This window comes from Streptomyces sp. NPDC001787, assembly GCF_040297465.1.
GTDB lineage: Bacteria > Actinomycetota > Actinomycetes > Streptomycetales > Streptomycetaceae > Streptomyces.
The window spans coordinates 1-111,699 of sequence record NZ_JBEOZE010000020.1; the positions used below are offsets into that span (position 1 = coordinate 1).

The 111,699-nt window shown below is 70.8% G+C and carries 107 protein-coding genes, 2 tRNA genes, 2 pseudogenes and 1 riboswitch; of the genes and pseudogenes, 51 read left to right on the forward strand and 60 right to left on the reverse strand.

Features of this window, described 5'->3' with window-relative positions:
• Both ABT170_RS25085 and ABT170_RS25090 read right to left on the reverse strand, forming a co-directional pair.
• Positions 1-100 (reverse strand): annotated as a pseudogene (locus ABT170_RS25085) (ABC transporter permease); the annotation flags it as partial.
• A gap of 33 nt (positions 101-133) precedes the next feature.
• Positions 134-895 (reverse strand): class I SAM-dependent methyltransferase, encoded by a 762-nt coding sequence (locus ABT170_RS25090; RefSeq protein WP_351870944.1) that lies wholly within the window; start codon positions 893-895, stop codon positions 134-136.
• Positions 896-983: 88 nt separating this feature from the next.
• On the opposite strand from ABT170_RS25090, the gene ABT170_RS25095 reads away from it, so the two are divergent.
• Entirely contained in the window at positions 984-1,613 is a 630-nt protein-coding gene (locus tag ABT170_RS25095) for a CGNR zinc finger domain-containing protein (RefSeq protein WP_329942052.1), read from the forward strand.
• Here ABT170_RS25095 and sodX read toward each other — a convergent pair.
• A complete protein-coding gene (sodX, locus tag ABT170_RS25100) occupies positions 1,517-1,954 on the reverse strand; it encodes a nickel-type superoxide dismutase maturation protease (protein ID WP_329942051.1) in 438 nt (145 codons plus the stop codon). The genes ABT170_RS25095 and sodX overlap by 97 nt on opposite strands.
• A gap of 178 nt (positions 1,955-2,132) precedes the next feature.
• Between sodX and sodN the strand changes: the two genes are divergently transcribed.
• Positions 2,133-2,528 (forward strand): superoxide dismutase, Ni, encoded by a 396-nt coding sequence (gene sodN, locus ABT170_RS25105; RefSeq protein ID WP_150487741.1) that lies wholly within the window; start codon positions 2,133-2,135, stop codon positions 2,526-2,528.
• A gap of 126 nt (positions 2,529-2,654) precedes the next feature.
• Here sodN and ABT170_RS25110 read toward each other — a convergent pair whose 3' ends face one another.
• Entirely contained in the window at positions 2,655-2,975 is a 321-nt protein-coding gene (locus tag ABT170_RS25110) for a hypothetical protein (RefSeq protein ID WP_351870948.1), read from the reverse strand.
• 526 nt (positions 2,976-3,501) lie between these two features.
• On the opposite strand from ABT170_RS25110, the gene ABT170_RS25115 reads away from it, so the two are divergent.
• Positions 3,502-5,643 carry an insecticidal delta-endotoxin domain-containing protein gene (locus ABT170_RS25115; RefSeq protein ID WP_351870951.1) on the forward strand — a complete coding sequence of 714 codons (2,142 nt, stop codon included), beginning with the start codon at positions 3,502-3,504 and terminating at the stop codon, positions 5,641-5,643.
• Between the two features lie 134 nt (positions 5,644-5,777).
• A complete protein-coding gene (locus ABT170_RS25120) occupies positions 5,778-6,440 on the forward strand; it encodes an HAD family hydrolase (protein ID WP_351870954.1) in 663 nt (220 codons plus the stop codon).
• Here the strand turns inward: ABT170_RS25120 and ABT170_RS25125 are convergent.
• A complete protein-coding gene (locus tag ABT170_RS25125) occupies positions 6,421-7,656 on the reverse strand; it encodes a helix-turn-helix transcriptional regulator (protein ID WP_351870956.1) in 1,236 nt (411 codons plus the stop codon). The two genes, ABT170_RS25120 and ABT170_RS25125, sit on opposite strands and share 20 nt — an antisense overlap.
• 620 nt (positions 7,657-8,276) lie before the next feature.
• Between ABT170_RS25125 and ABT170_RS25130 the strand changes: the two genes are divergently transcribed.
• Entirely contained in the window at positions 8,277-8,606 is a 330-nt protein-coding gene (locus tag ABT170_RS25130) for a hypothetical protein (protein WP_351870959.1), read from the forward strand.
• A gap of 93 nt (positions 8,607-8,699) precedes the next feature.
• On the opposite strand, the gene ABT170_RS25135 is transcribed toward ABT170_RS25130, so the two are convergent.
• Positions 8,700-9,023 carry a helix-turn-helix domain-containing protein gene (locus ABT170_RS25135; protein ID WP_502970565.1) on the reverse strand — a complete coding sequence of 108 codons (324 nt, stop codon included), beginning with the start codon at positions 9,021-9,023 and terminating at the stop codon, positions 8,700-8,702.
• Positions 8,965-9,171: a hypothetical protein gene (locus tag ABT170_RS25140; RefSeq protein WP_502970566.1), complete on the reverse strand. Its 207-nt coding sequence runs from the start codon at positions 9,169-9,171 to the stop codon at positions 8,965-8,967. The genes ABT170_RS25135 and ABT170_RS25140 overlap by 59 nt, the downstream gene beginning before the upstream one ends.
• A 173-nt stretch (positions 9,172-9,344) precedes the next feature.
• On the opposite strand from ABT170_RS25140, the pseudogene ABT170_RS25145 reads away from it, so the two are divergent.
• Positions 9,345-9,543, forward strand: a pseudogene (locus ABT170_RS25145) (relaxase/mobilization nuclease domain-containing protein); the annotation flags it as partial.
• A 28-nt stretch (positions 9,544-9,571) separates the two neighbouring features.
• Here the strand turns inward: ABT170_RS25145 and ABT170_RS25150 are convergent.
• From ABT170_RS25150 to ABT170_RS25160, 3 genes are all read right to left on the reverse strand, one after another.
• Positions 9,572-10,579 (reverse strand): hypothetical protein, encoded by a 1,008-nt coding sequence (locus tag ABT170_RS25150; protein ID WP_351870965.1) that lies wholly within the window; start codon positions 10,577-10,579, stop codon positions 9,572-9,574.
• Between the two features lie 238 nt (positions 10,580-10,817).
• Complete coding sequence (locus tag ABT170_RS25155) at positions 10,818-12,377, reverse strand: DUF6056 family protein (protein WP_351870968.1); 1,560 nt, start codon at positions 12,375-12,377, stop codon at positions 10,818-10,820.
• A 39-nt stretch (positions 12,378-12,416) separates the two neighbouring features.
• Complete coding sequence (locus ABT170_RS25160; protein ID WP_329940366.1) at positions 12,417-13,856, reverse strand: glycosyltransferase; 1,440 nt, start codon at positions 13,854-13,856, stop codon at positions 12,417-12,419.
• A 498-nt stretch (positions 13,857-14,354) separates the two neighbouring features.
• Between ABT170_RS25160 and ABT170_RS25165 the strand changes: the two genes are divergently transcribed.
• Both ABT170_RS25165 and ABT170_RS25170 read left to right on the forward strand, forming a co-directional pair.
• A complete protein-coding gene (locus tag ABT170_RS25165; protein ID WP_329940365.1) occupies positions 14,355-15,428 on the forward strand; it encodes a ferritin-like domain-containing protein in 1,074 nt (357 codons plus the stop codon).
• A 62-nt stretch (positions 15,429-15,490) separates the two neighbouring features.
• Positions 15,491-15,946, forward strand: coding sequence for a Cif family virulence factor (locus tag ABT170_RS25170; RefSeq protein WP_351870972.1), 456 nt, complete (start codon positions 15,491-15,493; stop codon positions 15,944-15,946).
• A 59-nt stretch (positions 15,947-16,005) separates the two neighbouring features.
• Here the strand turns inward: ABT170_RS25170 and ABT170_RS25175 are convergent, their stop codons facing one another.
• Positions 16,006-16,758 (reverse strand): GntR family transcriptional regulator, encoded by a 753-nt coding sequence (locus ABT170_RS25175; RefSeq protein WP_351870975.1) that lies wholly within the window; start codon positions 16,756-16,758, stop codon positions 16,006-16,008.
• A 234-nt stretch (positions 16,759-16,992) separates the two neighbouring features.
• Between ABT170_RS25175 and ABT170_RS25180 the strand changes: the two genes are divergently transcribed.
• From ABT170_RS25180 to ABT170_RS25190, 3 genes are all read left to right on the forward strand, one after another.
• Positions 16,993-17,838: a ribokinase gene (locus ABT170_RS25180; RefSeq protein WP_329940362.1), complete on the forward strand. Its 846-nt coding sequence runs from the start codon at positions 16,993-16,995 to the stop codon at positions 17,836-17,838.
• 267 nt (positions 17,839-18,105) lie between these two features.
• Entirely contained in the window at positions 18,106-19,080 is a 975-nt protein-coding gene (locus ABT170_RS25185; protein WP_351870979.1) for a nucleoside hydrolase, read from the forward strand.
• Positions 19,077-20,507, forward strand: coding sequence for an MFS transporter (locus ABT170_RS25190; protein ID WP_351870982.1), 1,431 nt, complete (start codon positions 19,077-19,079; stop codon positions 20,505-20,507). The genes ABT170_RS25185 and ABT170_RS25190 overlap by 4 nt, the downstream gene beginning before the upstream one ends.
• A 90-nt stretch (positions 20,508-20,597) precedes the next feature.
• Here the strand turns inward: ABT170_RS25190 and ABT170_RS25195 are convergent, their stop codons facing one another.
• Positions 20,598-21,020 (reverse strand): DUF7144 family membrane protein, encoded by a 423-nt coding sequence (locus tag ABT170_RS25195; protein ID WP_329940359.1) that lies wholly within the window; start codon positions 21,018-21,020, stop codon positions 20,598-20,600.
• Between the two features lie 460 nt (positions 21,021-21,480).
• On the opposite strand from ABT170_RS25195, the gene ABT170_RS25200 reads away from it, so the two are divergent.
• The 3 genes from ABT170_RS25200 to ABT170_RS25210 all read left to right on the forward strand — a co-directional run bounded on the left by ABT170_RS25200 (position 21,481) and on the right by ABT170_RS25210 (position 24,649).
• A complete protein-coding gene (locus ABT170_RS25200; RefSeq protein WP_351870985.1) occupies positions 21,481-22,188 on the forward strand; it encodes an SDR family NAD(P)-dependent oxidoreductase in 708 nt (235 codons plus the stop codon).
• Positions 22,189-22,364: 176 nt separating this feature from the next.
• Entirely contained in the window at positions 22,365-23,483 is a 1,119-nt protein-coding gene (locus ABT170_RS25205) for a DUF1266 domain-containing protein (RefSeq protein ID WP_351871154.1), read from the forward strand.
• On the forward strand, positions 23,480-24,649 hold the full coding sequence (locus tag ABT170_RS25210; RefSeq protein ID WP_351870988.1) for a DUF1266 domain-containing protein: 1,170 nt from the start codon (positions 23,480-23,482) through the stop codon (positions 24,647-24,649). Before ABT170_RS25205 ends, ABT170_RS25210 begins: the two co-directional genes overlap by 4 nt.
• A 105-nt stretch (positions 24,650-24,754) precedes the next feature.
• On the opposite strand, the gene ABT170_RS25215 is transcribed toward ABT170_RS25210, so the two are convergent.
• From ABT170_RS25215 to ABT170_RS25235, 5 genes are all read right to left on the reverse strand, one after another.
• Positions 24,755-25,636 carry an SDR family oxidoreductase gene (locus ABT170_RS25215; RefSeq protein WP_329940356.1) on the reverse strand — a complete coding sequence of 294 codons (882 nt, stop codon included), beginning with the start codon at positions 25,634-25,636 and terminating at the stop codon, positions 24,755-24,757.
• On the reverse strand, positions 25,633-25,974 hold the full coding sequence (locus tag ABT170_RS25220) for a DUF952 domain-containing protein (protein WP_329940355.1): 342 nt from the start codon (positions 25,972-25,974) through the stop codon (positions 25,633-25,635). Before ABT170_RS25220 ends, ABT170_RS25215 begins: the two co-directional genes overlap by 4 nt.
• A 35-nt stretch (positions 25,975-26,009) precedes the next feature.
• The gene (locus ABT170_RS25225) at positions 26,010-27,407 is read right to left on the reverse strand and encodes a choice-of-anchor A family protein (protein WP_351870992.1); all 1,398 of its coding nucleotides are present in this window, start codon (positions 27,405-27,407) and stop codon (positions 26,010-26,012) included.
• Positions 27,408-27,526: 119 nt separating this feature from the next.
• On the reverse strand, positions 27,527-28,519 hold the full coding sequence (locus tag ABT170_RS25230) for an NAD-dependent epimerase/dehydratase family protein (protein ID WP_329940353.1): 993 nt from the start codon (positions 28,517-28,519) through the stop codon (positions 27,527-27,529).
• A gap of 143 nt (positions 28,520-28,662) precedes the next feature.
• On the reverse strand, positions 28,663-29,616 hold the full coding sequence (locus tag ABT170_RS25235; protein WP_329940352.1) for a LysR family transcriptional regulator: 954 nt from the start codon (positions 29,614-29,616) through the stop codon (positions 28,663-28,665).
• A gap of 311 nt (positions 29,617-29,927) precedes the next feature.
• On the opposite strand from ABT170_RS25235, the gene snpA reads away from it, so the two are divergent.
• On the forward strand, positions 29,928-30,608 hold the full coding sequence (snpA, locus tag ABT170_RS25240) for a snapalysin (RefSeq protein WP_329940351.1): 681 nt from the start codon (positions 29,928-29,930) through the stop codon (positions 30,606-30,608).
• A 161-nt stretch (positions 30,609-30,769) separates the two neighbouring features.
• On the opposite strand, the gene ABT170_RS25245 is transcribed toward snpA, so the two are convergent.
• Positions 30,770-31,135, reverse strand: a complete 366-nt coding sequence (locus ABT170_RS25245; RefSeq protein ID WP_329940350.1) for a GntR family transcriptional regulator — start codon at positions 31,133-31,135, stop codon at positions 30,770-30,772.
• A gap of 2 nt (positions 31,136-31,137) precedes the next feature.
• Positions 31,138-32,109, reverse strand: a complete 972-nt coding sequence (locus ABT170_RS25250; RefSeq protein ID WP_351870997.1) for a DUF1648 domain-containing protein — start codon at positions 32,107-32,109, stop codon at positions 31,138-31,140.
• Positions 32,110-32,319: 210 nt separating this feature from the next.
• On the opposite strand from ABT170_RS25250, the gene ABT170_RS25255 reads away from it, so the two are divergent.
• Together ABT170_RS25255 and ABT170_RS25260 are read left to right on the forward strand one after the other, a co-directional pair.
• The gene (locus tag ABT170_RS25255; protein ID WP_351871000.1) at positions 32,320-33,561 is read left to right on the forward strand and encodes a hypothetical protein; all 1,242 of its coding nucleotides are present in this window, start codon (positions 32,320-32,322) and stop codon (positions 33,559-33,561) included.
• Entirely contained in the window at positions 33,558-34,040 is a 483-nt protein-coding gene (locus ABT170_RS25260; protein ID WP_329940347.1) for a hypothetical protein, read from the forward strand. The genes ABT170_RS25255 and ABT170_RS25260 overlap by 4 nt, the downstream gene beginning before the upstream one ends.
• On the opposite strand, the gene ABT170_RS25265 is transcribed toward ABT170_RS25260, so the two are convergent.
• Positions 33,985-36,159 (reverse strand): tetratricopeptide repeat protein, encoded by a 2,175-nt coding sequence (locus ABT170_RS25265; RefSeq protein ID WP_351871003.1) that lies wholly within the window; start codon positions 36,157-36,159, stop codon positions 33,985-33,987. The genes ABT170_RS25260 and ABT170_RS25265 overlap by 56 nt on opposite strands.
• 294 nt (positions 36,160-36,453) lie before the next feature.
• On the opposite strand from ABT170_RS25265, the gene ABT170_RS25270 reads away from it, so the two are divergent.
• Together ABT170_RS25270 and ABT170_RS25275 are read left to right on the forward strand one after the other, a co-directional pair.
• Positions 36,454-39,513 carry an AfsR/SARP family transcriptional regulator gene (locus ABT170_RS25270; RefSeq protein WP_351871006.1) on the forward strand — a complete coding sequence of 1,020 codons (3,060 nt, stop codon included), beginning with the start codon at positions 36,454-36,456 and terminating at the stop codon, positions 39,511-39,513.
• 118 nt (positions 39,514-39,631) lie between these two features.
• The gene (locus tag ABT170_RS25275) at positions 39,632-39,757 is read left to right on the forward strand and encodes a hypothetical protein (RefSeq protein WP_329940344.1); all 126 of its coding nucleotides are present in this window, start codon (positions 39,632-39,634) and stop codon (positions 39,755-39,757) included.
• 126 nt (positions 39,758-39,883) lie between these two features.
• On the opposite strand, the gene ABT170_RS25280 is transcribed toward ABT170_RS25275, so the two are convergent.
• From ABT170_RS25280 to ABT170_RS25295, 4 genes are all read right to left on the reverse strand, one after another.
• The gene (locus ABT170_RS25280) at positions 39,884-40,552 is read right to left on the reverse strand and encodes a DUF6304 family protein (protein WP_329940343.1); all 669 of its coding nucleotides are present in this window, start codon (positions 40,550-40,552) and stop codon (positions 39,884-39,886) included.
• A 57-nt stretch (positions 40,553-40,609) separates the two neighbouring features.
• On the reverse strand, positions 40,610-41,206 hold the full coding sequence (locus ABT170_RS25285) for a GNAT family N-acetyltransferase (RefSeq protein WP_351871157.1): 597 nt from the start codon (positions 41,204-41,206) through the stop codon (positions 40,610-40,612).
• 87 nt (positions 41,207-41,293) lie between these two features.
• Positions 41,294-42,337 carry a family 2 encapsulin nanocompartment cargo protein polyprenyl transferase gene (locus tag ABT170_RS25290; protein WP_329940369.1) on the reverse strand — a complete coding sequence of 348 codons (1,044 nt, stop codon included), beginning with the start codon at positions 42,335-42,337 and terminating at the stop codon, positions 41,294-41,296.
• Positions 42,338-42,423: 86 nt separating this feature from the next.
• Positions 42,424-43,830, reverse strand: coding sequence for a family 2B encapsulin nanocompartment shell protein (locus tag ABT170_RS25295; RefSeq protein WP_329940342.1), 1,407 nt, complete (start codon positions 43,828-43,830; stop codon positions 42,424-42,426).
• A gap of 178 nt (positions 43,831-44,008) precedes the next feature.
• Here ABT170_RS25295 and ABT170_RS25300 point away from each other — a divergent pair, with 178 nt between their 5' ends.
• From ABT170_RS25300 to ABT170_RS25310, 3 genes are all read left to right on the forward strand, one after another.
• The gene (locus ABT170_RS25300) at positions 44,009-44,455 is read left to right on the forward strand and encodes an RrF2 family transcriptional regulator (RefSeq protein WP_329940341.1); all 447 of its coding nucleotides are present in this window, start codon (positions 44,009-44,011) and stop codon (positions 44,453-44,455) included.
• 150 nt (positions 44,456-44,605) lie between these two features.
• Positions 44,606-45,802, forward strand: coding sequence for a globin domain-containing protein (locus ABT170_RS25305; protein ID WP_329940340.1), 1,197 nt, complete (start codon positions 44,606-44,608; stop codon positions 45,800-45,802).
• Between the two features lie 45 nt (positions 45,803-45,847).
• On the forward strand, positions 45,848-46,762 hold the full coding sequence (locus tag ABT170_RS25310; protein WP_329940339.1) for a 1-aminocyclopropane-1-carboxylate deaminase/D-cysteine desulfhydrase: 915 nt from the start codon (positions 45,848-45,850) through the stop codon (positions 46,760-46,762).
• On the opposite strand, the gene ABT170_RS25315 is transcribed toward ABT170_RS25310, so the two are convergent.
• Positions 46,738-48,339, reverse strand: a complete 1,602-nt coding sequence (locus tag ABT170_RS25315) for a Na+/H+ antiporter (protein WP_351871012.1) — start codon at positions 48,337-48,339, stop codon at positions 46,738-46,740. The two genes, ABT170_RS25310 and ABT170_RS25315, sit on opposite strands and share 25 nt — an antisense overlap.
• Positions 48,340-48,374: 35 nt before the next feature.
• Between ABT170_RS25315 and ABT170_RS25320 the strand changes: the two genes are divergently transcribed.
• The 3 genes from ABT170_RS25320 (at position 48,375) to ABT170_RS25330 (ending at position 50,231) form a co-directional block, all read left to right on the forward strand.
• Positions 48,375-48,635: a UBP-type zinc finger domain-containing protein gene (locus ABT170_RS25320; protein ID WP_329940337.1), complete on the forward strand. Its 261-nt coding sequence runs from the start codon at positions 48,375-48,377 to the stop codon at positions 48,633-48,635.
• A 232-nt stretch (positions 48,636-48,867) separates the two neighbouring features.
• The gene (locus ABT170_RS25325) at positions 48,868-49,281 is read left to right on the forward strand and encodes an ATP-binding protein (protein ID WP_003966375.1); all 414 of its coding nucleotides are present in this window, start codon (positions 48,868-48,870) and stop codon (positions 49,279-49,281) included.
• A gap of 23 nt (positions 49,282-49,304) precedes the next feature.
• The gene (locus ABT170_RS25330) at positions 49,305-50,231 is read left to right on the forward strand and encodes an RNA polymerase sigma factor SigF (protein WP_329940336.1); all 927 of its coding nucleotides are present in this window, start codon (positions 49,305-49,307) and stop codon (positions 50,229-50,231) included.
• A 69-nt stretch (positions 50,232-50,300) separates the two neighbouring features.
• Here the strand turns inward: ABT170_RS25330 and ABT170_RS25335 are convergent, their stop codons facing one another.
• Entirely contained in the window at positions 50,301-50,771 is a 471-nt protein-coding gene (locus ABT170_RS25335) for a hypothetical protein (RefSeq protein ID WP_351871016.1), read from the reverse strand.
• 217 nt (positions 50,772-50,988) lie between these two features.
• On the opposite strand from ABT170_RS25335, the gene ABT170_RS25340 reads away from it, so the two are divergent.
• Entirely contained in the window at positions 50,989-51,957 is a 969-nt protein-coding gene (locus tag ABT170_RS25340; protein ID WP_329940334.1) for a diacylglycerol/lipid kinase family protein, read from the forward strand.
• A gap of 317 nt (positions 51,958-52,274) precedes the next feature.
• Positions 52,275-52,532 carry a WhiB family transcriptional regulator gene (locus ABT170_RS25345; RefSeq protein ID WP_003953983.1) on the forward strand — a complete coding sequence of 86 codons (258 nt, stop codon included), beginning with the start codon at positions 52,275-52,277 and terminating at the stop codon, positions 52,530-52,532.
• 225 nt (positions 52,533-52,757) lie between these two features.
• On the opposite strand, the gene ABT170_RS25350 is transcribed toward ABT170_RS25345, so the two are convergent.
• Together ABT170_RS25350 and ABT170_RS25355 are read right to left on the reverse strand one after the other, a co-directional pair.
• Positions 52,758-54,224: a sensor histidine kinase gene (locus ABT170_RS25350; protein WP_329940368.1), complete on the reverse strand. Its 1,467-nt coding sequence runs from the start codon at positions 54,222-54,224 to the stop codon at positions 52,758-52,760.
• 403 nt (positions 54,225-54,627) lie between these two features.
• Positions 54,628-55,707: an SIS domain-containing protein gene (locus ABT170_RS25355; protein WP_351871019.1), complete on the reverse strand. Its 1,080-nt coding sequence runs from the start codon at positions 55,705-55,707 to the stop codon at positions 54,628-54,630.
• Positions 55,708-55,905: 198 nt separating this feature from the next.
• Between ABT170_RS25355 and nagB the strand changes: the two genes are divergently transcribed.
• Positions 55,906-56,691: a glucosamine-6-phosphate deaminase gene (gene nagB / locus ABT170_RS25360; RefSeq protein WP_266923687.1), complete on the forward strand. Its 786-nt coding sequence runs from the start codon at positions 55,906-55,908 to the stop codon at positions 56,689-56,691.
• A gap of 123 nt (positions 56,692-56,814) precedes the next feature.
• On the opposite strand, the gene ABT170_RS25365 is transcribed toward nagB, so the two are convergent.
• The 4 genes from ABT170_RS25365 to ABT170_RS25380 form a co-directional block, all read right to left on the reverse strand.
• On the reverse strand, positions 56,815-58,335 hold the full coding sequence (locus tag ABT170_RS25365) for a glycoside hydrolase family 3 protein (protein WP_329940332.1): 1,521 nt from the start codon (positions 58,333-58,335) through the stop codon (positions 56,815-56,817).
• A 10-nt stretch (positions 58,336-58,345) separates the two neighbouring features.
• The gene (locus tag ABT170_RS25370; protein WP_266923684.1) at positions 58,346-59,206 is read right to left on the reverse strand and encodes a carbohydrate ABC transporter permease; all 861 of its coding nucleotides are present in this window, start codon (positions 59,204-59,206) and stop codon (positions 58,346-58,348) included.
• A complete protein-coding gene (locus tag ABT170_RS25375) occupies positions 59,203-60,216 on the reverse strand; it encodes a carbohydrate ABC transporter permease (RefSeq protein WP_351871024.1) in 1,014 nt (337 codons plus the stop codon). The genes ABT170_RS25370 and ABT170_RS25375 overlap by 4 nt, the downstream gene beginning before the upstream one ends.
• 267 nt (positions 60,217-60,483) lie before the next feature.
• The gene (locus ABT170_RS25380; RefSeq protein WP_329940328.1) at positions 60,484-61,782 is read right to left on the reverse strand and encodes a sugar ABC transporter substrate-binding protein; all 1,299 of its coding nucleotides are present in this window, start codon (positions 61,780-61,782) and stop codon (positions 60,484-60,486) included.
• A gap of 279 nt (positions 61,783-62,061) precedes the next feature.
• On the opposite strand from ABT170_RS25380, the gene ABT170_RS25385 reads away from it, so the two are divergent.
• From ABT170_RS25385 to ABT170_RS25410, 6 genes are all read left to right on the forward strand, one after another.
• Positions 62,062-62,826, forward strand: a complete 765-nt coding sequence (locus ABT170_RS25385; protein WP_073717913.1) for a GntR family transcriptional regulator — start codon at positions 62,062-62,064, stop codon at positions 62,824-62,826.
• 307 nt (positions 62,827-63,133) lie between these two features.
• Positions 63,134-63,388 carry a DUF3311 domain-containing protein gene (locus tag ABT170_RS25390; RefSeq protein WP_329946161.1) on the forward strand — a complete coding sequence of 85 codons (255 nt, stop codon included), beginning with the start codon at positions 63,134-63,136 and terminating at the stop codon, positions 63,386-63,388.
• A complete protein-coding gene (gene mctP / locus ABT170_RS25395; protein ID WP_351871028.1) occupies positions 63,385-65,028 on the forward strand; it encodes a monocarboxylate uptake permease MctP in 1,644 nt (547 codons plus the stop codon). Before ABT170_RS25390 ends, mctP begins: the two co-directional genes overlap by 4 nt.
• Positions 65,029-65,133: 105 nt before the next feature.
• Positions 65,134-65,799 carry a hypothetical protein gene (locus tag ABT170_RS25400; protein WP_351871031.1) on the forward strand — a complete coding sequence of 222 codons (666 nt, stop codon included), beginning with the start codon at positions 65,134-65,136 and terminating at the stop codon, positions 65,797-65,799.
• Positions 65,800-66,098: 299 nt separating this feature from the next.
• Positions 66,099-66,221: riboswitch (cobalamin riboswitch) on the forward strand.
• A 139-nt stretch (positions 66,222-66,360) separates the two neighbouring features.
• A complete protein-coding gene (locus ABT170_RS25405; protein WP_329946164.1) occupies positions 66,361-68,760 on the forward strand; it encodes a ribonucleoside-diphosphate reductase subunit alpha in 2,400 nt (799 codons plus the stop codon).
• Complete coding sequence (locus ABT170_RS25410) at positions 68,760-69,776, forward strand: ribonucleotide-diphosphate reductase subunit beta (RefSeq protein WP_329946165.1); 1,017 nt, start codon at positions 68,760-68,762, stop codon at positions 69,774-69,776. Before ABT170_RS25405 ends, ABT170_RS25410 begins: the two co-directional genes overlap by 1 nt.
• A gap of 214 nt (positions 69,777-69,990) precedes the next feature.
• Here the strand turns inward: ABT170_RS25410 and ABT170_RS25415 are convergent, their stop codons facing one another.
• Positions 69,991-70,203, reverse strand: a complete 213-nt coding sequence (locus tag ABT170_RS25415) for a hypothetical protein (protein WP_329946166.1) — start codon at positions 70,201-70,203, stop codon at positions 69,991-69,993.
• A gap of 81 nt (positions 70,204-70,284) precedes the next feature.
• Between ABT170_RS25415 and ABT170_RS25420 the strand changes: the two genes are divergently transcribed.
• Complete coding sequence (locus ABT170_RS25420; protein WP_351871036.1) at positions 70,285-71,259, forward strand: GlxA family transcriptional regulator; 975 nt, start codon at positions 70,285-70,287, stop codon at positions 71,257-71,259.
• 71 nt (positions 71,260-71,330) lie between these two features.
• Here ABT170_RS25420 and ABT170_RS25425 read toward each other — a convergent pair whose 3' ends face one another.
• The 7 genes from ABT170_RS25425 to ABT170_RS25455 all read right to left on the reverse strand — a co-directional run bounded on the left by ABT170_RS25425 (position 71,331) and on the right by ABT170_RS25455 (position 77,260).
• Positions 71,331-72,068, reverse strand: a complete 738-nt coding sequence (locus tag ABT170_RS25425) for a D-Ala-D-Ala carboxypeptidase family metallohydrolase (protein WP_329946168.1) — start codon at positions 72,066-72,068, stop codon at positions 71,331-71,333.
• Positions 72,069-72,272: 204 nt separating this feature from the next.
• A complete protein-coding gene (gene def / locus ABT170_RS25430) occupies positions 72,273-72,911 on the reverse strand; it encodes a peptide deformylase (protein WP_266923665.1) in 639 nt (212 codons plus the stop codon).
• Positions 72,912-73,035: 124 nt separating this feature from the next.
• Positions 73,036-74,028, reverse strand: coding sequence for a tetratricopeptide repeat protein (locus tag ABT170_RS25435; RefSeq protein ID WP_329946169.1), 993 nt, complete (start codon positions 74,026-74,028; stop codon positions 73,036-73,038).
• Positions 74,029-74,425: 397 nt separating this feature from the next.
• Positions 74,426-74,746, reverse strand: coding sequence for a mycothiol system anti-sigma-R factor (gene rsrA / locus ABT170_RS25440; RefSeq protein ID WP_266923662.1), 321 nt, complete (start codon positions 74,744-74,746; stop codon positions 74,426-74,428).
• Complete coding sequence (locus tag ABT170_RS25445; RefSeq protein ID WP_266927784.1) at positions 74,743-75,405, reverse strand: sigma-70 family RNA polymerase sigma factor; 663 nt, start codon at positions 75,403-75,405, stop codon at positions 74,743-74,745. The genes rsrA and ABT170_RS25445 overlap by 4 nt, the downstream gene beginning before the upstream one ends.
• A gap of 292 nt (positions 75,406-75,697) precedes the next feature.
• Positions 75,698-76,321 (reverse strand): alpha/beta hydrolase family protein, encoded by a 624-nt coding sequence (locus ABT170_RS25450; protein WP_351871163.1) that lies wholly within the window; start codon positions 76,319-76,321, stop codon positions 75,698-75,700.
• A gap of 123 nt (positions 76,322-76,444) precedes the next feature.
• On the reverse strand, positions 76,445-77,260 hold the full coding sequence (locus ABT170_RS25455) for an SOS response-associated peptidase (protein ID WP_266923658.1): 816 nt from the start codon (positions 77,258-77,260) through the stop codon (positions 76,445-76,447).
• A gap of 54 nt (positions 77,261-77,314) precedes the next feature.
• On the opposite strand from ABT170_RS25455, the gene ABT170_RS25460 reads away from it, so the two are divergent.
• The 4 genes from ABT170_RS25460 (at position 77,315) to ABT170_RS25475 (ending at position 80,948) form a co-directional block, all read left to right on the forward strand.
• Entirely contained in the window at positions 77,315-78,028 is a 714-nt protein-coding gene (locus ABT170_RS25460) for a M50 family metallopeptidase (protein WP_329946171.1), read from the forward strand.
• Positions 78,029-78,131: 103 nt separating this feature from the next.
• Positions 78,132-79,472, forward strand: coding sequence for a 3-phosphoshikimate 1-carboxyvinyltransferase (gene aroA, locus ABT170_RS25465; protein WP_329946172.1), 1,341 nt, complete (start codon positions 78,132-78,134; stop codon positions 79,470-79,472).
• Positions 79,473-79,476: 4 nt separating this feature from the next.
• Complete coding sequence (gene rsgA, locus ABT170_RS25470) at positions 79,477-80,493, forward strand: ribosome small subunit-dependent GTPase A (RefSeq protein WP_329946173.1); 1,017 nt, start codon at positions 79,477-79,479, stop codon at positions 80,491-80,493.
• Between the two features lie 131 nt (positions 80,494-80,624).
• Positions 80,625-80,948, forward strand: coding sequence for a DMT family transporter (locus ABT170_RS25475; RefSeq protein WP_266923651.1), 324 nt, complete (start codon positions 80,625-80,627; stop codon positions 80,946-80,948).
• Between the two features lie 45 nt (positions 80,949-80,993).
• Here the strand turns inward: ABT170_RS25475 and ABT170_RS25480 are convergent, their stop codons facing one another.
• Positions 80,994-81,542: a TetR/AcrR family transcriptional regulator gene (locus ABT170_RS25480; RefSeq protein ID WP_329946174.1), complete on the reverse strand. Its 549-nt coding sequence runs from the start codon at positions 81,540-81,542 to the stop codon at positions 80,994-80,996.
• 128 nt (positions 81,543-81,670) lie between these two features.
• Here ABT170_RS25480 and hisN point away from each other — a divergent pair, with 128 nt between their 5' ends.
• The gene (hisN, locus tag ABT170_RS25485) at positions 81,671-82,471 is read left to right on the forward strand and encodes a histidinol-phosphatase (protein ID WP_266923647.1); all 801 of its coding nucleotides are present in this window, start codon (positions 81,671-81,673) and stop codon (positions 82,469-82,471) included.
• A 199-nt stretch (positions 82,472-82,670) separates the two neighbouring features.
• Positions 82,671-83,072 carry a CBS domain-containing protein gene (locus ABT170_RS25490; RefSeq protein WP_329946175.1) on the forward strand — a complete coding sequence of 134 codons (402 nt, stop codon included), beginning with the start codon at positions 82,671-82,673 and terminating at the stop codon, positions 83,070-83,072.
• Between the two features lie 73 nt (positions 83,073-83,145).
• On the opposite strand, the gene ABT170_RS25495 is transcribed toward ABT170_RS25490, so the two are convergent.
• Positions 83,146-84,615 carry a catalase gene (locus ABT170_RS25495; RefSeq protein WP_329946555.1) on the reverse strand — a complete coding sequence of 490 codons (1,470 nt, stop codon included), beginning with the start codon at positions 84,613-84,615 and terminating at the stop codon, positions 83,146-83,148.
• A gap of 151 nt (positions 84,616-84,766) precedes the next feature.
• Between ABT170_RS25495 and ABT170_RS25500 the strand changes: the two genes are divergently transcribed.
• The 4 genes from ABT170_RS25500 (at position 84,767) to ABT170_RS25515 (ending at position 88,294) form a co-directional block, all read left to right on the forward strand.
• The gene (locus tag ABT170_RS25500) at positions 84,767-85,186 is read left to right on the forward strand and encodes a Fur family transcriptional regulator (protein ID WP_329946176.1); all 420 of its coding nucleotides are present in this window, start codon (positions 84,767-84,769) and stop codon (positions 85,184-85,186) included.
• A gap of 275 nt (positions 85,187-85,461) precedes the next feature.
• A complete protein-coding gene (locus ABT170_RS25505; RefSeq protein WP_329946556.1) occupies positions 85,462-86,232 on the forward strand; it encodes an ABC transporter ATP-binding protein in 771 nt (256 codons plus the stop codon).
• Positions 86,229-87,101 carry an ABC transporter permease gene (locus ABT170_RS25510; protein WP_329946177.1) on the forward strand — a complete coding sequence of 291 codons (873 nt, stop codon included), beginning with the start codon at positions 86,229-86,231 and terminating at the stop codon, positions 87,099-87,101. The genes ABT170_RS25505 and ABT170_RS25510 overlap by 4 nt, the downstream gene beginning before the upstream one ends.
• Positions 87,102-87,157: 56 nt before the next feature.
• Positions 87,158-88,294, forward strand: coding sequence for an ABC transporter substrate-binding protein (locus ABT170_RS25515; RefSeq protein WP_351871049.1), 1,137 nt, complete (start codon positions 87,158-87,160; stop codon positions 88,292-88,294).
• An 86-nt stretch (positions 88,295-88,380) separates the two neighbouring features.
• Here the strand turns inward: ABT170_RS25515 and ABT170_RS25520 are convergent.
• The 4 genes from ABT170_RS25520 to ABT170_RS25535 form a co-directional block, all read right to left on the reverse strand.
• Positions 88,381-88,454, reverse strand: a tRNA-Met gene (locus ABT170_RS25520).
• 164 nt (positions 88,455-88,618) lie between these two features.
• Positions 88,619-90,685: a tetratricopeptide repeat protein gene (locus ABT170_RS25525; protein WP_351871052.1), complete on the reverse strand. Its 2,067-nt coding sequence runs from the start codon at positions 90,683-90,685 to the stop codon at positions 88,619-88,621.
• A 224-nt stretch (positions 90,686-90,909) separates the two neighbouring features.
• Positions 90,910-90,983: transfer RNA gene (locus ABT170_RS25530), tRNA-Met, on the reverse strand.
• A gap of 42 nt (positions 90,984-91,025) precedes the next feature.
• Positions 91,026-94,031: a UPF0182 family protein gene (locus ABT170_RS25535; protein ID WP_329946557.1), complete on the reverse strand. Its 3,006-nt coding sequence runs from the start codon at positions 94,029-94,031 to the stop codon at positions 91,026-91,028.
• Positions 94,032-94,168: 137 nt separating this feature from the next.
• Here ABT170_RS25535 and ABT170_RS25540 point away from each other — a divergent pair, with 137 nt between their 5' ends.
• Entirely contained in the window at positions 94,169-94,729 is a 561-nt protein-coding gene (locus ABT170_RS25540) for a PPA1309 family protein (protein WP_266923633.1), read from the forward strand.
• A gap of 22 nt (positions 94,730-94,751) precedes the next feature.
• Here the strand turns inward: ABT170_RS25540 and ABT170_RS25545 are convergent, their stop codons facing one another.
• The 4 genes from ABT170_RS25545 to ABT170_RS25560 form a co-directional block, all read right to left on the reverse strand.
• Complete coding sequence (locus ABT170_RS25545) at positions 94,752-95,858, reverse strand: YlbL family protein (RefSeq protein ID WP_351871055.1); 1,107 nt, start codon at positions 95,856-95,858, stop codon at positions 94,752-94,754.
• A gap of 100 nt (positions 95,859-95,958) precedes the next feature.
• A complete protein-coding gene (locus ABT170_RS25550) occupies positions 95,959-96,129 on the reverse strand; it encodes a hypothetical protein (RefSeq protein ID WP_266802961.1) in 171 nt (56 codons plus the stop codon).
• Between the two features lie 128 nt (positions 96,130-96,257).
• Positions 96,258-96,719, reverse strand: coding sequence for a molybdenum cofactor biosynthesis protein MoaE (locus ABT170_RS25555; protein ID WP_329946181.1), 462 nt, complete (start codon positions 96,717-96,719; stop codon positions 96,258-96,260).
• 121 nt (positions 96,720-96,840) lie between these two features.
• Positions 96,841-97,983 carry an SDR family oxidoreductase gene (locus ABT170_RS25560; protein ID WP_329946182.1) on the reverse strand — a complete coding sequence of 381 codons (1,143 nt, stop codon included), beginning with the start codon at positions 97,981-97,983 and terminating at the stop codon, positions 96,841-96,843.
• A 190-nt stretch (positions 97,984-98,173) separates the two neighbouring features.
• On the opposite strand from ABT170_RS25560, the gene ABT170_RS25565 reads away from it, so the two are divergent.
• Complete coding sequence (locus ABT170_RS25565) at positions 98,174-99,658, forward strand: zinc-dependent metalloprotease (protein ID WP_351871060.1); 1,485 nt, start codon at positions 98,174-98,176, stop codon at positions 99,656-99,658.
• Entirely contained in the window at positions 99,655-100,209 is a 555-nt protein-coding gene (locus ABT170_RS25570) for an NUDIX hydrolase (protein ID WP_351871063.1), read from the forward strand. Before ABT170_RS25565 ends, ABT170_RS25570 begins: the two co-directional genes overlap by 4 nt.
• A 149-nt stretch (positions 100,210-100,358) precedes the next feature.
• Here ABT170_RS25570 and ABT170_RS25575 read toward each other — a convergent pair whose 3' ends face one another.
• From ABT170_RS25575 to ABT170_RS25590, 4 genes are all read right to left on the reverse strand, one after another.
• Positions 100,359-101,114, reverse strand: coding sequence for an AIM24 family protein (locus tag ABT170_RS25575; RefSeq protein WP_329946185.1), 756 nt, complete (start codon positions 101,112-101,114; stop codon positions 100,359-100,361).
• Positions 101,115-101,133: 19 nt separating this feature from the next.
• Positions 101,134-101,814 carry an AIM24 family protein gene (locus ABT170_RS25580; protein ID WP_329946186.1) on the reverse strand — a complete coding sequence of 227 codons (681 nt, stop codon included), beginning with the start codon at positions 101,812-101,814 and terminating at the stop codon, positions 101,134-101,136.
• A gap of 11 nt (positions 101,815-101,825) precedes the next feature.
• On the reverse strand, positions 101,826-103,439 hold the full coding sequence (locus tag ABT170_RS25585; protein WP_351871066.1) for a TerD family protein: 1,614 nt from the start codon (positions 103,437-103,439) through the stop codon (positions 101,826-101,828).
• A 128-nt stretch (positions 103,440-103,567) separates the two neighbouring features.
• Positions 103,568-104,191, reverse strand: a complete 624-nt coding sequence (locus tag ABT170_RS25590) for a M48 metallopeptidase family protein (RefSeq protein ID WP_266923616.1) — start codon at positions 104,189-104,191, stop codon at positions 103,568-103,570.
• Positions 104,192-104,381: 190 nt separating this feature from the next.
• On the opposite strand from ABT170_RS25590, the gene ABT170_RS25595 reads away from it, so the two are divergent.
• Both ABT170_RS25595 and ABT170_RS25600 read left to right on the forward strand, forming a co-directional pair.
• The gene (locus ABT170_RS25595; protein WP_351871069.1) at positions 104,382-105,527 is read left to right on the forward strand and encodes a ThiF family adenylyltransferase; all 1,146 of its coding nucleotides are present in this window, start codon (positions 104,382-104,384) and stop codon (positions 105,525-105,527) included.
• 64 nt (positions 105,528-105,591) lie between these two features.
• Positions 105,592-106,986: an ABC1 kinase family protein gene (locus ABT170_RS25600; RefSeq protein WP_351871072.1), complete on the forward strand. Its 1,395-nt coding sequence runs from the start codon at positions 105,592-105,594 to the stop codon at positions 106,984-106,986.
• A 103-nt stretch (positions 106,987-107,089) separates the two neighbouring features.
• On the opposite strand, the gene ABT170_RS25605 is transcribed toward ABT170_RS25600, so the two are convergent.
• From ABT170_RS25605 to ABT170_RS25630, 6 genes are all read right to left on the reverse strand, one after another.
• Positions 107,090-107,356 carry a hypothetical protein gene (locus tag ABT170_RS25605; protein WP_351871169.1) on the reverse strand — a complete coding sequence of 89 codons (267 nt, stop codon included), beginning with the start codon at positions 107,354-107,356 and terminating at the stop codon, positions 107,090-107,092.
• 178 nt (positions 107,357-107,534) lie between these two features.
• Complete coding sequence (locus ABT170_RS25610) at positions 107,535-107,894, reverse strand: putative WhiB-interacting protein (protein ID WP_329946191.1); 360 nt, start codon at positions 107,892-107,894, stop codon at positions 107,535-107,537.
• Positions 107,891-108,268: a WhiB family transcriptional regulator gene (locus ABT170_RS25615; protein WP_266923609.1), complete on the reverse strand. Its 378-nt coding sequence runs from the start codon at positions 108,266-108,268 to the stop codon at positions 107,891-107,893. Before ABT170_RS25615 ends, ABT170_RS25610 begins: the two co-directional genes overlap by 4 nt.
• A 173-nt stretch (positions 108,269-108,441) precedes the next feature.
• The gene (locus ABT170_RS25620; RefSeq protein WP_329946192.1) at positions 108,442-108,777 is read right to left on the reverse strand and encodes a hypothetical protein; all 336 of its coding nucleotides are present in this window, start codon (positions 108,775-108,777) and stop codon (positions 108,442-108,444) included.
• Positions 108,778-108,943: 166 nt separating this feature from the next.
• Complete coding sequence (locus tag ABT170_RS25625) at positions 108,944-111,163, reverse strand: ATP-dependent DNA helicase UvrD2 (protein ID WP_329946193.1); 2,220 nt, start codon at positions 111,161-111,163, stop codon at positions 108,944-108,946.
• Positions 111,160-111,369, reverse strand: a complete 210-nt coding sequence (locus ABT170_RS25630; RefSeq protein WP_351871077.1) for a hypothetical protein — start codon at positions 111,367-111,369, stop codon at positions 111,160-111,162. Before ABT170_RS25630 ends, ABT170_RS25625 begins: the two co-directional genes overlap by 4 nt.
• On the opposite strand from ABT170_RS25630, the gene ABT170_RS25635 reads away from it, so the two are divergent.
• Positions 111,368-111,622, forward strand: coding sequence for a mycoredoxin (locus tag ABT170_RS25635; protein ID WP_329946195.1), 255 nt, complete (start codon positions 111,368-111,370; stop codon positions 111,620-111,622). The genes ABT170_RS25630 and ABT170_RS25635 overlap by 2 nt on opposite strands.
• Positions 111,623-111,699 lie beyond the last annotated feature (77 nt).

Sequence of the window (111,699 nt, forward strand, 5' to 3'; positions counted from 1 at the left end):
GTACGTAGGTGGGGTAGGGCAGCAGCCCGGTCAGCCTGACCAGGCCGTACAGGAGCATCACCGCGGTGAAGTAGACGGGCAGCGAGGCGGTGGCCGTTGCCCTTCCCCCGTCCCGCTCCGGCCCGACGCGCGGTCACTTCACCGCGAGCACCAGGGTGTCCGAGGGCGAGGCCCAGACGGGGCGCGCCTCGCCGAACCCGGCCGCGCGCAGCGTACGGGCGTGCCACTCCGCGGAGGGCATGTCGCCGTCCGCGTGCTCGCCGTAGATCCTGTACCGCTCGGCGGTGGGAGCGGCGAGGGCCGGGTCCTTGGCGGCGAGGGCCCACCAGTCGGCCCAGTCGAGGGCGCCCGCGGCCTTGGCGCGGTCCATGGCGGCGTGCCGGTGGGCGCGCTCGGCGGCGTTGATGCGGGGGGTGTCGGTGTCGATCATGTGGTCGGCGTTCATGAACACACCGCCGTCCCGCACGAGTTGGCCGATCTGCCCGTACAGTGCGGTGAGCGGCTCGCTGTGCAGCCAGTGCAGAGCGGTGGCGGTGAGCACGGCATCGTAGGAGTCGTGCGGCAGCAGCCCGGTCCAGTCGGGGTCCTTGAGATCGGCGGTGACGAAGGTGACCCGGTCGTCGCCGTCGAAGGTTCCGCGGGCGATGGCGAGCAGCGCGGGGTCGAGGTCGACGCCGGTGCTCGTGGCCTTCGGGAACCGGCGGAGGAGCCGGTCCGTAATACTTCCCGTACCGCACGCGAGGTCGAGCACCCTGGGCTCCGGCCCCACCACGGCCTCGACCATGTCCAGCATCACCCGGAACCGCTCCTCGCGGTCCGGCATGTACCACTCCTGCTGCCGGTCCCAGCTCTCCTGCCAGGACTGCCAGTCGGTGCCCGCCGCCGTCTCCGTCACGCCATCCTCCACGTAATACTCAATTGCCAATAACGCCCATTACACTGGTCGACGCATCGACTTTAGACCGACACCGTAAGGACTACAAGTGGAACTGGCCTATTACTCGGACTATGCAGTGCGCCTGGTCAACACCGAGGAGCCGGCCCGTAACAAGGACATCCTCACCACGGTCGAAGCCGTCCGGGACCTGTTCGGCGCCAACGGCCAGGCGGCCCGCCGTGCGACCGACGCGGATGTGACCCGCTTCCGGTCCGTACGGGGACGGCTGCGCGCGGTCTTCGAGGCGGCCGACCTCGGCGACGAGACCCTCGCGGTCGACCTGCTCAACTCCCTGTTGCTGGAGTTCCCCGTGAGCCCGCAGATCTCCGGCCATGACACCCGGGACGAGGACGGCAAGCCGGACTGGCACATGCATCTGGCCGACCACCCCTCGAACGCGACCGCCGGGTACGCCGCGATCGCGGCGATGGGCCTCGCCTTCCACCTCACCTCGCACGGGGTGGACCGGCTCGGCCTGTGCGAGGCCGCGCCCTGCCGCAACGCGTACCTCGACACCTCGACCAACCGCTCCCGGCGCTACTGCTCGGACCGCTGCGCGACCCGGGCCAACGTCGCCGCCTACCGGGCCCGCAAGCGCCTGGAGGCGGAGCGCGCCGCCGAGACCGGCCGCAGCGCGGAGAAGGCCCAGCCCAGCACGCCGAGCACGGACCGCTGACCCTTCTTCAACGGCCGGTAGCGGACCCGGACCCGGGCCAGCACGAGCTCCTCGGGCACCGTCCCGTAGTCCGTGCTGTCCCCGCCCGCGAACGTGTTGTCGCCCCGCACCCACCAGCCGCCCGCCCGGCGCTCGACGGCCCGCTTCACCACCAGCAGATCCTGCTGGAACGGATGGCGCAGAATCACCACGTCCCCCGGCCGCACCGGCGCCCCGTACCTCACGAGCAGCAGATCACCGTGGTAGAGCGTGGGCACCATCGACGGCCCCGTCACCTCCACGACCTGGAACGGCACCCGCGCGGCGCGCCCCCGTCCGGGCTCCTGTGTCAGCTCCTGCATCTCCCGTACCTCCCCGGTCCGTCCTCCAGTACACCTCCCGCGCACCGCTACGTACATTCGGCCACCGGTCCGATACTCACCCTGGACTTTTGGCCTAAGCCCATGGGCCAGCCGCTGAATCCGGTCGCTCACGGAGTAATGTCCCACCTGAGAAGACGATCACGAGGAGGACAGCCCCATGCTTTCCCGCCTGTTTGCCCCCAAGGTGAAGGTCAGCGCCCACTGCGACCTGCCCTGCGGTGTGTACGACCCGGCCCAGGCCCGCATCGAGGCGGAGTCTGTCAAGGCCGTTCAGGAGAAGTACCAGGCCAACGAGGACGCGGACTTCCGCACCCGCGCCGTCCTGATCAAGGAACAGCGCGCGGAGCTCGCGAAGCACCACGTCTCGGTGCTCTGGAGCGACTACTTCAAGCCCCCGCACTTCGAGAAGTACCCGGAGCTGCACCAGCTGGTCAACGACACCCTGAAGGCGCTCTCCGCGGCCAAGGGCTCGAACGACCCGGCGACCGGCCAGAAGGCTCTGGACCTGATCGCCCAGATCGACAAGATCTTCTGGGAGACCAAGCAGGCCTGATCTGCCCGCCATCTGCCCTCGGGCTGGACAGCAGGTCAGAGCAGGAATGGGAGAGGCCCAGCCGCTTCGAGCGGCCGGGCCTCTCTGCCATCCGTAGATCATTTGGGAGACGTTTGGGAGACGAGGTCAGGAGGAGCGCCTCTCTCGCCACTCCGCCGTCTGGTCGACCTCATCAGTCAGCGACTTCTCCCACGCCTCTTGCAGGCCCCGCGCGATGCCAAGCTCCATCTCCGGCGAGGTGTGCGAGTACGTTCCCTCGACACCTTGCGGCTTGTGCCCCATCCGCTCCTCGACCGCGACCCGCGGATGCCCCTGCCCGTCCAGCCACACCTTGTGCCCGTGCCGCAGACCATGCGGCACCATGTCGGTGAGACCCTCCACTGCGGGCAGCGCCTCCTGCGCGCGCTTCCCCCGGCGGGACGGCTCCTCGGCCTGACCCTCGACCACATCAGCCAGACGCCCGGATGACCGCCACCGGAATGCCTCTCGTCCCGATGGACCCGGAGCTGACCGCCGCCCGCGACAGCCGATGACACCCGTCTGCTGCCCATGGTGAGGCATGGCACCCTGGGGGCCGCGTCAGATCGCCTACCGATGTGCTCGCCACCCCGCCACTCGACAAGGGCAGAGGTGTCCAGGGCCCTGCCCAACCACGGGACTGGCGGGCACGCAGCTTGAGGTGCCGCGCATTCAATGCCTGCGAAAGAATGTCAGTCACTCAGTGATCGACCGTCGGCTGGGCGGCCCAACCATCCACCACGCCCAGGCGACCAGAGAACCGCAGCTCACCGAGATGCAGCATGGCACCAGGACCGCTCAGCCACTCCGGTACACGCATGGGTGAAAGATCGACACTCTACGTTTCGGCTCCCGCACGGTAACTCAAGGTGGCAGGTGGCGGCGGTCATCCGGCACGCCGCATAGCCGGCGGCCCGGATATCGGCCGGCACGCCATGAGCACTGGGAAGTCTCCGTGAACGCAGAAGACCAGACAAGCGACGCCTCCAACGGCATGGCGCCGGTGGAGGCGTCGCCGCCGCAACAGCGGGCCACCGGGTCCGACGGACTCGACCCCGTCGGGGCAGCGACCGACATTCTTGCCCTCGCCGCCAGCATGGTCCCCGGCATCGGACCGGTGGCGGGCCTGTTCACGGGTTGGCTCATGCAGGCGCTCTTCCCCAGCAAGTCAGTTGACGTATGGGAATCCATCAAGGACCAAGTCAACAAAGTCGTGGATGAAAAGATCACCACCGAGCGGTTCAAGCGCCTGACGGACAAACTGACCGGCATCAGGGACAACTACGCCGACTACCACGTGCTCGTCACCCTCGACGACGACCCAGTGTCCATCTATCAAAAATGGGACATCGTATACAGCTCGGTCAACGGCTCGATTGCGGAGTTTCAAAACAAGGACTACGCAGTGGCACAGGTACCGCTGTTCATCCAGTTGGCGAACTTGCAAATCCTCCTACTCCGAGACCTGTACCTCCATGGCAAGAGGTGGGGCGTCCCTCAGGGCACCATCGACATGTACGCCAAGAAACTCAACGAGTTCACACGCCCCACAAATGACACAGAGAACTACGAGACGCACTATTCAAAGTGGGCGGCCGACCACTACCAAGAGGGCCATTCCGGCATCAACACGGACTGGGATCGCCTGGCATACACCCGCGTCATGTACGTGAACGGCTTCCAGCAGTCTGAGATCTGGCCGTATCTCAACCCTGTGAAATACCCCGAAGGGCACGACGTCGTCGGCATCCTCGGGGCTCAGGAGGTCTTCAACGGTCCATGGGGGCGCATCCCTGGGAACATCCCCGCCGAGTGCACCGCCCCTGGCGTTTCCCGCGGAGAGATCACCCAATTGCGGATGTGGGAGGGAAAATACGCCAGCCACAAACGGCCGTGCGGCATTCTTCTCAGATATGGCGGGGTATACACTGCCACGGTGGGATCCAAAGACGGCACCATGCATGATTGGCAGATTTCCAATTACGGTTACATGACGCGCATTTGGGTCGAAGGTCAGCACAACGACGGTATCATCGGCGTCACTCGTTTCAGCTTTGCGCTCGACTCGGGCTTCGAGTCGGAATGGATCGGCAACGACCCTCATTCCTCGCGGGTCACGCGCGACTTCTCGATCCCCGGCTACTACGTCTCAAGTATTCACGCCGGAAACCCCGACACCACCCGGAAAAACCTGGGCTGGATGGTTATTGGATTCCGCCCGTTGCCCCGCCCCCGTCGTGCCGCCTCAGCGGACCCGACCGAAGGAAAGACATACATCTTGCGGTCGGTACACAACGGTCGGATCGCCAAGCTGGAGAGCCTCAGCACATGGCCCGGGATCGGCATCATCCTCGGAGGTGGCCCCGACTCGACCAGCACGCATTGGACCGTCACAGACTTGAGCTGTCTGCAGAACGGCTACAGCGAGAAGTACATGGCGACGACGTACCTACTCCCTGACGTTGAGCAGACTCATTCCCTGCATCCCTTCGTCTTCCAAAAGCAGCACGACGGCACCTACACGATCCAGTCAAAACAGCCCCAGTATTCGTATCTGTCGGTGGATCAGGCCGGCACCAAGCTTGTGCAGCAGTCCAAGCTCGATCCGGACGACCGCAAGATGCGTTGGGTCTTCGAGGAGGTCGATTCGGCACGGCAGCCGTACACCGTGCAGGACGGGCCGATCCTGACGCTGAACGTGGTCGAACAGGACGTCGGCTACTTCAAAGCCGGAGTGACCTTGAGCAACCCCGAGAATGCCCCGGCGGCCATCGCGGAAGGCTGGCGTCTGTCGTTCTACCTGCCCAAGGGGCTGGGTGGCACGGTGAACGTCTCAGAGGGCGACGGAGCTGAACTCGACCCAGCGCAACCGCAACCGGACACCTATGGGCTGCCCGTGACAGTCGCCGCGGCCAGCTGGTCACTCAAGCAGGTGATCGAGCCGGGCGAGTCCTTCACATTCAGCCTCACCGGCGGAGCCGAGGCACCCACCTTCGACATCAGAGATATCCGTATCCGGCCGGACCAGCCCCGGATCAACGGCCGGCCAATCGACGACGGCTCCATCAACGAACCCGACAGGCCAACCCACATCTAGCGAACACCGGGCGCCGCGGTCGGGGCGCGCATTCGCGCCCCGACCGTGCCAGTTCGGACTGCCCCGGTAGAAGCCATCGGCATCCTCGAACGATCGAATGGCTGCACAGTTGGGCGAAGTTCTACGATCACCCCATGATTCGCGCAGTCGTTTTCGACGTTGGTGAGTGCCTGGTGGACGAGACCAGGGAGTACGGCACCTGGGCCGACTGGCTGGACGTTCCGCGGCATACGTTTGCTGCCATGTTCGGCGCGGTGATCGCCCAGGGGCGGGACTACCGCGAGACCTTCCAGGAGTTCCAGCCCGGCTTCGACCTGTACGAGCAGCGCCAAGCGCGCGCTGACGCGGGCCAGCCCGAGCACTTCGACGAGTCGGATCTCTACCCAGACGTGCGGCCCGCCCTCGCCCAGCTCCGCGCCGACGGGCTATGGCTCGGCATCGCAGGTAACCAGACCATCCGTGCAGGCGGCATCCTCCGCACGCTGTTCTCCGGGGACGTCGACCTGATCGGCACCTCGGATGACTGGGGCGCGTCGAAGCCGGACCCGCTCTTCTTCGAGCGCGTCGCCGAGGTCGTCCCCGCGGAGCCCGCTGAGATCCTCTACGTGGGCGACCGGGTTGACAACGACCTTCGGCCGGGGGCCGCCGCCGGTATGCACACCGCGCTCATCCGCCGCGGACCATGGGGGACCATCCAATGGCACACCGCGGAGGCCAGGGACCTGCCGACGTTCCGTGTCGAGTCCCTCGCCGAGCTGCCGGAGCAGATCGCGAAGTTCAACGAGCGAGCGCGCTGACGGTCGTCGACCACCCGTACAACCGGTCATCCAGGTGGCGGACGCACGGCTTGTGCTGGTGCGGGGCCAAAGATCGACGGACGTCCCGGATTCGGTCCATGCCAGTGGCGTACCAAGTGCGCTCCAGCTGGTCGAGGGCTTCCAGAGCATGCTCGCAGGCCGCCTCGGGGGCGCCTGCGGCAACCTCCACGGCGGCCAGATCGCCGAGGATCACCGACCGCTGCTTCTCCTCCGCCGGCGCCAAGTCTTCAAGGACTCCGAGGAGAGTGGTACGCGCTTGAGGCAGGTGCCCGGCGAGCAACTGCGTGTTGCCCTTGAAAGCGGCAAGGCGGACTGGAGAGAACCAGTCCAGCCACTCAGGAACGGCCTCCTCTCGCTCGTTGGCAAGGAGGTCCTCGGCATGGCCGATCAGGTGCAGTGCGGTCCGAGTGCGCCCGGACCGGGTCTCGCATTCGGCCTCGACAGCATCCAGCCACGCCATGAGCAGCGCCGGCGCAGGTCCTCGCCGGGCATAGGTGCGGGCTGCAACGAGCCTCTCGGTTGCTGCTTCCCGGTCGCCGCACCAGCCGGGAATGAAGGCCGTGTGGCCGAGCACGGCGGCTCCGAGGAGTGGGTCGTCGGCTTCGCCTGCCGCCTGGAGCGCCCGCAGCCATGTGGCCGCCGCACGGTCCGGTTCCCTCAGGTCGAAGAACTCGATCCGACCGGCGAGAAGGTAGGTCTCCGCAAGGGCTGCGGCGACGGCGCAACGGGTCTGACCGGCTGCCTCAGGGAGCAATGCGCAGCCGAGAGTGGCGTGAGCAATGGCCGCCGGGTGCAGGTTGGCCGGAGCCACTGACCAGTACAAGCGCCGGTGTGAGCGGGTCACGGCCTCGAAGTCGAGTGCGACGGAAGCTGGTTGCATGGCGGTGGCGGATTGCAGTGGTACGACGGCGAGGCCGACGGCCGCGACCGTCGCCCCGACCAACTGTCGGCGCACGGGGTCCGGCCCGCGGTCCCGTCCGTGGGGAGGGGTGAATCCCAGCGATTCCAGGTCTTGGCCCAGCACGCGCGTGAGAGCCTGCTGGAGGTCCGGGTGCGGCCATGGCGGCGCCTCCGACTCCCACCGCCTCACTTGCCGGACGCCGACGCCGAGCGCGGTCGCCAGAGCCTGTTGCGAGTGGTAGCCCGCAGTCAGACGAGCTGCCTTCAGTCTGGTATTGCTCGCGGTTTGGGACACGTGACCACCTCCGTGATGGGTACTCAGATCAGTTTCACAGCAAGTCCTTTACGGGGCCATCACTCACCCGCATGACGGCATGAAAGTCCTTATCTAGGCCCTGAAGAGTCCTCCAGAAGTCCTCGAATTGTCGCGTTGACGGTACGACGCTTGGCGGACCAATTGGCCCGCACTGAGGAGCTGACCCGTGACGACGCCTGTAGTGCCACCAGTGGTGCCCGATGTGGGCTCGACTACGCCTCTCCCGGACGTCGGCATGATGTCTGACGCTCAGCAGCGCGGCGCAGCATGTACGTGGTGTGAGGCGCCGCTCGGTACCGACCTCGGTGTCGACCTGGGTGAGCAGCGGATCCGGCCGGCCGCAGGTGCCGCGTACTCGTGGTTCCCCCGCGAATGCCTGGACGCGCTGGCCTGTGCGGGTCGGAGGGTGGCCCGGTGAGAACCGCCGCCGCCGGGCAGCAGCCCTGGTACCGGTCGCCGGAGTGCAGGGTCGCCACTGAGCGGTCCTGGCCCGGAGGACACCGCCACTGCCCCGGCACCAGCGCCACCGTCGTGGGCGGGGCCGTCGCGGAGCGGCTGCGCTGCGCCTGCGTCTGCCACGGAGCGCAGAGGGGCACCCGATGAACTGCCACCACCGCAACGGGGTGCACCCGTTCCCCGTCGAGACCGACACCATGGCCCGCTGCCCCGAGCACGGCATCACGCTCCTGTGGCGCGGCGACCCGATCACGAACACCGAACTCGCCCAGGCCGCGGCTGCGGAGACCCGGCTGGACGACCTGCTGGCCCTCGCCGAGGAGCTACGCGGTGACACGTACAGCGCGCACTGCCGGGCCGCTGCCCTGCCGCATCTGGCGGACGGGCACACCCACTGCCGGCGCCCCGACTGCGCGTGCACCTGTCACACCCCCGAACGGAGCCGACATGGCCATCCTGCACGCGGACGATGACGACGAAGGCGGCGCGGGGTGCTTCGGGTGTGGCACCACGAAGGGTGTCTGCCGTGATCCGAACAGGCACGGGCTCAGGTAGCAGCGGCACGTCTACTCGCGGACGAGGTCGGTGAGAGGGACTCCGATCGCGTCGGCGATGCGGACAAGATCGGTGTACCGGGGATCACTGACACCGCGTTCAATTCGCTGGAGCGTGCGCCGATTGATATTGGTCATCTCCGCGAAAGCCTCCTGCGTGCAGTTGGCCTGCATACGTAGATGACGGACACGGTCCCCGAGCGCGCGCAGTTCTGCAGCGGTCCGGTCTGGCAAGTCTCGGGGCACTCGACAAACCTGTGACCTGCGTGATCTCGTGTCAGCGGCTGAAGAGCACCTGGATGTCGTTGCGGCGTGTCGCCGCCATGCACCGGGCACCCAGCGCCGGTACGAGGTGGAGCAGGAGCGCGTTGTCGGTGATGCGCCCACCCGTCTCACCGGCGATGAGCGGGCCTGCCCACTCCTCGGCGTACTTCGCGAAGGTGATATGACCGGCGCGCGGGTCGACGTGCTGACCGGTGACCACGCTGTTCGCGACTTCGTCGAGCCGGCGCTGGGCGTCGAGCTTCCGCTCGAAGTGGCGGGCGTGCTCCTTGCCGTCGAGGTCACGGTAACAGGCCCGCCCTCCACATCATGGCCACCGGAGTCCGCGCCGACGGCCACCGCCCTCACACCCACCGCGACGGCCGGCGCGCCCAAGCCGACCGCATCCTCACCGACCCGTCCTGGCCTGCCCTCGTCACGGCCCTCGCCCGCGCCGAGCCCGCCGGCCATCACCCTCGCCGGCTTCCCGGCCCAGGCCGCCGCCGAACGCGAACTGGACACCGCCGAGCACCCGGCCCAGGTCCTGATCCGGCGCATCACGGCCCAGCCCGGGGCTACTGGGATGCGCGTGCGGCCTCCGGGCTGACCCCTGGGGGAGCAGCTCAGGACCAGGGGTCCCAGTGATCTTCGGAATCGGGTGCGTCGGGGTGCAACATCTCGCGAAGGCAGCGGCGCAGGCCGTCGCCGTCGATTCCCTCGATCGCGCGCATCCACGGCAGCGGGCCCATCACACGGGCTGTCTCGTCGGTGGCGAGACTGTCCAGCATGGCGTGCAGTGCGTCCGGGACCGGCGCGTCAGAGAGGCACATCCACCCCAGCGCGGCACTGACGCGCACCTCGGGGGACCGTGTCCGATCGGACCAGCACGACCGGGTCCACTCCAGGGCCCTCGTGTCTTGGCGGGCGCGTGCCAACTCCGCAACGGCCAGCACCAGGCCCGCGCGTACGGTCGGATCGTCTTCGATGTCAAGGCGCTCATGGAGCGCGTCCCGTACGACCTGCGCACGGCCGGATGCAGCCGCCAGCACGTATGCGGTGCCCACGCGTATGTCGGCCTCGGGATCGTCGAGCAGATCCTTGAGAAGGTCCACGTCCGCCGTGATCGCGTCACGAGCGGCCTCGACCGACCAGTTGCCCAGGTATCCGGTGACTTCGAAGCCCCGTTCGTCACCGCTGTAGCGAGGCCGAAGCATGTCGGCACGCGTGCACACACCGTGGTGCCTCCAACGCGCCACCGCGGAAACCACGGCCAAGGCAGCAGCTCGATGGTGAGCCTGCGGATCAGCTCCGATACGCAGCAGGAACGGCACGGCCGGCGCCACCGCCGCCCTCATGTCGTTGGCGCACAGGCCCCCGAGCATGTCGAGAGCCCTGTCGACGGCGGCTGCGTCACCTGAGCGCACTCGCTCCATGCTCTCCTGAACTCTGACGCCCTCGGGGAAGCGGCCCCAAGGCACCTGTTCGATCAGAAAGCCGTCCTTGGCGACCGCCGGGATACCCGCCACCACCGCGCGTACGTCGAGGGGGCCTCCCACCTGCTCAAGCGGATCAGCGTTGATGAACGCCTGCTCCACTGCTGGATACGCCGGGTCGTTCTCCCACGATGTCACGCAGACCTCCACGACGAAGCCTCAAGCGCTGCGCTCTGCACCACCCCAAGGAGTATCGCGGTCAGGCATCCTTCCAATCGCTACGCCCTATGAACGCCTGCTCGGCCGGCTGCCGCACCTGGCGGACGGGCGCACCCACTGCCGGCGGACCGAATGCGCATGCCCCTTCCCCACTCGCACGGGTTGGTTCCGGCCGTCTCCGGGCGATGCCGTTCGGCGCCCTTGACAACGCCCCGGGTCAGGGAAGCTCGGTCGAGTAGGTGACGCGTTCGAGGCGGTAGTAGTCGGCCACGCAACCGGCCGGCCAGGTGTCACGCCCCTGCCGGCCGAACGGCTCCAGCATCCCGCTGACCGTGACCGCCTTGTACGGGAGGACCTCGGCGCCCGCCGCCGCCCGTTCCCGTAGCCATCGGTCCTGGTGGTCCCAACGCTGGGCCCGTGCCCGCATATTGGTGTCGAGGCGCATGAGCGAGACGGCGGGGCCGACGCACACCAGGACGCAGAGCACGGCGCAGACGGCCTTGGCCGGGCCCGTGTGCCGGACGAGCCGCCGCGCGGCCTGCCCGAGGAGCAGGCCCGCGCCGACGAGCAACGCGATGTACAGCAACAGGTAGTCGTTCCAGAGGCGATTGGCGGTCGCGACGCGCTCACCGAACGCCGGGTAGGTGATGACGGTACAGAGGTATCCGGACACGAGCAGCGCGAGCGTGCCGGTGACGGCGAGCAGGGGCCAGTGCGGGGGCGTGCGGAGCGGGCCGCCGTCGGCACGCCGGGCGACCAGGCCCAGCAGGAGTCCCGCCGCGACCGCCCCGATGTACTGCCACGTCGTGGCCACCGTGACCATGATCTCGCCGAACCCGCGCAGCGACGCGATGAGCGCGTCGGGGGCGAGCAGGTCCGCGTTCCGCGCGCCGAACCGTTCGCGCCGGGTCCGGGAGCCCGGTGAGGCGAGCAGGATCAGGGCTCCGATGCCCGTCCCGGCGATGCCCGCCGCGCACCACGCCCACCCGTAGGTCCGGGCATGTGCGGGGAGGACCCGGTGGCCGATCAGCAGACCGGCGAACAGGACGACCACGACGACGACCGTGGTCTCTTCCGACAGGGTGCCGATGACCAGGCCCATGAGCGCGACGCAGGCCGACGCCATGGTCCTGCCCGTGCGTGAGCGGGCCCGCAGCAGCGGAATCGTCGCGGCGCAGGCGAGCACGGGGGGCAGGGTGTGCGACACCGAGGCGGCGGGCCAGTAGAACGTCTTGTAGGTGTTGGTCGTCACGAACAGGAAGAGCGCGGTGACCATGGACGCGATCAGGAGCGCCGTGCCGCGGGGCACGGTCAGCCCCGCCCTGCGCAGCGCCGCGGCTGCCACCGCCCACAGAATGCCCAGCATCAGTACGCCGCTGACCAGGGCGAACCACTGGTGCCCGGCGACACCGAACTTCGCGTAGGCGCCGACGAGCAGCCCGTTCGCGATCCGTCCGTTGTCGTCGAGGTAGAACTTGCCGACGATGCCGGAGACGCCCTCGTCCCGTACGACCGGCAGGAAGCACCAGTCGTCGGCGCTGGGGCGGACCCAGCGCCCGGACCAGGACGCGGCGGCGAGCAGACCGAGCGGTACGAGCGCGAGGGCCGGTACCCAGAGATCCGCCCGGGACCGCGTCCCCGACGGCCGGGCCCGTTCGTCCGGCGGCGCGCCCGGCCCGGCGTGCTGCCGCTGCCCGTCGGGCCGTCCCTTCCTGTCGGGCCGTCCCTTTTCGTCCGGCGGTTCCGGAACGGCGGTTCCCGGGACGCTGCCAACCATGTGCGGGTGCCTTTCGTCTCCGGAGAGGGCCGGGTGCCGTCAGTGGCTGTCCGACTTGATCACGGACGGCTCGGCCCGGTTGTCGTCGGGCCGGTCGGGCGGTGCGGGAGCGTCCCGGCCCGAAGTGATCGCCCACCGGGCCAGCAGGAAGGAGAACGGGGTGACGAGTACGCCCGCGGCCAGGGCTGCGAGGTTCTTGTCCATGCCCAGACCGCTGACCGCCAGATGCAGCAGAGCGCCCGAGGCCACGAGATTGATGACGCTCGACAGGGGATACCGCGCGAACCCGCGCCAGGTGGGCCTCGTCCCGACAGTGATGTAGGAGTTGAGCAGGAAGGAGCCGACGAAGCTGACCGTGAAACCCACCGCGTGGGCGGCCAGATACGGCATCCACCGGTTCAGCACGTAATAGACGGCCAGATACACCGCCGTATTCACGCAGCCGATCAGCACGAAGGAGGCGAACTGCCGTATCGTGCGCGACCGGTCGGCCGCGATGTCGCTCAGCTCGCCCGTGGCGACCGGTTCTGGTGCTCCCGGCAGCGAGGGACATGTTTCGTTGGTCTCCCGTACGACATAGGGCGGGCGGTGCTTCGCCTCGTGGTAAATGCGCCCGACGTATTCCCCGATGACTCCGAGCGTGATCAGCTGAATTCCGCTGAGTGCCACGACCGCGGTGAGGAGAGTGGCGTAACCGGGGGTCTCCGCGCCGTTCAGCAGCACATTCACCACGGTCCACAAGGCGTAGACGAGCGCCGAGACGAAGACCCAGAATCCGGTGTAGATGGCCAGGCGCAGTGGACGGTTGTTGAAGGACAGCAGTCCGTCGATTCCGTAGTTCAGCAGTCTCCTGCTGCCCCATTTCGACTGCCCGGCCGCGCGCTCCCGGTTCCGGTACCGGAAGCTGACCGTGTCGAAGCCGATCCAGGAGAAGATTCCCTTCGAGAACCGATTGCTCTCCGGGAGCGACAGCACACTGTTCACCGCCCGTCGTGACAGCAGTCGGAAGTCTCCGGAGCCGTCGATGACTTCCACGTCCATACAGTGGCGGACCAGCGCGTAGTAGGTGTGGCTGAGCGCGTTGCGCAGCTTCCCCTCGCCGGTCCGGTCGCGTCGGGGAATCACCTGGTCGTAGCCGTGGCGGTGCAGTTCCAGCATGCGGGGAATGAGTTCGGGCGGATGCTGGAGGTCGGCGTCCATCAGGACGACCGCGGAGCCCCGGGACATACGGAGCCCGGCGAGCATGGCCGCCTCCTTGCCGAAATTGCGGCTGAAGGCGGTGTACCGGACGCGCGTGTCGAGTGCCGCGAGACCGCCCAGCAGCAGCCGCGTCCCGTCGGTACTGCCGTCGTCCACGTAGCAGATTTCCAGGTCGCCGCCCAAGGGTTCGAGTGCGGCGAGCAACGCGGTGTGAAAGGTCTCGATCGCTTCGGCCTCGTTGAAACAGGGCACCACGACCGTCAGCTGAAGGGCAGCCATGTCACACTCCCCAAAATCGGCTGACCGCCTGTCTCCGGGTACCGCCCCCGGGCTCGCCGGGTGAGTCCGGGTCCCGTTTCCTTCCGGCCCTGCCCACTGTGCGGCCTCCCGTCTTTCCGCACAGCTATACGGACTCCGAACGTGCGAAGCCCATCCTCTTTTCATGCGAACAGCGCACGCGGAGCGTTTTCCCGGGCCGCACGGATAGGCGGTACTGTGCGGTGCCGTGCCGTGCCTCAGGAATCCCGGCCGCGTGGGGACCGGTGGCCGGACGTCCTCGAATGCCGCCAGGTAGGTATCACTGACGTTTTCCAGCGGCGGCTTCCGGCACGGCAACGATTCCGGGGAACACCGGCCCCGCGATTCGACGTTCAATCATTTCTCGTCAAGCATCGCCTGGGCGGGTGCAATCCGGGAGCGCGCACCCGCGCGCCGCCGATTCGCCGAGCGCATGTCGTCCACGATGGGAAGAAAACCACAACCAGCGAGGGGTCATCCATGACCACGACAGCTCTCAACTACAAAAGCAACAGAATCGCCGAGCTCATGGAGGTGCCCACCGAGGCGCACGACGAGCAGTGGCTCAAGGACTCCTTGCAGCAGGCCATCATGCTTGAACTCGCCACGCTTCCTCCCTATTTGTGCGGCCTTTGGTCGATCAAGGATCCGGGCGGGAGCGCCGACGCGTTCGGGACGATTCAGGAAATCGTCTTCGACGAGATGTCCCACATGGGGCTGGTCTGCAACATGCTCACCACGATCGGCGGAACCCCGCGTCTCGCCGACGAGAAACTGGTGCCGAAATACCCCGGCCCGCTTCCCGGCGGCGTGCGCCCCGAGCTGTCCGTCTCCCTCTCGGGGCTGAGCAAGCAATCGCTGGACATGTACTCGCAGATCGAGAAGCCGGATGACCCCATCGTCGAGGCCGTGGAGAGTCATACCTCGATCGGAGCTTTCTACACGGCGATTCTGGAAGCATTTCGGAATCATCAGGATCTGATCGCGGGCACTCGACAGGTCAACCGGAACATGTCGTCCCACGGAAAAGGGAACAACGTCGTCCCACTCACCTCGTTCGACGATGTCGAGAAAGCTGTCAAAACCATCAAGGAGCAGGGCGAGGGGACTGCCGCCTCGCCGGAGAATCCCTTCCCCGGCGCGCCCGGCGAAATGGCCCACTTCTACTCCTTCCGGGAGATCTTCCACGGTCGCAGGCTGATCCCGGTTCCGGGTGACCCGACGAAATTCGACTTCCAGGGCGACGTGGTCCCCATGCCGCAGACCTTCCCCATGGGAACGGTCCCGAACGGCGGCTGGGCCCAGGGGCCGGTGGCGGTGCCCGACGAGGTGCGGCAGCTCCTCGACACGTTCAACCAGCACTACAGCTCGATGCTGCGGTTCATCGAGCAGGCCTGGCAGGCGGAGACGCAGGCCGCAGCCGCGCAACTGCTGAACAAGGCAGTCGGACAGATGTTCCAGCTCCAGGGGCCGGCGCAGCAGCTGATGCAGATCCCCCTGCCCGACAACAGCGGATCGACCTACGGTCCGGAGTTCCGGTACGTCGAAGCGTAGGCGTGAGCGGAGGCGTGAGCGGAGGCGTCGACCGCGCCCCGGCCGAGTGCTACCGTCCCGCCATGCCCAAGGACCCCAGCACGTCCAAGGACCCCAGCACCTCCGTGGCCCCCACCAACCCCAAGGCCGAAATCGACGCCGTCACCGCCGAGTTCTTCGGCGCTTTCGACAACCGGGGCGGCAGGGCCGCCGATGTGGGGCGGATCCGCCGGCTGCTTCTTCCCGGCGGCGTGATCGTCAAGACCGGTCCGGAGTTCACGGCCTGCACCGTGGAGGAGTTCATCGCGCCCCGCGAACGGCTGCTGGCGGACGGCCGGCTGGCCGAGTTCTCCGAGTGGGAGACCTCCGAGCGGACCGATATCACCGGCGACATCGCGTCGCGGTTCGGCGAGTACCGCAAGTCCGGGGTCCTGGACGGTGAGCCGTTCGAGGGCGGCGGAACGAAGACGATCCAGTTCGTCCGCACCCCGGAGGGCTGGCGGATCTCGGCCTTCGCCTGGTACGACGGGCCCCGGTAGCGCCCGACACGACCGGCCCCGGCAGGGCTCGACCGCCCTCCCCGGGGCCGGTTGGCGTGTCAGTGCCGCTGGGTCAGGTGGATCAGCGGCGCGCCCGCCGGGAGCAGATACTTCGCGGCGAGGACCGGGTGGGCGTCCGCGGTCACGACCTGGGTGATCAGGATCGCCGGGGTCTCCGGCGGCCTGCCCATCGCCCTGCCGCGTTCCTTGCCGAGGATCGTCGCGCCCATGGTGCTCCTGGCTCCGAGCGTACGGTCGTCGACGGTGGCGAGCAGGAGCGCGAGCATGCTGGTGGGCGGCGGCCCCGGAGCCGGTTCACCGATCGCGTCGAGGAAGTCCGGGCCGAGGTCGGCGAGTGTCGGCGCGTCGGCCGCCCATTCGTGCGCGAACCCGGCCGGGACTCCGTCGATCTCGATCAGCGTCTCCCAGAACCAGGCGCGGCTGGTGGGCGGCAGGCGCAGATGGAAGCCGGAGAAGTCGGTCGGTTCGTCGAGGTCGGCGGCGAGCCGTCGGCAGACCGCGGTCCCTGGTCCGAGCAGCGCCTCGACGGGTGAGAGCCGCTCGATCCCACGCGTGGTGGGGGGCTGGTTCACCCGGCTTCCGACGCCGTGCCTGCGGGTGATGACCCCGTCCTCCTGGAGCAGGATGAGCACCTCGCGCAGAGCGGGGCGCCCGACCCCCAGCTCGGCGGCGAGAACGGGTTCGGCGGGGAGCTTCGTACCGGACGGATACGTCCCGTCATGGATCGCGGCGACGATCCGTTCGTAGAGCTCGACCCTCGGCTGACGGCGTCGCGTACGGCCCTGAGCCACCCCGGTTCCCCTTTCCTCGGTCGACGTCCCACCCAGTTGTCGGACGACTTCCGGCCTCGCCGAGCATACTCGCCGCCCTGCCCTGTTGCCCTTCCCCCCTTGTCGCGGGCCTTCCGCAGGGCTACTGTCCCTCCAGTCGACCGGAGAGATGTAGGACAACTCAACAGTCGATCGGCGTCTTCGCCGTGTGAATCATCTGAAAAGCCTCGTTCTCCCTTCTCGAAAGGTCTGACAATGCACGAGCAGCGGCCCACCGTGGTGGTGCTCGGGTCACTCAACATCGACCTGGTGACCCACGTGGCCCGGCATCCCGGCGCCGGCGAGACCGTGCTCGGCCGCGGCCTGACCGTGCTGCCCGGCGGCAAGGGCGCCAACCAGGCGGTGGCCGCGGCACGCGCCGGGGCGCGGGTCAGGATGGTCGGCCGGGTCGGCGACGACGACGGAGGCCGCCGGTACCTCGCGGCGCTGGACGCCGACGGCATCGACACCGCTGGCGTCGTCCCCACCCCGGGCGAACCCACGGGTCAGGCACACATCGCCGTCGACGGCCGGGGCGAGAACACGATCATCGTGATCCCCGGCGCCAATGGGGCCGTCACCGGGGCCGACGCCGACCGGGCCGCCGGGGCCCTGGAGGGGGCCCAGGTGCTCCTGCTCCAGCTGGAGACCCCGATGCCCGCCGTCGTACGGGCCGCCCGGCTCGCCGACCGGGCGGGGGTACGGGTCGTGCTCAACGCCTCACCCACCGCCGAGGTGCCCCCGGAGCTGCTGCGTCTGGCCGACCCCGCGGTCGTCAACGAGCACGAGTACGAGGCGCTCGGCGAAGGCGCCCGGTCGGTGTGCGTGACGCTCGGTGCCCGGGGCGCCCGCTGGGGCGAGCACGAGGCCGTGCCACCGGCGGTGGACGCCGTCGACACCACCGGTGCCGGTGACTGCTTCGCCGGCACCCTCGCCGCCCGGCTCGCCGCCGGGGACTCCCCGGCCGACGCCCTCCGCGCCGCCGTCGCGGCGGGCGCACGCGCGACGACCTGGCCCGGCGCCCAGGGCCGGAGCTTCGACGAGGCGACCGAAGCCCGCTGAACCGTCCGAGGGCCCGGGGCGCGCGACGGTGCGCGGCCCGGGGCGGGGGCGCGACACCCGCGCGACACCCGCGCGGCCCCGGGCCCGCGCGGCCTCCCGCAGGCCCTCCGGAGCCCGCCCCTGCTCCCCGCTCCCCGCCGCCCGCGCGCCCGTACCCGTACCGCTCCCGTACCCGTACCCGTACCGCTTCCTGTACCCGCTCCCGTACCCGCTCCCGCGTACGGCTCCCCGACAGAACCAACCCGATCACTTCAAGGACGACGTGACATGACGACGAGCCAAGCCCTGCTGGTGGACTGCGACACCGGAGTCGATGACGCCCTCGCGCTCCTCTATCTCGCGCTCTCCCCCGATGTCGACCTGCGGGCCGTCACCACCGTCGGCGGCAACACCGACGCCCGGCAGGCCGCGGTCAACACCCTCCAGGTCCTCGAACTGGTGGGGCGGACCGACATCCCCGTGGCGCCGGGAGCCGACCGGACACTGCGCGGCTCGTTGCCCCACTACGCCACCCACGTCCACGGCGACAACGGGATCGGCAACGTCCGCCTCCCCTCCCCGGCCGCCCCCCCGGTGACCGTGGACGCCGTCGATCTGATCATCGAGACCGCCCGGCAGGCGGAGGGGGAACTGTCGCTGCTCGCCACGGCCCCGCTCACCAACCTCGCCCTCGCCCTGCGCCGCGAGCCCCGGCTGCCCGAGATGATCCGCCATGTCACGGTGATGGGCGGCGCCGTCCACCACCCCGGCAACATCACCCCCCTCGCCGAGGCCAACATCGGGAACGACCCGGAGGCCGCCGCGCTCGTGCTGGAAGCGGGCTGGGACCTGACGATCGTCCCGCTCGACGTCACCATGCGGGAGAACCTCACCACCGCCACGCAGCGGGATCTCCTCGCCCATGGCTCCGCCGCGAGCGTCTTCGCCGCCCGGGTGCTCGACGTCTACTTCGACTTCCACGAAGAGGTCGCGCTGCCCTACCGGGGCTCGGCCTGTCACGATCCGCTGGCCGCCGCGATAGCCGTCGGCCATGTCACCCCGCTGCTCGCCCCCCGGCTGCACGTAGGCGTCGAGACCGGCGACGGTCCGGCGCGCGGCGCCCTCGTCGCGGACACCCGCGGGATGTACCTCTCGTACCCCGAGCGGGCCGACGCCAACGCCCGGGTCGTCCTGGAGACCGACGGCCGCTTCCCCGAACGGCTCGTGGAGCGGATCCGTACGGGCGGGAGCGCCGCCGCATGAGCCGGGTCCCACTGCGGGACGCCGCGACCGGGCCCCGTACGCACCGGTTCCTGATGCCCGCGCTGATCGCCGGAGTCGTCGCCTTCCAGCTCAACGCGTCGATGGTGACGCCCGCTCTGCCGGAGATCGCACGCGAGCTCGACGCGGCGGCGAGTACGGTCGCGCTCTCGCAGAACCTCTTCTTCCTCGTCGGTGGCGTCGCGGGCGTCGTCCTGTCCCGGCTGAGCGACCATCTCGGCCGGCGCCTGGTCCTGCTGGCCTCGCTCGCCGTGATGTGCGCCGGCACCGTGCTGGCGATGCTCGCGCCGAACGTGGAACTCCTCGTCCTCGGCCGGGTGTTGCAGGGAGCTTCGGGTGCGACGTTCCAGCTGACGTACCTCCTGCTGCGTGAATCGATGTCCCCGAAGCGCTTCGGTACCGCGCTCGGTGTGATCACCGCCCTCAACGGCGGGGTCGGCGGCGTGGACGGATTCCTCGGCGGTTTCGTCGCCGACCGGCTCGGCTTCCGGTGGATCTTCGGCACGATCCTGGTCACCGGTCTGATCGCCCTGCTCTGTGTGGCGCGCGCCGTGCCCGGGACCCCGCCCGCGAAGGACGCCGGGCGGATGGACTGGTGGGGCGCGGCCTCGCTGTCCGCCGCCATCGTCTGCGTGAACCAGGCGATCAGTCAGGGCGCCGCGCACGGCTGGGGTTCGCTGTGGCCGCCCGTCCTCGCCGTCGTGGGGGCGGCACTGTTCCTCGCCTTCTGGCAGATCGAGAAGCGCGGTCGCACCCCGCTCATCGCGGTGCGTGATCTGCGCTCCCGTCAGGTGTGGCCGCTGATGGCCACGACGCTGCTGACCCTCGTCGGTGTCTTCGCCGCCATGAACTTCACGGTCGTCCTGCTGAGCCAGGACGAGAAGGCCGGTTTCGGCATGTCGGCGACGCTCGCCGCCCTGCTGTTCCTGACACCCCCGGCGGCGATCGGACTGCTCGCGGCCCCGGTGGCCGGCTGGCTGGCACCGCGCAAGGGCTGGCTGCCGATGCTGCGTACGGGACTGCTCGCCTCGGCGCTGGCACTCGGTGTGGCCGCCGTCTTCGCCGGGGACCGCTGGGCCGTTCTCGCGGTCTGCTGCGCGCTGGGCGTGTTCTACAACGGGTTGGCCCTGACGATGCTCAACGGCCTCGGTGTCGTGCTCTCCCCCAAGGAGAGCCCCGGCGCGCTCCCCGGTCTGAACGGCGCGTGCTTCGGCATCGGCGCCTCGGTGGGCATCGCGCTGGTCGGCCCACTGGCCGGTGCGGGCACGCTCGGCGGCTACCGCACGGCGTTCGCCCTGGCCGTGGTCGTCACGGTGCTCGCCCTGCTCGCCTCGATGCTGATCCGTCAGCCCGCGGAGGAGTCCTCGGCCGCCTCAGCGGCACCGTCCACGGCCCCGTCCGTGAGGTAGCGGCGCGGCCGGCGGCCCTTCCCGCCGGTCACCCCGACGTACGCGGGCACCGCCTCCCGGAGACCGGGCGGCGGTGCCCGCGGTGCCCGCTCAGATCTTGCCGTGGGGCTCGACGGTGCTCAGGGACCAGATGACGAAGACCCCGATGGCGATGACGACCAGGGCCCAGATGGGCTGGTACGGCAGGAACATGAAGTTGGCGATGATGCTCAGTGCGGCCAGCCCGATACCCAGGCCGCGCGCCCAGGCGGACTCCTTGAGCAGCCCGAACCCGGTGATGAACAGGACGACGCCGAGGATCAGATGGATCCAGCCCCAGCCCGTCAGGTTGAACTTGAACACGTAGTCGCCGAACCGTGTGTAGACGTCGTCCTCGGCGATGGCGGCTATGCCCTGGAAGATGCCGAGGATTCCCTCGACGAGCATCAGGACCCCCGCGAAGACGAGGCCGCCGGTCGCCCAGGAGTTCGTCGTGGACGGCGGTGTCCGATGCTGTTGCGCCGCGTTGCTCATGGGGACCTCCACAGTCCGATCGACAGACCCCGAAATCCGGGTGGGCCTACGAACCCTGAGGTTCCGCCGCCCGGCGGGGTGCGGCCACCCGGACGCGGCCATCCGGGTGAAATCGCCGGGAACCCGGGCGCGGGCGGCCGTCGCGGTGACCCCGGCCGCGCGGGCCCGCGTCCGTGACCCGGCCGATCGCCGGGCCGGGTCGACCGGAGTGGTGAGCGTCAGCGTGAGCGGACGGGCGGTCGGGGCCGACTGACCGACGCCGGAGAGGACTTGAACGGCCCCTGCCGGAGCCGGGGAACCAGGACTCCCGGAAGAATGAACTAGCCGATTCGGCCTTCGAGTTGCGATCGTACGATGACGGGGTGACGGAACCGAGAACCTCTCCCGCGCCCCGGACCGAAGTCGGCGCCCATGTCCGTGCCGACGCCGGCGTCGGCCGCTCGTCCGGGAGGGCACGACCGTGACGACGACGCTCATCACCGGCGCCACCAGGGGCCTCGGCCGGGAGACGGCACGGCGGCTGGTCGAGGCGGGCCACACCGTCCATCTCGGCGCACGGGACCTCGACCGGGGGCGGGCGGTCGCCGAGGAGATCGGCGCGCACGCCGTACTCCTCGATGTGACCAGCGACGAAACCGTAAGGGCGGCCGTGGCGGCCGTACGCGAGCGGAGCGGGCGCCTCGATGTCCTCGTGAACAACGCGGGCATCACGGGCCCCCTCAAGGAGCCCGGCGAGATGACGGCCGAGGACGTGCTCGCGGTGTACGAGACGAATGTCCTCGGGGTCGTGCGCGTGACCCAGGCGTTCCTGCCGCTCCTGGAGGCCGGTGAGTCGCCGGCCGTGGTGAACGTCAGCAGTGGACTCGGCTCCCTGGCCATCGCCGCCGAGCCCGAGCGCTATCGCCCCCTCCTGCCCGTCTACTACCCGAGCCTCGGCTACAACTCCTCCAAGGCCGCCCTGAACATGCTCACCGCGCAGTACGCCATGACGTACCCCGCGATCCGGTTCAACGCGGTGGATCCCGGCTGGACGGCCACCGATCTGAACGGCCACCGGGGGATCCTGACCGTCGAGGAGGGCGCCGGGATCATCGTGCGGACGGCGATGGCGGGAGCCGGCGGCCCCACGGGCGGCTTCCTCGGGAACTTCGGGCCCGTTCCCTGGTGACCGTCCCCGCCCGGTCACCGTTTCGTAGGATCGTCCCCGTGACCACGGGGACCGGTGCGGGGGCAGGGCCGCACACATACAGCACCACCGGCCTGCCGGCGCCGTCGCACCCGGGAGCCGGCCCCACGCCGCCCGCCGGAGCCTGCGCGGAACACGGCGCCCCGCCGCCGACGGACATCGAGCGGGAGCTGCACGAGGCCACGGCACGCGGCGGCGCGGACGCGGTCCTGGACGTCCTCTCCCGTACCCGGCTGTATGTGCTTCTCCCCCGGCTGCACGCCGACACCCCCGGCTTCACCGCCCCGCTCCCCTCGTTCCACGATCCCGCGACCGGCCGGACGTGTGTCCCCGTGCTGACGCCGGGCATGCTGCCGCCCTGGCATCCGGAGTGGGTGTTCCGCCGGACCCGGCTCGCCGAACTCGCCCTCGCCTGGCCGCGGGACCGCCGGTGGCTCTCGGTCAATCACGGCACTCCGTACGCCGCCCTCGTCGAGGCCCGGACCCGGCACCACCGGGCGTGGCTGAAGGCCGACGCGCGGTCCGGCGGGCCGCGGGCGGGCCGGCTGCTCACCCATGGCGGCGGGCCGCTGCACGGGCCGCTCGCGCACGGGCTGGCCCTCGGCGCCCATCTCGCCCTGCACAACGGCCTCGTCTGGAACCAGCTCGGTGCCGCGTACGAGGACTACCCGACGGACAAGGACCGGCTGCGCAGCCCCTGGGGCATCCACCACCGCGCCGACTACCGGGAACGGCTCGACTCCCTGATGCGGGCCCGGCTGGTCGGCCGGGTCCACGAGTCCGTCCTGCGCACCCGGTCAGCCCTCGCCACCCGGCTCGGCCGCACGCCTTCCCACGAGGAGTGGTCCCAGGCGCTGACCGGTGCGCCGGCCGCACACCGCGCCGACGCGGAGGATCTCGCGGAGGTGCGGGAGGCACTGCGGCGGATCGTGCGCTACGAGGACCTGTTCCGGGCCGAGGGCTTCCTCGCGCCGGACGGACGCGTCGACACCCTGGCCGCGTTCGACCACGGGCGGGCGGTCAACGTGGTGCGGCTCGCCCTGGGGGCCCGCTTCTGCGAGCCGGCCGAGGCCGAACAGGCGGTCCTGCGGATCGGCGCTCTGGCCCGGCGGGCGTACGGCTCCTGGGCGGACTTCTCGCTCGGCTACTGCCTGACCCGGCTGATCCACTTCGACGAGGACGAGGGCACGGGCCACAAGGTCCAGGAGTCGCTGGCCCAGCACCGCATCCTCACCCAGGACCCCACGAGCCCCTACCGGAACCTCCCTTGGTCATGAACCCGCACCCGCCGGCCGCACACCCGGCTCCCTGGTACCCGCCGTCCGAGACCGAGCAACTGCTCTACGAGGCCGGGCTGCGGGGTGACACGGAGGCCCAACTGCGCGTGCTGGCCGGTGCGGAGCTGTACATCCCCGCGCCGAAGGCCGAGGTCGACGCCGATCCCCGGGTGATCACCTGGCGACCGCACAGGGACCCGTCGGGACAGGTCTGCATGCCGGTGCTCACCCGCGGGATGCTGCCGCCGTGGCATCCGGACTGGGTGTTCCGGGGGGTCTCGCTGCGGTGGATCGCCGAGTTCGACTGGCCGGACCCCCGCGAGCTGCTGGGCGTCAACGTCGGTACGCCCGCCCAGCTCCTGCTGCCCACCACACCCCCGCACCGGGCCCTGTGGCTGCGCCGCTACGCGGAGAACGACCGCCCCGACGGAGGCAGGCTGCTCGCGCTGCGGCACGGCGCGCTGCACGGGCCACTGGCCTACGGGCTGGCCTGCGGGGTGCATCTGGCGATCGGGAACGGGGTGCCGTGGAACGAGATCGGCACGGTCTTCCGCGCTTACACACAGGAGCGCGAACAGCTCCGCGACTCCTGGGGGATCACCGATCACGCGGGCTGGCAGAAGCAGTTGAACGCCCTGCTGGACGCCCGTAACAGCCCGCCGGAGCCGGACTTCGCGCTCCGCGCCCGGGAGCAGCTGCGGGTCGTGTACGGCGAGCCCCCCTCGGCGGACCTGTGGCGCGAGACCGCCGCGGGTCATGCCCAGGACATCGGGGCGGACCCCGACGGCGTACGGGGCATCGAGGAACTGGTGCGCAGGATCATCCGGTACGAGGCCCGGTTCCGGGCGGACGGTCTGCTGCCGCCGGACGGCCGGGTGCGCACCACGGTCGCCTACGACTACGGGCGCGCCGTGAACCTGGCGCGCTGGGGGCTGTCGGCCCGCTACTGCACCCAGGCGGAGGCGGAGCAGGCGATCGTGTACGCCGGGGCGCTGAGCAAGTCGGCCTACCGTTCGTGGGAGGAGTTCTCGGCGGCGTACGCGCTGGGCCGGGTGCTGCGCTTCGACGACGAGGAGTACGGGCCGTTCTACGAGCAGAACGTCCTCGCCCACCGCCTTCTGGCGGAGAGCGAGGGCAGTCCCTGGCGCCACATTCCGTGGCGCTGAGCCCGGCGGTGTTCCGGGCCGGCGGTGTTCCGGGCCGGGGGGCTTTCGGGCCGGGGCGTTTCCAGGCCGGCTGCCTCGGTGCCGCGGGCCGGCGGTCCCGTGCCGTCAGGACCCGGCGAGCAGGTGGCGGTAGCTGTCCGGGTTCTCCTCCAGATAGGTGGCGAGGCTCATGGCCGGGTGCCCGGTGAGGGACGGTACGGCGTCCGAGACCGCGGCCATCTCACCGGTCGCGATGGCCTCGTAGGAGGTGACCCAGCCGGCCACCTCCCAGTCCTCGGCTCCGTACCCGGCACGGGAGGCGTAGGCCTCCTCCCGGGTCTCGGGGACGTAGCGGACCGTCCGTCCGGTGCGGCGGCTCAGCTCCTCGGCGGCTTCGGCCAGGGTGAACGCCTCGGGTCCGGTGAGGTCGTGGACCCGTTCGTCATGACCGGTGCTCTCGTCCAGCAGTACGGCGGTGGCGGAGTCGGCGATGTCCTCGTGCGCGACGGCCGCGACCCTGCCGTCGCCGCCCGGCCCGCGCAGGATGCCGTCCGCGCCGGTCATCGCCGGGATGCCGGCGAGGTACAGGCTGTCGCGGAGAAAGGTGTACCGCAGCCCGCTGGTGCGGATGTGCGCCTCGGTGTGCCAGTGGTCGCGGGCGAAGGTGAACGTCGCGTCCGGCGCTGCGCCGAGGAACGACACGTACACGATCCGCTCGACGCCCACGGCGACGGCCGCGTCCACCACCGTGGTGTGCTGGCGCACCCGGTCGGGGCTTTCGTGGGCGGAGACCAGGAACAGGGTGTGTGCCCCGTCCAGGGCGCGGCGCATCGCTTCCGCGTCGCCGTAGGGGGCCGGGGGCGCGTGGACCGCGCCGGGCAGGTCCGGCAGCCGGGACGGGTCGCGGCCGAGCAGGCGGACAGGGACGCCGGTGCGCGCGAGCCGCCGGGCGACCCGGCCGCCGACCGCGCCGCTCGCTCCGGTCACCGCGGTGAGGGGGCCGATCACTGGGTTTCGTCTTCCTCTCGTTGCCAGGGCCGTACCTCCACGACCGCGTCCACCGGAAGCGGTCCGTACAGGTGCGGGAACTTCTCTCCGCCCGGCTTCACGGCCTCGTACCGCACGGGGTCCGTGAGCCGGCCGGGATCGATGACCAGGACCACCAGGCCCTGGTCATCGGCCCCGTACAGCATCTGTGCCACACCGGCGAGCTGGTGGGGCAGCGAGCAGTGGATGAAACCTTCCTCCGCGAGGGTGCGGCCGCGCGTGGACATCTCGTACCTGCCCGTCCCGCGCGCCGCCTCCCACAGGGGTTCCTCCGTGATGTGCAGAAACGGTTCGGTCATCCGGCCACGCTAAGGGCTGGGCCCGCGCGCCGGTATCAGCCGTTGCGGCGTCGTGCCCTGCGCGCGGTCACCAGGGCCGCTCCACCGGCCGCGACGAGCGCTGCCGCGATGCCTCCGATGATCCATTCGCCGCCCCGGGAGCCGGTGTGCGGGAGTTCGCCGCCGGGGTGTCCCGGCGAGTGCGAAGGGCTGGGGCCGGGGCTGCTCTCCGAGGGGGTCGGAGTCGGCTCGGTCGGGGTGGGGGTCGGTTCCGTCGGCGTCGGGGTGGGCTCGGTCGGGGTCGGGGTGGGCTCCGTCGGGGTGGGGGTGGGCTCGGTGGGCGTGGGGGTCGGTTCCGTCGGGGTCGGGGTCGGGGTGGGCGTGGGTTCCGTGCCGCAGGCGGGCAGGTCGCCGTCGAAGGGGTACGCGTGCAGCTCCTGGCCGCCCGATTCACCGGCCGAGGTGTGGGTGAGCGAACCGGCCGTGTAGAACCGGCCGTTGGTCCCGCTCATCCGGAGCGTCGTCGTTCCGTCGGGCCGGCCGACCAGGACGCTGCCCTGGAACTGGCCCGAGCCGGACAGCGTGAGGTCGGTGGCGTCCGGGAAGTTCCACAGCAGGTGCTCGCGCAGCCCCGGAACGGGCAGGGTGTCCATGAGCGTGCTGACGCTGCGGGTGCTGCCGTACACATTGACCAGGACCGTGGCTCCGGCCGGGATGTCCGCGAAGGCGAAGCCGGTGTCACCACCCGCGGCGGACACCAGATCCGCGTCCACGTCGAAGATCTGGATGGCCGAGGTGCCGTCACCGGTGAACGTGGTGGTGTCACCCGCCCTCAGCCAGCTGCCCGTCGCCCTGCGGTGGGCGTCGCCCTCGTAGGCGTAGCAGTGGCTCGCCTCGGTCAGCCGGGCCCGCAGTGCCTCGTACGGGGCGGTGGCGTCCTGGACGAAGTGCGGGGCGCCGGTGGGGTTGACCGTGCCGGTGAGGCCGCTGCCGTGGGCGACTCTGCCGGAGTGGGAGCCCTCTTCGGCGAGCAGCCGCTCGCCGGGGGCGATGGTCACGTCGCCGCCCACCGTCAGATAGTCGGAGCCGTCCGGTGGCGGCACGCGCGAACCGACCCCGGCCACACCGACGTTGTAGATCTGTGAGGCGCCCGGACGCTTGTCCATGTCGAAGACGCCGAGCGTGACGATCTTCCCTTCGGCCTCGGCAGCCGCCTCCCTGACGAGGTAGTCACCGCCGACATAGATGTTGATGTTGCTGTCGAACCCGGCGACCGGTCCGTTGTTCGGGTCGTTCCAGGTGGACGGGCAGTCGCTGCCGAGACAGGGCCCCAGCCCGCCGGGCAGCGGGTCCGCCGCCGCGGCGGGCGCGAACATGCCCACCACGGCCGCCGCCGTCACCACCGTTGCCGCCGCCTTGATCCGCCTGCCGTGCCTGTGCACCTGTTCTCCCATGCCGGGAAATATGCATCTTTACCACTTATTCACCCTGTATGACACGCCGGATGTGGCCGGTTTCATGGAATACGGGGGGCTCGGGCACGGGGCCCTCGGGTGCGGGGTACTCCGGGCGCTCAGGCGGCCAGCAGCTTCTCCTCGGCCTGCGGATCGAGGCCGACCGGGGGCCGGTCCGGGCGGTGCGGCGCGACGCCGCCCCGTTCGCACAGCCAGGACCAGGTGTCGGCGACCGTCTCCCCGACCGGTCGGCAGCGCAGCCCGGCGGCGTACGCCTTGGTGTGGCCGCCCTGGTACAGCGTGTCGTGGAGCTCTCCGGCGGGCAGCCACATCGGCAGGTCGCTCCAGGGCTCGACGCCTGCCGCGAGCAGCTTCCCGGGGTCGGTCCAGCGCAGTTCCGCGACGGATCCGGTGACCCGCACACAGGAGTCCAGCAGCTCTCCCATCGTGGCGTGACCGGGGCGGCTGACCGTGTTGTACGCGCCGTTCAGTCCGCTCCCGGCGGCGTCCAGGAGCCAGCTCGCCAGATCGCGGGCGTCGATGTACTGGAGCGCCGCGTCGCGGGGGCCCGGGGCGACGACCGGTCCGCCGCGGGCCGTCCGGCCGAGCCACCAGGGGAGTCTGCCGATGTTCTCGCCGGGGCCGATGATCAGGCCCGCGCGGGCCAGCAGCGCACGGTCGCCGAACGCGTCGAGCGCCGCCAGCTCGCCGCCGCGTTTGGCCAGGGCGTACGGGACGTCACCGCCCGCGTCGGGGGAGGCGCCGGTCACCGGTGGGCCGTCCTCGCCGAGTCCGGCCGGGGCCGGGTACGCGTACACGGAACGGCTGGAAACGTAGGTGTAGTGCCCCGCTCTCCCGTCGAGTGTCCGGGCGGCGTCCCGGACCGCCGAGGGCGCGCCGCTCCAGGTGTCGACGACCAGGTCCCAGGAGCCCCCGGACAGCGCCGCCAGGCCTTCCGCGCCGCCCGTCCGGTCGCCGGTCAGCGCGGTCACGCCCGGCGGCGGCGCGTGGTGACCGCGGTGGAAGACGGTGACCTGCCAGTCCCGGGCCAGGGCCGCCTCCGTGACGGCCCGTCCGACGAACTCCGTACCGCCCAGCATCAGTACCTTCATGGTGATGACTCTGCCCGCCGGACGCCCGGCCGGGAACAGGACCACGCTGTCGGCAGAACCGGGAACCCGTGGCCGGCCGGCGGACCCGCGGCCCCGCCCCGTACCGGGAACCCCGGGCCGGGCGGGGAGGCCGGTACCGGATGTCAGAGTGCGCGCGCCAGCGGGCTGCGGTGGCGCAGCAGCCATTCGTGGTAGCCGGTCACCTGCCGGGCGGCCTCCATGTAGGCGGCCTCCAGCTCCCCGTACACCGCCTCCGTATCGGCCTCCGGGCGCGAGACCAGCAGCAGCCGCACGGCGAGCGGGTCGTCGCGCAGCGGGCGGATCGCCATGTCGTCGCGCGGCCCCGAGGTGGGCTGGCAGGGGGCGACCGCCTCACCGAGCACGACCAGGGAGGCGGCGGTGAGGTAGTCGCCGTGCAGCACGGGCGGGTCGAGTCCGGCGGCACCGAGCACCCGGCGCACCCCGTCCCACTCGCCGTCCACCGTCGGGTCCACCATCCACCGGTCCCCGGCCAGATCACCGAGCTCCACCACCGAGCGGGCCGCCGCCGGATGGTCCCGGGCGAGCGAGATGAACTGCGGTTCACGGTCGAGGAGCACCCGCTGTTCCAGGCCGTCCGGTATGGACAGCGGGCTGCCCTCCACCTCGTGCACGAAGGCGACGTCGAGGCGGCCCGCCTCGACGGTGCGCAGCAGTGCGTGGGCCGACACGTCGACCCGCAGCGAGATGTCGGTGCCGGGCAGCCGGACCCGCAGCCTGCGCAGCCAGCTGCCGAGGACCCGGCTCGCGGTCGATCCGATGCGCAGCCGCGCCCCGCGCGGGCGGGCCGCCTCGGCCTCCGCCAGCGCGTCGGTGACCAGTGCGCTCATCCCGTCGACGAGGGGGCGGGCCCTGCTGAGAACGGCCCGGCCCAGCAGGGTCGGCCGGCACCCGGTCCGTTCGCGCTGGAACAGTTCGGCGCCGAGGGAGTTCTCGATCCGCCTCAGCTGGGTGGTCAGGGAGGGCTGGCTGACGCCGAGACGCCGGGCCGCTTGGTGCAGGCTTCCCGCTTCGGCGATGGCGCAGAGCGCCCTGAGGTGTCTCACCTCAAGCTCCATGCAGCCGAGAGTATGGCGGCCCGCACACCGGGCACCAGACGCCGCAACCCCACCAAAGGGCGTCAATTCAGCGGGTGTTGGGGCGATCGAAACGTGCTGATGCCGTGCTGTTCCGGTGCGCGTGGGATCAGGGCGCGCGGCCGGACCCCGGGCGGGGACCGGCCGGGCGATAGGGCGGCGCTATCGCGGATTGACATCATCCGCGCGGGACCGGTGCTCCCCCACACTCTCCCCGTACCGCACCCGTACCGAGTCCGGTCATCGGACACCCCCGCGGCACGGGCTCATCGGACACGTAGGAGAAACCCCCCATGAGAAACTCCAGGACCGCCTTCGCCTCGGCCGTCGTCGGCATCGGCTTCGGGCTCGTCGCCGCGCTGGGCACCGCACCGGCGCTCGCCTCGGCTCCGGCACCTGTCGCGCCCACCGGCTCCGCGGCCGGCACCCAGGCGAGCTTCGCCGCGTACGAAGGGTCCGGCGAGAACGCCGCGGCGAACCGGGCGTTCTTCGACGCGGTGGTGAAGTCCGTCGCCGAGAAGCGTGCCGCCAACCCGGGCACGCAGGCGGTCACCGTCGTCTACAACGCCTCCAACGCCCCGAGCTTCAGCAGCCAGATAGCCAGCAGCGCGCAGATCTGGAACAGCTCGGTCTCCAACGTCAAGCTCCAGCAGGGCTCCAACGCCGACTTCACCTACTACGAGGGCAATGACTCGCGAGGCTCGTACGCGAGCACCGACGGGCACGGCAACGGGTACATCTTCCTCGACTACGCGCAGAACCAGCAGTACAACTCGACCCGGGTCACGGCCCACGAGACCGGGCACGTGCTCGGCCTTCCGGACCACTACTCCGGTCCGTGCAGCGAGCTCATGTCGGGCGGTGGCCCCGGCACCTCCTGCACCAACGCCTACCCGAACGCGAACGAGAAGTCGCGGGTGAACTACCTGTGGCAGAACGGTTTCGCGGCCGCGCTGGCCCGCGCCACCTCCTGACGCGACCGTACGGGCAGGTACGGCACCCGGCGCCCGCCTCCCGGCGGCAACGCCGCACACCGCGCACCGCCCACCGGTTCCCCCATGCCACAAGGGGCCATCCCGCACCGCGGGGTGGCCCCTTGTGGGCTGAAAGGCTCCGGGAACAACGGCACTTCGGCCTACCGGACGGACCCGCCCAGTTCGGTACGGACGAGAGCCAGCAGTTCGTCCTCCGTCATGCCCAGCTCCTGTGCGTCCGAGACCACTTCCCGTACGCGTTCCAGCAGCCGGGCCCGGTGCGGCGAGGCTCCGCCGGTGACGACGGCCCCGCGGCCCCGGCGCAGCTCGATCAGCCCCTCCTCGCGGAGCCGCTGATAGCCGCGGAGCACCGTGTGGACGTTGACGCCCAGCGACTCGGCCAGCACCCGGGCGGCGGGCAGCCGCTCCCCCTGGGTCACCGCGCCGTCGGCGACGGCTCGGCGGACCGACGCGGCGATCTGGTCGCCGAGCGGCACGGTGGATGTGGGGTCGACCCGGAAGAGCATGGTCAGCGCCCCGCCCGCTGCCGGTCGGCGAGGGTGTTCAGCAGCGCGGCCCCGGTCGCCGAGTCGTCGACCGTGACGGCGAAGTCACGGCCGCCCACCAGCCTGGCCACGATGGCCTCGCCCGAGCGGATGATGACCCCGCTCCGGCCGGGACGGATCCGGTAGCCCCAGCCGCCGTACTCGGCAAGGGCGTTGACCTCCCGGCTGTCGGCCGACTCGATGCGCTCCAGGGGGACGCGCACGCGCGGCCAGGGCAGCACCCCGGCGACGGTGAGGCCGCGCCGGTCCACGGTGACCGAGGGCCGGGAGAAGGTCAGCAGGACCAGGCCGGGAAGCAGCAGCGGCACCGCGGCGAGCCACCCGACGGTGAACAGGAGGGCGACCGCCGCGACGAGGAGCGCGAGCGTGGACAGCGGCAGCCACCAGGAGCCGGTGCTGCGCGCCCAGCCGGCGATCTCCCCGTCGGCGAGCGCGATCCGCTCACCGGGCAGCCGCCCCGGGCCCGTTCGCGAATCCTCCGGCGCCGGGACGAGCCGGGCGAGCAGCAGCCCGAGCCCGCCGCCGAGGACACCGGCGCCCAGTGCCGCGGCGAGCTGCCACAGCGGGAATCCGCCGTCCGGGCCGCCCTCGGTGGTGTCCAGGTTGACGAACAGCACCGCCGCGAGCACATAGCCGAAGAACGCGGCCAGGGAGTATCCCCCGGCGATGATCCGGCGGTGGGAGGGGCCGTGGAACGTGCCCCTCGCCACCGTCCAGGACCACAGCACACCGAGCGTGCCGAGCACCAGCACGATGCCGAGGACGTACCAGGTCCGGCCGACGTGGCCGTCGGCGTCCCCGGCGGCGTCGAAGTGGCTCGCCAGCCGGTCGGGCAGCCGGTCCGCGAGGACGGCGAACAGGATCAGGTCGACCAGCAGGGCGATCAGAAAGGGCAGGGCCGCGAGGGTGACGCGGCCAAGGTTCTTACGTCTCATGAAAACCTCCGTTGTTCGCATGCTAGTAGAACAATGCACGCGCAGCAAGGTTCCGGCAAGCGCCGGTCAAGCCTCCGGCGCACGGGGCGGGGCAGCCCACGGTCACGGAAACGTTCGTCTCCGAGACGGGGGAAGAAGATGTCTGTTGTGGAGAGGCCCGCCGGCCTCGTACCCGCCCGCCACCGCCCGCCCGTGAATCCGCCGCGGCCCTTGCCGCGCGAGCATCGCGATCCCGGGCAGTGGGCGACCCTCACCGGCCGCAAGAAGGTGCTGGTGGTCATACACACGGAGGTGTACGGGCAGCGCCTGCGGGACCTGCTGCCGCTCGTGGCCGCCGATCTCCGGATCCAGGTGGCCTTCACCATCGCGCCGCACGCTTTCAACAGCGGCGCCGTCCGCTCGCTGCCCTCGCACGGGAGCACCGTGATCCCCTGGGAGGAAGCGGTGCGAAGCGAGTTCGATCTCGCCGTCGCCGCCGGCTCGCAGGGCATGGAGCAGGTGCGCGCTCCGCTGATCCGGATGCCGCACGGCATCGGCCACATGAAGCTGTCGCGGACCGCCGACGCCCCGGAGGGAACGCCCAGGACCGTCGGCGGCCTGGGCAGGACGTACCTGATGCGCGACGGCAGGGTGGTGCCGAAGTCCCTCGCCCTGGCCCACCACGACGACCTCGCGGAACTGGCGAGGTCGTGCCCGGAGGCGCTGCCCGCCGCGGAGGTGGTCGGCGACGCGAGCCATGACCGCATCACGGTCAGCCTGCCGCTGCGGGAGCGCTACCGCAGGGCGATGGGGCTGAGGCCGGGACAGCGGCTCCTGCTGGTCTCCTCCACCTGGGGCACCGGCTCGTCCTTCAACCGGCTGGACGCACTGCTGCCCAGGCTGCTGACCGAACTGCCACCCGAGGAGTACCGGATCGCGCTGCTCGTCCACCCCAACGTCTGGTCCGGGCACGGACATTGGCAGATGTACGCGTGGCTGGAGGCGTTCCGGCAGCGGGGCATCGCGGTCGTACCCCCGGAGGCCGACTGGCGTGCCGCGCTGATCGCCGCGGACTGGCTCATCGGCGACCACGGCTCCGTGACGCTGTACGCCACCCTGACACGGGCGCGCATCCTGCTGGCCAGGTTCCCCGAGGCGGACGTCAATCCGCGGTCGCCCGGCGCGGAACTGGCCGGGGCCGCCCCGGCCCTCTCCCCCGCACACCCGCTGACCGAGCAGCTCGCCTATGCCGCCGCCGAGTACCCGGCCGCGGAGTACGCCCGGATCGCCGCCCGGATCTCGTCCGTGCCCGGGGAGTTCAATCAGCGGATGCGCGCGCTGCTGTACCGCGTGCTCGGCCTCGGCCAGCCCGCCTTCGCCCCGGTGACCCGGCCGCTTCCGCCGCCCGCTCCCCTGGGGCTCGCTCCGGAGGCGGGCCCCTGGGGCTCCGGGGGAACGGAGATCCCGGCGTGAACGCGGAACCGGGCGCGCCCGGAGGTGTCCGTCCGGGCGGATGGATCCCGTCGAACGGCGGGGTGGAGGACAGCCCGCTGTGCGTGGACCTCGACGGTCCGGCCGGGGAGAGCTGGCGGCAGTGCGCCGACGTCCTGCGCGGCGGTCGCCCCCGTCCGGCCGGAGAGGCGGCACGGGTCGCCCGCCAGGCACTGGTGCGCTACCCCGGCTGTCTGCTCACCGTCGTCCGCCGGACGGACGGCGGGTGCACGGCGGCCTCCTGGCTCGACGGCCGCCCGGACGTGAGGGTGTACGCCCCGGGCGGCCGGAGCGTCACGCGGATCGCCGCCCTTCTGTACGCGGACCTGATCGGGGCGGCGGCGTCCCGCCCGGGACCGGCCGCCGCCCCGGACCGGGGGCACCGGACGGTCCCGGGCGGCCGTGTCACCGGTCCGCGACCCCCAACCGGTCCGCCAGCCGCCGGACATCGTCCGCGCTGACCGACGCGTAACGGGCCAGGGACTTCTCGTACCAGTCCCTGGCCTCGGCGTCCTGCCCGCGCTCGGCCGCGGTCTCACCGAGCATCTCCAGCACCCGGCCCTGCCAGTGCACCGAGCCGCTCGCCTCGAACTCGCCCAGGGCGCGGGTCAGTTCCCGCACGGCGAGCGGGAAGTCGCCCACTCCCGCGTGCGCGCGGGCCAGGTGGGCGAGCGCGCGGGCGGCGTCGTGCGTGTCCCGCACCTCCAGGAGTACGGCGCGGGCGCGCGAGAGGTGTTCCCGCGCCCGCTCGGGCTGGCCCTCCGCCAACTCCACGTCCCCCAGGCAGAGTTCGGTCAGGGCGACGCCGCGGCGGTAACCGGCGCGCTCGCGCAGTTCGAGGGCCCGGCCGAAGAAGGACCGGGCCTCGGCGAGCCGCCCGGCGAGCCGGTGGGTCTGGCCCACACCGTGCAGGGCCTGGGCCTCGGCGACGCGGTCCCGCTCGCGCCGGGCGGCCTCGGCGGCCTGGGTGAACCAGGAGACGGCCTCGGCGTGGCGGCCCACGTTGCGCAGACCGGTCCCGCCGGAGGTGAGCATCCGGCTCTCGCCCTCACGGTCGCCCGCCCGCCGGGCCGCCGCCAGTCCCGCCGTGTGCGCCTCGATCCAGAGGTCGTAGGGACGCAGCCGGAGGAAGAGGGGCCACATGGCATCGGCGAGCTGCCACACCGCGGCGTCCCACCCCAGTCCGGCCGCCTTCCGCAGCACCGCCATGAGATGCAGCCGCTCCCCGTCCAGCCACGCCAGCGCGCCGGCCTCGTCGGTGAAGGGCGGTGGCTGGTCGTCGTCCGAGGCGTAGTCCCTGCGCAGGGTGCGATGGCTCGGCGACAGCAGCGCCTCGGCGGCCGTGGCGGTACGGAGGTAGAGATCCACCACCCTGCGCGCCGTCCCCCGCCGGTCGTCGGACGTCTCGTGCGCCGCGGCCAGCCCCCCGGCGTGCGCGCGGACCAGATCGTGGAAGCGGAAGCGGTCCAGTCCCGTGACGGGGTCGGGCCCGAGGTCCTCCAGCAGGTTCACCTCCGCGAGCGCGTCGACGATCCGGTCGGCCTCGCGCGGACCGGTCCCGCACACCGCCGCGGCGACCCGGATCCCGAAATCGGTGACCGGGCTGATCCCCAGCCGGCGGTATCCCAGGGCGAGATCAGGAGTCAGCAAGCGGTACGAGGCGTCCAGCGCCGCCCGCACCGCGGGCTCCCCCTCGACCCTGAGCGCGTCCAGGCCGCCCTCGCCGCCCAGGGCGAGGGCCATGGCGGCGAGCGGCTGCCGGGGGCGCACGGCCATCCGCGCCGCCGCCACGCACACCGCCAGCGGCAGGCCCGCGCACAGTGCCGCCACCTGCCGGGCCGCCTCGGGTTCGCGGCGGACCCGTTCCGAACCGATTCTGCGGCTCAGCAGTTCCACGGTGTCCTCGGTGTCCAGCACCTCCAGCTGCTGGAAGAAGGCGCCGTCCACCGCCAGCCCGGCGAGCCGGAACCTGCTGGTGACCACCACGAGTCCGGTCTCGGTGCCGGGCAGCAGGGGACGCACCTGACCGGCGCTCACCGCGTTGTCCAGCATCACGGCGATGCGGCGGCCCGCGGTGCGGGACCGCCACAGGGCGGCCAGTTCACCGAGGCCCTGCGGTGTCTGCCGCTGGCCGAGGGCCCGCAGGAACTGCGCGAGGATCTCCGCGGGGCGGGCGGGGCCGCCCGACGCGGAATGGCCGCGGAGGTCCGCGTAGAACTGGCCGTCGGGGAACCGCTGGGCCAGACCGCGGAGCCAGGAGGACGCGAGCGCCGTCTTGCCCACACCCGCGGGTCCGCTGATCACCGCGAGCACGGGCGCCTCGGGTAACCGGCCCACCAGTCGCCGCAGCGTCCCGAGTTCGCGCTCGCGCCCCAGGAAATGGGGTGGCGCGGGAAGGAGCTGGCGGACGGTGGCGGCGGGCTCGGTATGGGAGCGCGCTCCCCCGTGGATGCCACAGGCCTGGCCGAAGGTCCCCGTGACGGCGGCACCGCCGTAGGCGGTGTTGTCCTGAACCTCCGGGCCGCCGATGCCGCTCCGGTCCGCATCGGCCGTACGCCTGGACCCCTGTTCCGGTTCCATATCTGCCGCCTTCCCCCAAATGCGCCCACATGCGCGCGCCCGCGCTTTCCTCGGTCGGCTCGGGATTTACCCCCTTCTCGATCCATCCGCACGGATGGGGTACCGCCACCCACTGATGGTTCAAGCCAAAATATTTGATCATTCAATGCCATCTTTTGATCAAACTTGGCGTCGTGCCATCCTTTGGCTCTTGCTTTACACGCCTCGACACGTGCGTCAGCGAAAAGTCGTGGCGACGACGGACTGCCGTGGCCGCAGACCGGCGCACGGCGGCACGAGCGGAAAAGCCGGGCCGTGGACGGGGTCGGCGTGGGGGCGCTGGTGGAATTCGAGATCCGCATCCTGGGATCCATCGAGTTACGTGTGAACGGGCAGGGGGATCCGCTCGGCACGGCCAAGGAGCGGGCGATGATCGCCGCGCTCGCCGTCGACGCCGGCCGCCCGGTCACCCTGGACTCCCTCATCCACCGGCTGTGGGACGACGCCCCGCCCGCCAAACCCCGGGCGAGCCTGCATTCGTACGCGGCGAGAATCCGCCGCAGGCTGGGCGGGTGCGCGGGGGACCGGGCCCGTGTCGTCCAGCAGGCACACACGTACAGCCTGGTTCTCGACCCCGATCTCGTGGACAGCCACCGCTTCCAGCGCCTGACCGCCGAGGCGCTCGCCCGGTCCGACGACGGCGACGGCGCCAGGGCCCTGGCCCTCCTGCGCGAGGCCGACGGCCTGTGGCGCGGCGAGCCGCTCTCGGGGATGACCGGTCTCTGGGCCCAGAGCATCAGGACCAACCTGCTGGAGAAGCGCCTCGCCGCGACGCTGGCCCGGGTCGGCATCGAACTGCGCACCGGGCGGTACGCGGAACTCGTCCCCGACCTCTCCACGCTCTTCGAACTGCACCCCACGGACGAGACCCTGGCCGGTCACCTCATGGTCGCCAACTACGGCTGCGGACGGCAGGCCGACGCCCTGCGCACGTTCGACACCGTCCGGCGCCGGCTCGGTGAAGAGTTCGGGTCCGATCCGGGGGAGGCACTGACCAGGCTCTACCAGCTCATCCTGAACCGGGTGCCGGTCGTGGAGCTGCTGAGCGGCCCCGAACCGGTGGCCACCGCCCCGCACACCCTGCCCAGCCACGGGGAACTCGTGGGCAGGGAGCGGGAAATGCACACGCTCCTGGCCCGTCCGCCGGCCGGCTCGGTGATCGCGCTCCAGACGATCAGCGGAATGGGCGGTGTGGGCAAGACCCTGCTGGCCCTCCACGCCGCCCGCGCCCTCGCCCCGCACTATCCGGACGGACAACTCCATCTCGACCTGAGCGCGCACACCCCGGACGGCCATCCACTGAGCCCCGAGTCCGCGCTCACCCGCCTGCTGCGGAACTTCGGGGTGCCCGTCACGGACCTGCCGGACGACCGCGAGGGCCTGGTGTCCCTGTGGCGCACACTGCTCAGCACCCGCCGCTCGGTGATCGTTCTCGATGACGCGGCGGACGCCGAGCAGGTCGCCCCGCTCCTTCCCGGCACCTCCGAGTCCCTGCTCATCATCACGAGCCGACGAAGGCTCACGGGGCTGCCGGGGGTCCGCTCGCTGTTCCTGGACGTCCTGCCCGCCGACGACGCGAGCACACTGTTCCGCCGGCTGGTGGGCGCCGAGCGGACCTCCGACCCCGACGAGGTGGCGGAGATCGTACGGCTGTGCGGGCACCTGCCCCTGGCCGTGGAGATCGCCGCGGGCAGGCTGGGCTCACGTCCGTCCTGGACCACTTCCCGCTTGATCGAAAAACTGTCGCGCGAACACGGGCGCCTCAATGAAATCCGGGACGGCTATCGAGAGATCGCCGGAGTGTTCGAAATGTCCTACCACACACTGGGGTCCGAACAGCAAACGATCTTTCGGCAGCTCAGTCTGCATTTCGGGGCGGACTTCACCCCGCACTCCGCCGCCGCGCTGACCGGGCTCCGACTGGAGGAGACGGAACGCGTCCTGGATTCCCTGCTGGACGCGCATCTGCTCCAGGAGCCCGCGCCCGAGCGATTCCGCTTTCATGATCTTGTGGGCGAGTACGCGCGGAGTCTGAGTGCGACGGAAGACCGGTACGAAGGCCAACTCCCCGCTGTGCGACGGGTGATCGATTTCTATGTCCACGCCGCCGAGACGGCGGACCGGCTGATCCATCCGAGGGGCCTCAGAACAGATATCGAGGAATTCGTACCGGAGTTCGCCATGCCCGACTGGCGGGACGCCTCGGCGGCCCGGAACTGGCTCGCGCAGGAGCACGGCACGCTGGTCGCGGCGGAGCACCGCGCCCGCGGCCACGGGCTGACACGTCAGGCGGCACGCCTCGCCCACGCGCTGGCGGCCCACCTGGACGAGGAGGGCTACTGGGCCGAGGCGCAGCCGATGCACGAGGCGGCAGCCGCCTTCTGGCGCGCGAGCGGTGAACGCCGCTCCGAGGCTCTCGCCCTGATCGATCTGGGCAGGGCACTGTCACGGGCCAGCCGTTACGAGGCCGCCCTCACCGCCGGCCACGCGGCCATGGAGACGGCGGGCACACTGGACGATCCCGCGATGGATGCCGAAGCACGGCATCTCCTCGGCGTGATCCACTGGAATATGGGGCAGCTGGACGAAGCCCTTTCCTTCCAGAATCAGACCCTGGAACGACGCCTCCGATCGGGCGACACCTGGCAACTCGCCCGGACCAGGAACAATCTCGGCATCACCCATCTCTATCTGGGCAACCACACGACGTCAATGGAATTCTTCGTGTCCGCCCTGGGAGGATTTCGACGTTCGGGTGATGCGCGAGAGGAATTCAATGTCCTCAATAACCTCTCGGATCTCCATTTCCAGACCGGCGACCGGGAATCCGCGCGGCGTCTCCTCATGAAGTCCCTGTCGAATCCCCGGCTGGCAGGAACTCCTCTGGCCCGCGCCACGGGGCAGGTGAATCTGGCGAATACCATGGCCATGCCCGAAGAAGCGGAAGCGGCACTGGAGCTGTACCGGGAGGCGCTGTTGTCGTTCCGTCGGCTGGGCGACCGGCGCAATGCTTCCATCACCCTGCACCGGATGGGGGTCGCGTTCGAGGAGTCCGGCAGGGACGACCAGGCGGTCGCCCACCATGAGCGGGCCCTCGACCTGGCGACCAGCATCGGTGCGGAGCACGAACGCATGCTGGCGCTCCGCGGCATGGCCGCGTCGGAGCGGCGGCTGGGCCGGATCCGGTCGGCCGCCCGGCATCTCTCGGAGGCTCTCGCTCTCGCCGGGCGCACCGGCGCCCCGGACGAGGCGGCCCGGATGCGGGAAGAATTGGACGCTCTCCGGTCGGAATCCGGAGACCTCGGAACGGGCTGACGCGATAGCGGGACCCGAGGGAATCCGGTAAAAATTTGTCGATCGGCGTCCGCGGATAGAACATATGGGCCCGGCACAAAGGCGCCGGACCCTCACCGCACACGGAGAAAAACGCACCATGCACATGAAGCAATTCCTGGCATATGCCACGGCGGGCGTCACCCTCATCGCTCTCGCCACCCTCATCTGCCTGCCGTCGATGTCCGCACCGAAGGCCGCGATACCCGCGGCGGCCGTCATCTGATTCCCGTACGACGGCGACGGCACCGGAACGCCGATAAGGGCGATTGGTGCCGCATCATCTCGTAACGACCCGCGAACCGAAGGCGCGCCCCGTACTGGAATCCGTAAATCCGGTACGGGGCGCCCGTCAGGCGAGTTCCAGCGGGAACGCTCCCCGGTGGCCGGTCCCGGCGCCCTCGGCGGGGCGGGCCTCGAACTCGCGGCAGCTCCAGATCTCCTGGACGAAACCGGTCCGCCGGTCCCACAGGTCCAGCACATCGCCCTCGCCCGCGGCGCCCCGGTAGGCGTCCTTCGCCCCGCGGAAGCAGGCGAGCGCGCCGGAGAGGCCGCGGACGGGTGCCGGGAAGTAGTCGGAGAAGGCGCAGGCGATGCACGTCTGCACCTGCGTGCCGGACGGCAGGATGCGCTGGATCGTGGCCATCGCCGACGCGAAGTCCCGTTCGGCGCGGGCCGATTCGTAGACCGCGCCGTCCAGGTGCAGGGCGAGGTACAGATCGGGATCGCTCCGGCGCAGCGACAGCAGGCAACTGAGCGTGGCCTGGCGCACCGTGCCCTCGGCAAGGACCGGGATCGGCAGATCCCACTCCAGTACGCAGTCGGTGAGCATGCCGTCCGCCAGGACGAACCTGTCGCTCTCCGGAGGTATGCCGGACACCGGTCCGAGGCCGTCGAAGCTCTCGCCCTCGAAGTCGACGCCCCTGATCCGGATGCGGAGTTGCCGTCCGTCCGTGGTGAGTACGACGGCCTCGGAACCCTCGCGGTCCCGGTACCAGCCTGCCCACGACTCATCTGTCATGAGCAGGGACTGTAGCCCGTACCCGGCCGCGTCGCCGTGGCGCCCTCCACCTGCGCTTCAACCCGCGTTCGGTTCACGCCACATCGGCCACATCGAGGGGCCGTCCGGGAGCTCGACGGCGGTGCCCGTGAAGGTGAATCCCAGCCGTTCGTAGAGGGCGCGGCTGCGGACGCTGCTCGCCTCCAGATAGGCCGGGACGCCGTCGCGGTCGCAGCGCTCCAGGACCTCCTCGATCAGGGCCGCCCCGAGGCCCTCCCCCTGGCGTCCGGGGGAGACACCGATCATGAGCAGATACTCGTGGGCCCGGTCGTGCGGGTGGAGGGCGCCGGTGAGCCGGCCCACGAGTTCGCACCGTTCGTTGCCGGGGTCCGCGGTCTGCCGCATCAGCGCGGGTGTGGGGTCCTCCTCCTCGGGCTCCCCCGCGGGCACCGGCAGCCACAGGGCCACGGCGGTGCCGTCCTCCCGCACGTCGATACGGCCCTCGGTGAGCGCGACGTCGACGAAGACGCCGAGGAACCTCCCGTGCACCGCGCGCCGGTGCCCCTCCTCGGGGAAGACCCAACTGCTGACCGGGTCGTGGTGGAAGGCCTCCGCCAGGACCGAGACGACCAGGTCCCTGTCCCGCGCGTCCGCCCGTCGTGTCCGTACACCCATGACCGGCTCCCGCCCCTTCTCCAGTCCGACCTCGGCCAACGGGTGGAATCCTAGAGTCGGGACCGGAAGCCGGTCACCGCGAGCCGGTCAGTGGGTCCGGCGCGTGACGAATTCGGCCAGCGCCAGCAGATCGCCCGCCGCGGCGGGGTCGGGCACCGCCCGGGACAGATGGTGCACCGCGCGTGCCATCCGGTCGGCCGCGCAGACCTGCGCCCAGTCCCGGCCGCCGGCCAGCTCGACGGCGTCGGCGGCCCGCTCCACTTCGCCGCGGGTGTTCATGGCGCCCTGGTAGAGCACGGCGAGTTCGGCGGCGGCGGGGGTACGGGAGGTGAGCGCCGCCACCACCGGCAGGGACTTCTTGTGGGCGGCCAGATCCGCCCCGACCGGCTTGCCCGTGCGGGCCGGGTCGCCCCAGATGCCGATCAGGTCGTCGATGAGCTGGAAGGAGAGACCCGCCTCGCGTCCGAAACCGTCCATCGCGCCGACGGCCCGTTCCTCCGCGCCGGCGTAGAGCGCGCCCAGCGCGCACGCGCAGCCGAGCAGGGCGCCGGTCTTGGCGGTCGCCATGGCGAGGCACTCGTCCAGCGAGACCTCCTCGGGGCCCCGCTCCTCGAAGGCGCAGTCGGCCTGCTGTCCGGCGCACAGCTCGATCACGCACGAGGCGAGCCGCGCGGAGGCGCGGGCGGAGGCCGGGTGCGGGTCCTCCGCGAGCAGCCGCTGGGCGAGGGCGAGCAGGGCGTCGCCCGCGATGACGGCGTCCGGGATGCCGAAGACCGCCCAGGCCGTGGGCCGGTGCCTGCGGGTGGTGTCCTCGTCGATGACGTCGTCGTGGAGCAGCGTGAAGTTGTGCGCCAGCTCCACGGCGACGGCGGCCCGCAGGGCCTGGTCCGGGTCACCGCCCAGCGCCTTGGCGGCGGCCAGTACCAGCGCGGGTCTGATGGCCTTGCCGGCCTGCCCGTCGGCCGGGGTGCCGTCCGCGTCCTCCCAGCCGAAGTGGTACATCGCGACACGGCGTATCCCGCCGGGCAGCGAGTCCACCGCCGATCGCAGGTGCGGGTCGACGAGGTCGCGGGTGCGCTCCAGGAGCACCGCGGCCTCGTGCCCTTCGGTCGTGGCGTCCGTACTCATCATGGTCATGGTCACTCCCCCTGTGGGTGCGGTGGATACGGGCGGGGCGGCGGGCCCGGCGGGCGGCGCCGCCCGGCCCGCCGAGGGGGTCAGTGCCAGCGGCTCACCTCGACGTTCTCCAGTACGCCGAGAGCGTCCGGGACGAGGATCGCGGCGGAGTAGTACGCGGTGACGAGGTAGGAGATGATCGCCTGCTCGTCGATGCCCATGAAGCGGACCGAGAGACTCGGCTCGATCTCGTCCGGGATGCCGCTCTGCTGGAGGCCGATGACGCCCTGCTCGGCCTCGCCGGTCCTCATGCAGATGATCGACGTGGTGCGGGTGTCACTGACCGGGATCTTGTTGGACGGGAAGATCGGCACCCCGCGCCAGGCCGGCACATGGTGGCCGCCGATGTCCACGCTCTCCGGCACCAGACCGCGCCGGTTGCACTCGCGGCCGAAGGCGGCGATGGCCTTGGGATGGGCGAGGAACATCTTCGAACCCCGCCTGCGCGAGAGCAGTTCGTCCATGTCGTCGGGGCTGGGCACCCCGTCGTGCGGCTGGATCCGCTGCCCGTAGTCGCAGTTGTTCAGCAGTCCGAACTCACGGTTGTTGATCAGCTCGTGCTCCTGGCGCTCGCGCAGCGCCTCGACCGTGAGCCGCAACTGCTGCTCGGTCTGGTTCATCGGCTGGTTGTAGAGATCGGCGACCCGGCTGTGCACCTTCAGCACGGTCTGGGCCACGCTCAGTTCGTACTCGCGCGGCGCCGCGTCGTAGTCGACGAAGGTGTGCGGGACAACCGTTTCTCCCACGTGCCCCGCGGAGAGGTCGATCGCCGCCTCGCCGTAGTGGTTGGTCCGCTGCTGCGGGATGGAGAGCACACCGGCGAGATGGTCCCGGAGCGAATCGGCGCGGTCCGCGAGGTTGAGCACGTCCGCGCGGCGCAGGGTCAGGAGCGTGCAGGGGGTGAGGGCGCGGGTGGTGTACTCCCAGGCGGCGTCACCGTCGACCAGACTGTGATCGCCGAAGTACGAGCCGTCGGCGAGGACTCCGAGCACCGCCTCGTCCCCGTAGGGACCGGAGCCGACCTTCTCCACCTTGCCGTGCGCGAGCAGATGGACCCGGTCCGCCGCCTCCCCCGCGGTGGCGATCACCTCTCCCGCGGCGACTTCCCGCTGTTCGCACCGGCGGGCCAGTTCGGCGAGGACCTCCTGGTCGCCGAAGTCCCGCAGTGCGGGCAGTTCCCCGAGCTCGGCGGGGATGACGGCGACCTGGCCGCCGGTCTGCACGAAGGTCACCCGGCCGTCGCCCACCGCATGGCTGAGCCGACGGTTCACCCGGTACGTGCCGCCCTGCACCTGCACCCACGGCAGCATGCGCAGCAGCCACCGCGAGGTGATCTCCTGCATCTGCGGCGCGGATTTGGTGGTCGTCGCGAGGTTCCGCGCAGCGGCCGTGCCGAGACTCTGCTGCGGCGGGCCCTGCGTGTCGCGAACCTCTTCACCAACGGACATCTGACGTCCTTTCGATCATGGACTGACCTGCGCGAAGAAGCCTTTCAGCACGATGAGTCGCAGCGCCATTACACAAATGAGTGTGACTAACCGGGCCCAAGTCGGGGCACGGTGCTCCATGTCGCCCGGCGCCCGGGTTAATTTGCATCTTGGATGCCACTTATCTACTCTGACGCCCATGCGGCTGACGAGATTCACCGATGTGGCACTGCGGGTGCTCATGCGACTGGCCGTCGCGCGGGACGAGGATCCGCCGACCACCCGGGAGGTGGCGGCCACGATGCGGGTGCCGTACACCCACACCGCCAAGGTCGTCGCCCGGCTCCAGCACCTCGGCCTGGTCGACGCGCGCCGCGGCCGCGGCGGCGGACTCACCCTCACCTCGGCGGGCCACCGCGCTTCGGTCGGCAAGCTCGTACGTGAACTGGAGGGTACGGGCGAAGTGGTCGAGTGCGAGGGCGACACCCCGTGCCCGCTGCGCTCCGCCTGCCGGCTGCGCGGCGCCCTGCGGCTGGCCGAGGAGGCCTTCTACGCCACCCTCGACCCGGTCACCGTCGCCGAACTCGTCGCCTCCCCCACCGGTCCGCTGCTGGTAGGCATCAGCGCCCGCCCCGCACCGGACTGACCGGGCCGCACTCCCCCCGCACCGCCGTACCGGCACTCCGTCGCCCCGCGCCCCCACGCGGCCCAGCACACGGAGCGGTCCGTCGCGGCCAAAAATACGCATCTCCCATACCAATTAGCTACGCCGTCATCCCACCTGAGGAGTCCACCGATGCTCTCCGAGACGTCGACCGCCACCGTCCGTGCCACCCTCCCCGCCGTGGGTGCGGCCATCGGGGAGATAGCGGACCTCTTCTACCGCAAGCTCTTCGACGCCCACCCCGAGCTGCTGCGCGACCTCTTCAACCGCGGCAACCAGGCCTCCGGCGCCCAGCGCCAGGCCCTCGCCGGTTCCATCGCCGCCTTCGCGACCCAGCTGGTCGAGCACCCGGACACCCGTCCCGACGTGATGCTCGGCCGCATCGCCCACAAGCACGCCTCGCTCGGGGTGACCGCCGCACAGTACGAGGTGGTGCACACCCATCTGTTCGCCGCCATCGCCGAGGTGCTGGGCGACGCCGTCACTCCGGAGGTCGCCGCCGCCTGGGACGAGGTCTACTGGCTGATGGCGGGCGCGCTGATCTCCATCGAGGAGCGCCTGTACGCCCAGCGGGGCGTCGTCGCCGGTGATGTGTGGCGCGAGTGGGAGGTGGTGGACCGGACCGAGGAGACCGAGGACGTCGCCACCTTCCGGCTGCGCCCGGTGGACGGAACCGCCGCCCCCTCCTTCCGGCCCGGTCAGTACGTCTCCGTACAGCTGGAACTGCCCGACGGGGCCCGGCAGATACGCCAGTACAGCCTGTCCCGCTCCCCCGGGTCCCCGCTGCGCTCGATCACCGTCAAGCGGGTCCGCGGGGAAGGGACCCCGGACGGCGAGGTGTCCCGGCAGCTGCACGAGCACACCCGGGCCGGCGACCGGCTGCGCGTCTCCGTCCCCTACGGGGACCTGGTGCTCGACCACATGGACGCGCCCCTGCTGCTCGCCTCCGCGGGCATCGGCTGCACCCCGATGCTCTCGATGCTGGAGCACCTGGTGGACACCGGCCACCGCTCCCCGGTCACCGTCGTGCACGGCGACCGCTCGCCCGCCACCCACGCGCTGCGCGCCGAGCACACGCTGCTCACCGGCGAACTCCCCGGCGCCGAAGCCCACTTCTGGTACGAGGACCCGGAGCCCGGCCACCCCGCAGGGCGCACCGGGACCGTCGATCTGACCGGTCTCACCGTCCTGCCCGGAACGCACGCCTATCTCTGCGGTCCGCTCCCCTTCATGCGCGCCGTCCGCGGGCAGCTGCTGAGCTCGGGCGTCCGGGCGTCCGACATCCACTACGAGGTGTTCGGCCCGGACCTCTGGCTCGCCGCCGGCTGACCCGCAGGGCCACCCCCGGGGCCGCCCCGCGGCGACAATGGACGCATGCACCACGAAGCCCCCCGTCCCGCCCGGCCGCGGCCCCGTCTCCCCTCGCCGCTGCGGCCGGCCGAGGACGAGCGGTTCGCCCGGCACGGCGTCACGCTGCTGCTCAAGCGCGACGACCTGATCCACCCGGACCTGCCGGGCAACAAGTGGCGCAAGCTCTCGCCCAACCTCGTGGCCGCCGCCGGATCGCCCCTGCTCACCTTCGGCGGCGCCTACTCCAACCACCTGCGGGCCACCGCGGCCGCCGGGCGGCTGTTCGGGTTCCCCACGATCGGCGTCGTACGCGGCGACGAACTGGCCCACCGTCCGCTCAACCCCTCGCTGGCCCGTTGCGCGGCCGACGGCATGCGTCTGCACTTCGTGGACCGCGCGACGTACCGGGCGAAGACCGGTCCAGAGGTCCTGGAGGGGCTGCTGAGCCTCTTCGGGGAGGTCTGTGTCGTCCCGGAGGGCGGCAGCAACGCCCTGGCCGCACAGGGCTGCACAGCGCTGGGGCAGGAGTTGCGCGGGCGCACCGACGTGGCCGCCGTGGCGTGCGGGACCGGGGGCACTCTGGCCGGGCTCGCCGCGGGCCTGGATCCGGGTCAGCGCGCCCTGGGCATCCCGGTCCTGCGCGGCGGCTTCCTGGGCGGCGAGGTGACCCGGCTCCAGCACGAGGCCTTCGGCCGTCGCGCCGGGCGGTGGTCCCTGGACGAACGCTTCCACTTCGGCGGCTACGCCCGTACGCCCCCGGAGCTGCACGCCTTCGCCGAGGACTTCGAGGACCGGCACGGGCTGCCCGTCGAGCGGATGTACGTCGCGAAGATGCTGTACGCGCTGGTGACCCTCACCGAGGAGGGCGCCTTCCCACCGGGAACGACGGTGACCGCCGTGGTGACCGGCCCGCCCTACGAGCCGTCGGTCTCCCGGTAGGCCGCCGCCTCCTCCAGGTCGAGCCGCCGCAGCAGGGTCCGCATCATCTCGTCGTCGATCCGCCGCTCGTCGCGCAGCCGCACGAAGACCTCGCGCTCCGCCTCGATCATCTCCCGGGCCAGGCGGCGATAGGTGTCGTCCGCCGACTCCCCGGTGACCGGGTCTGCCGCGCCCAGCCGCTCCCACACGGCGTTGCGCCGCCGCTCCATCACGGTGCGCAGCCGGTCGGCCAGCGGCGGGGGCAGACTGTTGTGCTCGTCGGACAGCAGCTCCTCCAGACGCTCCTCGGCGGCCGTGGACGCCTCGCTCTGCGCCTGCGCCTCGGCCAGCGTCTCGGCCTGCGCGTCCCGCCCCGGGAGCTTCAGCACCCGCACCAGGAGGGGCAGGGTCAGGCCCTGGATCGCCAGCGTGCCGATGACCGTGGTGAAGGTCAGGAACAGCACCAGGTTCCGGGCCGGGAAGTCCTCACCGTCATGGGTGACCATCGGGATCGAGAACGCGATGGCGAGCGAGACGACGCCGCGCATCCCGGCCCACCCCACGATCAGCGGGGCCGTCCAGTCGGTCCCCGGCTCGCGTTCCCGGATCCGCCGGGAGAGCCATCGGGGCAGATAGGTCGCCGGGTAGACCCAGACGAACCGCACCACGACGACCGCGAGGAACACCACGACCGCGTAGCCGAGCGCCTCCCCCACCCCGTACGCGCCGAGCCCCTTCAGTACGAAGGGCAGCTGGAGCCCGATGAGGGCGAACACCGCGGACTCCAGGATGAAGGCGACCATCTTCCAGACCGCCGCCTCCTGGAGCCGGGTCGCGAAGTCGACCTGCCAGGAACGGTGCCCCAGGTAGAGCGCGACGACCACGACGGCGAGCACCCCGGAGGCATGCACCCGTTCGGCCGCCGCGTACGCCACGAACGGGATGAGGAGGGACAGCGTGTTCTGGAGGAGCGCCTCCTTGAGGTGGGTGCGCAGCCAGTGCAGGGGCACCATCAGGAGCAGGCCGACGCCCACCCCGCCGAACGCCGCCAGCAGGAACTCGCCGATCCCGGCGCCCCAGCTCATCCCCTCACCGACCGCGGCGGCCAGCGCCACCTTGAAGGCGGTGATCGCGGTCGCGTCGTTCACCAGGGACTCCCCCTGGAGGATCGTGGTGACCCGGGCGGGCAGCCCGACCCGTCGGGCGATGGCGGCGGCCGTCACGGCGTCCGGCGGGGCGATCACCGCCCCGAGGACCAGTGCCGCGGTGAGCGGCAGGTCGGGCACCATCAGATAGGCCAGCCAGCCCACCGCCACGGTCGCGAAGAGCACGTACCCCACGGAGAGCAGCGCGACCGGCCGCGCGTTGGCCCGCAGATCGAGGTACGAGCTGTCGACCGCCGCCGTGTAGAGCAGCGGCGGCAGCAGCAGCGGGAGCACGATGTGCGCGTCCAGGGTGTACGTCGGCACCCCGGGAAGGTACGAGGCCACCAGGCCCGCGGCGACCAGCAGCAGCGGCGGTGGCACGGGGGTCCGGCGCGCCGCCCCCGCGACCGCCGCACTGGCCGCGATCAGGGCCACCAGCGGCAATGCGTCCATCTCACGGTCCTCGCATCCGTCGTAATCTGGCAATCATGAGTGAGTGCCCGCACGTTCTCGAACTGCCGCGCCCCGAGCCCGCCCCGCTCAGCGACACCTGTCTCGAATGCCTGGCGGCGGGCAGTCACCCCGTGCAGCTGCGGCTGTGCCTGGCCTGCGGGCATGTCGGCTGCTGCGACTCGTCGCCGCTGAGGCATGCCTCGGCGCACTACCAGGAGTCCGGTCATCCCGTGATCCGGAGCTTCGAGCAGGGCGAGAGCTGGCGCTGGTGCTTCCAGGACGGTTCGATCGTCTGACGTCTGGGTACGTCAATCCGGCGCCGGTTCTTCGCAATTGGCCGCCGCAGACCTCTAGCCACTGTCCGTACGCATGGATCTACCATGAGTGACGGCCGGGGTGAGGGGTCTCGGCGACACGGCATCATGGGTCGCGATAGCGTCGCCGAGCCAGGAACCGACGACGGACCACATGGCTCCGGGCCACTTCTCCCGGAACCTCGAAAGAGTTTGTGCCACCTTGGAGGTGAGGGTGTCCCAGATCGCAGGCGAGCCCGGGAATCAGGACTTCGTAGAGGTCCGGCTGCCCGCTGCGGGTGCCTACCTGTCGGTGCTGCGAACGGCCACGGCCGGTCTCGCAGCGCGTTTGGACTTCACTCTCGACGAGATCGAGGACCTTCGCATCGCGGTCGACGAGGCCTGCGCGATCCTGCTCCAGCAGGCCGTGCCGGGCTCCGTCCTCAGCTGCGTGTTCCGTCTCGTCGACGACTCTCTCGAGGTGACGGTGTCGGCCCCCACGACGGACGGCCGCGCGCCCGAACGTGACACCTTCGCCTGGACGGTGCTCTCCGCACTGGCCGGCAAGGTCGACTCCACGGTCGCCGACGACCGTACGGTCAGCATCAGCCTCTACAAGCAACGCGGCGCGGGCCCCGGGCCGGCGTGAGCGAGGGGAACGGGGACGGTCCTGTGCGGGACGAGACGATCCGACCCGGGGTGGTGCGCCCAGCAGCCATCCCGGAACAGCAGGCCCGGCCGCATCCGGTGGACGGAGCGGACGGGCCCCAGAGCCGTACGGTCGCGGTGGAGCAGTCGCAGGCAGAGCGGACGGTCCAGATGAGCGAGCACGGGCACCACGATCCACATGACCGCAGCGGGGCGCGGGCACTCTTCATCGAGCTGCGGGAGCTGCCCGACGGCTCGCCCGAGAAGGCGGAGCTGCGCAACCGGCTGGTGCGGATGCATCTGCCGCTCGTGGAGCATCTGGCGCGCCGCTTCCGCAACCGCGGCGAGCCGCTGGACGACCTGACCCAGGTCGCCACGATCGGCCTGATCAAGTCGGTGGACCGGTTCGATCCGGACCGGGGCGTGGAGTTCTCGACGTACGCGACCCCCACGGTCGTCGGCGAGATCAAGCGCCACTTCCGCGACAAGGGCTGGGCGGTACGGGTGCCGCGCCGTCTTCAGGAGCTGCGGCTCTCCCTGACCACGGCCACCGCGGAGCTCTCCCAGCAGCACGGCCGCTCGCCGACCGTGCACGAGCTGGCGGAGCGGCTGGGGATCTCCGAGGAAGAGGTCCTGGAGGGGCTGGAATCGGCCAACGCGTACAGCACGCTCTCCCTGGACGTCCCGGACACGGACGACGAGTCGCCCGCGGTCGCGGACACGCTCGGCTCCGAGGACGAGGCGCTGGAGGGTGTCGAGTACCGGGAGTCGCTGAAGCCGCTGCTGGAGGACCTGCCGCCGCGCGAGAAGCGCATTCTGCTGCTGCGCTTCTTCGGGAACATGACCCAGTCGCAGATCGCGCAGGAGGTCGGCATCTCGCAGATGCATGTCTCGCGACTGCTGGCCCGCACGCTCGCCCAGCTGCGCGAGCGGCTGCTCGTGGAGGAGTAGCGGACGGGCACCGGACAGCGGCCCGCGGCGGAGGCCACGGGGCCGGGTCGGGTGCCGGAATCGGCCGGGTCAGGCGCCGGGGGTCGTCCGCGGCCCCCGGCGGATGCCCAGCTCGCGGGTGGTCGCCGGGTTCATGACCAGCACGAGCCCGGTCACGGCCACCGCGGCGAGCACGATCCCGGCGGGGATCAGCGCGCCCTGCGCCCGCAGCAGGGTCCAGGCCACCGGCAGCGCCATCAGCTGGGTGATGAGCGCGGGTCCCCGGCTCCAGCTGCGGCGCAGCAGCAGCCCGCGGGCCGCGAACAGCGGAATCAGGCCGAGCGCGATGAGGGTGACCCCGCCCGTCTCCGCCTGCTGGGGGCTCTCGGGCCGCCCGACCAGCCCCATCACCAGCATGTAGAGCCCGCCGATGACCAGCGCCGCCCCTTCCAGGGCGTTGACTCCGGCGAGGACGGCGATCCTGCCCGGCTTCTTCGGCGTCTGCGGCGCTTCCCCTCCGTCCGCGGCGGACGGGGAGGGCGTGTTCTGCTGAGTACTCACGCCTCTCAGACTGGCATCCCCCGGCGGCGGAAGCGAAGCCGGGGTACGGGGGCGGGGTACGGGCCCCGGGGGCCGGGAGCCGCGCGGCACGGGACACGGGAGCACGGTGCGACGGGGGCGCGGCCCATGATTGCGGCCGTTCACGTTCCGTCACCGGCCGCGGACGCGGGGGATCTCGACTACTGGGCGGTACCACCCGGTAGGTAGTCTGGCGGGCATGCGCGCACTTCTCGTGGTCAACCCAGCTGCTACCACCACCAGCGCGCGGACCCGTGACGTGCTCATTCACGCCCTGGCGAGCGAGATGAAGCTGGAAGCGGTGTCCACCGAGTACCGCGGGCACGCCCGGGACCTGGGACGCCGGGCCGCGGACAGCGACGACATCGACCTGGTGGTCGCCCTCGGCGGCGACGGCACGGTCAACGAGGTCGTGAACGGACTGCTGCACAACGGCCCCGACGTGGACAGCCTGCCGAAGCTCGCGGTGGTTCCCGGCGGCTCCACCAATGTCTTCGCCCGCGCGCTGGGACTGCCCAACGACGCCGTGGAGGCGACGGGCGCGATCCTGGACGCGCTGGAGCAGCGGAGCGAGCGGACGGTCGGCCTCGGTCTGGCGGCCGGCACCCCCGGCACGGCGGACGAGTCGGTCCCGGACCGCTGGTTCACCTTCTGCGCCGGACTCGGATTCGACGCGGGCGTCATCGGTCGGGTCGAACAGCAGCGCGAGCGCGGTCGGCGGTCGACGCATGCGCTGTACGTACGCCAGGTGGTCCGGCAATTCCTGGAGGAGCCGCACCGGCGGCACGGGATGATCACGCTGGAAGTGCCCGGTCAGGACCCGGTCACCGACCTCGCCCTCTCCATAATCTGCAACACCGCCCCCTGGACCTACCTGGGCAATCGCCCGATGTACGCCTCTCCCAAGGCGTCCTTCGACACCGGCCTGGACATTCTCGGCCTGAAGCGGCTGTCCACCCCGGCGGTGACCCGTTATGCCACCCAGCTGCTCACTTCGAGCCCCGAAAAGGGCCCGCACGGAAAGCACGCGGTTTCACTGCATGACCTCACGGACTTCACCTTGCATTCAAAGGTGCCACTGCCCTTCCAGATGGACGGCGACCACCTGGGACTGCGTACGAGCGTGACGTTCACAGGCGTACGCCGTGCACTGCGTGTGATTGTGTGAGTGGAAGGGCCTAAAGTCCTTTAACTCGAACGTTTGGGCTGGCCCCCACCCCTAAGAAGTACGGCTGTGACCTAGCCGACACCGAGGAATCAAAAAAAACTTTCCAGAAGGGGTTGTATCCGTCGCCGAGGTTTGCGAATCTCTACATGGCGATCGGGACGGCCCGCAACATCGGCCTCCCTGGGAGCCAGAACCCCTCCTCACCTCACAGACCACACCCAGTTCTCCTGGGGGTCGGCCCGTCATCTGCGGGGGGATTCGTGAAAGCGTTCACATTCACAAGCAACAGCATGTAATACCAAGGAGAGGTAGCAGCCATGGACTGGCGTCACAACGCCGTTTGTCGTGAGGAAGACCCCGAGCTGTTCTTCCCCATCGGCAACACCGGTCCTGCGCTGCTGCAGATCGAGGAAGCCAAGGCCGTCTGCCGTCGCTGCCCCGTCATGGAGCAGTGCCTGCAGTGGGCGCTCGAGTCCGGCCAGGACTCCGGCGTCTGGGGTGGCCTCAGCGAGGACGAGCGCCGCGCGATGAAGCGCCGTGCAGCTCGCAACCGGGCGCGTAACGCCAGCGCCTGATCGACCCCCCGCGACGAGCCCCAGCCCGGCGGCGCGTACAGAGCGTACGCACAGCCCCGCCTTCGAGTCGCAGCGCGCAGTACCCCCGAAGCGCATCGCAACGTGAGCACTACACAGTGGGCCCGGACCGTTACCACGGTCCGGGCCCACTGTGCTGTCCGGTCGCGCGCGGCCGGTCCGTCACACCGGCCGCCGCTCCCCGCCCGCCTCTTGCCCGCGCCTCGTCTACTTCTCGTTGCGCACCGGGAGGTCCAGCACCACCCGGGTGCCGCGCTCGGGCCCCGGAACCATCCCGAAGGTTCCGCCCAACTCGCCCTCCACCAGGGTCCGTACGATCTGGAGCCCCAGATTGCCGGCCCGCTGCGGGTCGAACCCCTCGGGCAGACCGCGCCCGTCGTCGGTGACCGTGATCAGCAGCCGGCCCTCGGTGGGCGATCCGCCCCGAACGGCGGAGACGTCCACCGTGCCGCGCTCGGCCACCGTGAAGGCGTGCTCCAGGGCGTTCTGCAGCACCTCGGTGAGGACCATCGAGAGCGGAGTGGCCACCTCCGCGTCGAGGATGCCGAAGCGCCCCGTCCGGCGGCAGGTGACCTTGCCGGGGGAGATCTCGGCGACCATCGCGATGACCCGGTCGGCGATCTCGTCGAACTCGACCCGCTCGTCCAGATTCTGGGACAGCGTCTCATGGACGATCGCGATCGAACCGACCCTCCGCACCGCTTCGTTGAGCGCCTCGCGGCCCTGCTCCGAGTCCATCCGGCGGGCCTGGAGACGCAACAGGGCGGCCACGGTCTGGAGGTTGTTCTTCACCCGGTGGTGGATCTCCCGGATGGTGGCGTCCTTGGTGATCAACTCGCGCTCGCGGCGGCGCAGTTCGGTGACGTCCCGCAGCAGGACCAGCGAACCGATGCGTACGCCCTTGGGTTTGAGCGGAATGGCCCGCAGCTGGATGACCCCGCCGGCGCACTCGACCTCGAACTCGCGGGGCGCGTAGCCGCTGGCCACCTTGACCAGGGCCTCGTCCACCGGCCCCCGGGACGGGGCGAGCTCGGCCGTGGTGGTACCGAGGTGATGGCCGACGAGGTCGGAGGCGAGCCCCAGACGGTGGTACGCGGAAAGGCCGTTGGGGCTGGCGTACTGCACGACCCCGTCGGCGTCGAGCCTGATCAGGCCGTCGCCGACGCGCGGGGAGGCGTCCATGTCGACCTGCTGGCCGGGGAAGGGGAAGGCCCCGGCGGCGATCATCTGGGCCAGGTCGGAGGCGGACTGGAGGTAGGTGAGCTCCAGCCGGGAGGGCGTGCGGACGGTGAGGAGATTGGTGTTGCGCGCGATGACGCCGAGGACCCGCCCGTCACGGCGTACGGGGATGGACTCGACCCGTACCGGCACCTCCTCGCGCCACTCCGGGTCGCCCTCGCGCACGATCCGGCCCTCGTCCAGGGCGGCGTCCAGCAGCGGACGGCGCCCGCGCGGCACCAGATGGCCGACCATGTCGTCCTGGTAGGAGGTGGGGCCGGTGTTGGGCCGCATCTGCGCCACGGAGACATAGCGGGTCCCGTCGCGGGTCGGAACCCACAGGACGAGGTCGGCGAAGGACAGGTCGGAGAGCAGCTGCCACTCCGAGACCAGCAGATGCAGCCACTCGAGGTCGGTGTCACTCAGGGCTGTGTGCTGGCGGACGAGGTCGTTCATGGAGGGCACGGGTGCGAGCGTACCTGTGGATACCGAGAGGTACCGAACCGATCGGGCCCCCGGTCCGTGCCACCGCGGGACGGGGGTGCGGCGGGGAAGTGTGGCCGGAAAATGTCTGTCCTACGGATAGACACGGGCAATTGGTCTAGTCCACAATGCTCACAACAAGTCCTCCGCTCTCCCCGCACAGGAGAGCGGAACGAGGCACCCGGCGCTCTCTGCCCTGACTGCGCCGGTGCCTCCAGTGGCCGGAGGCACCGCACACCGCCGGCCAGGTAGCTCCGGGCTGCGGTGCCGGACGGGCTGAGGGTCCCGTCCCGGCGCCGCGGCCCGCGGGTGTTCCCGGGGGCGGACTCGCCCCGCGGCGGGCCGCCCCTCCCCCGCCGGTGACCCCTCGGCCCCGTCAGTGGGTCTCGGTGACCTTGGCCAGAGCGCGTGGCGCGTCCGGGTCCTGGCCGCGGGCGAGGGTCACCTCGTACGCGAGCATCTGGAGCGGCAGGATCTCCAGGATCGGCTGGAGTTCCTCCGGCACCCCCGCCGTCGGCAGCACGAAGCCCGCGGAGGCCGCGGCCACCTGCGCCTTCGGACCCACCACGAAAAGGTCGGCGCCGCGTCCGCGCAGCCGGTCCAGGACGGGCTGGAGGGCCTCACCGCCGCGTCCGTCGGTGACGACCGCGATCACCGGGGAGATGTTGTCGACCATCGCGAGCGGGCCGTGCAGGAGATCGGCGCCGGAGTAGGAGAGCGCGGGGATGTAACTGGTCTCCATCAGCTTCAGGGCCGCCTCCTTGGCCGTCGGGTAGCCGTAGCCGCGCGAGGTGATGACCATGCGCTCGGCGAAGCGGTAGCGCGAGGCCAGCGACCTGACCTCGTCCCCGCGCCCCAGGACCGCCTCGGCGAGTTCGGGCAGGACGGCGGCGGCGGAGCCGTCACCGCCGCGCAGACCCTCCACGAAGAGATAGAGGGACAGCAGGGAGGCGGTGTACGTCTTGGTGGCCGGGAGGGCCTTCTCCGGGCCCGCGAGGATGTCGATGTGGTACTCGGAGACCGCGGCCAGCGCGGAGTCCGGGTTGTTGGTGACGGCGAGGGTGACCGCCCCGGCCTCCCGGGCCGCCTTCGTGGAGGCCACCAGGTCGGGCGAGCCGCCCGACTGGCTGATGGTGATCACCAGGACGTCGGTGAGATCGGGCTCGGCCCCGTACGCCGTCGTGGTGGACATCGACGCCAGGCCGCAGGGCAGGCCGAGCCGGATCTCCAGCAGGTACTTCGCGTACAGCGCCGCGTTGTCGGACGTACCGCGCGCCGTGAGCAGGACGAAGCGGGGCTTCCTGGCGGCGATCTCCTCGGCCACCGCGCGGATCCCGGCGGCACCCTGGTCGAGGATGCGCCGCAGCATCCCGGGCTGCTCGGCCATTTCGCCGGACATGATCCGGCCGGGCTGTTCGCCGCGGCCGTTCCCCCCGGCCGAGAAGGTGGCGGACATGGGTGCCTCCCTGCGGTGTCGTCGTTTCGGACAAGTCGACCACGGTGCCGGGGGAACCCGCCAGCGGACCGCCCGCCGTACCGGCGGGAGGACCAAGGGATGAACGGTTCACCTGAGGGCTGCCGGGTTCTGCTAGATTGGGAGTTTGATTGGTCTATACCACATGACTCCACCACTCTTCAGATCGGCAGGCACAGCGTGGAAGTTGTCATCGTCCCGGATGCCAAGGCAGGCGGCGAACTCATCGCGGAGGCCATCGGCGCCCTGCTGAGCCGCAAGCCCGACGCCCTGCTCGGCGTTGCCACCGGCTCCACCCCGCTGCCCATCTACCAGGCGCTGGCGGCCGGGGTCCGCTCCGGTGCGGTGGACGCCTCGCGCGCCCGCATCTGCCAGCTGGACGAGTACGTCGGGCTGCCCGCGGGCCACCCGGAGTCGTACCGCTCCGTGGTGCTGCGCGAGGTCGTGGAGCCGCTCGGGCTCTCCGAGGCGTCCTTCATGGGCCCCGACGGCTCCGCCGAGGACGTCCAGGCCGCCTGCGAGGCGTACGACAAGGCGCTGGCGGCGGCCGGCGGGGTCGACCTCCAGCTGCTCGGCATCGGCACCGACGGCCACATAGGCTTCAACGAGCCGTGCTCCTCGCTGGCCTCCCGCACCCGGATCAAGACGCTGACCGAGCAGACCCGGGTCGACAACGCGCGCTTCTTCGACAACGACATCTCCCAGGTGCCGCACCACGTGATCACCCAGGGCATCGGCACGATCCTGGACTCCCGGCACCCGATCCTGCTGGCCACCGGCGAGGGCAAGGCCGAGGCCATCGCGCAGACGGTGGAGGGACCGGTCGCCTCGATCGTGCCCGCCTCCGCGCTCCAGCTGCACCCGCACGCGACGGTGGTGGTCGACGAGGCCGCCGCGTCGAAGCTGAAGCTGGCGGACTACTTCCGCGCCACGTTCGCGGCGAAGCCGCAGTGGCAGGGCATCTAGAACCCGCGAGAACGTACGACGGAGGGCCGGACACCAGGTGGTGTCCGGCCCTCCGTCGTACGCCGCCCGTCCGGCGAGAGGTGCGGTCCTCGATCGCCGGACGGGCCGGATCCGGTGGTGCGGTCAGGCGGTGATGGCCTCCGCCGCCGCCAGGCCGCAGACCCGTGCGGCACCGTGGGTGGCCACGTACAGCGACCCCCTCGGCTCCGACTGGGGAAGACCCATCTCGACCACGATCGTGTCGGGACGTGCCGCCACCAGCGCGTCGAGCGCGTCGGCCATCCAGGCGTGCCGGTGGGCGTCACGGACGACGGCGACGATGCGCCGCTCCCCCGCCGCGCCCAGCACGTCGGCCGCCGCCGTCGTGCTGTCGCTGCCGTAGGTACCGCTCTCGGTACCGGGCAGCAGCCGGCCCAGGTCGGCGGCGAGGCCCCACGGGGTCTCGTTGCCGACCGCGATGTTGGGCGCCGGGTTGAACTCGGCCACATAGGCCGGCCCGCTGAGCCGCTCGGCCGTGCCGGTCACCCGGACGGCGCGGCGGGCCGCCACCAGCCCGATGTCGGTGCTGACTCCGGTGCCGGGCGCGATCCCCTCCTGCGCTGCCGCACCCGGCTCCGGGACAGCCCCCCGCGCGCTCCGCGTCCAGGACGCGAGTGCGCGTACCCGGGCCGCGGCGTCGGCGAGCCGCTCCTCGGGCAGTTCACCGCTGCGTACCGCCTCGACCAGCGCGTCGCGCAGCAGCAGGACCGTGGGCTCGTCCTCCAGCCCGCCGCCGACGCACAGGGCGTCGGCACCCGCGGCTATCGCGAGGACGGAGCCGCGGGCTATGCCGTACGTCGAGGCGATGGCCTGCATCTCCACGGCGTCGGTGACGATCAGGCCGTCGTAGCCGAGCTCCTCGCGCAGCAGACCGGTGAGGATCTGCGGGCTGATGGTCGCGGGACGCTCGGCGTCCAGCGCGGCCAGCAGGATGTGCGCCGTCATCACGGACTTGGAGCCCGCCGCGATGGCCGCCCGGAAGGGCACCAGCTCACGGGCGTGCAGGGTTTCGAGGTCCACGTCGATGCGGGGCATCGCGTGGTGCGAGTCGACCGCGGTGTCGCCGTGCCCGGGGAAGTGCTTGGTGCAGGCGGCGACACCGGCGGCCTGGAGGCCCTCGATGTACGCGGCCGTGTGCCGGGCGACGAGGCGGGGGTCGGCCCCGAAGGAGCGGACGCCGATGACCGGGTTGCCCGGGTCGGAGTTGGCGTCGGCCGACGGCGCCCAGTTGAGGTTGACGCCGCACTCGGCGAGCCGGCGGCCGAGCTCCTGGGCGACGTCCCGGGTCAGGTGCACATCGTCGACGGCGCCGAGGGCGAGGTTGCCGGGGAACGAGGAGCCCTGCCGGACCTCCAGCCGGGTGACGTCACCGCCCTCCTCGTCGATCGCGACGAGGACGTCCTCGCGCTCGGCCCGCAGCTGGGCGGTGAGGGCGGCGACCTGCTCGGGCGTGCGGATGTTGCGGCCGAACAGCGCGACGGCGGCGAGCCCTTCACCGACCCGGCGCAGGACCCAGTCCGGGGCGGTGGTGCCGGTGAACCCGGGCTGGAGGACGGCGAGCGCGTCGCGCGTCAGCGTGTCCGTAGTGGAAACGAGGGTGGTCATGGGGCCCGCACTATCCCTTCACGGCGCCGGAAGTGAGGCCAGCGGCCATCTTCCGCTGGATGAACATGAAGAACACGACGACCGGCAGGGCGATCATGGTCGACGCCGCCATCAGCGCGCCGTAGTCGGTACCGCGCTCGGTCGTGAACGTCATCAGCCAGACGTTCAGCGTGTACTTGGAGTTGTCGTTGATCAGGATGTACGCGAAGAGGTACTCGTTCCAGGCGTTGACCAGCGCGAAGATCGACGCGGCGGCGAGGCCGGGGGCGAGCAGCGGGAAGATCACGCGGCGGAAGGCACCGAAGCGGGTGCAGCCGTCCACCATCGCGGACTCCTCCAGCTCCACGGGGATGTTCACCACGAAGCCGCGGATCATGATCGTCGCGAAGGGCAGCGTGGAGACGAGGTAGACGACGATGAGGCCCCAGTACTCGTCGATCCCGCCCATGGCGTTGAGCTGGGCGTAGATCGGGATGAGCATCGCCGTCGGCGGCAGCATCTGGACCAGGATCATGATCAGGACCAGGGCCTTGCGGCCGAAGAAGCGGAAGCGGCCGATGGCCAGTGCCGCCAGGGTCGCGATGATCATGCCGCCGACCACGGCGGTGATCGAGACGATGAGGCTCGACTGGATCGCGGTGCCGAAGTTCGGCTGTTCGGTGGCCCGTACGAAGTTGTCGAAGGTGATCGACGAGGGCCACAGCGTCTGGTCGTACGAGCGGATCTCGCGGTTGGGCCGCAGGGCGCTGATGACCAGCCAGTAGACCGGGAAGACCATGACCAGGGCGATGCCCAGGCCCAGGATGTCGAAGCCGATCCTGCTCTGCTTGCGGTCCGGGCGCAGGGTCTGTGTGTCGGTCGTGGTGCTCATTCGACCTCTCCCGTCTTCATGAGCTGGCGCAGGTAGTACACGGCCACGCCGGACAGCAGCAGCACCGTGATCAGGGCGATCGCGGTGCCCTGACTGAAGGAAGTGGACTCGAACGCCTTGGAGTAGGAGTAGAGGCCGAGGGTCTCGTACTCCGGCTCGGGCTTGTTGCCGCGCAGCAGCCAGATCTGGCCGAAGACGTTGAAGTCCCAGATCACCGAGAGCGTGGCCACCATGGTGAAGACCGGCTTGATGACCGGCCAGGTGACGTACTTGTAGACGCCGTAGCCGGAGGCACCGTCGAGCGAGGCGGCCTCCTCCAGTTCCTTGGGGACCTGGGTGAGGGCGGCGTACAGGGTGACGACGACGAACGGAATGGCACCCCACACGACCAGGATGGCGATGATCGTGAAGCCCTGGATCGGGTCCAGGTACCAGTTGTGGCCGAGGAAGTCCTCGCCCACGACCTTGGCGATCATGGTGTTGATCAGGCCGTAGTCGGAGTCGGCCATGAAGCGGAAGATCGAGGCCGCGACCATCAGCGGCATGGACCAGGCGGCGATCAGGCAGAAGGTCAGCACGAGCCTGACCCAGGTGGACAGCCGGCGCATCAGCAGCGAGATGAGGAGGCCGAGGGCCATGGTCAGGGTCACGCAGATGGCCATGAAGACCACGGTGCGGAAGGTGACCCACCAGAACTCGTCGTCACCGAGGATGTTGGTGAACTGCTTGAGGCCCACCCATGGTGCGGGCTCACCGCTCCACAGTTCACGCCGGCCCATGTCCTGGAAGGACATGATCACGGTCTTGCCGAGCGGGTAGAGATAGACGGCGGCGATCGCCACGATCGCCGGGAGGATCAGGAAGTAGGGGAGGAGTTCACCCTTCTTCCGCTTCCTCTTCTGTACGCGGGGCCCGGCGCCGTCCTCTTCGGACAGCCGGGGCCCGGTCAATCGGGGATCACGTGGTTCGGAGACCGGTGGCCCGGCGGCCTTGGTGTCGGCGGCAGTCACGTGGCTGACCTTCCATCGCGGGTCCGAGGCAACCCCCGGAAATCACGGCGTGCTTGTGCTGAGGAGCGGGGGCCCGGCGCGGTGCCGGGCCCCCGCCCGGCGATCGGAAAACTCGGACCGGCCGGCACCCGGGGGCGGCGTCGTGGGTCCGGGTGCGCGCGTCCGCGGCGTTGTCGTCACTCACCATGGCTCCGCCATGACTCGGTCCTCCGCCGTGCGGACGCGCGCACCCGGTCCCGCTCCTGCTCCTGCGGGTGCCGGACGCCCCTAGGCCTTCTTGTTGATCAGGGCGTCGATCTTCTCGTCGGCCTTCTTGGCCGCGTCGGCGACCGACGTGCCCTTGAGGATGTCCAGGAGGAGGTTCTCAAGGATCTCCTCCTTCTCGACCGAGGCCCAGCCCGGGGCGATCGGCGTGAACCAGGCGTCCGGCACCGCGTTGGCGATGGGGGCCGTCTCCGGCTTGGCCTTCAGCGGCTCAAGCTGCTTCTCGTTGTTGGGGAGGATGTTCTTCGACGCGAGGACGTCCATCGACTTCGCGTTCGTGAAGAGGGAGATCCACTCCTCGCCGAGGTCCTGGACCTTGGACTTGGAGATCGTCGCGAGGTCGGAGCCGCCGATGAAGGACGGGAGCGCCTTGCCCTCCGGGCCGGGCATACCGGCCGTGGCGATCTTGCCGTCGAGCTTCGGGTTGCCGTTCTCGCCCGTGGTGACGCCGCCGGCCTCCCAGGCCTGGCCGTAGATGACCGCGGCCTTCTCGTTGGCCATGACGTTGGCGTGGTCCTGCTCGTCCTTCGTCTGGTCGGCCTTGTTGTACTTCTTGACCAGGTCGACGTAGTGGGCGATGCCCTTCTGCGACTCGGGCGAGGAGAGGGTGGCCTTCCACTGCTTCGAGCCCTCGTCGTACTTGGCGACCTCGCCGCCGTACGCCGCGACGTAGGACATCGCCGCGTACCAGTAACGGCCCGGGAAGTAGAGGGACGAGGCGCGCTTGTCCTTCTTGCCCAGCTCGGCCGAGACCTTGTCCATGGCCTTGAGGAACTCGTCCTCGGTCTGCGGGAGGACATCGCTGCCGGTGGCGGCCTTCAGCATGTCCTTGTTGTAGACAGCCAGACGGGCACTGGCGTAGTACGGGACGCAGTAGGTCTTGCCCTCGAAGGAGCACGTGTCCTTCAGACCCTTGATCCAGGTGTCCGAGTTCTCGTACTTCTTGGGGTCGATCTCGCCGAGCGCACCATTGAGGATGTACTGCATGGTCTCGGTGTTGCCGAGCTCGACAACGTCCGGGAACTTGTCGCCACCGAGGGAGGTGTCGAGCTTCTTCACCTTGTCCGACCACTGCTGGTACTGGATCTTGACGGTGACATTGGGGTACTTCTTCTTGAACTGGGCGTTGACGTCCTTGACCAGTTCCGGCCAGGTCGACTGCGCGTCACCCATGAGCCAGACCGTCAGGTCTTCCTTGCGGTCCTTCGGGTCCTTGGACGATGCCTTGTCATCCGAACCACATGCTGCGATCGAAACCAACATGCCCGCGACGCCGATCGCCGCGATGAGCTTGCGCTTCACGCCAAACCCTCCTCAGGGATGCTGCAACCCCGCCCACCGCGAAGACATTCGACGAGTACTGCTGGGGCTGGACCTGGTCTTTAATGGTTTAGACCAGTACCGGGAGCTTGGCCTAGACCTTTAGGGGTGTCAAGGGTGTATAAGAAGTGCACTCGCGTCCGTTATAGGACCGACACCTAAGGGAGGGCGACGACCCGTGACGGGACCGTGCCACCATGTGAGCCGCGACAGACGGAGGAGCCGGTGACGGCAGCAACGCAGCAGTCGGGAAGGCGGGCCATGGGCGCCGACGGGGGCAGTTCGGGGAACGAGACCGGTGCGGGTACGCGCACGGCGCGCGTACCGAAGTACTACCGGCTCAAGCGCCATCTCCTCGACATGACCGACACCCTGCCACCGGGCACACCCGTGCCGCCCGAACGCACCCTGGCAGCCGAGTTCGACACCTCGCGCACCACCGTGCGCCAGGCGCTCCAGGAGCTGGTCGTCGAGGGCCGGCTGGAGCGCATCCAGGGCAAGGGAACCTTCGTCGCCAAGCCGAAGGTCTCCCAGGCGCTCCAACTGACCTCGTACACCGAGGACATGCGCGCCCAGGGACTGGAACCGACGTCTCAGCTTCTGGACATCGGCTATGTCACCGCCGACGACACGCTCGCCGGTCTGCTGGACATCACGGCGGGCGGCCGGGTGCTGCGGATCGAGCGTCTGCGACTGGCCAGCGGCGAGCCGATGGCGATCGAGACCACACACCTTTCGGCCAAACGCTTCCCGGCTCTCCGCCGTTCTCTGGTGAAGTACACCTCTCTCTACACCGCGCTCGCCGAGGTGTACGACGTGAGGCTGGCCGAGGCCGAGGAGACCATCGAGACCTCGCTGGCCACCCCGCGCGAGGCGGGGCTGCTCGGTACGGATGTGGGTCTTCCGATGCTGATGCTGTCCCGCCACTCGATCGACGGGCAGGGCGAACCGGTGGAGTGGGTGCGCTCGGTCTACCGGGGCGACCGCTACAAGTTCGTCGCCAGGCTGAAGCGGCCCACCGACTGAGGCCATGCCGCCCCGGCGGCGGGGACGGCACAGGTGCGGCGCCCGGGGAACGGCTTCCCCGGGCGCCGCACCTGTCCGTTTCCGGGCCCGCGTACGTACGCGGGGTGCGGGCGCGCGTACGCGCACGGACCCCGCGTACGTACGCGCACATACGCGTGCGCCTACGCGTACGCGTATGTGCGCGCGGAGTTGCACGTACGGGTGAACCGGATGACTCCCGTGTCCGTGAGTCCCTCCGATACATCACCGTTGCCGGACCGCACACGCGGACCGCAGCCGGTGATCAGCGAGGGGACGGAGTCACCACATGCCAGCAGACACCGAGACGAAACCACCGACGGTCACCCCCACGAGAGTGGTGATCGCGCTCTGTCTCGTCGCCCCGTTCGTGGCGATGCTCTGGGTGGGTTCGTACGCGAAGGTCGACCCGACGTTCATCGGCATCCCGTTCTTCTACTGGTACCAGATGCTCTGGGTGCTGCTCTCGACCGCGCTGACGATGGTCGCGTACAAGCTGTGGCAGCGTGACCGGCGCGCCCGCGCGGGGGGTGCCTCCGCATGAAGGACGGTGTGAACGGCGTCGCGCTCGGCGTCTTCATCTTCTTCTTCGTGGCCGTCACGGTCATCGGCTTCATGGCGGCCCGCTGGCGCAAGGCCGAGAACGAGGCCAGCCTGGACGAATGGGGCCTGGGCGGACGGTCGTTCGGCACCTGGGTCACCTGGTTCCTGCTGGGCGGCGACCTCTACACGGCGTACACCTTCGTCGCCGTCCCGGCGGCGATCTACGCGGCGGGCGCGGCGGGTTTCTTCGCCGTCCCGTACACGATCCTCGTCTACCCGCTGATCTTCACCTTCCTGCCGCGGCTGTGGTCGGTCTCGCACAAGCACGGCTACGTCACCACCTCGGACTTCGTCCGCGGACGCTTCGGCTCCAAGGGGCTCTCGCTGGCGGTCGCCGTCACCGGCATCCTCGCCACGATGCCGTACATCGCGCTCCAACTCGTCGGAATCCAGGCGGTGCTGGACGTCATGGGCGTCGGCGGGGGTGAGACCACGCACTGGTTCGTCAAGGACCTGCCGCTGCTCATCGCCTTCGCCGTGCTCGCCGCGTACACCTACTCGTCCGGGCTGCGGGCGCCCGCGCTGATCGCATTCGTGAAGGACGGCCTGATCTATCTGGTGATCGCGGTGGCGATCATCTACATACCGGTCAAGCTGGGCGGCTTCGACGACATCTTCGCCAGGGCGGGCGAGGCGTTCTCCCGGAAGAACCCGGCGACCGGTCAGCCGCGCGGCTCGCTGGTCCCCGGCGACATGGGCCAATGGGGTTACGCGACACTGGCGTTGGGATCCGCGCTCGCGCTCTTCATGTACCCGCACTCGATCACCGCGACGCTCTCCAGCCGCAGCCGCGAGGTGATCCGGCGCAACACCACGATCCTGCCGCTGTACTCCCTGATGCTGGGCATGCTGGCGCTGCTCGGCTTCATGGCGATCGCCGCCGGAGTGAAGGTGGACAACGGGCAGCTGGCCATCCCTCAGCTGTTCGAGAACATGTTCCCCGACTGGTTCGCGGGAGTGGCGTTCGCCGCCATCGGCATCGGTGCCCTGGTGCCCGCCGCGATCATGTCCATCGCCGCGGCGAACCTCTTCACCCGCAACATCTACAAGGACTTCCTGAAACCCGACGCGACACCCGCCCAGGAGACCAAGGTCTCCAAGGTGGTCTCGCTCCTGGTCAAGGTCGGGGCCCTGCTCTTCGTCCTCACCATGGACAAGACGGTCGCCATCAACTTCCAGCTGCTCGGCGGCATCTGGATCCTCCAGACGATGCCGGCCCTGGTCGGCGGGCTGTTCACCCGCTGGTTCCACCGCTGGGCGCTGCTGGCGGGCTGGGCGGCCGGCATGGCGTACGGAACGCTCGCCGCGTACGGCGTGGCGAGCCCCACCCAGAAGCACTTCGGCGGCTCCTCGAAGGAGATTCCGGGAATCGGCGAGATCGGCTACATCGGGCTGACGGCCTTTGTGCTGAACGTGGTGGTCGTGATCGTCCTGACCCTCGTCCTGAACGCGGTGAAGGCCCCTGCGGGCATCGACGAGACCTCGCCGGCCGACTACACGGCCGATGCGGGTGACCCCGGCGTCGAGGCGGAGCTGCCGCCGGCCACGCCGGCCACGGCGGTCGCGCCGGGCGGTCACTGACCGGCAGGAACATCGGTGCGGGCCGTCGCGTCCCCCCGGGAGGCGCGGCGGCCCGCACCCGTTCTCCGGCTGTGCGCGGCGGTCACCGTACGCGAGGATGCGGGCATGAATCCTCGCTCCCCGCTCCCCGGACTGTGGCCCGTGCTGCTGGTGCTGACGCTCGCGGCCTGCGGCACGGAGCCGGCCCCCGGCCCCGATGCGGACAGCCCCGGGGGCGCGGCCCCCTCCGCCCCGGTGCCCGGCCGGGCCGCGCTGGAGGCCAGGGCCGCGGCCATCCAGACCACCACCGGCCATGTCTATGTGACCGAGGTCCCCGGCTACACCCTGGCCCGGCAGTCCGTCGGCGTCCTCGGCGACGACGGTTTCGGGAGCTTCTACACGGCGGCGGGCGGCAAGCGCATCCAGCTCTCCGTGGAGCGCGGCACACTGACGGCGGCGAACTGCGCGGCGGGCCCGCGGCCCGGCGGGGGATCGGGCACACCGGCCGCCTGCGAGCGGGACGGCGCGAACTGGTACCGCTCGACGCCGGACGGCCATGAGTACGCCCGCGCGGAGGGCGAGGTCGTCGTCCGGGTCGGCGGAGCCCGGGGGGAGGTCGACCGCGACACCCTGCGCACGGCCGCCGAGGCCGCGCACCGCGCGGATGACCGTGAACTCGACGAGATCCTGCCCCCGGCGGGCCGGGCACCCGGCGCGGGTCCCGTCGAACGCGGCGACCTGCCACCGGTCGGCGACGGGGCCCCGAACAACGACGTGGGAGCGAGCGGCTGAGGGAATCCGCGGCCGGGGAGACCATCCGTACGGGGCCCGGAGGGGGCCGGGAGGATCGCGCCGTACGGGCAGCCGGGAGCAGCCGGGGAGGGGGCCCGGAGCGGGGTGGAGAGGGTGTCCGGCGGGGGCCGGAGGGGCTGAGCGAGGGCCCGGGAGGGGGCCGGGTCAGGGCCCGGGAGGGGGCCGGGAGCCGCTCCCCGGCCTGCCACCGCTCGCCCACCGGCTGACGCTCCGACAGGGCCCGGCGCACCCCGCGACACAACATGTGGGGGCTGCCTCATCGGGCGGCCCCCACATGTATGCTCGTGCTCGCTGTCGCCGCAGGGGAATCCGGTGCGAATCCGGAACTGTCCCGCAACGGTGTATTCAGTGTGCTTTTGCACACCCGAAGTCCGACGACCTGTCGACAGCGCGTCCGGCTCGACCGAACCGGACGCCAAGACGTCCGGGCCTCGCGGATGGGCCGGTGGACGCCGTACGCAGTGCTGCCCCGCCCCGGGCATCGTGCTGCCCGGCTGCCCCCGTTCCCCGCCGGCCCCCAGCCGAGCGAGGGAAATCCCCGTGACCATCGCGCCAGCCGATCCGGTTTCAGCCGCCGCAGCCGAACCGACGGAGCCCACGACCGACGCACCGGGGACCGCACTGCTGCGGACCCTGACGGACCTCACCGTCGATCTGCCCGACACCGATCCCGGACGGGTCGCCGCCGCCGCGCTGCGCGGCCGCAACGCCCGGTCGGACGAGGCGGAGCTGCGTTCGCTGGCCACCGAGGCGGCCGCGGGGCTGATCTCCGAGGACCCCGCCTACTCCCGGCTCGCCGCCCGGCTGCTGACCCGGTCCATCGCCGACGAGGCGGCGGGCCAGGGCGCGGTGTCGTTCTCCGCCTCGGTCGCCGTGGGGCACCGCGAGGGCCTGATCGCCGACCGCACCGCGCGGTTCGTGGCACTCCACGCGGCGGCGCTCGACGCCCTGGTCGAGCGGTCGCTGGCCGACGGCGCGGACGACCGCTTCGGCTACTTCGGGCTCCGGACGCTGCACAGCCGCTATCTGCTGCGCCACCCGCACACCCGGCAGGTCATCGAGACCCCGCAGCACTTCATGCTGCGCGTGGCCTCGGGTCTGGCCGAGGACGAGAGCGTGCGCGCGCTGGACGAGGTCGCCGCGCTGTACGGGCTGATGAGCCGGCTGGACTATCTGCCCTCCTCCCCCACACTCTTCAACTCCGGCACCCGGCACCCGCAGATGTCCTCCTGCTATCTGCTGGACTCGCCCAAGGACGAGCTGGACTCGATCTACGACCGCTACCACCAGGTGGCGCGGCTCTCCAAGCACGCGGGCGGCATCGGCCTCTCGTACTCCCGCATCCGTGCCCGCGGTTCGCTGATCCGGGGCACCAACGGCCACTCCAACGGAATCGTGCCGTTCCTGAAGACGCTCGACGCCTCGGTCGCCGCGGTCAACCAGGGTGGCCGCCGCAAGGGCGCAGCCGCCGTGTACCTGGAGACCTGGCACGCGGACATCGAGGAGTTCCTGGAGCTTCGCGACAACACGGGCGAGGACCAGCGGCGCACGCACAACCTCAACCTGGCGCACTGGATCCCCGACGAGTTCATGCGCCGGGTCGACGCGGACGGCCAGTGGTCGCTGTTCTCGCCCGCCGATGTGCCCGAGCTGGTCGACCTGTGGGGCGACGAGTTCGACGCCGCGTACCGCGCGGCGGAGGCCGCGGGGCTGGCCCGCAAGTCGATGCCCGCGCGGGACCTGTACGGCCGGATGATGCGTACGCTCGCGCAGACCGGCCAGGGCTGGATGACGTTCAAGGACGCCTCCAACCGGACCGCCAACCAGACCGCCGAGCCGGGCCGCGTCGTCCACTCGTCGAACCTGTGCACAGAGATCCTCGAAGTGACCGACGACGGCGAGACGGCCGTCTGCAATCTGGGCTCGGTCAACCTGGGGTCGTTCGTGGCGGACGGGTCCATCGACTGGGAGCGGCTGGACGCCACCGTGCGGACCGCCGTGACCTTCCTGGACCGGGTCGTCGACATCAACTTCTACCCGACCGAGCAGGCCGGGCGCTCCAACGCCCGCTGGCGGCCGGTGGGCCTGGGCGCCATGGGTCTCCAGGACGTCTTCTTCCAGCTGCGGCTGCCCTTCGACTCCCCCGGGGCCCGGGCCCTGTCCACGAAGATCTCCGAGCGCATCATGCTCGCGGCGTACGAGGCGTCCTGCGACCTCGCCGAGCGGTCGGGTCCGCTGCCCGCCTGGTCCGAGACCCGGGCGGCACGCGGGGTGCTGCACCCCGACCACTACGACACCGCGCTGAACTGGCCGGAGCGCTGGGACGCCCTGCGCGCCCGCGTCGCGCGGACCGGGATGCGCAACTCGCTGCTCCTGGCCATCGCGCCGACCGCCACGATCGCCTCGATCGCCGGGGTGTACGAGTGCATCGAGCCGCAGGTCTCCAACCTCTTCAAGCGCGAGACGCTCAGCGGTGAGTTCCTCCAGGTCAACGCCTATCTGGTGGACGAGCTCAAGCAGCTCGGCGTGTGGGACGCCCGGACCCGCGAGGCGCTGCGCGAGGCGAGCGGCTCCGTGCAGGGCTTCGCCTGGATCCCCGAGGAGGTGCGGGCGCTGTACCGCACCGCGTGGGAGATCCCGCAGCGCGGACTGATCGACATGGCGGCGGCGCGTACGCCGTTCCTCGACCAGAGCCAGTCGCTGAACCTGTTCCTGGAGACGCCGACGATCGGCAAGCTCTCCTCGATGTACGCGTACGCCTGGAAGCAGGGGCTGAAGACGACGTACTACCTGCGGTCGCGCCCGGCGACCCGGATCGCCCGTGCCGCGTCCGGCCAGGCCTCCGCCGCCCCCATCCCCGTACAGCAGGCCCAGGCTCCCGACGCGGACGCCATCGCCTGCTCCCTGGAAAACCCCGAGTCCTGCGAGGCCTGCCAGTAATGAGCTCCAACGAGAACAAGAACCTGCTCGACCCGGGTTTCGAACTGACCCTGCGCCCGATGCGCTACCCGGACTTCTACGAGCGCTACCGGGACGCGATCAAGAACACCTGGACGGTGGAGGAGGTCGACCTCCACTCCGACGTCGCCGACCTCGCCAAGCTCTCCCCCGGCGAACAGCACATGATCGGCCGGCTGGTGGCGTTCTTCGCGACCGGTGACTCCATCGTCTCCAACAACCTCGTGCTGACGCTGTACAAGCACATCAACTCTCCCGAGGCGCGGCTGTATCTGTCGCGGCAGCTCTTCGAGGAGGCCGTGCACGTCCAGTTCTATCTGACGCTGCTCGACACGTATCTGCCCGATCCGGACGACCGGGCGGCGGCGTTCGACGCGGTCGAGGAGATCCCCTCCATCCGCGAGAAGGCGCAGTTCTGCTTCAAGTGGATGGACTCGGTCGAGAAGATCGACCGGCTGGAGACGAAGGCGGACCGCCGGCGCTTCCTGCTGAACCTGATCTGCTTCGCGGCGTGCATCGAGGGGCTGTTCTTCTACGGTGCCTTCGCCTACGTGTACTGGTTCCGCTCGCGCGGCCTGCTGCACGGCCTCGCCACGGGCACCAACTGGGTGTTCCGTGACGAGACCATGCACATGAACTTCGCGTTCGAGGTCGTGGACACCGTCCGCAAGGAGGAGCCGGACCTCTTCGACGACGAGCTCCAGCAGCAGGTCACCGACATGCTGAAGGAGGCCGTCGAGGCGGAGCTGCAGTTCGGCCGCGACCTGTGCGGCGAGGGCCTGCCCGGCATGAACACCGAGTCGATGCGGCAGTACCTGGAGTGCGTGGCCGACCAGCGGCTCACCCGCCTCGGCTTCCCCCCGCTGTACGGCTCGGAGAACCCGTTCTCGTTCATGGAACTCCAGGGTGTCCAGGAGCTGACGAACTTCTTCGAGCGCCGCCCGTCCGCCTACCAGGTGGCGGTGGAGGGCTCGGTCGGCTTCGACGACGACTTCTAGGGGCTGTCCCGCAATTCCTGGTGGATCAGCGCGCGGCGTCGGATGCGGTGCATCGCAAGGCGGAGAGGCGCCCGCATACTGGATGTATTCGGGCGTTTCGACAACGCGGCGAGGTGCCGTAGCTGTCGTCGTGCGCCCGCCAGGAATTGCGGGACAGCCCTTAGGGGAGGACGTCCCGAGGCCGGCTCCTCAGGGCCGTCCGCCGGGACCCGGGTCAGATCCTGGCCCAGCTCCGGGGGGAGGGGCGCCGCGTGGCCGTGACAGGCCGCGCGGCGCCCCTCGTTCGCGGGGGCTCCGCCCCGTGTTCCCGTTCCGCTTCTCCCAGTTCCCGGTCGATGCGGCGTTCACGGGCGAGCCCGAGGAACGTCGGCAGCAGAAAGAGCACGAAAACAGCCGTTATGCCCAGGTAGTTCAGGAATGTGTTCACGCCTCTACTGTCGTCCGTGCGGACACATTCCGGCAGTGGCAGGACTGTCACACAGCATCGAATTACTGCCACACTGCCGTCATGCTGAAGAATGTCGCCGCCCTGCTGCTCGACGAGGTCCACCCCTTCGAACTCGGCGTGCTGTGCGAGGTCTTCGGGCTCGACCGCAGCGACGAGGGTCTGCCGGTGCACGATTTCGCGGTGGTCTCGGCCGAGGGGCCCGAGCTGCGGACGCACGCCGGGTTCACCATCAGCACACCCCACGGCCTCGACCGGCTGGAGGGGGCCGACCTCATCGCCGTACCGGCGGGCAGCCATTTCATGGAGCGGGAGTATCCGCCGGAGGTGCTGGAGGCCCTGCGCCGGGCCGTGGAGCGCGGTGCGCGGGTGCTGAGCGTCTGCTCCGGCGCCTACGTCCTCGGCGCGGCCGGGCTGCTGGACGGCCGCCGCTGCACCACCCACTGGCGGCACGCCGACGAGCTGGCCCGGCGCTTCCCGCTGGCCGTCGTGGAGCCGGATGTGCTGTACGTGGACGACGGGCCGGTCATCACCTCGGCGGGCACCGCCGCCGGGATCGACGCCTGTCTGCATCTGGTCCGCCAGGCGCACGGCCCCGATGTCGCCAACGCCGTCGCGCGCCGCATGGTGGTACCGCCGCACCGCGACGGCGGTCAGGCGCAGTACATCCAGCGCCCGCTGCCCCGCACCAGGTGCGACACGGTCGGGGACACCCTCGCCTGGATGGAGCGCCACCTCGACCAGGAGCTGACCGTCGAGCAGCTGGCCGGTCTGGCCCACATGTCCCCGCGCACCTTCGCGCGCCGCTTCCAGCAGGAGACGGGCACCACTCCGTACCGCTGGCTGCTGCGGCAGCGGGTGCTGCTGGCCCAGCATCTGCTGGAGACCTCGGACGAGACGGTGGACACGATCGCCGGGCGGACCGGCTTCGGCACGGCGGCAGCGCTGCGCCACCAGTTCGTACGGTCCCTGGGGACGACTCCGAACGCCTACCGCCGCACCTTCCGCGGCCCGGCCGCGATGTCCGGGGCCGCCTGATCCGGGGCCGCCGTCCGGGAGTGCGGGGGCTCCGCGCGCGCGGCGCCCCCGCACAGGAGGGGAGACGGTCCTCAGATGCCGCAGCTGGAGGCGGACCAGTAGTGGCTGGGTCCCTGGTTGACGTGCACGTGGTCACCGTGGCCGGGGTATCCCGGGCCGAGGATCCCGTTGAAGCCGTGGTTGCGGGCCTGCTTGGCGAGGGTGCACAGGGAGTGCGGCCCGGCGCCGAGGTCGGCCGCGTCACCGTACAGATGGCGGCTGTTGGCGGCCCCGCCGACGGCCGCGTTGCACGAGGTGGAGCGGAAACCGCTGGTGACACGGATGGACTGGTCACCGAGGGCGTGCCGCAGGGCCTCCAGCTTCCACATGGTGCTCAGGGCGTTGGCCTTGGCCGTGCCCGCCGCGACCGCGCCCCCGGCCCAGGTGCCGTTGCAGGTGTTGTGCTCGGGGTACGTGAAGTGGATCGGGGTGCAGTCGTTGTCCTGGAGGGCGTAGATCTTGGCCTGGGTGGCCGGGCCCGCGACACCGTCGGCCGCCAGCCCGTACGCCGCCTGGAATCGCTTGACCGCGGCGGTGGTGGCCGGGCCGTACGAGCCGTCGATGGCGAGCACCGAGTTGTAGCCGGGGTAGCCGGCCACCCGGATCTGGAGCTGGACGACGTCGTTGCCGGTGGCGCCGGGCGAGAGCGTGCGGGTCCAGGTGTAACAGCCGTCGGCCTGCGCGGTGCCGGCGGTCACGACCGCCCCGCCCCACGCGAAAGCAATGGTCATGACAAGACCGAGCAGGACGCGCGCGGTGCGTCTGATCATGGGGGGACTCCCTATCACCGTGTGATGTTCAGGCGAGCCTGTCCCAGGAGTCGACGCGCGTCAACTGCCCCTGGAAAAGCGACAGTTACCTGCCACAGGCTCCACCCGGACGAGGGATGGGGTAATGGTCCGGGGCCACCGCCGTCACCGGCGGCGGCCCCGGACCACCCGTGCGCGCCCCGGGGTCACCCGGTCCGGCGGCACTCAGTCGTTCGGGACGACCTCGTAGCGCGGGGTGCCCTCGGCCATCTGCCGCAGCGCGTCCTTGCGGTCGCGCTTGGAGAGCCGGTCGATGTACAGGTAGCCGTACAGGTGGTCCGTCTCGTGCTGGAGGCAGCGCGCGAAGTACCCGTTGCCCCGCACCTTGACCGGGTTGCCCTTGGCGTCCTGGCCGCGCACCACCGCGTAGTCCGGGCGGGCCAGCTCCGCGTACGCCGTCGGCACCGAGAGGCAGCCCTCGTTGGAGTCGTCCAGCACCCGCGCCTCGGGCGGCAGCTCGTCGAGAACGGGGTTGCAGATGACGCCCACGTGCCGCACACCGTCGTCGTCAGGGCAGTCGTAGACGAAGACCTTGCGGTCGACGCCGATCTGGTTGGCGGCCAGGCCCACGCCCTCCGCCGTCCGCTGGCTGGCGAACATGTCGTCGATCAGCTGCGCCAGCTCGTCGCCGAACTCGGTGACGTCCTTGCACTCCTTGTGCAGCACCGGGTTGCCCACGACCGTGATCGGACGGGAGGTGCCGCGCTCGCGGTACGCCGCCTCACGTGCCTCGCAGTCCTCGGTGTCCACGACGAAACCCTCGTCGTCCACGCTGATCTGCTCGTCCGTATCCTGCTGCGCCATGTCCGCCGTACGCCTTCCTGCGAAACCTGAGACCCGATGGCCCGGGAGCCCGGAGGAACCGGGGATCCGGGGGACCGGGAGAACCAGCACCGCGATCGGTGCCCGTACAGCCTACGGGCACCGCTCAGCAGACTTCTTCGAGATCCCGCCATTCCCGGCTGTCCGGGCTGTCCGCGACCCAGCCGTCCAGCAGCCCGCGCACCAGTCCGGCGGGCGCCGCGATACCGCACTCGCGCTCCGGCACCCACAGGTCACCGGCGGTCCGGTGGCCCAGCGGCCCCGGGTGGCCGGGCTCGCTGTGGTCGTGCGGGTCCAGGTGCTCGCCGTCGCCCTCGTCGCTCTCCATCCGGCTCTCCGAACAGGCGCGGCAGAGCAGCCGGACCGAGGACGACCAGTCCTCGGCGGCGAACCCGGCGTCCGAGGCGAGCTGCTCCAGCGCGTCCCGGTCCTCCTCGGTGGCCGCCTCCAGCAGCACCACCCAGGTGGGCACGGGCGACGGCGCCCACAGCTCGATCTCGTCGAAGACCGGGTAGGAGGGCCCGGCCGCGGTGACCCGCTCGCCGTGCGGCACCCCGTCGTGCAGAACGACCTCGCCCCAGCGCCGCCCGGAGGACGGCAGCGGGATCGACAGCACTTCCATCCGGGCCGGATCCAGCCTGCGTCCCCAGACGACCTCGGCCTCGCCCTCGGGCGACAGCCGTACCGCCGCGCTGCCCAGGTCCATCCCGGTCGGCTCGGTGTTCGACGCCGCGTTGTGCTGGCCGCTGCCCGGCACCTTGAGGCCGTACGCCTGCCAGGCCCGCCGCGCCAGCGGCCAGTCCTGGAGCGCGGTGGCCGCGATCCCGACATTCCACCAGTCGGGCGCGCCGGACTCCCGGTCGAGCAGCGCGACGGCCCGCAGGCCCGCCGCTCTGGCCTGCTCCCAGTCGTGCCGGAACTTGTGCAGCAGCGCCAGATTGAACCAGGACTCCGAGAGCCAGGGCTCCAGGTCCGCCGCGCGCGTCAGCAGCGCCCCCGCGTCCTCGTACCGGCCGTCGCCGATCAGCGTGAACGCGCGGTCCGTGGCCTGCCGCCATGATGCGGATGGCCGATGCCGTACCTTCCCGAAGATCCTCACGATTCCCGCCTGTCCCGACTGGACACCCTCTGTTTCCGCTCTGCTTTCGCATCCAACCATGCCCGGCCGGACGCCCGCTCATTACCCATGGGTTACCCAGCCCGGACCGGGGTCAGACCGCCCCGCGCCAGGACTCTCGCCGACGCCCGCACACCTGCGGCCGGTCGCCGTGTCCGGTGCCGGGGCGCAGCCGCTCCAGAGCGCCGGGCGGCCCGCTCACGCCTTCCCCGGCCGGTTCGCCGCGGGCGTCGGCCGTCCTGACGATCCGGGCGCAGCGGCTGTTCCCGGTACCGGCCGGTCCGCTGTTCGACCGCCGCGCGGCGGCGGGAACGGGTGAGGGCGCGCCGCGGTGTCCGCGGCACGCCCTCACCCGTACAGCGGTCGCCCGCTGCCGATGTCACTCCGTGGCGGCCGCCGAGCGGTCCACCGGGCCGACGGCCACATCCTGGTCCGGAACGTCCTGGCCCGCACGGATCAGATCGATCCGGCCCATCACCTTGGAGCGCAGATCGGTCGGGACCTCGTCCTGACCGCAGCAGCGCTTGACCAGTTTCTTCACCGCCTGTTCCAGGCCGTACTTCTCCAGGCACGGGGAGCACTCCTCGAAGTGCACCTCGAACTTGGTGCAGTCGCCCTCGGGCATCTCACGGTCGAGGAACTCGTAGAGATGGTCGAGAACCTCTGAGCAATCCGTCTCGTGCGGCTCTCCGCAGCTCATGAGGCCGAGCCTTTCCGATCGTCCGACTCACCGGCACCGGCGCCGGCCGGGACGAGCCCGCGCTCACGGGCGTAGTCCTCCAGCATGCCGCGCAGTTGGCGGCGGCCGCGGTGCAGCCGGGACATCACCGTACCGATAGGAGTCCCCATGATGTCCGCGATCTCCTTGTACGCAAAGCCTTCTACGTCGGCGAGATACACGGCGATGCGGAACTCTTCGGGAATCGCCTGGAGCGCCGACTTCACATCGGAGTCCGGCAGGTGATCGAGCGCCTGGGACTCGGCCGAACGCAGACCGGTCGACATGTGCGACTCGGCGCGCGCCAGCTGCCAGTCCTCGATCTCCTCGGCGGCACTGCGCTGGGGCTCGCGCTGCTTCTTGCGGTACGAGTTGATGAAGGTGTTCGTAAGAATGCGGTACATCCACGCCTTGAGGTTCGTGCCCTCACGGAACTGGTGGAAGGACCCGTACGCCTTGGCGTACGTCTCCTGGACCAGGTCCTCGGCGTCGGCGGGGTTGCGCGTCATGCGCAGTGCGGCCGAGTACATCTGATCGAGAAATCCGAGGGCGTCCCGCTCGAAACGCGCGTTGCGCTCGGCGGTCGTCTCCTGTGCGCGGCCGTCGTCGGTCCCTGTGTCGGTCCCAGTGACCGGACCCACCTCCTCCAACGATGTGGCGGAGCCGAAACCGGACCCGCTCGCATCGGAGAATAGTCGACCCGGCTTCGCGACGGGCTGTCGATCCGGTCCGCCCGGTGCCCGCTCGGGAGTGGTCCTGGCCGCGTGCAGGACCGTCCACTCCAGATCAGCGGTGTTCGAGCGGCGCGGGCAGATGGTCGAACCCATGCGACGGACTCCCTCTCCACGTACGACGTGCTTGTACCGACGCCTCGAACAACAGCGGCCCCGCATCCGGCATTCCCGGGGCGCGCACGTCGCACGGGCCGCGCGGTCATACGAGTGAGGCGAGCCATCCGGTCACCGCGGAGGTGAGGACACCCATCGCCCCGTCCTCGGTCATGCCGGACCTCTTCGGGACCGCGAAGCCGTGGTCCCCGTGCGGCACCTCGGCCAGTTCGTGGGGGCCGGGCGGGAATTCGCCGGGACGCCCGAACGGATCGTTGCCGCCCTGCACCACCAGGGTGGGGACGCCGGCCCCCAGCAGCTCGTCCGCCCGGGACTTCTCCGGCCTGCCCGGCGGGTGCAGCGGGAAGCTGAGCGCCAGGACGGCGTGGGCGCCCAGCTCCGTCGCCGTCCGGCACGCCACCCGGGCTCCGGCGCTGCGTCCGCCGGCCACGACCGGCAGTCCCGGCCGGGCCAGCGCGGGCCACACCCCGCGCCAGCCGGTGTCCAGGGTCTTCGGGGCGGGCGCCACCTTCTTGCCGGCCACCCGCCAGGGCTGCTCCACCAGGGCGACGGTCACCCCCTGTGCGGGCAGCGCGGCGGCCAGGGCCGTCAGGTCCCGGGCCTCGATCCCGCCGCCCGCGCCATGACCGAGCGCCAGCACCAGACGCGCCTCGGGCGCGGGCAGCCAGGTGATCCGGGCCTCGCCCGCCCCGGTCTCGGCCTTCCGCACACTTCTGCGCGGGCTCTTCCGCGCGCTTTCCCGCGGACTCTTCTGCACGCTCTCGTCACGGCTCACACGGTTCATCCTGCCTCGCGGCGGGCCCCGGTCAGAACAGCGTCGCGGCGGGCCCGGTCAGAACAGCGTCGCGACTTCCGGCGCCGCGAGTTCCTCCAGCAGCTCGGGGCCGTTGTTGCGCACGTTGCTGACCGCCGTGCCCACCGGATAGGCGCGCATCAGCCCGCCGGGCGGCGGGGAGAGCAGCCCCCGCAGCTCCTCGACGTCCGTGCGCGCGGGGTCCAGCCAGGCGTCCCAGCGGTCGGGGGTCAGCATCAGCGGCATCCGGGGGTGGATGTCGGCCAGCGCGGCCGGGCCCTCGGCGGGGGCGACGGCCAGCGGCGTGGTCTCCGCCTCGGTGGTGATCACGGAGCAGGTCACCCACCAGGCCATCGGATGGTCGTCGGGCAGGGTCCGGTCGCGCCAGAACTCGTACAGCCCCGCCATCGCGAAGACCGAACCGTCGGCGGGCGTCACGAAGTACGGCTGCTTGCGCGGCCTCTTCTTCTTCCCGCTCTCCTCCAGCTGCCGCTCCTCGGAGCCGGTGACCCACTCGTAATAGCCGTCCGCGGGCAGGATGCAGCGGCGCTGCACGAAGGGGCGCCGGAAGGACGGCTTCTCGTGCACGGTCTCCGCGCGGGCGTTGATCATGCGGGCGCCGCCCTCCGGCGACTTCGCCCAGGACGGCACGAGTCCCCACTTCAGGGCACGCAGCTGGCGAACCGGACGTTGATCGTCTGCGTCCTTCACAGGACGCTCCAGTACCGCGTAGACCTCTTTGGTCGGTGCCACGTTCCAGTCGGGCTCAAGGGTCTCGGTGGGTTCCCACTTCTCGACCTCGAAGAGTCCGGTCAGGTCCTCGGGCCGCCGACTCGCTGCATACCGTCCGCACATAACTGCCAGACTGCCACGACCGCCCGCCACGACCGCAAGGGAGCCGCCCGGCCAATGAACGCGACAGAACTGGGCGATCTGTGGGATCGCGTCTTCGGCACCCAGCCCGCGCCCGCGCAGTGGCTGGTGGTCGTCACGGCCACCGCCGCGCTCGTCGCCGTCGTGCCGAACCTCATATGGAGGCTCTCGCGCAACGCGATCACGATCGCGCACGAGGGCGGCCACGGACTGGTGGCCCTGCTCACCGGACGGCAGCTGTCCGGCATACGGCTGCACTCGGACACCAGCGGGCTGACCGTGAGCCGCGGCAGACCGACCGGCATCGGCATGATCCTCACCGCGGCGGCCGGGTACACCGCGCCGTCGCTGCTGGGCCTGGGCGGCGCCTGGCTGCTGGCCGACGGCAGGATCACGCTGCTGCTGTGGCTGGCCACCGCGCTGCTCGCCGCGATGCTCGTGATGATCCGCAATGTGTACGGGGCCCTGACCGTGATCCTCACGGGCACGGTCTTCCTGCTGGTGTCGTGGCTGACCTCGGCCGCCGTGCAGTCGGCGTTCGCGTACGCGGCGGTGTGGTTCCTGCTGCTGGGCGGCGTGCGCCCGCCCTTCGAGCTCCAGTCCAAGCGGCGGCACGGCGGTGCGCCGGACTCCGACGCGGACCAGCTGGCACGGCTCACCGACGTCCCGGCGGCCCTGTGGCTGTTCTTCTTCCACGCGGTGTCGCTCTGCTCGCTGATCGGCGGCGGGCGCTGGCTCCTGGGACTGTGACGGCCCTGCCCCGCCCAGGGCCCCTACCACGCCTGGATTACGCCCCGGTTTCCACCATTTTGATCGGGATCCGGGTTTGCGGTGAGCCACTAAAGTGAGGGCCATGACCGAAAGTTCCGTGCACCCCGCCCTCTGGCCCGCCCCCCACGCGAGCGGAGCCGTCGACGCGACCGTCACCGTGCCCGGATCGAAATCGGTCACCAACCGGGCACTCGTTCTCGCCTCCCTCGCCGCCGAGCCGGGCTGGCTGCGCCGCCCGCTGCGCTCCCGCGACACCCTGCTGATGGCTCAGGCGCTGCGCGCGATGGGCGTCGGCATCGAGGAGATGGTGTCCTCCAGCTCCGCCGTCCAGGGCGGCCCGGACGCCACCGGCGAGGCCTGGCGGATCATCCCCGCCGGACTCCACGGCCCGGCCACGATCGATGTCGGCAACGCCGGCACGGTCATGCGCTTCCTGCCGCCGGTGGCCACCCTCGCGGACGGCCCGGTCCACTTCGACGGCGACCCCCGCTCCTACGAGCGCCCCCTGAACGGCGTGATCGACGCCCTGCGTGCCCTGGGCGCCCGGATCGACGACGGCGGACGCGGCGCGCTCCCCCTGACCGTGCACGGCGGCGGCGCCCTGGACGGCGGTCCGGTGGCCATCGACGCCTCCTCGTCCTCCCAGTTCGTCTCGGCGCTGCTGCTGTCGGGGCCCCGGTTCAACCAGGGCGTGGAGGTACGGCACACGGGTTCCGCCCTCCCCTCGATGCCGCACATCCGGATGACCGTCGACATGCTGCGTGCCGTCGGCGCCCAGGTGGACGAGCCGGAGACGGGCGGCGAGCCGAACGTCTGGCGGGTCTCCCCCTCGGCGCTGCTCGGCCGCGATCTGACCATCGAACCGGATCTGTCCAACGCCCAGCCGTTCCTGGCCGCCGCGCTGGTCACCGGGGGCCGGGTCACCGTCCCCGACTGGCCGGAGCGCACCACGCAGCCCGGCGACGCGCTGCGCGAGATCTTCACCGCGATGGGCGGCAGCTGCGAGCTCACCGAGCGCGGCCTCACCTTCACCGGCTCCGGACGCGTCCACGGCATCGACGTGGACCTGAGCGAGGTCGGCGAGCTGACCCCGGGCATCGCGGCCGTCGCCGCCCTGGCCGACTCCCCCTCCACGCTCCGCGGTGTCGCGCATCTGCGGCTGCACGAGACGGACCGGCTGGCCGCGCTGACCAAGGAGATCAACGGGCTCGGCGGCGATGTCACGGAGACCGCCGACGGCCTCCGCATCCGGCCGCGCCCGCTGCACGGGGGCGTCTTCCATACGTACGACGACCACCGGATGGCCACCGCCGGGTCGGTCATCGGCCTCGCCGTCCCCGGAGTGGAGATCGAGAACGTGAGCACGACCGCCAAGACCCTGCCGGACTTCCCGGACATGTGGACCGGAATGCTCGGGGTCTGAGGACATGCGCCGCTACGGCAAGAACCCCGACGAGGACGACATCCGCGTCCGCCCCAACCGCAAGGGCAACCGGCCCCGTACGCACACCCGCCCCAAGCACGAGGACGCCCAGGACGGCATGGTCCTCACCGTCGACCGGGGCAGGCTCACCTGCCTCGTCGACGGCCGTACGGTGATGGCGATGAAGGCCCGCGAGCTGGGCCGCAAGGCCGCCGTGGTGGGCGACACCGTCTCCATCGTGGGCGACCTGTCCGGCGACAAGGACACCCTCGCCCGCATCGTCCGGATCGGTGAGCGCCGCTCGGTGCTGCGCCGGACGGCGGACGACGACGACCCGTACGAGCGGGTGGTCGTCGCCAATGCCGACCAGCTGGCGATCGTCACCGCGCTCGCCGACCCGGAACCGCGCCCGCGCATGATCGACCGCTGTCTGGTGGCGGCGTACGACGGCGGGCTCACCCCGCTCCTGGTGCTCACCAAGTCCGACCTGGCCTCCGCGGACAAGCTGCTGGAGACGTACACGCCGCTCGGGGTCCCTTACATCGTCACCAGCCGCGAGGAGCTGGAGAACGGCGACGCGGCCGACCGGGTGCGCGAGCAGCTGAACGACCGGATCACGGCGTTCGTCGGGCACTCCGGCGTCGGGAAGACCACGCTGGTCAACGCCCTGGTCCCGAAGGACCGGCGGCGTACGACCGGTGTCGTCAACGCGGTCACCGGCCGCGGCCGGCACACCACCACCTCCGCGCTCGCGCTGCCGCTCCCGGGCAACCGGGGCTGGGTGGTCGACACCCCCGGGGTGCGCTCCTTCGGGCTGCACCACGTGGACCCCTCACGCGTCATCCACGCCTTCCCCGACCTGGAGCCCGGTACCGAGAACTGCCCGCGCGGCTGCACCCACGACGAGAACCAGCCGGAATGCGCGCTGGACGCCTGGGTCGCCGAGGGACACGCCGATCCCGCGCGGCTGTACTCGCTGCGCAGGCTGCTCGCCACACGTGAGCGGCGCGAGGGCGACTGAGCCCGCCCCCGTCACACGCCCGGCGACTCGCGCACGTTTGCGAGTTCCCGGGACTGGTAAGGGCTAATCGCACCGAGCCGGACATCGCGACGGGCTGGACGAAGGCGTCACCTACACGGAGGCAACTGACGATGGCATGGCTGCTGGTCGTGGTCGCGGGACTGCTGGAGACCGGCTTCGCCGTGTGTCTGAAGCTGAGCCACGGATTCAGCCGGCTCTGGCCGACGGTCGCGTTCTGCGTGTTCGCGCTCGGCAGCTTCGGGCTGCTGACACTGTCGCTGAAGAAGCTCGACGTCGGCCCCGCCTACGCGGTGTGGACCGGAATCGGCGCGGCCGGTACGGCGATCTACGGGATGGTCTTCCTCGACGACGTGGTCTCGACCCTGAAGCTGGTCTCGATCTCGCTGGTGATCGTCGGTGTGATCGGCCTCCAGCTGTCCGGCTCCTCCCACTGAACCCGGGCCCGCGCACCCGGGCCGCGGACCCCGGTGTCCGGGCCGTCAGCAGGCCTCCCGCGGCGCCGCCTCCGTGATCAGCGGTGCCGCGCAGCCCTCCGCGGGCACCATCACGTAGGACAGCGCGAGCCGCAGCACGGTCTCGCAGCGCACGGCCAGCTCGGCGGCGGCCTCCGGCGGCTGCCCGCCCGCCAGCGCGGTCACGGCACGGTCCCGGGCCAGGCCGAGCAGTTCGGCGGGGGTCGGGGACGCCGCGGACCGGGGCAGGCGTTCCCCCCAGAAGCCCGTGAGCAGCGCCTTGACCAGGGCGTTGGTCCGGGCCTCCCGGACCGTCCAGAGCGCGACGGCAGCGGGCCCCCGGCCCGTACCCGCGTCCGCGCGCAGCGCCCGGTCCACCCCGGCGAGATAGCCGTCGGCCGCCTCCCCGAGCAGGGCGCGGGCCAGACCGTCCTTGCCGCCGAACTCGTTGTAGAGGCTCTGCCGCGACACTCCGGCCAGGGCGGCGACGTCAACCATGCGCACCGTCCGCCAGGGCTGTTCGTCCAGGGCCGCCAGAGCGGCGTTCAGCAGGGCTTCTCGCGCTGACGGCACCATCGCCTCCCACGCCCGGGGACCTGCGGTTCAGAGTTGACGCGCCGCACGGGACTGTCAAGGGCCCGCGCACCGGGCCGCCGGCCAGGGGCCATGTAGCCCCGCCGGGTGCCGGTGGATACTGTGACGACATGCCCGATTACCACGATGATCTGCGCCTCGCCCATGTACTGGCGGACGCCGCCGACGCGGCGACGATGGACCGGTTCAAGGCCCTCGATCTGAAGGTCGAGACCAAGCCGGACATGACGCCGGTGAGCGAGGCCGACAAGGCGGCCGAGGAACTGATCCGCGGCCATCTCCACCGGGCCCGCCCGCGCGACGCGATCCTGGGCGAGGAGTACGGGATCGAGGGCACCGGCCCCCGCCGCTGGGTGATCGATCCGATCGACGGCACCAAGAACTACGTCCGCGGGGTGCCCGTGTGGGCGACGCTGATCTCGCTGATGGAGGCGGGCGAGGACGGTTTCCAGCCGGTGGTCGGCGTGGTGTCGGCGCCCGCCCTGAGCCGGCGCTGGTGGGCGGCGAAGGGCGCGGGCGCGTTCTCCGGCCGCAGCCTCACCTCGGCGACCCGGCTGCGGGTGTCGAAGGTGGAGCGGATCGCGGACGCCTCGCTGGGGTACGCCTCACTGAGCGGCTGGGAGGAGCAGGGCCGCCTCGACGGCTTCCTGGACCTGACCCGGGCCTGCTGGCGGACGCGTGGGTACGGGGACTTCTGGCCGTACATGATGGTCGCCGAGGGTTCGGTGGACATCGCCGCCGAGCCGGAGCTGTCCCTGTGGGACATGGCGGCGAACGCGATCATCGTCCAGGAGGCGGGCGGGCGGTTCACCAGCCTGGACGGCGTCTCCGGTCCGGGCGGCGGCAACGCGGCCGCTTCGAACGGTCTGCTCCACCACGAGCTGCTCGGCTATCTCAACCAGCGCTACTGAACACACCGTCCCCGCGGCACCGCCGGGGCGCACGGGACACGTGGGGCGGGCCTTTGCCCGCCCCACAGCCTTTCTTCACCCACCCCTTGTTGACGCACCCCAAGGGTGCGACTCTGAGAGTCCCCCCACTTGTGAACTTGTGAATCGGCTCACAGGACCGGCTCCCCCGGGCCGGCTCACCAAGGAGGTGGCTCCCTTCATGCTCGTCCGCGACGCCATGAGCACGATGGTCCTGACCATCGGCCCCGCCCATACGCTCCGCCAGGCGGCCCGGCTGATGTCCGCCCGCCGCGTCGGAGCGGCCGTCGTCCACGACCCGGACACCAGCGGGTTCGGGATCATCACCGAGCGCGACATCCTCGACGCGATCGCCTCGGGACAGAGCCCCGACGTGGAGACCGCCTCCGCCCACACCACCACCGACGTGGTGTTCGCCGCCCCGACCTGGACCCTGGAGGAGGCCGCGGAAGCCATGACCCACGGCGGGTTCCGCCATCTCATCGTGCTGGACGACGCCGGTCCGGTGGGCGTCGTCTCGGTGCGCGACATCATCCGGTGCTGGGCCCCGGTCAGGCGCCGCACCGTCGGTCTGGCGAGCTGACCCCGGCCTCCCGGGAACGGCCGGTGGGCCGGAGCCCCCGAGGGGAATCCGGCCCACCGTCCACGACCTGCCCTCAGCCGCGCAGGGCCTGGACCGCGGCTTCGAGCCGCTTGCCGAAGTCGCCGTCCGCCTGACGGAAGTTGTTGATCGCGCGCTCGGCGATGTCGTCGCGCGAGACCTTGGCGATGAACCCGGCCAGGTTGTCGATCAGCCGGGCCTTCTCGTCCTCGGAGTACAGCCGGTACAGATTGCCGGCCTGCACGAAGTCGTTGTCCTCCGCGTGGCTCGGCGCCACGTGGTTGCCGGTGGGGCCGGTGACCGCGGCGGGCTGCCACAGCGGCCGGTCGGTCTGGTCGGGGCCGCCGAAGCTGTTCGGCTCGTAGTTCTTCGCGCCCTTGTGCCGGCCGTCGTACAGGTAGCCGTCACGGCTGTGGGTGCGCGCCTCGGTGGCGTGCGGCCGGTTCACCGGCAGGTGGTCGGCGTTGATGCCGACGCGGTAGCGGTGGGCGTCGCCGTAGGCGAACAGGCGGCCCTGGAGCATCTTGTCCGGGGACGGCCCGATGCCCGGCACGAAGTGCGCGGGGCTGAAGATCGACTGCTCGGTCTCCGCGAAGACGTTCTCCGGGTTGCGGTTGAGCTCCAGCTTCCCGATCTCGATCGGCGGGTAGTCCGCGTGCGGCCACACCTTGGTGAGGTCGAACGGGTTGAAGCGGTACGTGGCCGCCTCGGCGGCGGGCATGACCTGGATCTGCACGGTCCAGGTCGGGAACTCGCCGCGCTCGATCGACTCGCGCAGATCGCGCTGGTGACTGTCCGGGTCCTCACCGGCGAGCTTGTTGGCCTCGTCCTGGGTGAGGTTCTTGATGCCCTGGTCGGTCTTGAAGTGGTACTTGACCCAGAAGACCTCGCCGGCCTCGTTGTTCCACTGGTACGTGTGCGAGCCGTACCCGTTCATGTGGCGCAGGGTGGCCGGGATGCCGCGGTCACCGAAGAGCCAGGTCACCTGGTGCGTCGACTCGGGCGACAGACCCCAGAAGTCCCAGACGTTGTCCGCCTCCTGCGAACCGGTGTACGGGTCGCGCTTCTGGGTGTGGATGAAGTCGGGGAACTTGATGGCGTCCTTGATGAAGAACACCGGGGTGTTGTTGCCGACGAGGTCGTAGTTTCCCTCTTCGGTGTAGAACTTCAGCGCGAAACCGCGCGGGTCGCGCACGGCGTCGGCGGAGCCGAGGTTGCCCGCGACGGTCGAGAAGCGCAGGAACGTCTCGGTCTGCTTGCCGACCTCGGAGAGGAACTTCGCCCGCGTCCACTGCGAGACGTCCCGGGTCAGCGTGAACGTGCCGTAGGCACCGGCGCCGCGGGCGTGCACGATGCGCTCCGGGATGCGCTCCCGGTTGAAGTGGGCGAGCTTCTCCAGCAGTGCCTGGTCCTGGACGAGAACCGGTCCGCCGGCGCCAGCGGTCTCGCTGTTCTGGTTGTCGGCCAGCGGCGCGCCGGCCTCCGTGGTGAGCGGTCCCTGCGTCACGTGCGCCTCCTGCGTCATGTACTGCACATTCGTCATCTGTCGATGTCCCGCACAGCCTGTCCCTTGGCCTATGCCGAACTCGATCCTACGATGGACTTTGTCTAAGTCAAGCGAACATCCAAAGTCACATCCATTCGGGACTCGGTCCCCTCACTGTTAGGCTGGGCCCATGAGTGACCTGCTGGAACGACTCCGAGGACGCGGCTGGCGCATGACGGCGCAGCGGCGTGTCGTGGCCGAGGTCCTCGACGGGGACCACGTGCACCTGACGGCGGACGAGGTGCACGCGAGGGCCGTCGACCGGCTTCCCGAGATCTCCCGGGCGACCGTGTACAACACCCTGGGCGAGATGGTGTCCCTGGGCGAGGTCATGGAGGTCTCCACCGACCGCCGGGCCAAGCGCTACGACCCGAACGCCCACCGCCCCCACCACCACCTGGTCTGCGCGCGGTGCGGCACCATCCGCGATGTGCACCCCTCGGGCAACCCACTGGCGGAGCTGCCGGCCGACGAGCGGTTCGGCTTCACGGTCTCCGGCGTCGAGGTGACGTACCGCGGCATCTGCCCGAGCTGCGCCGCCACGGCCTGACCCGCGCCACCCACCCCCATCCCCACCTGCACCCGACGCTCCGCGCGCCGGGGCTTTCGCGCGCCCCCTTCCCGAATCTGACGGGTCGTCATATCGTCTGCGGCGATCACCTCCGCAGGTGACGAGCGCGTAAATCACGCCACCCGCGCCTGTCATCCGCGGCGGATCCGCACCTCGAACGACGCGAGGAGAGACCCGTGGGAGCTGCGCACCCGACCCCACCCCCGCCCGGAACACCCGCCTCCGACACCGCCCCCGGCTCCGGCTCCGGCCCCGTGCCGCCCAAGCTCCGCGCCCGCGGGCTCGCCCGCTCCTTCGGACGGGGCACCGGACTGCTGCCCGCCCTCGGACCGGTCGACATCGAGATCGCGCCGGGCGAGTTCACCTGCCTCGTCGGTCCGTCCGGCTGCGGCAAATCCACCCTGTTGCGGATAGCCGCCGGACTGCTGCGCCCGAGCGCGGGCGAACTGGAGATCCGTACGGCTTCGCCCCGTCCGGCGGCGATGATCTTCCAGGACTACGGGATCTACGACTGGAAGACGGTCCTCGCCAACGTCCGTTTCGGCCTCGACATCCAGCGCGTGCCCCGTAAGGAGGCCGATGCCAGAGCCCGGGACTGGCTGGCCCGGATGGGCCTCTCCGAGTTCGCCGGCGCGTACCCCTCGGCGCTCTCCGGCGGGATGCGGCAGCGGGTGGCCATCGCGCGGGCGCTCGCCGTGGAGCCCGAGATGCTGCTGATGGACGAGCCCTTCGCCGCGCTCGACGCCCAGTTGCGCACGATCCTCCAGGACGAACTGCTGGAGCTCACCCAGAACACGCGTACCACCGTGCTCTTCATCACCCACAGCCTCGAAGAGGCCATCCTGCTCGGCGACCGGGTGCTGGTGATGTCCGCCAGGCCGGGCAGGATCATCGCCGAGCACCGCCCGCCGTTCGGCCGCCCCCGCACCGGGGACATCCGGGCGACCACCGAATTCGCCGCGCTGAAGGCCGACCTGTGGGACGTGCTGCGCGGCGAGGTGCGCAGGGAGGCGGTCGGGGCATGAGCACCTCGGTGAAGCATCCGCCGCCCGCCGGCGACGACGTCCTGGTCCGTCGGCCCGGACCGTCCGAGCTGCGCCCGGCCCGTACCCACCGCAGGCGCCGCACCCTGGAGCTGACGCTCGCCGTCGCCGTACCGCTGGCGCTCGTCCTCCTGTGGCAGCTGGCGGCCGAGCGGTCCTGGATCGACGCACGCGTGTACCCGGCGCCCTCCACCATCGCCGCCGACGGCTGGGACCGGGCAGCCGCCGGGGAGCTGTGGCCCGATGTGCGGGCCACGCTCCAACGGGTCCTCGGCGGCTATGCGATCGGGACGGCCGCCGGATACGCGCTGGGGCTGCTGATGGGCTCGCTCGCCCTCGTACGGGCGGCACTGGAGCCGCTGCTGGACGCCCTGTACGTCGTACCGAAGCTCGCGCTCCTGCCGGTCTTCCTCAATATGTTCGGCCTCGGCGAGGGGCCGCAGATCGCGCTCGTCGCCGCGACGGTCTTCTTCTTCGTCTGGATCTCGACCATGGCGGCCGTGCTCGCCGTCCCGGCCGGTCACCGGGATGCCGGCCGGGTCTTCGGTGCCTCGTCCTGGCAGATGTTCCGGCATGTGCTGCTGCCCGCCTCGCTGCCCGCCGTCCTCGTGGGCGCGCGCATCGCGGCGGGGGTCGCGGTGCTGGTCATCGTCGCGTCCGAGCAGATCGCGGCGGCCGACGGGCTCGGCCATCTGATCTTCGACTCCAGGGCGCTGTTCCAGAACGACGTGATGTTCGTCGGGATCGTCTGTGTGGCGGTGCTCGGGGTCGTGTTCTCCGAACTGGTCCGGATCGCCGGCCGGCTGCTCACTCCGTGGGCGCCGCGCGACCGCGGCCGGGGCCAGTCGTGAACCCGCGCCCCTTCCCCGCCCGTACCCCCCGCACTCCCACTCGTACGGAGGCACCGTTGCGTATCCGGACCACCTGCACCGCCGTGCTCCTCGCGGCATCCCTGCTCACCGCGACGGCCTGCGCGAAGGGCGGCACCGCGCGGGACGACGCCCCCGGGTCCCCGCGCACCATCACCCCCGTCGCCGGGTGCGGCCCGGCCGCCCGGAGCGACCCGGCCGATCTCGCGCCGGACCGTGAACCGGCCCGCTGCGACAGGGGCGCACCGGCCCCGAAGCCGCTGGGGAGGAAGCGGACGATCACCGTCGCGACCGGGACACTGAGCGCGGAGTACGTCGCTCCGCTCCAGGTCGCGGTGGCCGAGGGCGAGTTCGCCAAGGAGGGACTGGATGTCCGGCTGAAGGTGCTGCCGACCCCCGACGCGCTGCCGCTGCTGGCCAGAGGCGATGTGGACGCCCAGTGGGCGGCCCCCGAGGCGGCCGTGATGAACGGCATCAACGGCGGCTTCGCGATCAAGTGGGTGGCCGGGAACTTCTCCCCCGCCGCCACCTCGAAGAGCGGCCTGTGGGTCCGGCTCAAGGACGGCGAGAGCGCCGAGCGGGTCGACATGGCGGGCCGGCGGCTCGGCACCATGATCGGCAAGGGTTCGGTGATCATGTACCCGATGGACACCTCGCTGAGGAAGCACGGCGGCGCACTGGACGACATCGGCTTCCAGCAGCTCGGATCCGCCGATGTGCTCACCGCCCTGCGGAACGGGGGCGTGGATTCGGCCTGGCTGCTGGACCCCGTCTGGCGCAAGGTCGACGGCGACGGGAAGTACGCGTTCCTGGGCGGTCAGCCGCTCGGTGAGCCCCTGGGCGGTCTGCTCTTCGGCCCGACCCTGCTGAATGAGGACCCCGACGCGGGTGTCGCCTTCCTGCGCGCCTACATCAGGACCGTGAACACCTACTTCGCCGGGGACTACAAGGCGGATCCCGCCTTCGTCTCCACTCTGGCGAAGCTGCTGAAGACCGACGGGTCCGTCCTGCGCTCGACGCCCTCGATGCGGATGGACTGGGAGATCCGCGAGGGCACGACGGACCGGCTTCAGAAGGCCTACGGGGACGCGGGGGTTCTGGACGGCCCTCCGGTGCCGGAGGACCGGGCCGTGGACCGCGCGATGTACGGGGAGGCCGTCGGTCACCGGAGCTGAGGCCGTTGGCCACCGTCACCGGCTTCCAGCGCATGGAACATGACAGAGGCCCGGATCCTTGGAAGGATCCGGGCCTCTGTCTTCAGTAGCGGGGACAGGATTTGAACCTGCGACCTCTGGGTTATGAGCCCAGCGAGCTACCGAGCTGCTCCACCCCGCGTCGATGAATGCAACACTACGGCACCCCTGCCGACCAGTGCAAATTCATATGGACATACCGTTCCCGCGACCCGCCCCGACCGGCCCGCTCCAGACACGGGGCCCACCGGAGGGGGCCGGGACCCCGACCGGACCGACCGGGCCGGAGGGGGCGGCCGGGCCCTCCTACGCGGTGAGCTCCTGGTGCAGCGCCTCGCGCAGCCGGGCCGCCCGCTCGGCGACCTCCGCCGGTCCCAGCTCGACGGCGCGGGCACACCAGCGCTGCCCCTCGGCGAGCTCCCCCCGGCGGGCGGCGAGCAGGGCCAGGCGCAGCGCCGCCCGGCCGTGACCGGCCTGCGCGGCCCGGCTCCACCACAGGGCCGCCTCGCGCTCGCTGCCCTCGCGGGCGAGCAGCAGTCCGAGGTTGAAGGCGCCGTTGCGGCTGCCCGCCTCGGCCGCCTCGCGGTACCAGTGCGCCGCGCTGTCCACGTCGCCGCGGGCCGCGGAGAGCATCCCGACCCGGACCTGGGCGCGGCGGTGGCCCTGCTGGGCGGCCCGCTCGTACCACTCCTCGCACTCCGTCCTCTCCGGCATCGGCTCACCGAGCGCCGGCGGTCCGGGCGGCGGCTGGCGCGAGTCCAGGACCCCGGCCAGCCGGAAGGCGGCCTCGGCGCTGCCGCCGCCGGCCGCGCAGCGCAGATGGCGCTCGGCCTCCTGCTCCTCGCCCTCGCGCAGCAGGGCCATGCCGACCTGGAGCGCGGCATCGATGTGCCCGGCCGCCGCCGCCCGCTGGTACCAGCCCAGCGCCGTACGGTCCTCGTCCCGTCCGGCGTGCAGGATGCCGAGGTTGAAGGCCGCGTCCACGCTGCCCGCCTCGGCGGCCTTGGAGAACCAGGGCTCGGCCCCGGTGTGGTCACCGGCCTGGAGCAGGAGCACGGCCAGGGCGTTGGCGGCTTCGCGGTGTCCGGCGTAGGCGGCACGGCGGTACCACTGCTCGGCCTGCGGCGTACGGTCCTGGGCGGCGCAGAGCAGCCCGAGGTTGTAGGCGCCGTTGACGTCACCCGCGTCCATGGCGGCGCGGTACCAGCGCTCGGCGGTCTGCTGCTCACCGCGTGCGGCGTGCAGGGCTCCCAGGGCGTTGGCGGCGTTGCCGTTGCCGTCCTGGGCGGCACGCAGCCACCACACGGCCGCGCTCTCCTCGTCGCCCGCGTCACGCAGCAGGAAGCCGAGGGCGCAGGCGGCGCGGGGCTCGCCGTCCTTGGCGGAGGTGAGGTACCAGCGGCCGGCCTCCTTGAGCTCGCCCCGCTGTTCCAGGATCGCGCCGAGGTGCAGCGCGGCACGCCGGTGTCCCCGGGCGGCGGCCTGCCGGTACCACTGCTCGGCCTCGCCGACGCGCCCGGCGGCCGGACCCGCCACGGGGCCGTCGGCCCGGCCCCGGCCCGCGCCCCCGGCCGGGGACGGCGGGGTCCGGCCCGCACCGCCGGACAGCACCGCGCGGCCGGGGCCGAAGGCGTCGTGCGGGTCCTCGACGGCGTTCCGCTCCAGGGCGCGGGCCAGGCGGTAGGCGGCCTCCCGGTGGCCCTGCTCGGCGGCGGCGCGCAGCCAGCGCTCGGCGCCGACGTCGCTGCGGTGCTCCAGCAGGTCGGCCAGGGCATAGGCGCCCAGCGCGTGCCCCTGCTCGGCGGACTGGCGCAGCCAGTACTCGGCACCGGGCTCGTCGCCGCGCTCCCGCAAGTGGCGGCCGAGCGCGTGCGCGGCGGCGGCGGAGCCGGCGACGGCGGCGATGCGCCACCATCCGGCGGCCTCGTCGGGGTAGCCGCGCTGGTGGAGGAGGACGCCCAGGTTGTTGGCGGCGGCCCGGTCGCCGTCGGCGGTGGCCGCGCGCAGATGGGTCTCGGCGGCGTCCAGGTCCCCCCGGCGCAGCAGCATCGCGCCGAGGACGCTCATCGACGCCGTGTCCCCGGCTTCGGCCGCACGGCGGTGGCGTGCCTCGCTCTCGGCGTTGTCGGCCGCGTCGACGGCGTCGGTGGTGCACAAGTTGTCAGCGATCTCAGCGGCGTCGCCGGTGCTCGCGGCACCCCTGGCGTGCGTCGCACCGGCGGCACCCGTGGTGCCGGTCATGTCCGCGGTTCCGGCCGGCCCGGCCATGGAAGCGACAAATGCCCCATCTATCGCCTTATCGCTCTCATGGCCGCGACGCTGCACAAACCGCCCTGTCTCCAACAGAGTTGCCCTGTCCCCCATAAATACCATCGTCGCACCACCTACAACCCCGCGTACACCGTGAATATCGCGGCCAGTGAGGTCACTTCAGCGTTTTGTCGACATGCCCACAGGGAGACAAGTCAAACACGTCCGGCTCCAACTCGTGCCCAACGAACCGCACTTCACGCGCATCGCGCGAGAAAGACCCGGAGCGGGATCTGATGACATGACGAAGGCCCGGATCCCATAGGATCCGGGCCTTCGTTTTTCAGTAGCGGGGACAGGATTTGAACCTGCGACCTCTGGGTTATGAGCCCAGCGAGCTACCGAGCTGCTCCACCCCGCGCCGTTGTGTTCAAACAGTACCACGGCGCGGGGCGGGGCTTTCTCAGCTGCCCTGGTCGCTGCCCTGCTCGTCCGCCTTGTCGGCCTTCTCGGTCCGGATGTCCGCCTTGTCGGCGTCACCGGCCGGTCCGGCGGAGTCGGTGGCCGGCTTGCCCGCGGCACTCGCGGGCTTGTCGGCCGGGCTGCCCGCCTTGGGCTGGGCCGCCGCCGCCCGCTTGAGGGCGTCCTCCAGGTCGGCCTGAGCCTTGCCGTAGGCGGTCCAGTCCTGCTTCTTCAGGGCCGCCTCACCCTCGGTGTACGCCTTCTGGGCATCCGCGATGGCCTGCTTCAGTGCGGCGTCCCCGGTGGCCGGGGGCTCGGTGGGCTCGGTCGGCGGCTCGGTGGGCTCGGTCGGCGGGGTCGTCGTATCGCCCTCGACCCCGAAGACCGCGTTCAGCGCCTCCCCGAGACTGTTCTCGAAGACGATCTTCGATCCGTACGAGGCGGCCACCTTGCGCAGCAGCGGGTAGTTCTGCGTGCCACCACGCGTGTAGACCGGCTCGATGTAGAGGAAGCCCCCTTCGAGGGGAACCGTCAGCAGATTGCCGTACTCGATGTCCGAGTCGGTGCCCTTGAGGTTCCTCACGAACTCGGCGACGTCGTCGTTGCCGTTCAGCTCACTCTGTACCTGCCCCGGGCCCTTCACCGTGGTGGTGACCCGCAACAGTCTTATGGTTCCGTAGTCCTTGCTGGCCGCGTCCGCGTCCACCGCCATGAACGCCCCCAGGTCGGGGCGGCCCTTCGGGGTGAACGTGGTCGTCAGCGAGAACTTCTGCGCGTCCTGGCCCGGCATCTTCATGCTCAGGTAGTACGGCGGAACGGCGCCCGGCTCCTTGTTGGTCGGGTCGTCCGGCACCTGCCACGCGTCACTGCCGCTGTAGAACTGCGCGGGGTCCACGACGTGGTAGCGGGTGAGCAGCTCGCGCTGGACCTTGAACAGGTCCTGCGGGTACCGCAGGTGGTCCATCAGTTCCTGCGGGATGTCCGCGCGGGCCTTCACGGTCCCGGGGAATGCCTTGCGCCAGGTCTTGAGCACCGGGTCCTCGGTGTCCCACTCGTAGAGCTTGACCTTGCCGTCGTACGCGTCGACGGTGGCCTTCACCGAGTTGCGGATGTAGTTGACCTGGTTCTGCTGGGCGACGACCGCGCGCTGGTTGGTGGTCAGCGAGTCGGCCGTGGTGTCCCCGAGCGTCGTGCGCGAGGCGTACGGGTAGCCGTTCGTCGTGGTGTACGCGTCGACGACCCACTGGATACGTCCGTCGACGACCGCCGGATAGGCGTCGCCGTCGATGGTCAGCCACGGGGCGACGGCCTCGACCCGCTCCTTGGGCGTGCGGTTGTAGAGGATCCGGGAACCCTCGCCGATCGCTCCCGAGTACAGGATCTGCGGCTCGCTGAAGGAGACCGCGTAGGCGGCGCGGTTGAACGCGTTGGAGAGACTGACCCCGCTGTTGCCCTTGTAGCTGGTGGTCTTCTCGCCGTCCTCCTCGTAGTCGAGCTCCTTCTGGGGCCCGCCGACGATGGAGTACTGCTCGGTCTTCTCGCCGTAGTAGATCCGCTGCTCGTAGTCGCCCAGCTCACCGGTGGCCGGCAGACCCGACTCGGTGAAGTCGGGGGAGCCCGCCGGGTTCGTACCGGTGGTCGTGCCCCGGGCCGCGATGGCGCCGTAGCCGTGGGTGTACGTGAAGTGGTCGTTGATCCAGTTCCGCTTGGGCAGGCCCTGGAGGTTGAGCTCGCGCAGACCGATGACGGTGTCCTGTTCCTTGCCGTCCTTGCCCTTGTAGCGGTCCACGTCCAGGGTCTTGGGGAACTGGTAGTAGTTCCTCTTCTGCTGGAGCTGCTGGAAGGCCGGGGAGACGACGTTGGGGTCCATCACGCGGTAACTGGCCGCCGCGTCCGCGCTCGCGCGCAGCTTGGTGTCGTCGGTCGTGGTGGCCTTGCCCGCGTAGTCGTCGACCTGGGCGTCATCGATGTCGTACGCGTCCCGCGTCGCCTCGATGTTCTTCCTGATGAACGGTGCTTCCTTGGCCTGCTCGTTCGGCTGGACCTGGAACTTCTGCACGATCGCCGGGTAGAGCCCGCCGATCAGGATCGCGGAGAGCACCATCAGGCCGAAGCCGATCACCGGCAGCTGCCAGGTGCGGCGCCACAGCGTCGCGAAGAACAGCACGGCACAGATCGCGGCGATGCAGAAGAGGATGGTCTTCGCCGGGAGGTAGGCGTTCGCGTCGACGTACCGCAGGCCCGTCCAGTTGTCCGTGGCCTTGAAGTCACTGGACTTCACGGCCAGGCCGTACCGGTCGAGCCAGTAGGCCACGGCCTTCAGGGAGACGAAGATGCCCAGGAGCACCGAGAGGTGCCCGGTGGCCGCACCCGTCGCCCGCGCGCCGGGGCTGGTGATGCGCAGCCCGCCGTACAGGTAGTGGGTCAGCGCGGCGGCGATCAGCGAGAGCACCGTCGCCGCGAAGCCGAAGCCCAGCAGGAAGCGGTACCACGGCAGGTCGAAGGCGTAGAAGGCCACGTCCAGCTTGAACTGGGGGTCCTTCTGCCCGAACGGCACGCCGTTGATGTACATCAGCCACGTCCGCCACTGGCCGGAGGCGGAGGCCCCGGCGATCAGTCCGACGAGCGCGGTGATCGCGAGCAGCACCCACTTCTTGTACGGGGCGACGCTCATGCGGTAGCGGTCCAGGCTCTGCTGCTCCAGCGACATCGCGCTCAGCGGCGGCCGGAGCCGGTGCGCGAGCCAGATGTTCACGCCGATGGCGATGGCCATCAGCAGCCCGAACACGAGGAACAGTCCGATCTTGGTCCACAGGGTGGTGGTGAAGACGGACGAATACGCGACCGACCGGTACCAGAGCCAGTCCGTCCAGAACCCGGCGAACATGACGAAGGCCATGGCGAGAACCGCCAGAACGCCCAGTGTCATGAGCAGGGTACGGACGCGCCGGGACGGGCGGCCGACTCTGATCCGTGGCCCGGTCGGGCCTCCGCCGCGGTCCGGCATCTGGAAAGCCAACGTGCGCACCTCGAAGTTATCGGTCGTGTAGAAGCGGGCCCCGCGATCGTAGAGCCCACCTAAGCAACTTACTGAGGCTTTACCTAGTTCCCGTTCCTGGGGCGGAAGGAGGCAGGATATTCACCATGCCCAACGTTTCCCCCTCTGGCCCTCCGATGGCCGCGAGCCCCCTCACCGTCGCCGTCCTCGAAATCGACACCTACGCCTCCAGCCTCGGCTGGGACCAGCCGGCCCGGCTGTTCGCCCTCGTGGACACCGCCCGCCTGCGGGTCCAGGAGCCCGGCCTCGCCGCTCAGCTCGGTCTGGACGACGCCGGCGCGACGACCGCCTCCCTCACCCCCATCGAGCAGGAGGAGCTCCCCGCCGGCACCGCGCTGGACGACTTCCTCGGCACGATCGCCTGGCCCGACGCGGTGGTCGGGTGCGCCATGACGGTGGAGCGGCTGATGCTGCCGCCGTCCGCCGAGGCCTCCGTACCGGAAGGACTCAGCGACAAACAGCTGACCAAGTGGGTCGCCAAGCACCCGGACCGGCAGGAGGTGCGGATGACCGTGGCCGTGCTGCGGGACGGCGCGCGGGAGTCGGCCGTGCGGCTGCGCGAGAAGGACTCCCCCACCGAGGTCCTGACCGGCGCGGGTCTGGTTCCGGGACTGGCCGAGGCCCTGGCGGCGACCTTCGAGTCCTGACCGTCCCGGGGGCGGACGGCCGTCAGCCCGCCGAGCAGCTCGGCAGCGCGGCCGTCTTCCCGTCCCGGATCATCTCCATCGACTTCTTGGCGTCGCTGAGCGTCTTCACCCTGACCAGGGTGAGCCCGCTCGGCGTGTCGGAAGCCGCGGCGGCGCAGTTGTCGTCCGGGGTGAGGAAGTAGCGCGCGCCCGCGTCACGGGCGCCGACCAGCTTCATGTTGATCCCGCCGATCGGGCCGACCTTGCCCGCGTCGTCGATCGTTCCGGTTCCGGCGACGAACTTGCCGCCGGTCAGCTTGTCGGGCGTCAGCTTGTCGATGATGCCCAGCGAGAACATCAGGCCGGCGCTGGGGCCGCCCACGTCGGCGAGCTTGATGTCGATCTCGAACGGGAAGGTGTGGTCCAGTCCGGCCCGGATGCCGACGATCGCGCGGTTCTCCTCGGGCGCGTTCTTGGCGGTGGGTGCCTTCTCCGTGGTGATGGTGACCTTCTCGCTGCCCTCGGGCTCCCGGCCCGCCTTCTCCGCGGCGGCGGCCTCCTTGGCCGGGACGACGGTGAACGTGACGTCCTGGCCGGGCTTGTGCTCGGTGACGAGCTCGGCGACGTCGCCGGGCTCCTTGACCGCGGTGCCGTCCACGGCCTTGATCACATCGCCCGCGTGCAGCTTGCCCTGGGCGGGGCTGTCCTTGACGACGGTGGAGACCACCACCCGCGAGGACACCGGAATGCCCAGCTCCTCCAGGGCGGCGACCTTGGCGCTCTCCTGGGACTGGCTGAACTCCTCGGCGTTCTCCTGCGTCGACTGCTCTTCCGTCTTGCCGTCGGGGTAGAGGGTGTCGTGCGGCACGATCACGCTGTCGTGGGCCAGCCAGCCGTACACGGCCTCGACGATGTTCATGTTGTACTCCGCGCCGGTGACGCGGACCGTCGTCATGTTGAGATGACCCGACGTCGGGTACGTCTTGTGGCCGGAGATATGGAGTACGGGCTCGCCACGCGCGTCGCCGAGTGTGTTCACCGTCGGCCCGGGAGACATCTCCGAGTACGGCACTTTGATCAGCACACCGGCGCAGAGAAGCGCGATGAGGACGAGGGTGGAGGCGAGCATCGTCGCGGTGCGGCGTGGCATGGAACGACAGTACGGGAAGGGCCTGTGAGTGCACCGCCAGGGCCGGTCCGTACGAGGCCGGCAGCACGGCGGCGGAAGGTGTCACGCGGCGGGCGCTGCCTCAGAGGACGTCGGAACCGGAGTGCGACTTCTCCATCGCGTCACGGAATCTGGCATACCCGGCGAGTTCGGAGACATCGCCGGTGGTGCGGTTGCGCGCGGCCCAGCTTCCCCATATCGCAGCACCGACAGCAGCGAAAAGCGGAATCAGCAGCCAAGCGAGTGCAGCCATGACGACCTCCCTACCCCGTGAGCGACCGCGAGTGACCGATCAGCAGATTAGCGATCCGGAAGTCCAACGCTCACGGCAGGGGTGCGGTTACGCAAATCGGGCCTGATGCCCCGGGCCGGGGTTTGCGCTCAGCAGGCGCCGACCCACTCCTCCGTACCGTCGGAGAACCGCTGGTGCTTCCAGATCGGAACCTCGTGCTTGAGGTCGTCGATCAGCTTGCGGCAGGCCTCGAAGGCCTCCGCGCGGTGCGGGCAGGAGACGGCGACGACCACCGCCAGATCTCCCACCTCCAGTTCACCCACCCGGTGGACCGCGACGAGCGCGCGCACCGGGAAATCGGCGACGACCTTCTCGGCCACCCGGCGCAGCTCGTCCTGGGCCGACGGGTGGCAGGAGTAGCCGAGCGCGCCGACGTCCTGGCCCTGGTCGTGGTTGCGCACCGTGCCGGCGAAGAGGGCGATACCGCCCGCGGCGTCGTCCCCGACGGCGCGGAAGACCTCGTCGACGGAGAGCGGTGTCTCCCGGATCGCCAGCAGCCGGATGGGGTCCTGGGCCGCCTGCTCGCCGGGGTGGTCGTGGGTGCGTGCCATGGGGCCCATGGTGCCGCACGGCGCCGCCGACACGGAATTGCGCGTTCGACCGGCGGGCCGCCGGCCGGGTTGGAGCCTCCTACAGGTGCCCCGGGGACTCCCCCTTCCGGCAGGGCGGTGCTCAGATGCGGCGGCGCGCCTTGCGGGCGCGGCGGACCAGGGCCGCCGTACCGAGCAGGGCGACGGTCGCACCGGCGGCACCGGCAGCGGTGGCGTCCTTGCGGCCGAGGCGGCGTCCGGCGAGCGTGTGGCGCCCCTCCACCTCTTCGAGCAGGGCTCCGAGAACGTCCTCGTTGGTCCACTTCGGACGCCACCCCACGTCGTGCAGACGGCTCACGCTGACCACCCAGGGGTGCATCGTGTACGCCAGGTCGCCCGCCGGGGAGGGCGTGAGGCCGATCCGGTGGAGCCGGGCGGCGGCGCCGAGCGCGACGGCCGACGGCAGCTCCATCCGGCGTACGCCGCTGAGCTCCTCGACCTCCTCCTGTTCCAGCCATCCGTCGCAGCCGACCGCGAACTCGCCGTCGATCCGCTCCAGAGCGGCGTATTCCAGGGCGCTGACCAGGTCGTCCACATGGCAGAACTGCCAGGTGGGACGCGATCCGGCGACGACGAGGAGCCGCGGCGACTCGAAGTAGCGGGTCAGCGCCGTGTCGGTGCCGCCGACCAGGACGGTGGGGCGCACGACGGTGACATTGAGCCCGGGGTGGGCGCGGGGCGCGCGACGGCCGAGCCGTTCGATCTCCAGCAGGTCCCCGACGCCGGTGGCCTCCGCCGTGGCGCGCAGTTCGGCGTCCTCGGCGAGCGGGATGTCGTTGTCGGGCAGGGCCCCGTAGACCATCGCCGAGGTGCACAGGACCACCCGGTGGACCCCTACCGCCGCGGCGGCCGTCAGCACGGTCTGCGTGCCGCGTACGTTGTACGCGGTCCGGGCCGCGGGGTCGGTCTCCAGGTCGAGGTCGAGCGCCAGATGCACCACGACGTCCGCGCCGCGCAGCTTCTCGGCGATGGCGGGGTCCCGGACGTCCAGGATGTGCCAGGTCGCCTCGGATGCCTCCCCGCGGCGCTCGTCGATGGCGATGACCTGCTTGATCTCGTCGGAGGCGACGAGGTGCGCGGTGAGCAGTTCACCGATGCCGGTCGCGGCACCGGTGACCGCGACGACGGGGCCCCGGCTCTTGGAGCGGTTTTTTTCGGGCTTGTTCTCGGGCGAGGGGTCGGTCAGGTTTCGCGCTGCGCGAACCTGTGGATCTGGGGAACTCACCGGGCGTCTCCAGCGGTTGTCTTCAGTACGTACCCGAATGACGCGTACGTACCAGGTGGCGTCCATCCTGCCGCAGGCCGGGAGCCGGCGGAGCACTGAGGCCCCGAGCGGGCTTGGTGTCTACGCTGGATGGTGATGTCGGGCAGTCGCCGTCGGTTCGAGCCGGCGGCCCTACGAGCCGAGGAAACCCGTGAGTGACACCCCATTCGGATTCGGCCTTCCGCCGGAGGAGCCTGAGAACGGCGACGAGGGCAAGAAGAAGGACCCCACCGAGGGTGGGCAGGGCGCGGGCGGGCCTGCGAACCCGTTCGGCTTCGGGCCGGGCGCGGGCGGGGACAACCCGTTCGCGGCGATGTTCGGCGCGATGAACCCGAACGACCTCGGCGCCGCGTTCCAGCAGCTCGGCCAGATGCTGAGCTACGAGGGCGGTCCCGTGAACTGGGACATGGCCAAGCAGATCGCCCGCCAGACGGTCTCCCAGGGCACCCCGGACGGCACCAAGGACGCGAGCGTGGGGCCTTCGGAGCGCACCGCGGTCGACGAGGCGCTGCGGCTGGCCGACCTCTGGCTGGACGGCGTGACCTCGCTGCCCTCCGGATCGGTCTCGACCGTGGCGTGGAGCCGCGCGGAGTGGGTCGAGGCGTCCCTTCCGGCGTGGAAGCAGCTGGTCGACCCGGTGGCCGAGCGTGTCGGCCTGGCGATGGGCGATGTGCTGCCCGAGGAGATGCAGGCCATGGCGGGCCCGCTGATCGGCATGATGCGGTCGATGGGCGGCGCCATGTTCGGTCAGCAGATCGGCCAGGCCGTGGGCGTGCTCGCCGGTGAGGTGGTCGGCTCCACGGACATCGGGCTGCCGCTCGGCCCGGCCGGCAAGGCCGCGCTCCTCCCGCTGAACGTGGAGCAGTTCGGCAAGGACCTGAGCGTCCCGCAGGACGAGGTGCGGCTGTACCTGGCCCTGCGCGAATCCGCCCATCAGCGGCTCTTCGCCCATGTTCCGTGGCTGCGCTCGCATCTGTTCGGTGCGGTCGAGGCGTACGCCCGGGGCATCAAGGTCGACACCAGCAAGCTGGAGGACGTCGTCGGCCAGTTCGATCCCTCGCAGCCGGAGCAGCTCCAGGACGCCCTTCAGCAGGGCATGTTCCAGCCGGAGGACACACCCGAGCAGAAGGCGTCGTTGGCCCGTCTGGAGACGGCGCTCGCGCTGGTCGAGGGCTGGGTGGACGCCGTGGTGCACGAGGCCGCCAAGTCCCGGCTGACCTCGGCCGACGCGCTGCGCGAGACGCTGCGCAGGCGCCGCGCCTCCGGTGGCCCGGCCGAGCAGACCTTCGCCACTCTCATCGGGCTCCAGCTGCGTCCGCGCCGGCTGCGGGACGCCTCGCGGCTGTGGGCCTCGCTCACGGACGCCCGGGGCGTCGACGGCCGGGACGGGCTGTGGGAGCACCCCGACATGCTGCCGACCGCCCAGAACCTGGACGACCCGGACGGCTTCGTCCACCACGAGCAGCTGGACTTCTCCGAGCTGGACAAGATGCTCGGCGAGGCCGCGAAGAGCTCGCAGAACCCTGCCGCCGAAGCGAAGGACCCCGCCGAGGGCGACAGCACGGGCCCCGGCGAGGACGGGCCGAAGGACGGCGGCGGCAAGGACGGCGGCGGCAAGGACGACAGCGACCGGTGAGCCTGCACGACGACGCCGTTCTCGTACTGAAGGGCTACGACGGGTCCGGGAGCGCGGACGCGGATCAGGCCGGGCTGCGGCAGGTCTATCTGGACCATCTCGCGGAGCACCCGGACGGCATGTGGAAGGCGTGCGGCGCCGGTCATGTGACGGCCAGCGCCCTGGTGGTCGATCCGGAGCGCGGCCGGGTCCTGCTGACCCTGCACAAGAAGCTCCGGATGTGGCTGCAGATGGGCGGCCACTGCGAGCCGGGGGACACCACGCTGGCGGCGGCGGCGCTCCGTGAGGCGACGGAGGAGTCCGGTATCCCCGGACTCGCCCTGCTGCCCGGCGGGCCGGTGCGGCTGGACCGGCACCCGATCCCGTCGCCCTGCCACTGGCATCTCGATGTGCAGTACGCCGCGCTGGCTCCGGCCGGTTCGACGGAGCGGATCAGCGAGGAGTCGCTGGACCTGCGCTGGTTCGCGTACGACGAGGTGGCGGCGGTGGCGGACGGGTCCGTCGTACGGCTGCTGGAGCGGACACGCGCCCTGCTGGGCAGGAGCGGGTAGCCGCCCGGCCCCGGGGCGGCCCTCCCCGCCGGGCGACCGGCGAAGGGGCGAGTGGACCTGTGCGTAAGGGGCGGTCTCCTGGGAGGCCGCCCCTTACCGCTGCCCTCGGCCGTCGCCGGCCGCCCGGATCAGTTGCGGGCGTTGTTCTGTCAGTTCCAGGCGTTGTTCTGGTTCTGGCCGTGGGAGCCCTGCTGGCCCATGCCGAACTGGGCACGCGCGCCCTGACCGATCTCGGCGTGCTGCGGCGGCAGGACCTCGCTGGGCTGGACCAGGGCGAACCCCTGACCGAGGAAGCTCAGCTCCCAGCCCTCTCCGGTGTTGCCGCGGCGCCGGAAGACACCGGTGGAATGCGTCTGGGCCTGCATCTGCACCCGCAGGGAGCTGGACCAGGCGACGATCGCGTCGGCGTCGGCGTTGACGTACTTGTCCGGGGTGACCTGCATCATCAGCGGCTGGCCGGAGGTCATGAGAGCGACCTTGCCGTTGCCGGAGATGTTGAGCTGGTACTTGCCGGAGCCGGAGATCCCGTACTGGCTGTCCACCGCGATGACCTCGGTGTGCAGGGAGGAGTCGAGGGCGAGGACATAGGCGCTGTCCACGGTGATGCCCTCGCGGTCGACATCCACCACGTGGATGTACTGGGCGAGATTGGCGAGGTAGACCGTGCCCTGGCCCGAGCAGCGCATCAGGTCCAGGCCCTCGCCGGTCGCCGCGCGGGCGCGCCGCTGCCCCTGCGACTGGTACTCACCGTCGAAGTCCATCAGTCCCTGGTAGGCGACCATGGCGCCCTTGCGGGCGAGGACGTCGTCGTGGCCGGTCAGCGCGACCCGCAGGAGCTGCGGGTTCTGGACCGTGTACCGGTCCTGGGTCTGCTGCTCGGTGTGGCTGAAAAGCGGACTCTGCATGATTGTTTCTCCCTCCCGCTCAGTTCCGGATCCGCAGGCGGTCGGTACTGTCCTCGCTCGGCTGGACGACGACGATGCCCTGTCCCGAGAAGGCCATCTGGTACGCCTCACCGCTGCCGCGCCCGATCAGCGAGGCGGCCTTGAAGCTGCGCTTGCCCTTCACCTTGAGGTTCGGGGACCACGCGACGAGCGCGTCCGGGTCGACGTACGTCTCGTCCTCGCCGCGTCCGCAGTCGACGACGATCGGGGTGCCCCGGGAGGTGATGGCGACCCAGCCGGTGCCCTGGATGACGACGTTCCACAGGCCCTGCCCGGTGAACTTGGACAGGCCCTTGACCCGCTCGACGCCCCAGGTGAGCTGGGCGTCGAAGGCGAGGAGATTGGTGCCGTTGACCGAGAGGGCGTCGTTGTTGAGGTTGATGACGACCACGTCGGCGCCGTAGTCGGCGAGATAGAGCAGTCCGTCGCCGGAACACTTCATGACGGGCGCGCCCTCGCCGGTGATCCACTGGGACGCGGCCTGACGGACGGCGGGCGGATTGGGCTCGTACTGGATGAAGCCCTCGTAGGCCACCATCGAGCCGGTACGCGCATAGAGGTCCTGCCCGGTGGCCATGGCGACCTTGAGCATGGTCTTGCCGTGGTTCTCCATGCGGGCCGTGACGGGGGTCGGGGCGTAGCCCGCGAGTTGCTGATTCATGACGGGCTCCCTCAGACCTCGTAGGGCTGGACGACGATGAAGTTGCCGGGGGCTCCCCGGAACTGGAGGTTCACGGTCTCCCCGCTGTGACCCGGATACGCGTTGCGGCGCAGCCGGACCTGGCTGGAGATGATCACCTGGGACGCGGCCGACCAGGCCACGACGGCGTTGCAGTCCGCGAACGTGGTCGGAGTCACCGGCAGAACGACCGGTGTTCCGTGCGTCTTGACAATGACGGTGCCGGTGCCCTGGAACTGCATGGTGAACAGGGCACCACCGGGGATGCCGTGGCCCTCGATCCGGCGGACCTCGTACTGGAGCGACTCGTCGAACGCGAGGACGCTCTCCGCGGAGATGCAGATGGCGTCGCCCTGCAGCTCGATGGGGTGCAGGTGCGAGCCCTCCTCCGCGAGGAAGACCTGGCCCTTGCCCGTACAGCGCATCAGCTGCATTTCCTGGCCGGTGGCGTTGCCGACTATGCGGCCCGCGAAACCCGCGCCCTTGTAGCCGAAGTCGACCTTGCCCTGATACATCACCATGCTGCCCTGACGGGCCAGCACGCCGGAGCCGCCCATGGTCAGGTCGACCCGCATGAGCTGCTGGTTCTGCGAGGTCCAGCGCTGACCGGTGGCCGTCTCCTTGTAGGGCTGGAGGGCGGCCTGGAGACCGGCACCGCCCTGGGGCACCCCCTGGGGCACGCCGGGAGGCATTCCACCGGGCGGCTGCTGCCCGAACGCCGGGGCCGGCTGGCCGAACGGGGCGGGCGCAGGCTGTCCGTACGGAGCGGGGGGCGCCTGCTGGCCGAACGGAGCCGCGGGCGGGGCGCCCTGGCCCGGGACCTGCCCGAACTGCGGCTGCTGGGGCGGCTGCCCCGGCTGCCCGTACGGGGACGGGGCCTGGGGTGCCATCGGCGCGGCCATCGTCGGCGCGGTGTGCATCGGCTGCTGCGGTGCGGGCGCGGGCGGGGCGCCGAAGGACGGTGCGGGCTGCGGGGTCTGGGGGGCGGGCGGGGCGCCGAAGGGCGGGGGCGCGGTGGCCCGGGCGGGAGGGGCGAACGACGGGACCGCGGCCTGCGGCTGCGGGTCGGCCGGTGCCTCCTCGGCGATCTCGCCGCCGAAGTTCTTCAGCAGGGCGTCGAGTCCGCCGTCGAAGCCCTGGCCGACCGCGGCGAAGCGCCAGACGTCCTTGAGGTAGAAGTCGCCCAGCATCACCGCACGCTCGGTGGTGAACTCCGAACCGTCGAAGGCGTACCTGACCACTTCCTCGCCGCCCGCGACGATCCGGATGTAGCCGGGGCCGACCTGCGACATCTGTCCGGCGCCGTCGAGAGTCGCGGTGAAGGACAGCTTGTGGATGTTCGCCGGAATGCGGTCGAGAGTGACGCGGAACGACTCGGTGTCGCCGGACTGCGCCCCGAGCAGCTGAATGGACTCCTCGGGCGATTTCGGCTGGTTGAAGAAGATGAAATACCGGTCGTCCGAGAGCTGCTCATTGGCGTCGAGGCCGAAGCAGCTGATGTCGAAGGTCAGTCCGGGGGCAGCGATCTGCACACCTACGTACAGATCCGTCCCCGGTGTGAGATCACTGATCTTGGCCTTGTGGCCGCGTTGGAATTCCCTGGCCATGCGTAACGACCGTCCCCCATCCCGAAGGTGAATGCGTCGCGTCAGGCTAACCGCAAACCCCGACATCGAGCTAAGTCGGTACACACCCGGTACAGAATCACCGAACGTCACCTTTCACCTACGCGGTCTCACTCCTCACGCGCGGCGGGCAGGTGCGGAAGCTGATCGGCGGCCACGACACCTTCCAGATAGCCGCGGGCCCGTTCGGTACGCGGATACGTCTCCAGAAGGCGCCAGAACCGCGGGCCGTGCCCGGGAACCAGCAGATGGGCCAGCTCATGGACCAGCACGTAGTCGACGACGTACTCCGGCATGCCCTGCAGCCGGTGCGACAGTCTGATGCTGCCCTCGGCCGGGGTGCAGGAACCCCACCGGGTGTTCTGGTTGGTCACCCAGCGCACCGACACCGGACGTGCCCGGCCGTCGAAATACTGGGCCGACAGCCGCTCGGCGCGCTCCGCCAGCTCGCTGTCCCCGAAGACGCGTTTGCTCTCCTGGGCCGCGAGCTTGTCCAGCATCACGCTCACCCAGCGCTGCTCCTCCGCCTCCGACATCCGGGCGGGGATCAGCACGATCGTGCGGTCGCCCTCCCGGTAGGCGGAGACCGTTCTCCTGCGCCGGGAGCTCCTGCGGACCTCGACGGCGCTCGTCGCCGGGGCACGGGACCGGTGGGCGGCCGCGCTGCGCTGAGGGGTTCCGGCGCTGCGCACGGGAGTCTCCCCGGCGGAACCGGGTGACGGGTCGGCGGGCACGCCATGACGTTACCCGCTGTCAGTGGGGGAAGTCCCGCCTCCGGGACGGTTCGGCGCCGATCCGCTGCTCGGCATGCACCATTTGAACGACTAATGCCCCACGCCTGTGGACAACTTTTCCCGCGCCTCGCCTCCGGCCTGCATTCTGACAACGGATCTACGGAACTGCGGATCGACCGGGGGAGAAGTCATGCATCCGATGCTGAAGCCCGCGCTGCGCCGGGCATGGCGTGGACGGAACACCGTGCAATTCGGTGTGACGCCCGCGCACGCGGTGACGCTGGGGCCGATGGATATCGCCACCGGCAGTTTTCTGGAACTGCTCGACGGCACACGCGGTCTGCCGCTGCTGCGCGAAGAGGCCCGCGCTCTGGACCTGTCTGACCGTCATGTGGACCTTCTCGTGCGGAGGTTGGCGGAGGCGGGGTTACTGGACGATCCGCGGGCAGGCGGCCCGGAGGCGGACGCCCTGCGGCTGCGCGCCGATGCCATGGAGCGGCAGCGCCCGGACGTGGCCTCGCTCTCCGTGGTCCATCCGGAGCCGGGCAGCGGGCTTCGGCGGCTCGCGGCCCGGCGGGCCATGCGGGTCCAGGTGCGGGGCGCGGGCCGGGTCGGTGCCACGATCGCCGCGGTGCTGTCCGGCTCGGGGGTGGGCCGGGTGGACGTGCTGGACGGTGGCCGCACCGAGCCGTGGGACGTCGCGCCGGGCGGCCTTCCGGCGGCGGCGGTCGGGGAGCGGCGGGACACCGCCGCCCGTCAGCTGGTCCGCCGCTCGGCGGTCGCCGGTTCCTCCCGCACGGCGGAGGCGGACCGGCCGCCGGACAGCGGCCCGCCCGGCCTGTCGCTGATCGTCGTCGCCCCCAGGGACGGCCTCGCGGTGTACGCACCGGACCCGGACGGCGCCGGACCCTGGATCTCTTCGGGCACTCCGCATCTGTACGCGGGGGTGATCGAGGCGACCGGAGTGGTCGGGCCGCTCGTCCTGCCGGGGGGAACGGGCTGCGCCGGCTGTCTGGCGCGGCATCGGGCGGACCAGGACCCGCAGTGGCCGAGGATGCTGACGCAGTGGCGGTCCGGCCGACGGGGCGCGGTGCCTGCCTGCGACCTGGGGCTGGCGACGGCGGTGGCCGGTCTGGCCGCGGCGCACGCGCTGTCCTTCCTGGACGGCGAACTGCCCGCGAGCACGGGCGCCCGCTGGGAGGCCGCGCTGCCGCTGTTGGACTGGCGCTCGGAGCGGATCGGACCGCATCACGACTGTCTCTGTGGTGCGGCCGGGCAGACTGAGGGGGAACTGACCTCCGAGGCCGGGCCGGCTCGCGACACAATGGCCGGGTGACCGCCGTCGACGGAGTGACACCGAAGGCTCAAGCGGCACGGCAGTCTGGGAACTGGAGGGGCACATGTCTGATCTTCCCCGGAAGGCGGTCACTCGTACCGCCAAACTGGCCGCTCTCCCGCTCGGCTTCGCCGGCCGTGCCACCTGGGGCCTGGGCAAGCGGATCGGCGGCAAGTCCGCCGAGCTCGTCGCCCGCGAGGTACAGCAGCGCACCGCGGATCAACTGTTCAAGACCCTGGGCGAGCTGAAGGGCGGGGCCATGAAGCTCGGCCAGGCCCTCTCGGTCTTCGAGTCGGCCCTGCCCGAAGAGGTCGCCGGACCCTACCGGGCCGCGCTCACCAAGCTTCAGGAAGCGGCACCGCCGATGCCGACCCGCACCGTCCACGGGGTGCTCGCGGAACGGCTCGGCGAGGACTGGCGGGAGCTGTTCGCCGAGTTCGACGACAAGCCGTCGGCCGCGGCTTCGATCGGACAGGTGCACCGCGCGGTGTGGCACGACGGCCGGGCGGTCGCCGTGAAGGTGCAGTATCCGGGTGCGGGTGAGGCTCTTCTCTCGGACCTCGCGCAGCTCAGCCGCTTCGCCCGGCTGCTCGGCCCGCTGATTCCCGGAATGGACATCAAGCCCCTCATCAAGGAGCTGCGCGACCGGGTGTCGGAGGAGCTGGACTACGAACTGGAGGCGCGGGCGCAGCAGGAACACGCCTCGGAGTTCGAGGACGATCCCGATGTGGTGATCCCGGGTGTGGTGCACCAGTCGGACCAGGTGCTGGTGACGGAGTGGATCGAGGGAATCCCGCTGTCCGAGGTGATCGCGGAGGGGACGGCGGAGCAGCGGGACCGCGCGGGCCAGCTGCTGGCCCGCTTCCTGTTCTCCGGCCCGGCACGCACCGGCCTGCTCCACGCCGACCCCCATCCGGGCAACTTCCGGCTGCTGCCCCCAAGGGCCGGGGAAGGCGACTGCGGGCAGTGGCGGCTGGGGGTGCTGGACTTCGGGACGGTGGACCGGCTGCCGGGCGGGCTGCCGCAGACCATCGGCGATTCCCTGCGGCTGACGCTGGAGGGCGATGCCGAGGCGGTGTACGAACGGCTGCGGGAAGAGGGTTTCGTCAAGGACTCGATCAGCCTCGCACCGGACGCGGTGCTCGACTATCTGCTCCCCATCATCGAACCGGCGCAGAGGGAGGAGTTCACCTTCACCCGCACCTGGCTGCGCACACAGGCCGCCCGGATCGCCGACCCGCGCTCCCCCGCGCACCAGTTGGGGAAGCAGCTGAATCTTCCGCCGTCCTATCTGCTGATACACCGGGTGACACTGAGCACGATCGGCGTGCTGTGCCAGTTGGGGGCGACGGTCCGGCTGCGGGACGAGCTCGAATCCTGGCTGCCGGGTTTCCTCGCGGAGTACGAAGAGGAGAACGAGGAGGCGGCCGAGCCGCGGGACGCGGTCGTGGAGGCGTAGCCGGCGGGAGGCGGGGAGGTGGGGCCACAGGGTCGCGGGCTCACGAGTCCACCGGCTCATGGGCTCGCGGGGGCGGGGTGAGCCGGGCTGTCGAGGGGCCGGGTCACCACCAGTCGGAGTCGAGGCGGCCTTCGATGGACCTGATGTGCTCACGGGCGCAGTCGTCACAGAAGTAATGGCGGACGCCGTTCTCCACGGAGCAGATCCAGGTCGCCGGAGCGCTCCCGCCCTCGGCGGCGGCACCGCAGCGGGCACACACCACGGGTTCGGCGTCCGGCGGTTCGGGCGGTCCCGGTGGTTCGCGCTGCTCCGGCGGTTCGGGCTGTTCCGGCTGTTCCGGCTGTTCCGGGGGATGCGTTTCCTCGTCCACCTCGTGACGATAGCGCCGGGCCCGACGCCCCGCGGCACAACGCACCGCGGGGCCGTCCCGTTCGGACGGCCCCGCGGTGGGGGTGGTGGCTGCTCACCGGGCAGAGCGGTTGCCGGGCAGCCGGGTGGTTCCGGTGGGTGCCCCGTTCCCGGCCGTCAGGCCGGAGGGGTACCCACCGTCAGTGCATGACAGCCATGGCCAGCGCACGGCGGGCGCGCATCGAGGCGCGCTCCGCACGGCGCTGCATCCGCCTGGCGGTCACCAGGCGCACGACCTGACGGCCGGCCTCGGCTTCCCTCAGGCGGTCGTGCATATGCGCACGAGCCATGGCTTCTGGGATGAGTTGCATCTCGCGGGTCCTGTTCTGACGCGAGTCGTTCGCGCCGATGATGGTGACGTCGGGGGTGGCGGAGCCGACGGGCTCCTTCGTGGGGGTGATCATTGGTGCCTGATTCCGGGGGTCATGGGTCTGGGGACGGTCGATGGTTCCGAGGCGCTTCACTCGTGTGGGGGCCTTGACCCCCAGGCCGGCGGTCACGCTGCGACCGGGTTCTTGCGCGGACGACCACGCGGCCGCTTGCGGGCGACGACGACGCCCTGCACGAAGAGCTCGCCACCCCAGACGCCCCACGGCTCGCGCCGCTCCTTGGCACCGGCGAGGCAGGCCTCGACGAGCGGGCAGGTCCGGCAGAGGGTCTTGGCGTACTCGACATCGGCCGGCGACTCGGCGAAGAAGACCTCCGGGTCGTAGGAACGGCAGGGGACGGGCACACCGAGGTTCTCGATGGCGTCGTCGAGCGCGGTGAGCGAGGTGAGCGGGGCGAGCGTGGTCAAGGTGGAGTCCTCCGTGAGGCCGGGCGGGGAGATCGTGTCGGAAGGCGGTACGGACGGGGCGTGCGCTTCGAGTTGCACGGTGGGTGGTGTCCTCGTCTGGTCGTGCCGGCCTGTTGGCCGGTTGGCGGCTGGTACCAGGTACTGCTTGTCCCGAGGCTCCTTCGTCGCGTCTCATCCGTTCGGACAAAACAAAAGGGCCGCGGATCCCGAGTGGGGTTCCGCGGCCCTGAAGGCGCCGGCCTGATGCAGGATCAGGCTGGATCACTCCAGGGTTCAGGCCCACGGAAGGCCCACATCGTGTGGTGCTGCTTCGTCTTCTGCTCGGCTCCGGCACCGACTGCCGCAAAGGCATAGGCCTGAGCCTGTGTCGCCTTCGCTACTGCTGCCGCCGGTGCCTGGAACGGTCGCTCATTGCGCTCCCGCGTCACGGGGAGGCTTGCCGGGGACAGCGGGCTGACGGCGGAAAGGGAGAAGCCGGACAGACCGGTGCCACGCAGCGAGAATTCCGAAGAGCAGGCGAGGCCGAGCGAGTAGGCGGAGACGACCGAGCGATCGGTCATTTTGATGGTGTTGGTGATGCTGATCACAGGAATCGCCTCCTCTCGGCGTCTCGGGGGACCGGCCGGAGCCGGTCCTGCGTATTCGGATAAGTACAGCACGGAATCAGGGCTTCAGAGAAGACGCTGTTCCCGTGGTTAAGAACCTATGGTGATGACTGGGGCAGGCGCAAACTATTTTCTCGATGAGTTTTCCTCACTGCTCCCCGTCCCCCTTCACGCCCTCCTCATCCACCGCTTCACCTGCGCAGATGGCCAGCACATCGGCCCCGAAGCGGATCAGCTTCCGGTTGCCGACTCCGGCGATGACGACCAGCTCGCCCTCGCTGCCCGGGACCGCCTCGGCGATCGCCATCAGGGTCTTGTCGGTGAACACGCAGTAGGCGGGCTGCCCCAGTTCCTTCGCCTGGCCCGCGCGCCAGCCGTGCAGGCGCTCGTACAGCGCCTCGTCCATGTCGGACGGGCAGTCCTCGCAGCGCATCAGCTTCATCTCACCGGCCTCGGTCAGCGTCCTGCCGCAGACCCGGCAGCGCACCGGGCCCCGGTGCTTCCGCCGGACCACCGGCGCCCGACCGCCGCCGGCCGTACCGGAGCCGCGGTCGATGCCGCCCGCGCCCCCCGCACCGCCGCCCCGGACGCCGGGCGTCGCGGAGCCGGGCCGCAGCCCGTTGAGGAAGCGGCTCGGACGACGGCTCGCGCGACCGCCGGGCGAACGGGAGACCGCCCAGGACAGCGAGAGGTGGAAGCGGGCCCGGGTGACCCCGACGTACAGCAGGCGCCGCTCCTCCTCGACCTGCTCGTCGGTCTTGGCGTACGCGATCGGCATCATGCCCTCGGTGAGGCCGACCAGGAACACGGCGTCCCATTCCAGGCCCTTCGCCGAGTGCAGTGAGGCGAGGGTGACGCCCTGGACCGTGGGGGCGTGCTGGGCCGCGGCCCGTTCGTCGAGCTCCATGACCAGGTCGGAGAGGGTCGCCCCGGGCCTGGCCGCCTCGAAGTCCTCGGCGAGCCGTACCAGCGCGGCCAGGGACTCCCACTTGTCCCGCACCGCTCCGGAGCCGGCAGGCGGCCTGCTGGTCCAGCCCTTGGTGGAAAGCACCGCACGCACCTGGGAGGGCAGGCCCTCCGCCGGGTCGAGCAGCGAGTCGTTGCCCCCGGCGCGCGCCGCGCCCCGCAGCGCCATGCCCGCCTCCCGTACCTCCGCGCGCTCGAAGAACCGCTCCGCTCCGCGCAGCTGGTAGGGCACACCCGCGTCCGCGAGCGCCTGCTCATAGACCTCGGACTGGGAGTTGACCCGGTAGAGCACGGCGATCTCACCGGCCGGGACGCCCGCGGCGATCAGGTCGCGGATACGGCGGGCGGTTCCCTCGGCCTCGGTGGGTTCGTCCGCGTACTCCGTGTAGGAGGGTTCGGGGCCCTTGTCGCGCTGCGAGACCAGTTCGAGCCGGTGCTCGGCCGCCTTGCCGCGGGCGTGGCTGAGCAGGCCGTTGGCCAAGTGGACGACCTGCGGGGTGGAGCGGTAGTCGCGCACCAGCTTGACCAGCGTCGCGTGGGGATGGCGGGTGCGGAAATTCAGCAGATGATCGGGGGTGGCTCCGGTGAAGGAGTAGATCGTCTGGCTGGCGTCGCCCACGACACACAGATTGTCCCGGTCGCCGACCCACAGGTCGAGCAGACGCTGCTGGAGCGGGCTGACGTCCTGGTATTCGTCGACCACGAAGTGCTGGTACTGACCGCGCACATGGTCGGCGATGTCGTGCCGGTCCTGGAGGATGCCGACGGTGAGGAGGAGCACGTCCTCGAAGTCGATCACCGAGCGGTCGCGCTTCAGCTGCTCGTACATCGCGTAGATCTGGGAGAGCTCCGCCGGGTCGCGCGGGGCGTCCCGCTGGGTCTTGGCGACCGCAGCCGGGTAGTCGGCGGGCACGGTCTGGGTGACCTTGGCCCACTCGATCTCGCTCGTGACGTCCCGCAGCTCATTGCGGTCGAGCCGGATCTGGCAGCGGGCCGCCGCCTCGGCGACCAGCTGCACCTTGCGTTCCAGCAGCCGGGGCAGCTCGCCACCGACTACTTTCGGCCAGAAGTACTGGAGCTGGCGCAGCGCCGCGGAGTGGAAGGTCCGGGCCTGCACCCCCGTGGCGCCGAGCTGCCGGAGGCGGCCCCGCATCTCCCCCGCGGCCCGGTTGGTGAACGTGACGGCGAGCACGGTCGTCGGCTGGAGGATCCCGGCCCGCACCCCGTACGCGATGCGGTGCGTGATCGCCCGCGTCTTGCCCGTACCGGCTCCGGCCAGCACACACACGGGTCCGTGCAGGGCCAGGGCCACCTCGCGCTGCTCGGGGTCGAGCCCGTCGAGCACCGCGTCCGGCGACTCGGGAACCTGGGGGAAGAGGGTGGAGTGCGTTGCTGCTGTCACCCCGCCATGCTGCCAGGTCGCACGGGGCGGGCGCGGAAGTTGTCCACAGGGGTGGTGTTTCTGTCGTACTGGTCCCCGGGCTGCCGGCCCGCCGTCGCGGGAATGGTGGGCGGGTCCCGTGCGTTCAGATCGTGCGGGAACCACATATTTTTTCGGCCGCCGGCTTGTGCGGCGAGCCGGACGAGACAGAGGAGCACCAGCGACATGCCGGGCACTGTGACGATGTACAGCACCACGTGGTGCGGCTACTGCCGCCGGCTGAAGGGCCAGATGGACCGCGAAGGAATCGCGTACACCGAGGTCAACATCGAGCAGGACCCGGAGTCGGCGGCCTTCGTCGAGAAGGCGAATGGCGGAAACCAGACGGTTCCGACGCTTCTCGTCGTCGCGCCCTCCGGCACCGAGTCGGTCATGACGAACCCCTCGCTGGCCCAGGTGAAGCAGGCCCTGGCCGCCTGACGCTCCGGCGTCGGCGCCCTCGCCGGCTCCACCGGTCTGCCCCCTTCGGCCCCGCCGTAGGGGGCAGACGTGTGCCG

Excerpts from the sequence above, each read along its gene's own strand:
- sodX (WP_329942051.1), bottom strand. The coding sequence starts at position 1,954 with ATGCAGGAGCTGACACAGGAGCCCGGACGGGGGCGCGCCGCGCGGGTG.
- sodN (WP_150487741.1), top strand. The coding sequence starts at position 2,133 with ATGCTTTCCCGCCTGTTTGCCCCCAAGGTGAAGGTCAGCGCCCACTGC.
- ABT170_RS25120 (WP_351870954.1), top strand. The coding sequence starts at position 5,778 with ATGATTCGCGCAGTCGTTTTCGACGTTGGTGAGTGCCTGGTGGACGAG.
- ABT170_RS25130 (WP_351870959.1), top strand. The coding sequence starts at position 8,277 with ATGAACTGCCACCACCGCAACGGGGTGCACCCGTTCCCCGTCGAGACC.
- ABT170_RS25155 (WP_351870968.1), bottom strand. The coding sequence starts at position 12,377 with ATGGTTGGCAGCGTCCCGGGAACCGCCGTTCCGGAACCGCCGGACGAA.
- ABT170_RS25160 (WP_329940366.1), bottom strand. The coding sequence starts at position 13,856 with ATGGCTGCCCTTCAGCTGACGGTCGTGGTGCCCTGTTTCAACGAGGCC.
- ABT170_RS25165 (WP_329940365.1), top strand. The coding sequence starts at position 14,355 with ATGACCACGACAGCTCTCAACTACAAAAGCAACAGAATCGCCGAGCTC.
- ABT170_RS25170 (WP_351870972.1), top strand. The coding sequence starts at position 15,491 with ATGCCCAAGGACCCCAGCACGTCCAAGGACCCCAGCACCTCCGTGGCC.
- ABT170_RS25180 (WP_329940362.1), top strand. The coding sequence starts at position 16,993 with ATGCACGAGCAGCGGCCCACCGTGGTGGTGCTCGGGTCACTCAACATC.
- ABT170_RS25185 (WP_351870979.1), top strand. The coding sequence starts at position 18,106 with ATGACGACGAGCCAAGCCCTGCTGGTGGACTGCGACACCGGAGTCGAT.
- ABT170_RS25190 (WP_351870982.1), top strand. The coding sequence starts at position 19,077 with ATGAGCCGGGTCCCACTGCGGGACGCCGCGACCGGGCCCCGTACGCAC.
- ABT170_RS25195 (WP_329940359.1), bottom strand. The coding sequence starts at position 21,020 with ATGAGCAACGCGGCGCAACAGCATCGGACACCGCCGTCCACGACGAAC.
- ABT170_RS25210 (WP_351870988.1), top strand. The coding sequence starts at position 23,480 with ATGAACCCGCACCCGCCGGCCGCACACCCGGCTCCCTGGTACCCGCCG.
- ABT170_RS25220 (WP_329940355.1), bottom strand. The coding sequence starts at position 25,974 with ATGACCGAACCGTTTCTGCACATCACGGAGGAACCCCTGTGGGAGGCG.
- ABT170_RS25225 (WP_351870992.1), bottom strand. The coding sequence starts at position 27,407 with ATGGGAGAACAGGTGCACAGGCACGGCAGGCGGATCAAGGCGGCGGCA.
- ABT170_RS25230 (WP_329940353.1), bottom strand. The coding sequence starts at position 28,519 with ATGAAGGTACTGATGCTGGGCGGTACGGAGTTCGTCGGACGGGCCGTC.
- ABT170_RS25235 (WP_329940352.1), bottom strand. The coding sequence starts at position 29,616 with ATGGAGCTTGAGGTGAGACACCTCAGGGCGCTCTGCGCCATCGCCGAA.
- snpA (WP_329940351.1), top strand. The coding sequence starts at position 29,928 with ATGAGAAACTCCAGGACCGCCTTCGCCTCGGCCGTCGTCGGCATCGGC.
- ABT170_RS25245 (WP_329940350.1), bottom strand. The coding sequence starts at position 31,135 with ATGCTCTTCCGGGTCGACCCCACATCCACCGTGCCGCTCGGCGACCAG.
- ABT170_RS25250 (WP_351870997.1), bottom strand. The coding sequence starts at position 32,109 with ATGAGACGTAAGAACCTTGGCCGCGTCACCCTCGCGGCCCTGCCCTTT.
- ABT170_RS25265 (WP_351871003.1), bottom strand. The coding sequence starts at position 36,159 with ATGGAACCGGAACAGGGGTCCAGGCGTACGGCCGATGCGGACCGGAGC.
- ABT170_RS25275 (WP_329940344.1), top strand. The coding sequence starts at position 39,632 with ATGCACATGAAGCAATTCCTGGCATATGCCACGGCGGGCGTCACCCTC.
- ABT170_RS25280 (WP_329940343.1), bottom strand. The coding sequence starts at position 40,552 with ATGACAGATGAGTCGTGGGCAGGCTGGTACCGGGACCGCGAGGGTTCC.
- ABT170_RS25285 (WP_351871157.1), bottom strand. The coding sequence starts at position 41,206 with ATGGGTGTACGGACACGACGGGCGGACGCGCGGGACAGGGACCTGGTC.
- ABT170_RS25290 (WP_329940369.1), bottom strand. The coding sequence starts at position 42,337 with ATGATGAGTACGGACGCCACGACCGAAGGGCACGAGGCCGCGGTGCTC.
- ABT170_RS25295 (WP_329940342.1), bottom strand. The coding sequence starts at position 43,830 with ATGTCCGTTGGTGAAGAGGTTCGCGACACGCAGGGCCCGCCGCAGCAG.
- ABT170_RS25300 (WP_329940341.1), top strand. The coding sequence starts at position 44,009 with ATGCGGCTGACGAGATTCACCGATGTGGCACTGCGGGTGCTCATGCGA.
- ABT170_RS25305 (WP_329940340.1), top strand. The coding sequence starts at position 44,606 with ATGCTCTCCGAGACGTCGACCGCCACCGTCCGTGCCACCCTCCCCGCC.
- ABT170_RS25310 (WP_329940339.1), top strand. The coding sequence starts at position 45,848 with ATGCACCACGAAGCCCCCCGTCCCGCCCGGCCGCGGCCCCGTCTCCCC.
- ABT170_RS25315 (WP_351871012.1), bottom strand. The coding sequence starts at position 48,339 with ATGGACGCATTGCCGCTGGTGGCCCTGATCGCGGCCAGTGCGGCGGTC.
- ABT170_RS25320 (WP_329940337.1), top strand. The coding sequence starts at position 48,375 with ATGAGTGAGTGCCCGCACGTTCTCGAACTGCCGCGCCCCGAGCCCGCC.
- ABT170_RS25340 (WP_329940334.1), top strand. The coding sequence starts at position 50,989 with ATGCGCGCACTTCTCGTGGTCAACCCAGCTGCTACCACCACCAGCGCG.
- ABT170_RS25345 (WP_003953983.1), top strand. The coding sequence starts at position 52,275 with ATGGACTGGCGTCACAACGCCGTTTGTCGTGAGGAAGACCCCGAGCTG.
- ABT170_RS25350 (WP_329940368.1), bottom strand. The coding sequence starts at position 54,224 with ATGAACGACCTCGTCCGCCAGCACACAGCCCTGAGTGACACCGACCTC.
- ABT170_RS25355 (WP_351871019.1), bottom strand. The coding sequence starts at position 55,707 with ATGTCCGCCACCTTCTCGGCCGGGGGGAACGGCCGCGGCGAACAGCCC.
- ABT170_RS25365 (WP_329940332.1), bottom strand. The coding sequence starts at position 58,335 with ATGACCACCCTCGTTTCCACTACGGACACGCTGACGCGCGACGCGCTC.
- ABT170_RS25370 (WP_266923684.1), bottom strand. The coding sequence starts at position 59,206 with ATGAGCACCACGACCGACACACAGACCCTGCGCCCGGACCGCAAGCAG.
- ABT170_RS25385 (WP_073717913.1), top strand. The coding sequence starts at position 62,062 with ATGGGCGCCGACGGGGGCAGTTCGGGGAACGAGACCGGTGCGGGTACG.
- ABT170_RS25390 (WP_329946161.1), top strand. The coding sequence starts at position 63,134 with ATGCCAGCAGACACCGAGACGAAACCACCGACGGTCACCCCCACGAGA.
- mctP (WP_351871028.1), top strand. The coding sequence starts at position 63,385 with ATGAAGGACGGTGTGAACGGCGTCGCGCTCGGCGTCTTCATCTTCTTC.
- ABT170_RS25400 (WP_351871031.1), top strand. The coding sequence starts at position 65,134 with ATGAATCCTCGCTCCCCGCTCCCCGGACTGTGGCCCGTGCTGCTGGTG.
- ABT170_RS25410 (WP_329946165.1), top strand. The coding sequence starts at position 68,760 with ATGAGCTCCAACGAGAACAAGAACCTGCTCGACCCGGGTTTCGAACTG.
- ABT170_RS25420 (WP_351871036.1), top strand. The coding sequence starts at position 70,285 with ATGCTGAAGAATGTCGCCGCCCTGCTGCTCGACGAGGTCCACCCCTTC.
- ABT170_RS25425 (WP_329946168.1), bottom strand. The coding sequence starts at position 72,068 with ATGATCAGACGCACCGCGCGCGTCCTGCTCGGTCTTGTCATGACCATT.
- def (WP_266923665.1), bottom strand. The coding sequence starts at position 72,911 with ATGGCGCAGCAGGATACGGACGAGCAGATCAGCGTGGACGACGAGGGT.
- rsrA (WP_266923662.1), bottom strand. The coding sequence starts at position 74,746 with ATGAGCTGCGGAGAGCCGCACGAGACGGATTGCTCAGAGGTTCTCGAC.
- ABT170_RS25455 (WP_266923658.1), bottom strand. The coding sequence starts at position 77,260 with ATGTGCGGACGGTATGCAGCGAGTCGGCGGCCCGAGGACCTGACCGGA.
- ABT170_RS25460 (WP_329946171.1), top strand. The coding sequence starts at position 77,315 with ATGAACGCGACAGAACTGGGCGATCTGTGGGATCGCGTCTTCGGCACC.
- aroA (WP_329946172.1), top strand. The coding sequence starts at position 78,132 with ATGACCGAAAGTTCCGTGCACCCCGCCCTCTGGCCCGCCCCCCACGCG.
- rsgA (WP_329946173.1), top strand. The coding sequence starts at position 79,477 with ATGCGCCGCTACGGCAAGAACCCCGACGAGGACGACATCCGCGTCCGC.
- ABT170_RS25475 (WP_266923651.1), top strand. The coding sequence starts at position 80,625 with ATGGCATGGCTGCTGGTCGTGGTCGCGGGACTGCTGGAGACCGGCTTC.
- ABT170_RS25480 (WP_329946174.1), bottom strand. The coding sequence starts at position 81,542 with ATGGTGCCGTCAGCGCGAGAAGCCCTGCTGAACGCCGCTCTGGCGGCC.
- hisN (WP_266923647.1), top strand. The coding sequence starts at position 81,671 with ATGCCCGATTACCACGATGATCTGCGCCTCGCCCATGTACTGGCGGAC.
- ABT170_RS25490 (WP_329946175.1), top strand. The coding sequence starts at position 82,671 with ATGCTCGTCCGCGACGCCATGAGCACGATGGTCCTGACCATCGGCCCC.
- ABT170_RS25495 (WP_329946555.1), bottom strand. The coding sequence starts at position 84,615 with ATGACGCAGGAGGCGCACGTGACGCAGGGACCGCTCACCACGGAGGCC.
- ABT170_RS25500 (WP_329946176.1), top strand. The coding sequence starts at position 84,767 with ATGAGTGACCTGCTGGAACGACTCCGAGGACGCGGCTGGCGCATGACG.
- ABT170_RS25510 (WP_329946177.1), top strand. The coding sequence starts at position 86,229 with ATGAGCACCTCGGTGAAGCATCCGCCGCCCGCCGGCGACGACGTCCTG.
- ABT170_RS25525 (WP_351871052.1), bottom strand. The coding sequence starts at position 90,685 with ATGGTATTTATGGGGGACAGGGCAACTCTGTTGGAGACAGGGCGGTTT.
- ABT170_RS25535 (WP_329946557.1), bottom strand. The coding sequence starts at position 94,031 with ATGCCGGACCGCGGCGGAGGCCCGACCGGGCCACGGATCAGAGTCGGC.
- ABT170_RS25540 (WP_266923633.1), top strand. The coding sequence starts at position 94,169 with ATGCCCAACGTTTCCCCCTCTGGCCCTCCGATGGCCGCGAGCCCCCTC.
- ABT170_RS25545 (WP_351871055.1), bottom strand. The coding sequence starts at position 95,858 with ATGCCACGCCGCACCGCGACGATGCTCGCCTCCACCCTCGTCCTCATC.
- ABT170_RS25550 (WP_266802961.1), bottom strand. The coding sequence starts at position 96,129 with ATGGCTGCACTCGCTTGGCTGCTGATTCCGCTTTTCGCTGCTGTCGGT.
- ABT170_RS25555 (WP_329946181.1), bottom strand. The coding sequence starts at position 96,719 with ATGGCACGCACCCACGACCACCCCGGCGAGCAGGCGGCCCAGGACCCC.
- ABT170_RS25575 (WP_329946185.1), bottom strand. The coding sequence starts at position 101,114 with ATGCAGAGTCCGCTTTTCAGCCACACCGAGCAGCAGACCCAGGACCGG.
- ABT170_RS25580 (WP_329946186.1), bottom strand. The coding sequence starts at position 101,814 with ATGAATCAGCAACTCGCGGGCTACGCCCCGACCCCCGTCACGGCCCGC.
- ABT170_RS25585 (WP_351871066.1), bottom strand. The coding sequence starts at position 103,439 with ATGGCCAGGGAATTCCAACGCGGCCACAAGGCCAAGATCAGTGATCTC.
- ABT170_RS25595 (WP_351871069.1), top strand. The coding sequence starts at position 104,382 with ATGCATCCGATGCTGAAGCCCGCGCTGCGCCGGGCATGGCGTGGACGG.
- ABT170_RS25600 (WP_351871072.1), top strand. The coding sequence starts at position 105,592 with ATGTCTGATCTTCCCCGGAAGGCGGTCACTCGTACCGCCAAACTGGCC.
- ABT170_RS25635 (WP_329946195.1), top strand. The coding sequence starts at position 111,368 with ATGCCGGGCACTGTGACGATGTACAGCACCACGTGGTGCGGCTACTGC.
- ABT170_RS25630 (WP_351871077.1), bottom strand. The coding sequence starts at position 111,369 with ATGTCGCTGGTGCTCCTCTGTCTCGTCCGGCTCGCCGCACAAGCCGGC.